The sequence below is a fragment of the Rhodococcoides kyotonense genome, assembly GCF_900188125.1.
Taxonomy (GTDB): Bacteria; Actinomycetota; Actinomycetes; order Mycobacteriales; family Mycobacteriaceae; genus Rhodococcoides; species Rhodococcoides kyotonense.
Window position 1 is genome coordinate 57,672 of record NZ_FZOW01000005.1, and the last position, 114,201, is coordinate 171,872.

109 protein-coding genes and 1 pseudogene (2 of these 110 running past the window's edge) are annotated in these 114,201 nt (G+C 63.2%); 50 read left to right on the forward strand and 60 right to left on the reverse strand.

Annotated elements, in window-relative coordinates; translation table 11 throughout:
* The 7 genes from CHB96_RS09920 to amiA all read right to left on the reverse strand — a co-directional run.
* A protein-coding gene (locus tag CHB96_RS09920) for a GNAT family N-acetyltransferase (protein ID WP_089245613.1) crosses the window boundary here: on the reverse strand, window positions 1-510 show its 5' portion. 60 nt of this gene lie to the left of the window's left edge; only the first 510 of its 570 coding nucleotides appear in the window; its start codon is at window positions 508-510; its stop codon lies off the left edge, out of view.
* Between the two features lie 887 nt (window positions 511-1,397).
* A complete protein-coding gene (locus tag CHB96_RS09925) occupies window positions 1,398-2,933 on the reverse strand; it encodes an ATP-binding cassette domain-containing protein (RefSeq protein WP_176444232.1) in 1,536 nt (511 codons plus the stop codon).
* A gap of 50 nt (window positions 2,934-2,983) precedes the next feature.
* The gene (locus tag CHB96_RS09930; RefSeq protein WP_089245617.1) at window positions 2,984-4,606 is read right to left on the reverse strand and encodes an ATP-binding cassette domain-containing protein; all 1,623 of its coding nucleotides are present in this window, start codon (window positions 4,604-4,606) and stop codon (window positions 2,984-2,986) included.
* Window positions 4,607-4,613: 7 nt separating this feature from the next.
* Window positions 4,614-5,984 (reverse strand): YcaO-like family protein, encoded by a 1,371-nt coding sequence (locus CHB96_RS09935; protein ID WP_089245620.1) that lies wholly within the window; start codon window positions 5,982-5,984, stop codon window positions 4,614-4,616.
* On the reverse strand, window positions 5,981-6,886 hold the full coding sequence (locus tag CHB96_RS29640) for a CocE/NonD family hydrolase (protein ID WP_176444233.1): 906 nt from the start codon (window positions 6,884-6,886) through the stop codon (window positions 5,981-5,983). The genes CHB96_RS09935 and CHB96_RS29640 overlap by 4 nt, the downstream gene beginning before the upstream one ends.
* Window positions 6,883-7,665, reverse strand: a complete 783-nt coding sequence (locus tag CHB96_RS29645) for a hypothetical protein (protein ID WP_176444234.1) — start codon at window positions 7,663-7,665, stop codon at window positions 6,883-6,885. Before CHB96_RS29645 ends, CHB96_RS29640 begins: the two co-directional genes overlap by 4 nt.
* Window positions 7,666-7,745: 80 nt before the next feature.
* Window positions 7,746-7,844 carry a streptamidine family RiPP gene (amiA, locus tag CHB96_RS30090; RefSeq protein ID WP_245865424.1) on the reverse strand — a complete coding sequence of 33 codons (99 nt, stop codon included), beginning with the start codon at window positions 7,842-7,844 and terminating at the stop codon, window positions 7,746-7,748.
* Between the two features lie 113 nt (window positions 7,845-7,957).
* On the opposite strand from amiA, the gene CHB96_RS29650 reads away from it, so the two are divergent.
* The 6 genes from CHB96_RS29650 to CHB96_RS09970 all read left to right on the forward strand — a co-directional run bounded on the left by CHB96_RS29650 (window position 7,958) and on the right by CHB96_RS09970 (window position 14,402).
* Window positions 7,958-9,166 (forward strand): hypothetical protein, encoded by a 1,209-nt coding sequence (locus CHB96_RS29650; protein ID WP_176444235.1) that lies wholly within the window; start codon window positions 7,958-7,960, stop codon window positions 9,164-9,166.
* Between the two features lie 125 nt (window positions 9,167-9,291).
* Window positions 9,292-10,863, forward strand: coding sequence for a prolyl oligopeptidase family serine peptidase (locus CHB96_RS09950; protein ID WP_176444236.1), 1,572 nt, complete (start codon window positions 9,292-9,294; stop codon window positions 10,861-10,863).
* On the forward strand, window positions 10,860-11,888 hold the full coding sequence (locus CHB96_RS09955; protein WP_176444237.1) for a FecCD family ABC transporter permease: 1,029 nt from the start codon (window positions 10,860-10,862) through the stop codon (window positions 11,886-11,888). Before CHB96_RS09950 ends, CHB96_RS09955 begins: the two co-directional genes overlap by 4 nt.
* Window positions 11,885-12,697, forward strand: coding sequence for an ABC transporter ATP-binding protein (locus CHB96_RS09960; protein WP_089245628.1), 813 nt, complete (start codon window positions 11,885-11,887; stop codon window positions 12,695-12,697). Before CHB96_RS09955 ends, CHB96_RS09960 begins: the two co-directional genes overlap by 4 nt.
* Window positions 12,694-13,704, forward strand: a complete 1,011-nt coding sequence (locus CHB96_RS09965; protein ID WP_217899941.1) for an ABC transporter substrate-binding protein — start codon at window positions 12,694-12,696, stop codon at window positions 13,702-13,704. Before CHB96_RS09960 ends, CHB96_RS09965 begins: the two co-directional genes overlap by 4 nt.
* Window positions 13,701-14,402 carry a nitroreductase family protein gene (locus CHB96_RS09970; protein WP_089245630.1) on the forward strand — a complete coding sequence of 234 codons (702 nt, stop codon included), beginning with the start codon at window positions 13,701-13,703 and terminating at the stop codon, window positions 14,400-14,402. Before CHB96_RS09965 ends, CHB96_RS09970 begins: the two co-directional genes overlap by 4 nt.
* 17 nt (window positions 14,403-14,419) lie before the next feature.
* On the opposite strand, the pseudogene CHB96_RS30290 reads toward CHB96_RS09970, so the two are convergent.
* Window positions 14,420-14,650 (reverse strand): annotated as a pseudogene (locus CHB96_RS30290) (HAD family hydrolase); the annotation flags it as partial.
* 189 nt (window positions 14,651-14,839) lie between these two features.
* Here CHB96_RS30290 and CHB96_RS09980 point away from each other — a divergent pair.
* The 5 genes from CHB96_RS09980 (at window position 14,840) to CHB96_RS10000 (ending at window position 19,038) form a co-directional block, all read left to right on the forward strand.
* Window positions 14,840-16,027 (forward strand): epoxide hydrolase family protein, encoded by a 1,188-nt coding sequence (locus CHB96_RS09980; RefSeq protein WP_089245632.1) that lies wholly within the window; start codon window positions 14,840-14,842, stop codon window positions 16,025-16,027.
* Between the two features lie 50 nt (window positions 16,028-16,077).
* Complete coding sequence (locus tag CHB96_RS09985; protein ID WP_089245634.1) at window positions 16,078-17,106, forward strand: LLM class flavin-dependent oxidoreductase; 1,029 nt, start codon at window positions 16,078-16,080, stop codon at window positions 17,104-17,106.
* Between the two features lie 55 nt (window positions 17,107-17,161).
* Window positions 17,162-18,046, forward strand: a complete 885-nt coding sequence (locus CHB96_RS09990) for an alpha/beta fold hydrolase (RefSeq protein ID WP_089245636.1) — start codon at window positions 17,162-17,164, stop codon at window positions 18,044-18,046.
* 152 nt (window positions 18,047-18,198) lie between these two features.
* Window positions 18,199-18,405, forward strand: a complete 207-nt coding sequence (locus CHB96_RS09995; protein ID WP_089245638.1) for a hypothetical protein — start codon at window positions 18,199-18,201, stop codon at window positions 18,403-18,405.
* Between the two features lie 168 nt (window positions 18,406-18,573).
* Window positions 18,574-19,038, forward strand: a complete 465-nt coding sequence (locus tag CHB96_RS10000; RefSeq protein ID WP_141136468.1) for a DUF1707 SHOCT-like domain-containing protein — start codon at window positions 18,574-18,576, stop codon at window positions 19,036-19,038.
* Window positions 19,039-19,104: 66 nt separating this feature from the next.
* On the opposite strand, the gene CHB96_RS10005 is transcribed toward CHB96_RS10000, so the two are convergent.
* Together CHB96_RS10005 and CHB96_RS10010 are read right to left on the reverse strand one after the other, a co-directional pair.
* Window positions 19,105-19,737, reverse strand: coding sequence for a DedA family protein (locus CHB96_RS10005; protein WP_089245642.1), 633 nt, complete (start codon window positions 19,735-19,737; stop codon window positions 19,105-19,107).
* Window positions 19,734-20,555, reverse strand: a complete 822-nt coding sequence (locus CHB96_RS10010) for a phosphatase PAP2 family protein (RefSeq protein ID WP_141136469.1) — start codon at window positions 20,553-20,555, stop codon at window positions 19,734-19,736. Before CHB96_RS10010 ends, CHB96_RS10005 begins: the two co-directional genes overlap by 4 nt.
* Window positions 20,556-20,641: 86 nt before the next feature.
* Between CHB96_RS10010 and CHB96_RS10015 the strand changes: the two genes are divergently transcribed.
* Window positions 20,642-21,319: a winged helix-turn-helix domain-containing protein gene (locus CHB96_RS10015; RefSeq protein ID WP_089245646.1), complete on the forward strand. Its 678-nt coding sequence runs from the start codon at window positions 20,642-20,644 to the stop codon at window positions 21,317-21,319.
* Here the strand turns inward: CHB96_RS10015 and CHB96_RS10020 are convergent.
* The 3 genes from CHB96_RS10020 to CHB96_RS10030 all read right to left on the reverse strand — a co-directional run bounded on the left by CHB96_RS10020 (window position 21,292) and on the right by CHB96_RS10030 (window position 23,691).
* Complete coding sequence (locus CHB96_RS10020) at window positions 21,292-22,431, reverse strand: phosphodiester glycosidase family protein (RefSeq protein WP_089245648.1); 1,140 nt, start codon at window positions 22,429-22,431, stop codon at window positions 21,292-21,294. The two genes, CHB96_RS10015 and CHB96_RS10020, sit on opposite strands and share 28 nt — an antisense overlap.
* Before the next feature lie 158 nt (window positions 22,432-22,589).
* Window positions 22,590-22,802: a hypothetical protein gene (locus CHB96_RS10025; RefSeq protein WP_089245650.1), complete on the reverse strand. Its 213-nt coding sequence runs from the start codon at window positions 22,800-22,802 to the stop codon at window positions 22,590-22,592.
* 97 nt (window positions 22,803-22,899) lie between these two features.
* Window positions 22,900-23,691 (reverse strand): COG4705 family protein, encoded by a 792-nt coding sequence (locus CHB96_RS10030; protein WP_089245652.1) that lies wholly within the window; start codon window positions 23,689-23,691, stop codon window positions 22,900-22,902.
* Between the two features lie 83 nt (window positions 23,692-23,774).
* Between CHB96_RS10030 and CHB96_RS10035 the strand changes: the two genes are divergently transcribed.
* The 3 genes from CHB96_RS10035 (at window position 23,775) to CHB96_RS10045 (ending at window position 27,526) form a co-directional block, all read left to right on the forward strand.
* A complete protein-coding gene (locus tag CHB96_RS10035; protein ID WP_089245654.1) occupies window positions 23,775-25,142 on the forward strand; it encodes a sensor histidine kinase in 1,368 nt (455 codons plus the stop codon).
* A gap of 96 nt (window positions 25,143-25,238) precedes the next feature.
* Window positions 25,239-26,225: an ABC transporter substrate-binding protein gene (locus CHB96_RS10040; protein ID WP_089245656.1), complete on the forward strand. Its 987-nt coding sequence runs from the start codon at window positions 25,239-25,241 to the stop codon at window positions 26,223-26,225.
* 29 nt (window positions 26,226-26,254) lie between these two features.
* Window positions 26,255-27,526, forward strand: coding sequence for an MFS transporter (locus CHB96_RS10045; protein WP_089246141.1), 1,272 nt, complete (start codon window positions 26,255-26,257; stop codon window positions 27,524-27,526).
* Here the strand turns inward: CHB96_RS10045 and CHB96_RS10050 are convergent.
* The gene (locus CHB96_RS10050; RefSeq protein WP_089245658.1) at window positions 27,501-28,523 is read right to left on the reverse strand and encodes an ABC transporter substrate-binding protein; all 1,023 of its coding nucleotides are present in this window, start codon (window positions 28,521-28,523) and stop codon (window positions 27,501-27,503) included. The two genes, CHB96_RS10045 and CHB96_RS10050, sit on opposite strands and share 26 nt — an antisense overlap.
* A gap of 343 nt (window positions 28,524-28,866) precedes the next feature.
* On the opposite strand from CHB96_RS10050, the gene CHB96_RS10055 reads away from it, so the two are divergent.
* The gene (locus CHB96_RS10055; RefSeq protein ID WP_089245660.1) at window positions 28,867-30,192 is read left to right on the forward strand and encodes a GGDEF domain-containing protein; all 1,326 of its coding nucleotides are present in this window, start codon (window positions 28,867-28,869) and stop codon (window positions 30,190-30,192) included.
* Here the strand turns inward: CHB96_RS10055 and CHB96_RS10060 are convergent.
* The 8 genes from CHB96_RS10060 to CHB96_RS10095 all read right to left on the reverse strand — a co-directional run bounded on the left by CHB96_RS10060 (window position 30,164) and on the right by CHB96_RS10095 (window position 37,372).
* Window positions 30,164-30,691: a twin-arginine translocase TatA/TatE family subunit gene (locus CHB96_RS10060; protein ID WP_245865428.1), complete on the reverse strand. Its 528-nt coding sequence runs from the start codon at window positions 30,689-30,691 to the stop codon at window positions 30,164-30,166. The genes CHB96_RS10055 and CHB96_RS10060 overlap by 29 nt on opposite strands.
* Window positions 30,692-30,706: 15 nt before the next feature.
* Window positions 30,707-31,492, reverse strand: coding sequence for a twin-arginine translocase subunit TatC (gene tatC / locus CHB96_RS10065; protein WP_089245662.1), 786 nt, complete (start codon window positions 31,490-31,492; stop codon window positions 30,707-30,709).
* Window positions 31,489-31,710, reverse strand: coding sequence for a twin-arginine translocase TatA/TatE family subunit (locus CHB96_RS10070; protein ID WP_089245664.1), 222 nt, complete (start codon window positions 31,708-31,710; stop codon window positions 31,489-31,491). The genes tatC and CHB96_RS10070 overlap by 4 nt, the downstream gene beginning before the upstream one ends.
* Window positions 31,711-31,746: 36 nt before the next feature.
* Window positions 31,747-32,733: an intradiol ring-cleavage dioxygenase gene (locus tag CHB96_RS10075; RefSeq protein ID WP_089245666.1), complete on the reverse strand. Its 987-nt coding sequence runs from the start codon at window positions 32,731-32,733 to the stop codon at window positions 31,747-31,749.
* 129 nt (window positions 32,734-32,862) lie between these two features.
* A complete protein-coding gene (locus CHB96_RS10080; RefSeq protein WP_089246143.1) occupies window positions 32,863-33,801 on the reverse strand; it encodes a TAXI family TRAP transporter solute-binding subunit in 939 nt (312 codons plus the stop codon).
* A 10-nt stretch (window positions 33,802-33,811) separates the two neighbouring features.
* On the reverse strand, window positions 33,812-35,179 hold the full coding sequence (locus CHB96_RS10085) for an MFS transporter (RefSeq protein ID WP_089245668.1): 1,368 nt from the start codon (window positions 35,177-35,179) through the stop codon (window positions 33,812-33,814).
* Between the two features lie 125 nt (window positions 35,180-35,304).
* A complete protein-coding gene (locus CHB96_RS10090; RefSeq protein WP_245865430.1) occupies window positions 35,305-36,711 on the reverse strand; it encodes a sensor histidine kinase in 1,407 nt (468 codons plus the stop codon).
* Window position 36,712: 1 nt separating this feature from the next.
* Window positions 36,713-37,372: a response regulator transcription factor gene (locus tag CHB96_RS10095; protein ID WP_089245670.1), complete on the reverse strand. Its 660-nt coding sequence runs from the start codon at window positions 37,370-37,372 to the stop codon at window positions 36,713-36,715.
* A gap of 104 nt (window positions 37,373-37,476) precedes the next feature.
* On the opposite strand from CHB96_RS10095, the gene CHB96_RS10100 reads away from it, so the two are divergent.
* On the forward strand, window positions 37,477-37,971 hold the full coding sequence (locus CHB96_RS10100; protein ID WP_141136470.1) for a hypothetical protein: 495 nt from the start codon (window positions 37,477-37,479) through the stop codon (window positions 37,969-37,971).
* Between the two features lie 49 nt (window positions 37,972-38,020).
* On the opposite strand, the gene CHB96_RS29660 is transcribed toward CHB96_RS10100, so the two are convergent.
* On the reverse strand, window positions 38,021-38,173 hold the full coding sequence (locus tag CHB96_RS29660; RefSeq protein WP_176444238.1) for a hypothetical protein: 153 nt from the start codon (window positions 38,171-38,173) through the stop codon (window positions 38,021-38,023).
* 68 nt (window positions 38,174-38,241) lie between these two features.
* On the opposite strand from CHB96_RS29660, the gene CHB96_RS10105 reads away from it, so the two are divergent.
* Window positions 38,242-38,583, forward strand: coding sequence for a DUF2200 domain-containing protein (locus CHB96_RS10105; protein ID WP_089245674.1), 342 nt, complete (start codon window positions 38,242-38,244; stop codon window positions 38,581-38,583).
* A 130-nt stretch (window positions 38,584-38,713) separates the two neighbouring features.
* Here the strand turns inward: CHB96_RS10105 and CHB96_RS29665 are convergent, their stop codons facing one another.
* Genes CHB96_RS29665 through CHB96_RS10125 form a run of 4 tightly spaced genes read right to left on the reverse strand, consistent with a single transcriptional unit; the run spans window position 38,714 to window position 42,402 of the window.
* A complete protein-coding gene (locus tag CHB96_RS29665) occupies window positions 38,714-38,953 on the reverse strand; it encodes a hypothetical protein (RefSeq protein WP_176444239.1) in 240 nt (79 codons plus the stop codon).
* 1 nt (window position 38,954) lies between these two features.
* Window positions 38,955-39,710, reverse strand: a complete 756-nt coding sequence (locus CHB96_RS10115) for an SDR family NAD(P)-dependent oxidoreductase (protein WP_089245678.1) — start codon at window positions 39,708-39,710, stop codon at window positions 38,955-38,957.
* Entirely contained in the window at window positions 39,707-41,263 is a 1,557-nt protein-coding gene (locus CHB96_RS10120) for an acyl-CoA synthetase (protein ID WP_089245680.1), read from the reverse strand. The genes CHB96_RS10115 and CHB96_RS10120 overlap by 4 nt, the downstream gene beginning before the upstream one ends.
* Window positions 41,264-41,274: 11 nt before the next feature.
* The gene (locus CHB96_RS10125) at window positions 41,275-42,402 is read right to left on the reverse strand and encodes a DUF5938 domain-containing protein (protein ID WP_089245682.1); all 1,128 of its coding nucleotides are present in this window, start codon (window positions 42,400-42,402) and stop codon (window positions 41,275-41,277) included.
* A 223-nt stretch (window positions 42,403-42,625) separates the two neighbouring features.
* Between CHB96_RS10125 and CHB96_RS10130 the strand changes: the two genes are divergently transcribed.
* Window positions 42,626-43,249, forward strand: a complete 624-nt coding sequence (locus tag CHB96_RS10130) for a TetR/AcrR family transcriptional regulator (protein ID WP_089246147.1) — start codon at window positions 42,626-42,628, stop codon at window positions 43,247-43,249.
* A 4-nt stretch (window positions 43,250-43,253) separates the two neighbouring features.
* On the opposite strand, the gene CHB96_RS10135 is transcribed toward CHB96_RS10130, so the two are convergent.
* On the reverse strand, window positions 43,254-44,174 hold the full coding sequence (locus CHB96_RS10135; RefSeq protein ID WP_089245684.1) for an ABC transporter ATP-binding protein: 921 nt from the start codon (window positions 44,172-44,174) through the stop codon (window positions 43,254-43,256).
* A gap of 301 nt (window positions 44,175-44,475) precedes the next feature.
* On the opposite strand from CHB96_RS10135, the gene CHB96_RS10140 reads away from it, so the two are divergent.
* Window positions 44,476-45,321 (forward strand): GntR family transcriptional regulator, encoded by an 846-nt coding sequence (locus tag CHB96_RS10140; RefSeq protein ID WP_176444240.1) that lies wholly within the window; start codon window positions 44,476-44,478, stop codon window positions 45,319-45,321.
* Between the two features lie 43 nt (window positions 45,322-45,364).
* Here the strand turns inward: CHB96_RS10140 and CHB96_RS10145 are convergent, their stop codons facing one another.
* The 12 genes from CHB96_RS10145 to CHB96_RS10200 all read right to left on the reverse strand — a co-directional run bounded on the left by CHB96_RS10145 (window position 45,365) and on the right by CHB96_RS10200 (window position 60,820).
* Complete coding sequence (locus tag CHB96_RS10145; protein WP_089245688.1) at window positions 45,365-46,693, reverse strand: NtaA/DmoA family FMN-dependent monooxygenase; 1,329 nt, start codon at window positions 46,691-46,693, stop codon at window positions 45,365-45,367.
* Window positions 46,690-47,886, reverse strand: a complete 1,197-nt coding sequence (locus tag CHB96_RS10150; RefSeq protein WP_371829005.1) for an NtaA/DmoA family FMN-dependent monooxygenase — start codon at window positions 47,884-47,886, stop codon at window positions 46,690-46,692. The genes CHB96_RS10145 and CHB96_RS10150 overlap by 4 nt, the downstream gene beginning before the upstream one ends.
* Window positions 47,826-49,313 (reverse strand): MFS transporter, encoded by a 1,488-nt coding sequence (locus CHB96_RS30095; RefSeq protein WP_089245692.1) that lies wholly within the window; start codon window positions 49,311-49,313, stop codon window positions 47,826-47,828. Before CHB96_RS30095 ends, CHB96_RS10150 begins: the two co-directional genes overlap by 61 nt.
* The gene (locus CHB96_RS10160; RefSeq protein WP_089245694.1) at window positions 49,313-50,602 is read right to left on the reverse strand and encodes an NtaA/DmoA family FMN-dependent monooxygenase; all 1,290 of its coding nucleotides are present in this window, start codon (window positions 50,600-50,602) and stop codon (window positions 49,313-49,315) included. Before CHB96_RS10160 ends, CHB96_RS30095 begins: the two co-directional genes overlap by 1 nt.
* A gap of 10 nt (window positions 50,603-50,612) precedes the next feature.
* Window positions 50,613-52,118 carry an MFS transporter gene (locus CHB96_RS10165; RefSeq protein WP_089245696.1) on the reverse strand — a complete coding sequence of 502 codons (1,506 nt, stop codon included), beginning with the start codon at window positions 52,116-52,118 and terminating at the stop codon, window positions 50,613-50,615.
* 29 nt (window positions 52,119-52,147) lie between these two features.
* Window positions 52,148-53,437, reverse strand: coding sequence for an NtaA/DmoA family FMN-dependent monooxygenase (locus tag CHB96_RS10170; protein ID WP_089245698.1), 1,290 nt, complete (start codon window positions 53,435-53,437; stop codon window positions 52,148-52,150).
* Window positions 53,438-53,464: 27 nt separating this feature from the next.
* Window positions 53,465-54,778 carry an NtaA/DmoA family FMN-dependent monooxygenase gene (locus tag CHB96_RS10175; protein WP_089245700.1) on the reverse strand — a complete coding sequence of 438 codons (1,314 nt, stop codon included), beginning with the start codon at window positions 54,776-54,778 and terminating at the stop codon, window positions 53,465-53,467.
* 32 nt (window positions 54,779-54,810) lie between these two features.
* Window positions 54,811-56,118, reverse strand: coding sequence for an NtaA/DmoA family FMN-dependent monooxygenase (locus CHB96_RS10180; protein WP_089245702.1), 1,308 nt, complete (start codon window positions 56,116-56,118; stop codon window positions 54,811-54,813).
* A 185-nt stretch (window positions 56,119-56,303) separates the two neighbouring features.
* Window positions 56,304-57,908 (reverse strand): ABC transporter substrate-binding protein, encoded by a 1,605-nt coding sequence (locus tag CHB96_RS10185; RefSeq protein WP_089245706.1) that lies wholly within the window; start codon window positions 57,906-57,908, stop codon window positions 56,304-56,306.
* A gap of 174 nt (window positions 57,909-58,082) precedes the next feature.
* The gene (locus tag CHB96_RS10190; protein WP_089245708.1) at window positions 58,083-58,943 is read right to left on the reverse strand and encodes an ABC transporter permease; all 861 of its coding nucleotides are present in this window, start codon (window positions 58,941-58,943) and stop codon (window positions 58,083-58,085) included.
* On the reverse strand, window positions 58,944-59,996 hold the full coding sequence (locus tag CHB96_RS10195) for an ABC transporter permease (RefSeq protein ID WP_089245710.1): 1,053 nt from the start codon (window positions 59,994-59,996) through the stop codon (window positions 58,944-58,946).
* Window positions 59,993-60,820, reverse strand: a complete 828-nt coding sequence (locus tag CHB96_RS10200; protein ID WP_089245712.1) for an ABC transporter ATP-binding protein — start codon at window positions 60,818-60,820, stop codon at window positions 59,993-59,995. The genes CHB96_RS10195 and CHB96_RS10200 overlap by 4 nt, the downstream gene beginning before the upstream one ends.
* 360 nt (window positions 60,821-61,180) lie before the next feature.
* On the opposite strand from CHB96_RS10200, the gene CHB96_RS10205 reads away from it, so the two are divergent.
* Complete coding sequence (locus tag CHB96_RS10205) at window positions 61,181-62,473, forward strand: NtaA/DmoA family FMN-dependent monooxygenase (RefSeq protein WP_089245714.1); 1,293 nt, start codon at window positions 61,181-61,183, stop codon at window positions 62,471-62,473.
* Between the two features lie 68 nt (window positions 62,474-62,541).
* Here CHB96_RS10205 and CHB96_RS10210 read toward each other — a convergent pair whose 3' ends face one another.
* A complete protein-coding gene (locus tag CHB96_RS10210) occupies window positions 62,542-63,642 on the reverse strand; it encodes a PLP-dependent cysteine synthase family protein (RefSeq protein ID WP_089245716.1) in 1,101 nt (366 codons plus the stop codon).
* Between the two features lie 333 nt (window positions 63,643-63,975).
* Between CHB96_RS10210 and CHB96_RS10215 the strand changes: the two genes are divergently transcribed.
* From CHB96_RS10215 to CHB96_RS10240, 6 genes are read left to right on the forward strand one after another with little or no spacing between them, the layout of a single operon-like run.
* Complete coding sequence (locus CHB96_RS10215) at window positions 63,976-65,628, forward strand: ABC transporter substrate-binding protein (RefSeq protein ID WP_089245718.1); 1,653 nt, start codon at window positions 63,976-63,978, stop codon at window positions 65,626-65,628.
* Entirely contained in the window at window positions 65,628-66,614 is a 987-nt protein-coding gene (locus tag CHB96_RS10220) for an ABC transporter permease (protein WP_089245720.1), read from the forward strand. The genes CHB96_RS10215 and CHB96_RS10220 overlap by 1 nt, the downstream gene beginning before the upstream one ends.
* 2 nt (window positions 66,615-66,616) lie before the next feature.
* Complete coding sequence (locus CHB96_RS10225; protein ID WP_089245722.1) at window positions 66,617-67,459, forward strand: ABC transporter permease; 843 nt, start codon at window positions 66,617-66,619, stop codon at window positions 67,457-67,459.
* A 1-nt stretch (window position 67,460) separates the two neighbouring features.
* On the forward strand, window positions 67,461-69,152 hold the full coding sequence (locus tag CHB96_RS10230) for a dipeptide ABC transporter ATP-binding protein (protein ID WP_089245724.1): 1,692 nt from the start codon (window positions 67,461-67,463) through the stop codon (window positions 69,150-69,152).
* 42 nt (window positions 69,153-69,194) lie between these two features.
* On the forward strand, window positions 69,195-70,124 hold the full coding sequence (locus tag CHB96_RS10235) for a TauD/TfdA dioxygenase family protein (RefSeq protein ID WP_089245726.1): 930 nt from the start codon (window positions 69,195-69,197) through the stop codon (window positions 70,122-70,124).
* Complete coding sequence (locus CHB96_RS10240; RefSeq protein ID WP_089245728.1) at window positions 70,121-71,365, forward strand: NtaA/DmoA family FMN-dependent monooxygenase; 1,245 nt, start codon at window positions 70,121-70,123, stop codon at window positions 71,363-71,365. The genes CHB96_RS10235 and CHB96_RS10240 overlap by 4 nt, the downstream gene beginning before the upstream one ends.
* 91 nt (window positions 71,366-71,456) lie before the next feature.
* On the opposite strand, the gene CHB96_RS10245 is transcribed toward CHB96_RS10240, so the two are convergent.
* Window positions 71,457-71,846: a hypothetical protein gene (locus CHB96_RS10245; RefSeq protein WP_089245730.1), complete on the reverse strand. Its 390-nt coding sequence runs from the start codon at window positions 71,844-71,846 to the stop codon at window positions 71,457-71,459.
* A gap of 362 nt (window positions 71,847-72,208) precedes the next feature.
* Between CHB96_RS10245 and CHB96_RS10250 the strand changes: the two genes are divergently transcribed.
* The 8 genes from CHB96_RS10250 to CHB96_RS10285 all read left to right on the forward strand — a co-directional run bounded on the left by CHB96_RS10250 (window position 72,209) and on the right by CHB96_RS10285 (window position 80,735).
* The gene (locus CHB96_RS10250) at window positions 72,209-73,321 is read left to right on the forward strand and encodes an ABC transporter substrate-binding protein (protein ID WP_089245732.1); all 1,113 of its coding nucleotides are present in this window, start codon (window positions 72,209-72,211) and stop codon (window positions 73,319-73,321) included.
* Window positions 73,322-73,349: 28 nt separating this feature from the next.
* Window positions 73,350-74,192 (forward strand): ABC transporter ATP-binding protein, encoded by an 843-nt coding sequence (locus tag CHB96_RS10255; protein ID WP_089245734.1) that lies wholly within the window; start codon window positions 73,350-73,352, stop codon window positions 74,190-74,192.
* Window positions 74,173-75,009, forward strand: a complete 837-nt coding sequence (locus tag CHB96_RS10260) for an ABC transporter permease (protein WP_089245736.1) — start codon at window positions 74,173-74,175, stop codon at window positions 75,007-75,009. Before CHB96_RS10255 ends, CHB96_RS10260 begins: the two co-directional genes overlap by 20 nt.
* The gene (locus CHB96_RS10265) at window positions 75,006-75,911 is read left to right on the forward strand and encodes a MetQ/NlpA family ABC transporter substrate-binding protein (protein ID WP_089245738.1); all 906 of its coding nucleotides are present in this window, start codon (window positions 75,006-75,008) and stop codon (window positions 75,909-75,911) included. Before CHB96_RS10260 ends, CHB96_RS10265 begins: the two co-directional genes overlap by 4 nt.
* A 20-nt stretch (window positions 75,912-75,931) precedes the next feature.
* Entirely contained in the window at window positions 75,932-76,639 is a 708-nt protein-coding gene (locus CHB96_RS10270; RefSeq protein WP_089245740.1) for a YcnI family copper-binding membrane protein, read from the forward strand.
* Window positions 76,623-78,164 carry a copper resistance CopC/CopD family protein gene (locus tag CHB96_RS10275; RefSeq protein WP_089246149.1) on the forward strand — a complete coding sequence of 514 codons (1,542 nt, stop codon included), beginning with the start codon at window positions 76,623-76,625 and terminating at the stop codon, window positions 78,162-78,164. Before CHB96_RS10270 ends, CHB96_RS10275 begins: the two co-directional genes overlap by 17 nt.
* Window positions 78,165-78,333: 169 nt before the next feature.
* Window positions 78,334-79,404, forward strand: coding sequence for an aldo/keto reductase (locus CHB96_RS10280; RefSeq protein WP_089245742.1), 1,071 nt, complete (start codon window positions 78,334-78,336; stop codon window positions 79,402-79,404).
* 44 nt (window positions 79,405-79,448) lie between these two features.
* The gene (locus CHB96_RS10285) at window positions 79,449-80,735 is read left to right on the forward strand and encodes an acyl-CoA dehydrogenase family protein (protein WP_089245744.1); all 1,287 of its coding nucleotides are present in this window, start codon (window positions 79,449-79,451) and stop codon (window positions 80,733-80,735) included.
* Here CHB96_RS10285 and CHB96_RS10290 read toward each other — a convergent pair.
* The 3 genes from CHB96_RS10290 to CHB96_RS10300 are packed head-to-tail and all read right to left on the reverse strand — an operon-like array spanning window position 80,725 to window position 83,587.
* The gene (locus tag CHB96_RS10290; protein WP_245865432.1) at window positions 80,725-81,519 is read right to left on the reverse strand and encodes an SDR family NAD(P)-dependent oxidoreductase; all 795 of its coding nucleotides are present in this window, start codon (window positions 81,517-81,519) and stop codon (window positions 80,725-80,727) included. The genes CHB96_RS10285 and CHB96_RS10290 overlap by 11 nt on opposite strands.
* Window positions 81,516-82,571: an ABC transporter substrate-binding protein gene (locus CHB96_RS10295; RefSeq protein WP_245865433.1), complete on the reverse strand. Its 1,056-nt coding sequence runs from the start codon at window positions 82,569-82,571 to the stop codon at window positions 81,516-81,518. The genes CHB96_RS10290 and CHB96_RS10295 overlap by 4 nt, the downstream gene beginning before the upstream one ends.
* Window positions 82,568-83,587 carry an NADP-dependent oxidoreductase gene (locus CHB96_RS10300; protein WP_245865435.1) on the reverse strand — a complete coding sequence of 340 codons (1,020 nt, stop codon included), beginning with the start codon at window positions 83,585-83,587 and terminating at the stop codon, window positions 82,568-82,570. Before CHB96_RS10300 ends, CHB96_RS10295 begins: the two co-directional genes overlap by 4 nt.
* A gap of 134 nt (window positions 83,588-83,721) precedes the next feature.
* On the opposite strand from CHB96_RS10300, the gene CHB96_RS10305 reads away from it, so the two are divergent.
* The 7 genes from CHB96_RS10305 (at window position 83,722) to CHB96_RS10335 (ending at window position 92,392) form a co-directional block, all read left to right on the forward strand.
* Entirely contained in the window at window positions 83,722-85,299 is a 1,578-nt protein-coding gene (locus CHB96_RS10305; RefSeq protein ID WP_089245746.1) for an MFS transporter, read from the forward strand.
* 29 nt (window positions 85,300-85,328) lie between these two features.
* On the forward strand, window positions 85,329-86,678 hold the full coding sequence (locus CHB96_RS10310; protein ID WP_089245748.1) for an FAD-dependent oxidoreductase: 1,350 nt from the start codon (window positions 85,329-85,331) through the stop codon (window positions 86,676-86,678).
* A gap of 210 nt (window positions 86,679-86,888) precedes the next feature.
* Entirely contained in the window at window positions 86,889-87,926 is a 1,038-nt protein-coding gene (locus CHB96_RS10315; protein ID WP_089246157.1) for an ABC transporter substrate-binding protein, read from the forward strand.
* Between the two features lie 29 nt (window positions 87,927-87,955).
* On the forward strand, window positions 87,956-88,738 hold the full coding sequence (locus tag CHB96_RS10320) for an SDR family NAD(P)-dependent oxidoreductase (RefSeq protein ID WP_089245750.1): 783 nt from the start codon (window positions 87,956-87,958) through the stop codon (window positions 88,736-88,738).
* Window positions 88,739-89,896 (forward strand): ABC transporter ATP-binding protein, encoded by a 1,158-nt coding sequence (locus tag CHB96_RS10325; RefSeq protein ID WP_089245752.1) that lies wholly within the window; start codon window positions 88,739-88,741, stop codon window positions 89,894-89,896.
* Window positions 89,896-91,620, forward strand: coding sequence for an ABC transporter permease (locus CHB96_RS10330; RefSeq protein ID WP_089245754.1), 1,725 nt, complete (start codon window positions 89,896-89,898; stop codon window positions 91,618-91,620). The genes CHB96_RS10325 and CHB96_RS10330 overlap by 1 nt, the downstream gene beginning before the upstream one ends.
* Window positions 91,621-91,636: 16 nt before the next feature.
* Window positions 91,637-92,392, forward strand: a complete 756-nt coding sequence (locus tag CHB96_RS10335) for an SDR family NAD(P)-dependent oxidoreductase (protein WP_089245756.1) — start codon at window positions 91,637-91,639, stop codon at window positions 92,390-92,392.
* 65 nt (window positions 92,393-92,457) lie between these two features.
* Here CHB96_RS10335 and CHB96_RS10340 read toward each other — a convergent pair whose 3' ends face one another.
* From CHB96_RS10340 to CHB96_RS10405, 14 genes are all read right to left on the reverse strand, one after another.
* Complete coding sequence (locus CHB96_RS10340; RefSeq protein ID WP_089245758.1) at window positions 92,458-93,468, reverse strand: MBL fold metallo-hydrolase; 1,011 nt, start codon at window positions 93,466-93,468, stop codon at window positions 92,458-92,460.
* Complete coding sequence (locus tag CHB96_RS10345; protein ID WP_089245760.1) at window positions 93,468-93,797, reverse strand: EthD family reductase; 330 nt, start codon at window positions 93,795-93,797, stop codon at window positions 93,468-93,470. The genes CHB96_RS10340 and CHB96_RS10345 overlap by 1 nt, the downstream gene beginning before the upstream one ends.
* A 66-nt stretch (window positions 93,798-93,863) precedes the next feature.
* Window positions 93,864-94,487 carry a TetR/AcrR family transcriptional regulator gene (locus CHB96_RS10350; RefSeq protein ID WP_089245762.1) on the reverse strand — a complete coding sequence of 208 codons (624 nt, stop codon included), beginning with the start codon at window positions 94,485-94,487 and terminating at the stop codon, window positions 93,864-93,866.
* A 42-nt stretch (window positions 94,488-94,529) separates the two neighbouring features.
* Window positions 94,530-96,026 (reverse strand): class I adenylate-forming enzyme family protein, encoded by a 1,497-nt coding sequence (locus CHB96_RS10355; RefSeq protein ID WP_089246159.1) that lies wholly within the window; start codon window positions 96,024-96,026, stop codon window positions 94,530-94,532.
* 17 nt (window positions 96,027-96,043) lie between these two features.
* On the reverse strand, window positions 96,044-97,120 hold the full coding sequence (locus CHB96_RS10360) for an alcohol dehydrogenase catalytic domain-containing protein (protein ID WP_089245764.1): 1,077 nt from the start codon (window positions 97,118-97,120) through the stop codon (window positions 96,044-96,046).
* Window positions 97,120-97,908, reverse strand: a complete 789-nt coding sequence (locus CHB96_RS10365) for an SDR family NAD(P)-dependent oxidoreductase (protein ID WP_089245766.1) — start codon at window positions 97,906-97,908, stop codon at window positions 97,120-97,122. The genes CHB96_RS10360 and CHB96_RS10365 overlap by 1 nt, the downstream gene beginning before the upstream one ends.
* A gap of 11 nt (window positions 97,909-97,919) precedes the next feature.
* Entirely contained in the window at window positions 97,920-98,678 is a 759-nt protein-coding gene (locus CHB96_RS10370) for an SDR family NAD(P)-dependent oxidoreductase (RefSeq protein WP_089245768.1), read from the reverse strand.
* Complete coding sequence (locus CHB96_RS10375; protein ID WP_089245770.1) at window positions 98,675-99,877, reverse strand: acyl-CoA dehydrogenase family protein; 1,203 nt, start codon at window positions 99,875-99,877, stop codon at window positions 98,675-98,677. The genes CHB96_RS10370 and CHB96_RS10375 overlap by 4 nt, the downstream gene beginning before the upstream one ends.
* A 29-nt stretch (window positions 99,878-99,906) precedes the next feature.
* Window positions 99,907-100,857 carry a phosphotransferase family protein gene (locus CHB96_RS10380; RefSeq protein WP_089245772.1) on the reverse strand — a complete coding sequence of 317 codons (951 nt, stop codon included), beginning with the start codon at window positions 100,855-100,857 and terminating at the stop codon, window positions 99,907-99,909.
* A complete protein-coding gene (locus tag CHB96_RS10385) occupies window positions 100,854-102,062 on the reverse strand; it encodes an acyl-CoA dehydrogenase family protein (protein ID WP_245865436.1) in 1,209 nt (402 codons plus the stop codon). Before CHB96_RS10385 ends, CHB96_RS10380 begins: the two co-directional genes overlap by 4 nt.
* Window positions 102,063-102,089: 27 nt before the next feature.
* The gene (locus CHB96_RS10390; protein WP_089246163.1) at window positions 102,090-103,238 is read right to left on the reverse strand and encodes a thiolase family protein; all 1,149 of its coding nucleotides are present in this window, start codon (window positions 103,236-103,238) and stop codon (window positions 102,090-102,092) included.
* Window positions 103,238-103,615 carry a Zn-ribbon domain-containing OB-fold protein gene (locus tag CHB96_RS10395; RefSeq protein ID WP_371829003.1) on the reverse strand — a complete coding sequence of 126 codons (378 nt, stop codon included), beginning with the start codon at window positions 103,613-103,615 and terminating at the stop codon, window positions 103,238-103,240. Before CHB96_RS10395 ends, CHB96_RS10390 begins: the two co-directional genes overlap by 1 nt.
* A gap of 37 nt (window positions 103,616-103,652) precedes the next feature.
* The gene (locus CHB96_RS10400) at window positions 103,653-104,441 is read right to left on the reverse strand and encodes an enoyl-CoA hydratase/isomerase family protein (RefSeq protein WP_089245776.1); all 789 of its coding nucleotides are present in this window, start codon (window positions 104,439-104,441) and stop codon (window positions 103,653-103,655) included.
* A 103-nt stretch (window positions 104,442-104,544) separates the two neighbouring features.
* Window positions 104,545-105,684, reverse strand: a complete 1,140-nt coding sequence (locus tag CHB96_RS10405) for an acyl-CoA dehydrogenase family protein (RefSeq protein ID WP_089245778.1) — start codon at window positions 105,682-105,684, stop codon at window positions 104,545-104,547.
* A gap of 91 nt (window positions 105,685-105,775) precedes the next feature.
* Here CHB96_RS10405 and CHB96_RS10410 point away from each other — a divergent pair, with 91 nt between their 5' ends.
* The 8 genes from CHB96_RS10410 (at window position 105,776) to CHB96_RS10445 (ending at window position 113,996) form a co-directional block, all read left to right on the forward strand.
* Window positions 105,776-106,153, forward strand: a complete 378-nt coding sequence (locus tag CHB96_RS10410; protein WP_089245780.1) for a nuclear transport factor 2 family protein — start codon at window positions 105,776-105,778, stop codon at window positions 106,151-106,153.
* A 47-nt stretch (window positions 106,154-106,200) separates the two neighbouring features.
* Entirely contained in the window at window positions 106,201-106,527 is a 327-nt protein-coding gene (locus CHB96_RS10415; protein ID WP_245865480.1) for a hypothetical protein, read from the forward strand.
* A gap of 27 nt (window positions 106,528-106,554) precedes the next feature.
* Window positions 106,555-107,766: an acetyl-CoA C-acetyltransferase gene (locus tag CHB96_RS10420; protein WP_089245784.1), complete on the forward strand. Its 1,212-nt coding sequence runs from the start codon at window positions 106,555-106,557 to the stop codon at window positions 107,764-107,766.
* 34 nt (window positions 107,767-107,800) lie between these two features.
* The gene (locus CHB96_RS10425) at window positions 107,801-109,993 is read left to right on the forward strand and encodes a 3-hydroxyacyl-CoA dehydrogenase NAD-binding domain-containing protein (protein ID WP_089245786.1); all 2,193 of its coding nucleotides are present in this window, start codon (window positions 107,801-107,803) and stop codon (window positions 109,991-109,993) included.
* 31 nt (window positions 109,994-110,024) lie between these two features.
* Window positions 110,025-111,959, forward strand: a complete 1,935-nt coding sequence (locus tag CHB96_RS10430; RefSeq protein ID WP_089246165.1) for an oxidoreductase — start codon at window positions 110,025-110,027, stop codon at window positions 111,957-111,959.
* A gap of 78 nt (window positions 111,960-112,037) precedes the next feature.
* Window positions 112,038-113,075, forward strand: coding sequence for an ABC transporter substrate-binding protein (locus CHB96_RS10435; RefSeq protein WP_089245788.1), 1,038 nt, complete (start codon window positions 112,038-112,040; stop codon window positions 113,073-113,075).
* Window positions 113,076-113,142: 67 nt separating this feature from the next.
* Window positions 113,143-113,604, forward strand: a complete 462-nt coding sequence (locus CHB96_RS10440; protein WP_245865437.1) for a MarR family winged helix-turn-helix transcriptional regulator — start codon at window positions 113,143-113,145, stop codon at window positions 113,602-113,604.
* Window positions 113,601-113,996: a DUF5313 family protein gene (locus tag CHB96_RS10445; RefSeq protein WP_089245790.1), complete on the forward strand. Its 396-nt coding sequence runs from the start codon at window positions 113,601-113,603 to the stop codon at window positions 113,994-113,996. The genes CHB96_RS10440 and CHB96_RS10445 overlap by 4 nt, the downstream gene beginning before the upstream one ends.
* Before the next feature lie 52 nt (window positions 113,997-114,048).
* Here CHB96_RS10445 and CHB96_RS10450 read toward each other — a convergent pair whose 3' ends face one another.
* Window positions 114,049-114,201: the final stretch of an LLM class flavin-dependent oxidoreductase gene (locus tag CHB96_RS10450; protein ID WP_089245792.1), read on the reverse strand. 867 nt of this gene lie beyond the right edge of the window; 153 of the gene's 1,020 nt are visible here — the last part of the coding sequence; its start codon lies off the right edge, out of view — the gene reads right to left on this strand; its stop codon occupies window positions 114,049-114,051.

Here is a 114,201-nt window from a genome sequence, read left to right on the forward strand (position 1 = left end):
GGCGAACACGAAGCCAGCGGCCTCGAACAGGTCGCGGGTTCCGACGTAGGCCATCGTGAGATCGACCTTCTCGTCCTTGTTGTCGACGGGGTAGCCCTCCACTGCCGGCGCACCGCTGTCTGCCGCGAATTCGACGGCGCCGTCGATCAGAACATGGGCGATTCCTTGCTTGCGGTGTCCCGGGCGAACGCGAATGCACCATATCGACCAGACCGGCGAGTCGTCGACGTGCGGAATCTTCCGTGACCGCGCGAACGGCAGTTCCGATCGCGGCGCAACGGCGGCCCACCCGACGACTTCTTCGCCGCGGTAAGCGAGCACTCCCGGCGCAACGTCGCGACGGGTCAATTCCTCGACGTAGGCGCCGCGTTGTGGGCCTGCGAGAGAGTTGTTCGTCTTCGAATCGAGTCGGTGGCTGAGGCACCAGCACACCGAGGACGACGGGTTCTTCGGCCCGAGCATCGTCCGCAGGTCGGCAAACACTGTGGCTGCCCGCACCTGATAATCCACGTAGACAACCTATCGCGATCAACGCTTCGGTGACGTGGCTAACGGGGTTTGAGATGTTACGAACCCTGCGTCTATTTCCCGTCCGATCATGGTTCAGAGGCGTAGGCCGTCGGCGATTCATTTCATGGTTTGTCGGGTGTCGATGGGGGTTCGATCATCGATTCGGGAAGTCAGGTCATCACTTTGACATCGTCGGTTCGAGTGACCGCACGGATCGGTCGGTACGAGTACGTTCTCAGGTGCATTCGGACGGACGCTCAGAGGTCATCGTTTACTCATCACTTTGCACCGAGGCCGGCTGTATCCATGCGGATTGCGGTGGTCACTGGATTCCCCGAATCGCCCGGTCAGTGGCATGGTGGTGGACTCTGTTGTATCCACTGAAATTGTGTTCGTTTAGACAGCGGGTCCGGGGTTCGAGTCCCTGATGGCGCACACCAAGTGCCCCTGAACAGCATTTACGCTGTTCCGGGGCACTTTTGTGTTGTTTCTTGCTTTGCATACTTGTTCTACTGTTGATTTCGTAAGTGCCTTGACCTGCAGTGCTATTGTGTCGTGGACGTACGAACCCCTGAACTCGCAATCGTGGGATCAGCCAGGGGGTTCCGTGGGACCCGGTCGAGACGGTCGAGTCGACTCCGTGCGTTGATTCTTGGCGCCTGCGGCCGAGTGACTCGGCCGATTCGAGGAGTAGGCATGCAACGTCCAAGTCGCAGATGAACGTCGCGGTAAGCCCGTCCCCGGAAAATTTCGGTGACCGATCACGCGCGGGCGGGTCAGTGTGTAGACATGATCGCGGTTGCTGATGGACGTCGAACGTGGACGCTCGTCGAGCTTCGAATGGTGGACACGAAATCCAGCCACACCGCGTACCGACGGCAGCAGCGTCAATCTCCTAGGGTCAACGCCCGAGGAAAGTGTTTCAGTGTGGATCGTCGGTGGGACACGCAGATTACGGTTCCCTCGAAGGCGTCGAGCGCATCGAGAACGGCACCTTCGGAATCCGAGTCGAGCGCGGCGGTCAGTTCGTCCACGAGGAGCAGTCGCGGACGACGTGCGAGAGCCCGCGCAAGAGCGACTCGTGCGATCTGCCCGCCCGACAATCGCGCACCGTCTTCACCCACCGGCGTGTCGAGCGTGACGAACTCGTCGGCTCCGACCGAATGCAGCACGGCGTTGAGGTGGTCGTCCGAATTCGGGCAACCAAGAGTCAGATTCGAGCGAATGGTTCCATGGAACAATGTCGGTTCCTGTGCGACGACGGCGACTCCGGAGCGAAGGTCGGACTCGTGAATATCCTGTAGCCGAACCGTTTTCCCGTCGCCGTGTACCCGAACTCCTCCCGAGGTGGGTTCGACGAGTCGTGCCAAAACTGCGACCAATGTCGACTTGCCCGTACCCGAGCGTCCCGCGATGGCGACGTGTTCACCTGGCGACACGGATTCGGAATGGCCGCCGAGGGTAGGTCCGCGTCCGTAGTCGACGTCCAGATCGGTCCACTCGATGCCGAGCGCTCCCGCCGGCAATGACGATGCCCTCGGCACTTCGGGAGATACGACGGCACCGTCGGTGATTCGTCTGGCGCTCGCGGCGAGTGGTGCGATCTGTCCGAAAGTGGCTGTAGCAGAGTCGATTGCAGTTGCCGCAGACAGTGCGAGCACGATGGCTGCTGGAGCCACGGCGGGCGCTATGCGTCCCTCGTAGGAGACCGCAAGAACTGTGGCCGCGACGGTAGCCGTGACGATGAACTCACGGCTCCCGGCGGCACGCGCGAGGAACCAGGACACCCCCTGTTCGGCGATGCCTGCCAGATCGGTCAGTCGGCGAGCGTCGTCGCGCAGCCTGTCGGCCAAACCGAAGACGATCACTTCTCGACGACCCACCAACGCGTCGGCCACTTCGATGGACAAGGTGTCGAGGCGCCCTGCCCGATCGTCGGCTGCGTGTGCTGCGGCCTGCGAGCCCCACCGGGCAGAGCCGATAAGCGCCACGATGCCGACGAGCGACGCTGCGGCTGCGGGTACCGAGATCGTCGCAGTTGCGGACACCGCGGCGATGGCAGCGACAGCCGCCGCGGCGAGCTGCGCCACCGTATGGGCGTAGAAGAATTCGAGTTTCTCGGTGTCCGCCATGGCGATTGTCGTACGCCGAGCCGAGTGGTCCCGGTCGCGGCGAGAAGCAGCTGCCGAGAACAGGGCCATCCGAAGCCGGTGCAGGACGCGATAGGCGAGCGAATGCGATACATCCATCTCGTGCCAGGTGAGAAGGGCGCGGAGCGCGACGAGTCCAGCAAGCGCCCACCATATTCCAGACGGGGGAGCAGTTCGATTCACCACTGCGATGCCGACAGCCAACGAGGCCAGTGCGCTGAGCGCGGACAGCGAGATCAGGCTGACAGCAGCAACGACGAACGTCCACGTCATGGCTCGTCGTTCGTGTCGAAGGAACGGGAGAAGTCCCACGAAGTCGCGCATCATGGCGCACCGACCCGCGCGGGCAGAACGTGTCCGTGCGCAACGACGAGTTGTGCATCCGCCACCTCGACGACGCGGGGATCGTGCGTGATGACGAGAACGATCCGTTGGTGAGCGAGGTCCGCGAGTGCTGCCAATACCTCGTCCGCGGTCTGCTCGTCGAGTGCGCTCGTCGGTTCGTCGACCAGAACGATCGGCCGGTCGCTGAGGATCGCTCGTGCAACGGCAAGTCGTTGGCGTTGCCCGCCGGACAGGCCTGTTCCGGCCTCACCGATTTCCTCGTCGAGACCATGCGGCAAGTTGTCGATCACCGAGCCGAAACCTGCTGCGCGGCAGGCTCCCACGAGATCGGCATCCGAACGGGGTGCAACGGCAAGCAAATTGTCTCGAATCGAGCCCGACGTGAACACCGGACGCTGCCCGACGACCGCCACGTCACCCGGTCCGACGGGGTTGCCTCCCAATGAGATGCTCCCCGATGTCGGCCTGAGCACACCGGAGATCAGGTCGAAGAGGGTCGACTTTCCGGCTCCCGATTCCCCGGTGACAGTGACGATCCCGCCGGGCTCGACGGTCACCTCGACACCGCGGAGAACAGAGTTATGGTCGTAGGCGAATGTGACGTCCAGCAGTTCGAGCCTGCCGCCCGGTAGAGGCCGCTCGATCGACTGCACCTGATTCTCGGTCCCAGCCGTATCGAACGCGCCGATCGCGTCGAGCCCGGATACGGCGGATAGTCCGAGATATCCTGCGTGCCAATGTCGCGCCAATTCGCGGATGGGTCGGAAGCATTCGCCCGCGAGCAAAAGAGCCAGGTACACCGACGGAGCCGGATCGCCGGACACCGCGTGCGCCGCTGCGACAGCTGCGGCAGCGACGGTGGCTCCCTGAATCGCCACATCGGTGATTGCGGTGTCCGCCAGCGACACTCGCATCGTGGCAACGGTCGCTCGGTGCAGTGCGGCAGAACGGGTTTCGATGTGTATGCGCGTCTGGTCCACCGCGCCCAGCGCGCGGACCGTCGTCATCGAGCGGTAGTACTCGGCGAAATCGGCGGACAGGGTTTCGTAATCGTCCCAATGGTCGGCGGCGCGCCGAATCGCTCGTCGACGCCACCACATCGGCCCGAAGATCGCGAGCACGAGCCCGCCCGCCGCGGCAGCGGCAGCAAGCGGAGAAACGAAGGCCAGCAACACCACGGTCAGCGGACACAGAACGGCGACTTGGGCGACCGCGCCAATGTATTTCGAGACGTACACCTCGACCCCGTCTGCACCGTCGACGATCGCGCCCCGGGCCGCACCCGTGCGCAGAGTTCGTCCGCGTGGGGCGAGTGCGGCGGCGTAGGCCCGGTCGCGAAGTGTGCGCCGGACGGCGAGTCCGTGTCGTGACGATGCGGTTGCGGCTGCCAGCCCGACCACCCAGCGCAGACCGGCGACGGCGACCACCGCGAGTGCCCACAGCGCGGCGGCGTTCCAGTCTCGGCCGGCAATCGCGGCGAGCGCATGCGCGAGGAACCAGGCTTGGGGGACATAGGTTGCCGTCGCGGCGATGGTGGTCGCGGTTGCGGTGACACCGCCGGGCTCAGCTCTGGCCGCGGCCAGGAGTCGTGTGTCGATCATCGTCTGCTCACATGTGTGGGGCGGGCGCGAGAAGAAAGTCGCTGGGTGCAGTGGGGGTCGAATCTCGCCACCCTCGTTCGACGGCGGCCGTGCCGAAACGAGGCATGCCGTAGTACCCGAAGGCAGCGGGTGCGTTCGGTACGAGGCCGGAGACGAACGTCCGTACGACTCGCAGCGTGGTCTGTGCGATGTCGGACGTCGTGAGGTCGCGGGTGTAGATGCGGTGGCCACGCCGGGACAATTCGGCACGTACCGAGGAGACGTCGGTCGCCGGAATGTCGCCGATGGAGATGGTTTCGCCCGGTTCGGTGAACCGTCGCGCGATCGGGTGCAGTCGAGGATCGAGCCAGACCTGCACGTGTGCACCGAGGTCGATGACCTTCTCGTAGTGTTCACCGGACGCGGCTGCGTAGGACCGGTCTTCCCGGTGATCGAGGTAGAGTCCGCGTGCCATGAGTCCTGCCTCCACGGCCTGGAAGACCCAGCCGTCGGCATCCTGGACGCCGAGCGTGAACGTCCAGGTGTGGACCGCTTCGAGAACAGCTTTCGTCGCGGCCGCAACAGGATCGCAGTGGGCGGAGAATCCGGCCGCGTACACCCCTGTCGCGGGATCCTGCACCAGAGCAGCGACGGCGGGTGCGAATTCGTTGGGCATTTCGACCAACCAATACCGCAGGTCGCAGCCGGCCATCGAATCCTTCAGTCCTGGGACCGAATCGGGAGCGATGCCGCGCGCGGGACCGTCGAGGTGCCACCACACTTCGAGTGCATCGCGTTCGATGATCTCGAGCAGACCGCGGTCGGCTGCGTCGTCGGTGCCTGCTCCTGTCGCGATGCCTGCGTAGTTCAAGTGATGGACGCGGGGGAGTGAGCGTAGTGCACGGGTGCGCCAGTTGAGGTGAATCAATGATGCCGGCAGCCATGCGTCCGAGCCGTCGTCGGCGCGGCATTTCGTCCAGAGCATGGGTGTGTCGGACGTGACCTGCTGATAGGGGAATCCGGATCGGTGGTACTGCCAGGGCGCGTATGTGGGCAGCATACTCAGGTCCACCGTAGGGATTCCGGCGCGACGAACCTCGTCGAACGATCCCGTTCGGTAGTCGGGTTCCGGTAGGTCTGCGGGAAGGAAGTTGCCGCAGTATCTTTCGACGCCTTCGGCGATCGCAGCGATGCGTGCGCCTGCCGGATCGTCGAATGTCGTTCCGAGAGAGACACGATCTGCCGGCCAATCTCCCAGCCGGCGTGCGTCGGACACCTCGGCCGTCACACCTCGGTAGCAGTGTGGCGCTCCTTCGGGGCGTAGGACTTCTCGTACTCGGCGGATGATTCCGCACACCGGATCGACGAGGGATTCCGGATTCAGAACGGCTGTAGTCATCGTGGACCTCCATCGGTGGAACGAACAGCAAGTGTCGTCAGCCACCTGTCGATGAATTCGGCAGGCGAACCGAGTCGGCGTGCTCGTGCACGCTGCTCCGGATCGGTTATGCCGGTGAGCAATTGGTGTCCCCACGGACCGGTCCGGAAAGTGGCTGCGCCAGTCCATGCGTCGGTCAAGCTCCGCGCCTCGCTGTCGAAGAAGTCGAACTGTCCACTGACCACCAACAACGGCATGGTGCAGCCCAGGTAGCGCTCGTGCAGGTCGAGGGGATCGCTGGACCACAGACGTCGCCAGAGGCAGAGCCGGCGCTGATCCCAATCCCAATTCTCGGCAGCCGCAAGGGGGCCGATCATGGCTGCGCTTGCCGCGCGAACGTCCAACTCGGGCTCGGTCAACCCGAGGACGGAACGACGACCGAAACCGTGTTGCTCCCACCAGCCGATCCGATCACGATGTCGCACAACATCTCCCGCGTACGCCGTTTCATACAGACCGAGGGCGGGCACGAGCGCAATTACTCCGGTTACGCAACCGCGTCGGGACCGGGCAGCCTCCAGCGCGCAATGCGCTGCATACGACGCACCGAAGACGAGCACCTCCGCTCCCAGTTTCGGATCGGCGACCACCGCATCGACGGTGGCCGCCCCGTCGGATTCCTCGTGTGCGTAGGGATCCCAATCGCCCGTGGATCGATACCGGCCTCGAACATCCTGTACGAGACAGTGATATCCGCGATCGTTCCATGCGCGCGCGATCGGGCGGTGCGCCGATGCGTCGTACGGCGTCCGGATCACCACGGTGGTTGCGTCGCTGTCCGAAGGGTTCTCACAGAGATGAAGTTCGCCGCGTAGGACCGCGCCCGACGTACGGACCTCGTGCAGCGCCGGTTCGGCGCTCACCGCGACGGCTCCGAGAGGGGACCAGGCTCGTCGAAGGCGAGCACGGTATGAGTCGTGGATACCACGTCGCTCAGCGACAGTCGGCGCAACGTTCGGTAAACGGATGGATCGCCCAAGGCCCATCCGGTGGCGGTGCGGATGATCTCGCTGGCGAATACCCCTGCCGCCCAGAGGGGAATAGAACCGCCTCGCGGTGAGGCTCTGGCATCCCATTCGGTGAGTTCGCGATGGGCAGGGGAGGCGGCAAGCAGGCGACGCAATACCTGAGACGGAGTGGGGCCGTGGCTGCCCGCGGGGTCGCAGACCGGATGCACCCAGCCGATCGACACGTCGACATGAGCGAGAAGGTACGTATTCTCGGGGCGCTGAACGTCGCTCAGTCGACCGGGCAGAGAGCCGTCGAAGATCAATAGCGTGAGATCGGGTTCGGCGTCGCCCGAGACGATGGTAGCTCCGGATGCGGAAAGTGCGTCGCAGACGAACTGCGCGGTAACACCACTGCCGGACAGCGAAATTCGACGCCGACCAACGGGCCACCTGTCGTCGCGAGAATCGTCCTGCCGCGCGCGTAATTGTCCGACGAGCGGCGCTACGACGGCGTCGACCGACTCGGTCGCCAGTGCAGGAACTCGTAGAAACACCCCGTCCGCGGTGCGCACGCACGACGCGGCACCGTCGACCAACAGATGTCCGAGACCGTCGTCGAGACCGGTCCATGATCGGGTCGAGGTGTATCCGTCGAATCGGGCGTCGGTCGAGTTTGTGTCGGGGGAGGGCACGGCGATCCTCGTTGTCGGCTGCGGGCGGAAGAGAAGACCGGGCCCCCACGCACCGTGAAGTGCGTGGGGGCCTCGATGATTCAGTCGAACGGGTTCTCGACGAGAGCGTTCGAGTGGCTTGCCGACAGGTGGGCAAGCTGCTCGGTTTCGGTGATCTCCACTGCGATCTGGTTCTCCATTGGAATCCCTTTCGATGGTTGATCCGGACGCCGATCGGCGTCCGGTGATGCAGAAGCATCCCCGACACCGTAGCAAATATGAAAATCATTACCAATAGTGCTAAATTCGCTGCGTGATTTCCGGGAATCTGCTCATCGCCGACTACCGCGCGGACCGTTTCGACGTGGTGTCGCTGGCGGCTCTGGTGTCGGGCGTCGACAGCCTGGTCCTGAGCGGTCGAGGCACCGTTGCGGAACATGCAGGCGTGCTGAGCCTTCCGGCTGGAGCTCCCCGTGGACTGCGATGGGCGTTCGTCGACGACCTTCGCGGTGCTCTCGTCGTCGGCGACGACCACGGTGAAGTTGCTCGATATCCGATACCGATACCTGCCGAACATCTGGCAACCGATGTCTCGGGCAGATTTGTCGTCGGTACGACCGGGTGCGGCGTCGGGTGGGAACCGTTCAGTGACCTCGTCGGCTGGTGTGACCTCGAGACCGGGGAAACGCGAACTGTTCGGGTGCGTGTCGGTGAGCCTGGTGTTGCGGTGGGTGGCACCGCACTGAAACCTCTTGTGGCACTGCGACACCGTGCCCCCGGAAGCGTGGAGGTTCTGAACATCGATACCGTGGCGAACGCCGGCGCTCACGCTCCCGTCGTGCGCGGGCCGGAATGTGGGCTCGGCGACGACGGGCACGGCGACGCGATCGATCCGCAGACAGGCAGACTCGTCGTGGCCACCGGCCGCGGACTGGAGACCTTCACGCTCACCGAGAGCGGCCCGACGCCCGCAGCGGTGCTCCCGTGGCCCGTGCCCGGCAGGGCGTACTACCTGCGTGTCGATCCGGTGATGGGCCGCATCTGCTCGGTAGTCCGGGGCCACGCCTCCGCGACGGAATGGCACACGTGGCGGAATTGGCTGGTGGCGGTGGACATCGCTACTGGCGACTGGGACGTCACCGAGGTGAGTGCCGGCCTGGCATTCCGGCCGGACGTCTGGAACGGCGAAGTGGTGTGTCCGGTCATCCATCCCGACGGCGACACCCTGTGGCGAGTTCGTGGATCGGTGCATTCCCAGTCTCCTCTGCCACCGATGACTGCGGGGCCTCGGCCTGGCGTACAACCGTGGGATGGGACAACGGACCGTCCTGCTCAGCGGCGCGCCACCGCACATCTCGGCAGCGAGGTGGCCGTGACTCGCGGCGGGGACGGAGTGATCGACATCGTCGACGAGTCGGGCGCGGTGCGCACCGTCGCGGTGAATTCGCCTCTCCACGAGGGAGGAGTCCTCGCCCGGCTACCCGAAGAACCGGCCCGCGCGGTCGACGGGGTAGCACGGTGACCTTCGACTCCGTGCTTCGCCGGTGCGAAGCTATACCGCGACCGAGCCTGTCCGACGGTGTGATTCGGGTTGTGCAGTGGCCGAACCCGTTCCGTCCGCGAATAGAGTGCGCGACGAGCGGAACGGTGCTGTGGCAGCCGAACGCCGTCGTCCAACGCGCATCTCTGTCGCCGGACGGTCGATTCATCGCTGCGTCATTGGCTACTCACGCGGACGAGGCGGCGACGTTGGTATTGCTTGACGTCGGGTCCGGTCGAGAGCGGGTGCTGACGTCCGTGCCGCTCCGCTACGACGCGCCGGTATGGGACGACGTCTCGACATTCCGGGTCTTCTCGTCCCCGCTCGGCAGGCTCGTGACCGTCGACTGTTCGAATGGGTTGAGCACAGCACGGATTCGAACCGAGGACGTTGTCGAGGCGGGAAGTGCGCGTCGCGTAAGTGCCGCGAGGATCGGCGTGTGTTCCGCACTCGTCGTTCTCCATGCCGACAGATGCGTAATCGTGCTGCGCGGCAGCATGTTCGGTGAAGAGGCGGTGGTGTCGGTACTTCCGCCCACAGGCCGGATATTGCCTCACTCGCGGGGGATCCTGGCCGTCCACGGGAACGACGTGGTTGCGTACGAACCGAATCCGAGCGGGCACCTGATCGAGAGGTGGCGTCTTAGCGAGCCAGGAAGCAGCATGTTCGCGGTAGCGGGGGACGCCGTCGCGTTCAGGATCGTCGATCGCGGTCGCACAGCGCTCCGCGCATGTCGCCTCGACACCGGAGATCGGGTGGAAATCGGTGCCTCGCTCGCAGGATCCGAGTGGATCATCTCCGGAATCGCTCCCGCGGAAGCCGGCTGGGAGGTGCGAGTCGAATCGCCGCTGGACGCACCGCGCCTGGTTCGAGTCGGCCGGGAAGTCGAAACAGACGAAATCGACCATCTAGCAGGGCAACTCGAACGCCACTGCCTGCTGATGTCCGACGGAGAGAATGTGGACGTCGTGCTAGCCGGAAACAAAGGCAGCACCGGTCCGATACTGCTGACGTGTTACGGCGGATTCGGGGTGCCCTTGCTCGCGGACTGGGAACCCTCGGCCGCAGCGTGGATCGAATCAGGCGGGCGATACGGGTTCGCCCAAATTCGCGGCGGAAGCGAGCGTGGTCACGACTGGTGGGTCGCCGGGCGTGGACGCCGCAAGGAGCGGGCCGTTCTCGACGTGGTCGAGGTTGCTCGCGCACTCGCCCGATTCGGAATCGCGCGGTCGGAACAGATCGTGCTGGCCGGAGCATCGCTGGGAGGAACCGTGGCCGCAGCCGCAGCCCTGCGGGCCCCTGATGCAGTCGCGGGTGTGGTGGCCACGGCGGCGCCCCTCGACCTGTCGGCGCTACGGGAGAATCCACTCGGCCTCGGATGGATGGACGAATTCGGAGCCGACGGTGACATGTCCGAATACGACCCGTATCTGCTCGCTGCACGCGTCGAGGCGCCGTTGCCGTCGATTCTACTCATCCGTGGGTCCGAGGACACCCGAGTAGCACCGGAATCGACCACCCGCTTTCACGAGCGTCTGCAGACCGTAGGAGCGAACAGCCGCATGATCGATCTCGCCGGATTCGGACACGGTGCCAACTCTCCGGAGCACACTCATCTGCTGGCAGAAGCGGTGTTGAACTTCGCTGCCGACGTCACTGCGCTGGAGGTCCGCGCGTGACGGGGAACAAAGCGACAGCGTCGACTGCCGCTGCGGCAGTCCTTTTGCTCGCAGCTTTCGTTCTATCCGCGGTGACCGGCGCGATCGAGGTCAGCGCCGCCGACGCGGGTCGGATCGTGATCGGACATCTGGTTCCCGGAATGACGTGGATGACGGACGGCTCTCTCACACCACTCGAGGACCAGGCTGTGTGGAAGTTTCGACTTCCTCGGACTCTGCTTGCCGCCGTCAGCGGTGCGTCGCTCGCGCTGGCGGGAGCGCTCATGCAGGCCGTCGTGCGCAATCCTCTCGCGGAGCCCTACATCCTGGGGGTGTCTGCCGGGGCAGGTACGGGCGCGGTGACCGTAGTGGTGTTCGGTTTGCTGTCGACGGTGTCGTTGAGTATTGCCGCCTTCGCCGGAGCTCTCGTGGCGACGGTCGCGGTCGTTGCCGTCGCGCGAGACGGGGCCCGAATTTCGCCGTATCGACTGATTCTCGGCGGAGCCGCTCTCGGTGCGCTGTTCAGCGCGATCACCAGCTATCTCACCCTCACGACCGAGGCCCAGAACGTGTTCACCATCATGTTCTTCCTGCTCGGTTCGGTGTCGGCGGCGACCATGCACTCACTTGTCGTACCGATGATCGCGTTCGTCGCCGTGTTCGCACTCGGACTGCGGTACGGCCGCGATCTGAATGCATTGGCCGCAGGCGACGACCTGGCAGTGTCTCTCGGAGTCGACGTGAATCGTTTGCGTGCAGTACTTCTCGTGTCTGCGGCGCTCCTGACGGCGGCTGTCGTAGCCGTGGCAGGCAGCATCGGTTTCGTCGGGCTGATCGTGCCTCACATATCTCGCATGATCGTCGGTGTCGATCACCGTCGGTTGCTGCCGTTCGCCGTGGTCCTCGGCGCTCTGTTCCTCGTCGTCGCGGATCTGCTGGCCCGCACGGTCGCCGCTCCCGCAGAGGTGCCGATCGGCATCATCACCTCGGTGACCGGGGCGCCGTTCTTCCTCTGGCTGATGCGTCGATCGAGGGTCGCGGAATGAACGCTGCTCAGGTGCATTTCGACGGTGTCAGCATGGACATCGCAGCGAGGCGAATCATCAGCGCGGCGCAGTTCACCGCCGAGTCCGGAACCATCGTGGGCGTGCTCGGACGTAACGGGTCCGGCAAATCGACTCTGCTGCGCGCGTTGTACCGGGCAGCGACGCCTGTCGAGGGTGAGGCGTGGGTGAACGACCGGGCGGCATCCGCAACGCGGCCACGCCACTGGGCGCAGGTGGTGGCGGTGATGGGCCAGGAAATGGCCGAGGAAGGACCCATTACGGTGCGCGAGACCGTGGCGCTCGGTCGCACCCCACATCACCGCGGCTTCGGTGGCGACACTGCAGAGGATCGTCGGATCGTTGCAGAAGCGATGCTGCGAGTAGGTGTTTCGGAGTTCGCGGATCGACGAATGAGCTCGCTGTCCGGCGGTGAGAAGCAGAGAGTTCGGCTGGCGCGTGCGCTCGCACAACAGACCCCGGTTCTGGTGTTGGACGAGCCGACGAATCACCTCGACGCCTCTCATCGCTACGAATTGTTGGACCTGGTGCGCGCTTTGGGAAAAACTACCCTGCTGGCCATCCACGACCTCGAACTAGCGCTTCGCTACTGCGATTCGGTGGTCGTTCTCGCGGGCGGCGGTGTTGCCCACGTCGGCCCGCCGACCGAGGTGCTCGAGACTCGAGTGCTTCGAGAGGTGTTCGACATCGACGCCTACGTACATGTCGACGCCGCAACCGATTCGGCGTTTCTGCATATCCACGGCGCGGCCGGGCGATCCCGTCTCGCCCGAACGAAAGGCACTACATGACAACGATAAATGCTTCTCGACGACGACTCGTCGCCACGGCGGCCCTGGTCGGTGGGCTCGCCGCGGCCACACTGACGGCGTGCGGACAGGAGGTGGCAGCCGGGCAGACCGAGGCGCAGGTCGGGTTCCCGGTGGAGGTCAGCGACTGCGGGCGACAGATCGCCGTAGCAGGATCACCACAACGCGTGGTTGCGATGAGCCCGTCGCAGACCGAGGCGATCATCCGACTCGGTCTGACGGATCGGCTGGTAGGACAAGCGCAGACCGCCAGCCACGAGCTACCGGAGGACATCCGCGGCGAGGCAGCCGGCGTTCCGGTGCTCGCTGCGGATTCGCCGCCGAGTAGGGAAGTGCTTCTCGCCGCTAATCCGGATTTCGTCTTCGCCCCGTCGTCGTTCGAGTTCTCGGCCGAGAGTGGATTCGCCAGTATCGACCAGGTGACGGCTGCGGGTGCGACGGCGTACATCGCCGCGGGTGGTTGCTCCGATCGGCGTGCCGAGGGCTCGGTCGACGACATCTTCACCGATATCGACACTCTCGGAACGATATTCGATGTTCCGGACGCTGCACGCGCGGTCGCGGACGATGCCCGAGCTCGCTTGGACGCGGTTGCCCGAGACGTAGAGGGCAAGCCCACGCCGACAGTCGCACAGCTCTACGTCGAGGCAACCTCCATTTCGGCCATCGCGGGCGGCGTCGAAGCCGACGTCGTTCGCCAGGCCGGCGGAGAGAGCGTGTACAACGGCGAGGAGCCGATCTTCGCGCAATCTCCCTGGGCGACTGTCTCTTCGGAAGACATCGTGGCGCGTCAGCCGGAGGCGATCGTCTTTGCCGTGACCAGCGAAGAGAACGAGAAAGAGGTGCGAGCAATTCTGCAGGAGCGACTCGGACAAACACCGGCCGTGCGAGAAGGAAACCTGATTGCGGTGCCTGCGCCGGACCTGTCGCCGGGCGCCTTCGGAAACATCACCGCGGTCGAGACGGTGGCACGTCAGCTCCATCGATGACTGCTGACCCGGATGCGGCACTCGCCGCGATCGACTCGATCCGCCGGTATCTCGGTGAGCACCCGTCCGGATCGAGACACGAAGCGCACCGCGGGCCGACGCCTACCGAACTCGGAAGGCTGGGGTGCGCGCCCAACTCCGATCTGGCGAAGGTCCTCGTCGATCGTCGGTCGCACTATTGCTACGCAGGTGCGCCCGCGGACGACGATCTTGCGGGGTTGTTGCGCTGGGGCTGTGGTTCTGCTCCTCGGAATGGGGTCTCTCGTCTTCTGGCCCCATCCGCGGGCGGGCACGACGCGCTCGACGTATTCGTGTTGTCGGCAGGAAAGATCCAGCGCTACAACCGTTTCGGCGACACCCTCGACGAGGTCGCGCACTACGACCGGGAGATGCTCTCACCGCTGTTCACCCAGCCGGAGTTCGGCATCCGTGTCGAGACCTTTCTGGCGATATCGGCAGATCCGCGAGTCGGGGTATCGACATACGGTGCGAGGCACTACCGAACGCTGCACATCGACGCCGGTGTTCTCGCAGCGCACTGCAGTCTGGTGGCCGAGGCGCTGGGACTCGCGTCGTGCATCGTCAGCGGTTTCGACGACGACGCGTGGCACCGGCTGCTGCACCTCGACGCCGAACAGTTCGTCGGGTTGGTCATGCCGGTGGGCAAGCGCCCACCGGCTCCCGGTCGGAGTCGATAACGGATCAGCCGGGAGCTCGAATGCCTGCCCAGGTCACGGACGTCGAGCAGTCGGTCCAGATCGTCGCTCGCGAGCGCGACATCGGCGGTCTCGACTGCGACGTCGGTACCCGCCAACCCCATTGCGATGCCGAGCTCGGCGGCCACCGCGGCCGCAGTCTCGGGGTGATCGTCGGTGAGCATGACGATGCGCCTCATGCCGTCGGCGCGGAGCGAGTCCAGGACGCGTAATGCGTTGGGCCGGATCTCTGGGGCGGCAATAGACCGGTCCGATCCGCGAACACTACATCGGGGCCACGGCGTCGGACCCGACGAAATTCAGCGCCACGGAAATTTGTTGGCCGATTTTCGGGCACCACTTCGATACTCGAGTGAGTGCGGCCGAATAACAGAATTTTGCGGACCGCAGGTGTCCGCAATTGCTGTAAGTCTTGCCTCATGGACTTCGAACCTTTCGAATTGCACATTCCCACAAACGAACTCGACGACCTTCGCCGTCGACTTGTTGAAACGCGATGGCCTGAGCCTCTACCCGGCGACACGTGGGACACCGGCGTCCCGACGGCCTATTTGCGACGGCTAGCCGAGGCGTGGACTACCGAGTACGACTGGCAGGCCCGGGAAGCACGGCTCAACGCATACCCTCAGTTCGTCACCCGGATCGATGGCACCCGAATCCATTTCATCCACGTTCGATCACCGCACGACGACGCCTTGCCGCTGGTTCTGACCCACGGTTGGCCGGGCTCGATCTTCGAGTTCCTCGACATCATCGATTCCTTGACCGACCCGTCCGACTCCGCCCAAGCCTTCCACGTCGTGATTCCTTCGCTACCGGGTTTCACGCTGTCCGGTCCGACGCCCGAGCCCTGGGATACCGACCGGATCGCCGCAGCGTGGGTGACGTTGATGGACGGGCTCGGTTATCGCGAGTTCGGGGTTCAGGGCGGAGACATCGGCGCGGCGGTATCTCCCGCGGTTGCGCGAATCGCCCCTGACCGAGTGGTGGGCGTGCATCTGAACGGCTCGCACGTGTTCGTGCCGTCGGACGCCGTCGACGAGGACACGAAGAATTCACTGTCCGAGCTCGAACGTGACCGGCTGCGTCGTATCGCTGAGTTCATGGAGAAGGAGTTCGGCTACATCGCCGTGCAGTCGACCCGGCCCCAGACCTTGGCGTACGGCCTCACCGATTCACCCGTCGGCCAATTGGCGTGGATGGTGGACAAGTTCAAGGCATGGACCTGGCCGTTCGACGCTCTCCCCGAGGACGTACTGGGTGTGGATCGACTTCTCGATCACGTTTCTTTGTATTGGTTCACGCGCACAGCAGGTACCAGCGCGTATACCGGCTACGCGACCGAGGCGTGGGGGACCGCGCCGAACCCGTCCGGTGTTCCGACAGCATTCGTGCAGTTTGCGCACGACGTCGGAATACGTCGGTTCGAGGAGCAGCAGAACGATGTTCGACACTGGACCGATGTCGATCGCGGCGGCCACTTCGCGGCGATGGAGGAGCCGGCGGTACTCGTCGACGACATGCGGCGGTTCTTCGCCGAAGTAACCGTTGGTCATTCCGCAGGGCCCACCCCTGATGCCGGAATTAAAACTCAGCCGTATGGTTGAACCTTCCACCAGATCGGCCGAACTGTCGATCGCTACCGGAAGGTCCAATCATGCACGTGGGCGTGGACAGCTTCGTATCCTCCGTGACCGACCCGACCGACGGCCGGGTGATCAGTCCGGCCGAGCGGATGGAGCACTTGCTCGAGGAGATCACGCTGGCGGATCAGGTGGGCCTCTATTCGTTCGGTATCGGCGAACACCACCGAAGTGAGTACTACGACTCGGCGCCGTCCATCATTTTGGCTGCGGCTGCTTCTCGGACCGAGCAGATCCGACTGGGCAGTGCGGTCAAGGTACTCAGCGCCGACGACCCGGTGCGCGTGTTCCAGGAGTTCGCGACGCTCGATCTGATCTCCAAGGGCCGAGTCGACCTGGTCGTCGGACGTGGCTCGTTCACCGAGTCCTTCCCGCTGTTCGGCCTGGACCTGCACGATTACGACTCGCTCTTCGTCGAAAAACTCGATCTACTTCTGCAGATTCGTGACAACGTCGAGGTCACGTGGCAGGGCCGGCATCGGCCTGCTTTGAATCGTCAGAGCATCTACCCAAGGCCGGTGCAGGATCCGCTGCCGATCTGGGTCGGTGTCGGGGGGTCGCCCGAATCATTCGTTCGTGCAGGTCTTCTGGGTCTTCCTCTGATGGTGGCGATCATCGGCGGCGAACCGCGCCAGTTCGCTCCACTGATAGATCTGTATCGTCGCGCGGGAGCAGAAGCAGGTCACGCGCCGGAGAAGTTACAGGTGGGCCTGCACGTCTTCGGATTCGTCGCCGAGTCCACCCAAAAGGCTGCGGACACTATTTACCCCGGATGGCACGAGATGTTCACCAAGGTCTCGCGCGAACGTGGCTTCGCGCAGCCGACCCGCGCACAATTCGACGCGACGTCGGGTCCAAATGGTGCGTTCTTCATGGGCGATCCGGCGACCGTCGCCGAGAAGATCAAGCGGATCAGCGAACAGGTCGGCGGCGTCGACAGGTTGTCGCTACAGATGACCAACCCGAGGCTTGCGCACAGTGACCTGCTTCGCGGAATCGAGTTGCTCGGAACCGAGGTCGCCCCGCTGATCGCCACGGAGTGAGGTCCGACGTGTTCAGCGCCGATGAGTTTCGGGTGCGCGGGATGTCGAATTCATCATGAACACGCGAACCCTCGACCTTCCCGACGCCACACTGACCTACGACATCCGCGGTGACCTCGCGGCGGGGACGGTCCCTTTGCTGCTCATCGGATCACCCATGGACGCAAGCGGGTTCACGACGCTGGCGTCGCACTTCGCCGACCGAGTGGTGGTCACCTACGATCCGCGCAATGCAGGACGCAGCCGCCCTGCCGACGCCACTGCGGGTGTCACAGCGCAGCAGCATGCCGATGATCTTCATGCGTTGATCGACACTCTGGGGAGCGGCCAGGTCGACATCTTCGCTTCGAGCGGCGGCGCGGTCAACGGGCTCGAGCTCGTGGCACGACACCCGGGCGACGTGCGTACGCTCGTCGCTCACGAACCTCCCGCAGGCGACACGCTGCGCGATCGCGAGAATCTGCGGCAGGTGTGTTCGGACATGGTCTCCACGTACGACGCGCTGGGGCTCGGACCGGCAATGGCCAAGTTCATCGCGCTGGTGATGCATCGAGGTCCCGTCGACGACGCATACCTCGCCCAACCCGCACCGGATCCGGCCGCGTTCGGAATGTCTGCCAGTGACGACGGCTCGCGGACGGATCCATTGATGTCGAACATGCGCGGCGGCGGTGCGAACTACGCGCCCGACGTCGACGCCATTCGCGCATCCTCGACCCACGTCGTCATCGGCGTCGGTGAGGAATCCGGTGGTCCGGTCGACGGCGAGTTGGCTGTTCGTGCGGGCTACGCCGTGGCGATGCTCCTGGGTTCGGATCCCGTCGTCTTTCCTGGCGGTCACGCCGGTTTCAGTGGTGGCGAGTTCGGTCAGACAGGTCGACCAGACGAGTTCGCCGCAACGTTGCGGTCTGTCCTAATGGTGGGCGGGACTCCGCTATGACGTCTCGAAACGAGGCCTCGCGATCAGCATTTTCGGTCTCGTTTCAGATTCGATCCAACGGTAAAGCTGCCCCGATGTGGGTAGACCGGTCGTAGCCTCGGATCAGGCGCCTTGTCCGGCGCTCTGTTCACGAGACTCAGGAGGGACGTTTCATGGCTGGAATCGCTGACAAGCTCGACAAGGCATACGAGGATAAGCCCCTCACCGAACTCGCCGACGCACCCGTTGAAGCGCTGCAGGGTGTCAGTCCCGGCGACGCTGAACACCTGAAGGCCGCGTTCAACATCAAGACCATCGGCGACCTCGGTCGCAACAAGTACTTCCTGTGGGCGCAGGCTATCTCCAAGCTCGGCGAGTAACAAGAAACCTCACACATTCGCGACCCTTGTAACGGGGGCTGCAGCTCTTCGATGAGCCGATGCCCAACAGACAATCTCCAATATGGCCGACCTCGACACCAGCGATCGATAGCCGACTCGCTGCTTCTTCAGCGATTCTTCAGCCAGGCGTAGGCATGGTGGCGGCACGTGACCGCACTACTTGGGAGAATCGTCATGGACATCGCTGAAAACCACGCCACCACCCCATCGATCCGGGCGTCCGATGCTGATCGAGAACGAACGAGTGCGGTTCTGCACTCCGCTGCATCCCAGGGAATGCTGACCCTCGCCGAAGTGGACGAGCGCCTGGCGACGTTGTACAACACCAAATTTCGCCACGAACTTACCGCTCTGACCGAGGATCTTCCTGGCGAGCAAGCGAACTCCTGGTTCGCCCGCACCGAAAGTACCGTCATGGACAGCGTTCGTGCCCTGGTCGCAGCTGCGTTCGCACTGGTTCTTTCAGTCGCTGCGCTGGCGCGCAGGCATCCGCGGATTACTGCGGCCGTCGGGTTCCTGATCGTGCTGGCCTTCGCCGCGGTCGTTGCCCTCGGAGGGTTGGAGTTGGACGGGCATGAGTTGCGCGGTGCGCAGGAGATCGGCGAGCACTGATATAACTGGAACGACAAGGACGTCGGCACTCTCCGTGCCGACGTCCTTGTCGTTCGTATTCAGTTGTCAGGCAGCGGGTTCGGTGGCGCGCTGGCGCGAACGCAGATAGTTGACCACTACCGGCAACACCGACAACACGACGACGCCGATCAGAATGATCTCGATATGGCTGCGCACGAACGGGATTCCTCCCAGCAGGTATCCGAGGGTGCTGACGCCCGCGCCCCACAGGATGCCGCCGAGGATGTTGTAGACGGTGAACGTCCGGTATTTCATTCCCGACGCGCCTGCCATGACCGGTGCCACCGTCCGGATCACCGGTACGAATCGCGCGAGAACGACTGTGCGCGGACCGTATCGGGTGAAGAACCCGTGCGCGCGTTCGAGCTGAGCTGGACCGAGTCTCTTCGCGCCGGGCCGGTCGAACACGGCGGGGCCTGCGGCACGGCCGATGAGATAGCCGCACTGGTCGCCGAGAATCGCAGCGATCGGCACCGTAACCAGCAGGACCCATAGCGGGACGAACGGTGCTGCGCCTGCGACGAGAACCCCTGCGGTGAACAGCAGGGAGTCGCCAGGGAGAAAAAATCCGATCAACAGTCCAGTCTCGACGAATACCGCGGCCAATAGCCCGAGCAACCCGAACGTGGCGACGAGGGCGTTCGGATCGAGGATCCCTCCGGTGAGTGCCGATGTCATACGGTGACTTCTTCCTTGGTGTGAGAGCGAGCCGGGAGTGTGCGGCCCGAGCCGACGCGGAGTGCGGACGAGCCGAGGGTGACCATGAAGCAGGCGAGCAGCAGGCCTGCGCAGACGTCGGTGAACCAGTGGACACCGAGATAGAGGCGGCTTGCGGCAACGAGTGCGGTGACGGCGAGAGCGGCGGTCATCAGCACCTGCCGGCGTCTCCTCGATTGCTGTCCGACGACGAGCGCAGTCATCATCAGCAGCGTCGCGGTTCCGGTGACGTGGCCCGACGGGAACGAATGATCCGTTTCGAGCATCAGCTGGATGGCCAGGGGCGGGCGGTCACGACCGACAACGAGCTTGAGCGCTGTGCAGACGACCGCCGACAGCGCGACGGTGGCCAGTAGCGTCAGCGCCGGAAACCAGCGTTTGGTTCGCCAGATCAGTACCGCTGCGATCACGAATCCGAGCGCCGCGGTCTCCGGCGGTCCGCCGGCGGTGGTGACGGCAACAGCGATGTGGTCGAGCGGCGCACTTCGATGGTCGACCAGCCAGCCCGTGATCGAGCCGTCGATGCCCACCGACCACCCGTCGGTCCGCACGGCGACACCCAAAGTGACGAGCGCAAGGAGGAATCCCAGCGCGGCCACGACCGGCGCGTAGGGGTTCCCACGCCGGGTCAGTCCGCCGTAGACGACGAGTCCCAGCGCGACGACGAGTGCGGTCGCCTCGATCTCGGCGGTGGCGGCCTCGGTCACGACCTCGGTGGCGAGGGAATGCGCGGTGGAAAACGATGAGGAGATGATCACGAGCATCAGTGTGGAGATCATGTCCTGAAGAACCGCTGAGAGCGTGTCGACCGGCACACCTTCGTTCTGGTCTACTCGGGCAGGACGACAACCGAACGGAGTTCGCGATGCGGGTGCTGGTGGTCGAGGACGAAGTGCGCCTCGCCGAGATGGTTCGCCGTGGATTGGTGGCCGAGGGGTTCGTCGTCGAGATCTCTCACGACGGCGACGACGGCTTCCACTCCGCCGTCGCCGGGAACTTCGATGCCATCGTCCTCGACATCATGTTGCCGGGAAAACACGGCTACGACATCGTGCGTGACCTACGTGCCCAGAGTGTGTGGACACCGATTCTGATGCTCTCCGCGAAGGATGGCGAGTACGACCTCGCCGACGCGTTCGATCTGGGTGCCGACGACTATCTGGTCAAGCCGTTCTCGTTCGTCGTACTGGTCGCGCGGCTGCGTGCGTTGGTACGACGAGGGGCTCCCGAGCGGCCGACAGTCCTGACCGTCGGCGATCTGGAACTCGACCCGGCGCGACACCGGGTCACGCGTCAGGGATCGGAGTTGGCGCTCACACCACGCGAGTACAGCGTCCTCGAATTCCTCATGCGCCGCAGCGGTGTCGTGGTGACGAAGTCCGAGATCGTTCGCTCGGTGTGGGATGCCAACTACGACGGCGACGAGAACATCGTCGAGGTCTACATCGGATACCTCCGTAAGAAGGTCGATCAGCCGTTCGGGCTCAAAAGCATCGAGACAGTGCGTGGCGTCGGCTATCGATTGGCGTCCAACGTGATGTAGAAGAAGTCGCGACGGTCGGGTGCGAGATATCTGTCCGGTGCGCTCTGCACGCCAGGAAGCAGCGTGGACGGTGCCAAATTCCCGGCACCGTCCACGGTCCAGCTGTTGAATTGGGTCATCCCACTGTGGATGTCGAGTTCCATACCGGTCACTGCACCCGCATCGACGAGGGCACGCGCCAAGGTGGCCAGGTCGACCTTTGCGGCGGCGACGTAGACGATGTTGCCGCGGGCATCGATGCCGAGTCCTGATCGCTCGGTGTACTGAAGTTGGTTCTTCGCGCTACCCCACTTCGAGGACCCGTTTGACTCGATTCCTGGTGCCGCCGAGCCGTGCTCGACCAGTAGCGCGAGATTCTGCCGCACGGCCACGACGTGCGGACCGACATCGGAACCGGACATCCAGTCGACGACTCTCAGATGCCCGGAGTCGTCGATCACGGCTGATGCCTGACCGTTCTGCAGGGCTCGGGCTGCAGTGCCGTGCGAATAGAAACCTCCGGAAATATCACTGAACTTCCATCCGGAGTTGAACGCGGCCACCAGCGAGGGCACGTCATCGCCGGGAACCGATGCGGGAGAGGACGCGTCGGAGATCGGTTGTGTCGTCCCCGGCACGAGATGTGCGGTCGTCGCCGTCTGCGACACGATGGCGACACCAGCGACGGCGCTGCGATGAGCTGGATCCGGTTGGTACAGCGAGGTATAGGAGACCGGCGTCCCGTCCGTGCCGGTGCGCCCGGGTATCCATGTCGGAGAAGCCATCCCGGTTGTCGTGGGAAGGACGGGGAGAACGCCGATCGAGGTCGAGGCACCGCCGGCGACCGCCGATGCGGCAGGCCGTGGCAGAGTGGGCTGGCTGTCCGGCGGCGGAGTTGCGTAACGCCAGTTCTCGTACGCGTTCAGCAACGGGGCGCCACCGTGATCACGAATCCATGTCGAGGTCTTGTCGTTCCAGGTCGCGTACCCTGGTGCTGCGAGTGCGCGAACGTAGGACACTGTTGCGACTGAAAGAAGCACGAGCGCAGCGATTCCCAGAATTTTCCAAATCCTGATTTCGCGGCGTGAGATCTGCGAGGGCGGCGACGGAGCGGGCAGTGTCGGTGTGTGCATGTCGAGTACTCCTTCTGGTGTTTGCCGTCGACTGTGCACGGAGGGTGCTGAACGATCACTGAGAACCGTTGGTGTCGAAAGGATTCGACACGACAATTATTTGAAACGACACTGCAGCGTTAGGCACTTCTGTGCCGAAGGCTGCAGTGCGATGATCTCTACTGCCCGGGTGCGTCGGGTATGTCGCCCGGTTCCGGAACATCCACTGCCCCCGGGGCATCGGGCGTGTCGCCCGGTTCCGGGCTGTCGACGATGCTGGTGTCCGGAGCCGCGGACCGGTCGAGAACATTCGCACCGGCGATCCCGCCGCCGATCGATGCTGCTGCCAGCGCCACGGCCGCGACCGCTACGATCTTCTTCTTGGCGTTCACTGTCGACCCTTTCGGTTGTCGGATGTGCCGGGTCGTCCCGGTACAGCCACGAGAGTGCTGGAGGCGACCTGAAGATTCGCTGTGCTCGGCTGAGGATTCACGTGTTGATCGCTGTCGCCCTGCTGTCGTCGGTCACGTCCTCGACGTCGGCCTTGCTGACGGTCAGGTATCCGACGAGCCCGACGATGATCACCAGAAACAGCGCCGTGACGACGGTGGGACCCAGTCCGAGGCCGCCGAGGTCCTTGTTCTGGGTCAGCAGATCTCCGATCGACGCCCCGAGCGGACGAGTGACGATGTAGGCGATCCAGAATGCGAGTACGGCATTCAGTTTCAGACCGTAGTGCGCAGCGGTGACGGCGGCGATGACGGCACCGAACACCACTGTCGACGTCAGGTAACCCAGATTGATCTGCTCGGCCACCAGGTCGCCGGCAGCGGTACCGAGAGCGAACGTGAACAGGATGGCCAGCCAGTAGAACCCCTCCCGACGTCGTGTCCTGATGCTGTGGATGGACAGCGTGTCCTCGCTGATGTACCACGCGGCGAACGTGAGAATCAGACCGGCCGTGAAGAAACCGGTACTCACCGCCAACGGGACACCGAAGTTGTCGGTCAGGTTGTCGGTGATCAATGTGCCTGCCACGCTGATCAGAATCACGGTGAGCCAATACACCGACGGGACATAGTGTTTCAGAGAGAACTGGTAGACCAGCACACCGACGAGAAGAACTCCGACGACGATCGACGTTCCGGTCATGCCGAATCCGAGATCGACGTTCAGCGCATCGGCCGCCGTTTCGCCGACCGTCGTGCCGAGAATCTTGATGATCCAGAAGTACAGGGTTACTTCCGGTACCTTGCTCGCGAGCGTGCGTGAAGTGGTCATGAGCGGCAACTGTTGCAAAACGTTCCTGAAGAAGCGCTGAAGATCATCCGCGTTCTCGGGACCGGAGGCATCAGACTGGGACGATGCGCGTGAACTTCGATCTCCTCCGGCCCCGTTCGTGGACCGTTCGAGTCCGGTCGGCTGTTGCGTCGACCCTGGTCGTCGCCGTGTGCTTGATCGTGGCGGGCGTGGCATTGCTCGGTGTCCTGTACGACTCGCTGGAAACATCCGCGCGCAATGCTGCAGCCGCCCGCGCCGTGCAAGTCGCCGAACAACTCGAATCGGATACACCGTCGCAGATCGACGAATCGCTGCTGTCGACCGACGGTCAGATCGGATCGGTTCAGGTGATCGATTCCTCGGGTGGCGTCGTGGCGACGTCTCAGGGCGATGCGAAGGTGCCGCTGTCGACGACACAGTTGGAGCCGTCGACGACAGCCGACCTGGGACGCGTCGAACTGGAAGGCGACGACTTCTGGGTGACGGGGATGGGCGCGAACTCACCGAGCGGTGCGGTCACCGTGGTGGTCGGTGCCGACCGGGAGCCCGTCGAGAACGTCGTGACGACAGTTGCGGTCTTGCTCGCGATCGTCGGCCCTGTCGTCATCGCTCTCGTTGCGTTCGCCACGTACAAGCTCGTGGGCGCGGCACTGAGTCCGGTCGAACGCATCCGCTCGCGCGTGGCATCCATCTCCAACAGTCAGTTGGACGAACGACTTCCGGTTCCCGAGGCCCGCGACGAGATCGCGCGACTTGCCGCGACCATGAACGAGATGCTGGGTCGCCTGGAAGCGGGACAACGCGCGCAGCAACGATTCGTCAGCGACGCGTCGCACGAACTTCGAAGTCCGCTGTCGACGATCACCGCAGCACTCGAACTCGCAGCGTCCAGGCCGGATCTGCTCGACGAGTCACTGATCGACGAATCCTTGCTGCCGGAGGCTCGTCGAATGCGGGCATTGATCGAAGACCTTCTCCTGCTTGCTCGTTCGGACGAGACAGGACTGGTCGAGGGTGCAGTCGATGTAGACCTGGACGACGTCATGTACAAGGAAAGCAAGCGGGTAGCTGCATCGACGGGCCTCGAGGTGGAGTCGGTGATCGAGCCCGTGCGTGTGCAAGGCGATCAGCAGGCGCTGGCGCGCGTGGTCCGCAACATCGTCGACAATGCCATGAGGCACGCGGCGACGCGTGTTCGCCTGGCATCGTCGCAGGCGGACGGCTACGCCACGATCGCGATCGACGACGACGGTCCAGGGGTCCCCGAATCCGAGCGTGACCGCGTGTTCGACAGATTCGTCAGGCTCGATTCCTCGCGAACCCGCGACGAGGGAGGCGCAGGTCTCGGCCTGTCCATCGTCGCGGGAACCGTTTCAGCACATTCGGGTACGGTTCGCGTCGTCGAGTCACCCTTGGGCGGAGCCCGATTCGTGATTCAGCTTCCGCTGTAGGCGTGTTCACGAGGCAGTGACGGCGGCCTTGATCCTCGAGACCAGGTTGTCGAGCGCGTATCGGATGCTCAGGGCGGAGGGCGATTGAGCGGTAAAATGAGGCAAGGGTTACCGACGAACGACTCCGCCCCTGCAGCGTCCGATTCGTCGGCGTTTCCGGTGACCGTCGAGTCGGCGCTGGGTACAGCTGAGATCAGCGACGAGCCCACTCGGGTCGCGACATGGGGTTGGTCGAATCAGGACGCGATCCTCGCGCTCGGAGTGGTTCCAGTCGCAATGCCGACATTCGCGGAGGCTCAGTACGGTGCCGACGATCGCGGGATTCTTCAGTGGGATGCCACAGTCCTGAACGATCTCGGGGGAGAGACGCCGAAGTTGCTGTCGGGGGACGGGACTGGTGCAGCGCCGATCGAGCAGTTCGCCGAGGCGAACCCGGACCTGATCTTCGCGCCCTACTCGGGTCTGAGCCAGGCCGAGTTCGATGCTCTGTCTCGGATCGCGCCAGTCGTCGGCTATCCGGACCAGCCATGGACAGCATCCTGGGAAGATCAGCTCACGATCGCAGGCACAGCGTTGGGCAAGGAGAAAGAAGCCGCCGAACTGGTTTCTGGCGTCGAGAGTTCCATCGCCGATGCCGCTGCGAAGTATCCGGCCCTGAGCGGTAAGACCGTCACCATCGCGCTTCCGAACGCGCCCGGCACATTCGCGGTCAGCAAGAACGGTGACGTGCGCGTCGAATTTCTCGAGCAGCTGGGCCTCGTCAACGAGCCGACGATCCAAGAAGCCGATCCGACCAAGGACCCCGATGCCGTCTACTTCGAGCTGAGTCTGGAGCAGGCGTCGTCGATAAGGGCCGATGTGCTGTTCGTGGTCGCGTACGACAAGGAGAGCCTCGGTGCATTTCTCGCCGAACCCGCCGTCGCGTCGCAGCCGGTTCTCGCCGAAGGCCGAACCGCATCCACCGAGAACTTCGGCGTCGACAAGAACTTCGCATTCGGCGGACTCACGGTTCTCACCATTCCGTACATTCTCGACGATGTGGCGTCGGCGCTGAACGCCGCGGCAGGGAACGTACAGGACTGATTCCGCAGACGGATAGTCTCATGTCCGTGATGACTGAAACCGGAGCCGGCCCCTCGTCGTCGAGGGGTCGGCTCCGTGACGTGCCACCCGTCGTCAAGCTTCTGCTGTCCTCGATGGTGCTGTTCAACGTCGGTTTCTACCTGGTGGTTCCGTTTCTTGCGGTGCATCTGTCCGAAGAACTCGGCTTCGCCGGGTGGGTCGTCGGATTGGTCCTCGGACTACGAACCTTCAGTCAGCAGGGGATGTTCTTCGTCGGTGGCGGCATCGCCGATAGGTTCGGTCGACGGCCGATAATACTGTGGGGCATAGCGATTCGAGTTCTCGGATTCGTGGTGCTGGTCTTCGCGAGCAGTCTCGTCGCAGTGATCGTCGGTGTGTTGCTGATCGGATTCGCCGCTGCACTGTTCGCGCCTGCCGTCGAATCTGCCAATGTGGACTTGGGTCGACAGCTCGAGGAATCCGGGATAATGCGTCGGACAGAGCTTTTCGGTTACGAGCAGATGAGCAGCAGGCTCGGCACCGTCCTCGGCCCCGCGCTGGGCGCTGCGCTGCTGGTGTTCCCGTTTGCGGCGTCGTCGGCAGTGGCCGCGGTGTTGTTCGCAGGACTGTGGATCGGCTTCTATGTACTGTTTCCGACCGATGTCGACGGTTCTGCGCCACGGTCGACTCTTTGGGGAGTGTGGCGAGAGGTTCTGGGCAACAGACGGTTTCTCGGACTCGCTGCATTGTTCAGCGCACAGTTCGTCGCCGCAAGTCAGCTGTATCTGATGCTTCCCGAGCAACTCGACCGGATCTCCGGCTCGCAGACGTTAATCGGGTGGTTCTACGTCGGTGCTGCGGTACTGGTGATCGGGGGACAGCGGCCGATGGTGACCGCCGCCGATCGGATCGGACATCGCGGTGCGACCGTCCTCGGGCTCGCTCTGATGTCCGTCTCGTTCGTGATTCCTGCTCTCACTGCCGGCGAATCCGATTCTGTCCGGCCGTATCTGGCCACCGCAGCGTGGATCGGTCTACTGCACTTGGGGCAGATGTTGATGGTTCCACCGATGAGAGACACCCTCGCCAGAGTCGCAGGCGAGCGTCATCTCGGTGCTCACTTCGGAATGCTCAACACCATCGGCGGGTCTGTGGCGTTGGTGGGCACTCTCGGTGTGGGATTCCTCTACGACCGCGTCGACGAGGGCATGTCGGCGGCGACCCCGTGGATCGTGGTCGCCGCCTGTATTGCCGTGCCCGTGTTTCTGCTGTGGTTGTGGTCCCGGCACTCCGACGCTATCTGGCCGCGTCGGCCTCGTTGATGCGATCCACGAAGGCCGACAACACGAACGGAATCGTCAACGGATTCGGCATCGACACCGCATCGCTGACGATCGGGTCCAGGCCGATCAAGCCTCCGTCGCGAACGACCTGCAGGTTGGTGAACGTGGCCTGCGATTCCATCTCGGCGCGTGCGAGTTCGTAGTTGTCGAACAATAGGTAGTCGCATTCGAGGAGGCTGTAACTCTCCGCCGAGAGCTCGGTGTTCAGCTTGCCCTCGAACCGTTCGGCGAGCGCGGCCGGTGGCTCGAATCCGAGAGCGGTCAGAAGTTGGGCTCGTGCGGACGTAGGGCTGAAGGCGCGAAGGTTGCCGTCACTCCACCGAATCACGAGGGCTGCGGTCTTGCCTACGAACTGCGAGTTGTCCGTACGTGCTTGCGCGACAAGCTCTTCGATTCTGGTTACCTCGGTGGCGGCTTCTGCGGGAAGGCCGACGGAGCGACCTATGCGTGCCGTGACTTCCTGCCATGGCAGCACCCAATCCGTCTGGTCCGCTGCATGCAACACCGTCGGCGCTATTTCGCTGAGCTGCGCGTACAGGCTCTCGTCGATTGCATTGTTCACCGCGATGATGAGATCCGGTGCAGCCGCAGCGATGGTCTCCACGTCGAACTCGGTTGTCGCATTCTCCAGCGCCGTCGGGTCGGCTCCAGTCACCGACGGCTCTGCCCATACACCGATCCCGTCGTCGGTCGATCCCTTCCATACCGGGACGAGAACGGGTGTGAGGCCGAGGGCCAGCAAGACATCGGCGTCGCCGATGCCGACGGCTGCGATTCGGGTCGGGGCGGATTCGATGGTCGTCGAACCCAACTTGTGCTCGATGGTGACCGGGAATGCGCCTTCTTCTGCGTGCGAGCCCGTCGCCGAACCGTCCTCTGTGGCGGAGGAGTTGCTCGAACACCCGGCAACGACGAGGCCGGCGACCGAGGCGAATGTCATCGACAGCACTGTTCGACGGTTGACGAGCGGGTTCATCTGATCTCCTAGATTGTGGTGTGGCTAACCTAATCTATCGGTATCACCCCGCCTGCAGTGGCATTCCTTGCTAGGACCACTCGCAGCCAAACGTTGCGTGATCGGACATCGAGCGGTCGGCTGTTCTCGCCGGGATGACCAGGGTCAGCTTCGGGGACGGGTACGGGGTGCGTCCATCGAGCCGCGTGGTGGTCCGTCGTGGTCGCACGGACCCTGAAACGACGCCACCAACACCGCGCGGCGCGTTTCCTTGTGTCCGTCTGCCGCAAAAACGGTTCCAATACCTGCACTGCGGTGCAGACTGGAGCGCAAACCGGTCGGGGTGATTGGTACGAGGTGCACGATGAGCAGGACTACACCGCCTACGCCGGGGGTCTCGGAGATCGAGCGCGGCGGAGCGACAATCGGCATCACCCGCTTCCATATCGGCACCCAGACCTTGGTGTGGGATGCCCGGGCGGCAGAACTGTTCGACGACACCGGAGATCGACCCGCCCTCGAAATCTGGCAGCAACGTGTACATCCCGACGACCACGTCATCGTCAAGACGCTCTACGAGGACGCGCTGTCGTCGATCGGCGCCGAATGTGTCTACCGAATCCGACAGACCAACGGCGACATCCGATACATCCTCACCCGCAGCGTCGCAATCGAAGCGGGCCCCGACGGGACACCGGATGTCCTGACCGGAGTCGTACTCGAACTTGACCCCGAGCTCGGGCACGAAGCGCTACTGACCCACGTCCTGGACAACGTCACGCTCGGATTCGTCATCCTGGACCACGACATGACAGTTCAGTACGTCAACGCGCAAAGCGAACGACACCTGAACATCCGACGCCACCAGGTACTCGGACACCATATTCACGACGTGCTGCCGGCTCTGAAAGGCACCTATCTGGACTTCATGCATCGAGAGGTGCTGCACACCCGCGGCGAGATCACCATACGCACCGAGTCGGTGTACCTGCCAGGAACGACGATGGAGGCGACCGCGAACTACGTCGACGGTGTCGTCGCCATCAGCTATCGCGACGTCACCGAAGAAACCCGCGCCCACGCCCGAACGGTCGAGGCGTACCGCGAACTGCTCGTTCGGTCGCGACTGGACGATCTCACCGGTGTCCTCAACCGGGCAGCCCTGTTGGAGCGAATTGCCCGCATCTCCTCGGAACTCGCGGCTCCGGATGCTGTGCTGTTCATCGACGTCGACGACTTCAAGACCATCAACGACACCTACGGCCACATCACCGGTGATCTGGTGCTGCGCACCACCGCGCAACGGTTGGCGGCGGAGTGCGATTCGAGCATGGTGATCGGACGGATCGGAGGCGATGAATTCGTGGTCGCGTTGTTCCGCCGAAGTGAACTGGGGCACGCGGCTCCGCCCACCGAAGTGGCGGCACGCATGCACCGATCCCTTCAGTCCCCGGTCTTCACTTCCGCCGCCGAAATCACGGTCTCGGTGAGCATCGGGATAGCTCGCAACCACTCCGACTCGGCGATCGAGGAGTTGCTCTCTCGCGCTGATGCTGCGCTCTACGCAGCCAAGAAGGGAATGACGAAAAGCTGGTGGAATCCTGCCGATTCGTTCCCCACTGCGCCCTCGTCACCGTCTCCGGACCAATGCGATGTCGCCATCACTCGGCAGCCACAGGAGCCGACGTGACCGATCCTGGTGTGCTGGAATCACTTACGGTGGGCTGAGAATAGACCTGGGCTGCAATGCGGCGTGGGTCGTCATCGGGGAGTGAGGCGATGAGGATTCGGCGGGGGTGCGAAGACGTGCCGGCCACCACGTACTTCTGGCCGGGTCGAACGAGCGTTGCCTCCTCGTCGATCTCCGCGTCACGCACATGCATATGCGTCTGCGTGAGGGGTGGTGTAGCGGCCGACGTGTGGCGTGCGGACGAATCTGTCTCGGAGAGTGCATCGCTGACGATTCTGCGGGGGTCGTATTGCCGCAGATCGAACGACTCCCATTCTGTGCGCTGCAAGGGAACTCCCAGTTCTCGTTCCGCTGCGGTGCGTGTCGTGTCGACGAACTGACGGAGCGATCGGACGGATCGGGCCAACTGCTGAGCGTAGCTGGGCAGTCGCGTCGGGCCCAGGACGAACCCGGCGATGACAGCGACAAGGAACAATTTTTCGAAGGTCAAACCGAACATGATGTAGCTCCGTGTTCAGGAGATCGAGGACAGGGCAGCATGATTCGAGGCGAGCTCGCGCCGGGCGGCCCGCCCGTCGTGCAGAGTAGTGATGGCGACGGCGGCACCGAACAGCGCCGACATCGGCAACGCGACGATGAACATGGACAGGACGTCGGCCGCAGGGGTGACCAGGGCGCTGAACAGTGCGATGACGACGACCATGACTCGCCAGCTTCGTCGCAGCTTGTGCGCGGACAGAATGCCCAGACAATTCAGCATCACCAACACTGCTGGTAGAACGAATGCAATTCCGGTTGCCAACACGATCTTCATGACGAAGTCGACGTAATACGAGGCGTTGAGGATGGTGCTGTCCTGATCGGACGAAAAGCCGGCGAGCACGCTGACCATGCGGGGGAAGATGAGAAATCCGAAGGCGCAGCCGCCGACGAAGAGCGGAGCCGCCGCAGCGGAGAATCCGACGACGTATTTCTTCTCGCGCTTGGTCAATCCAGGAGTGAGATATGCAAAGAGTTCACGTAGCCAGATCGGGCTGGACACGATCACCCCGGCGAACAGCGCAATCTTCAACTGAAGGTCGAATGCGCCGGTGACGGTGTCGTAGTTGAGGCTGGCCTGGCGCGACTGCGCGAGCTCCTCGACGGGTGCGCGAAGGACGTCGAGAATGTGGTCGGAGAGAACGAATCCGATGACTACACCGACGAGCAACGACACCGCCGCACGCACGGCGCGGCGTCGCGCCTCGCGAAGGTGCCCGGCGAGAGGCATCGTTCCTCGCACGGCGGTGGTCGCGGTCATGAGGCGTGTCGGTACGGAACTGTTGCGGCCGCGTCGACGGTGACAGTGGTCCCGGATTCACTCGGTGATGTCGTCGCGTCGTCACGTACCTCTTCTTTGAGGATGCGCATGGATTGCCCGACGCCTTTGGCGAGGGAGGGGAGCTTGGTCGAGCCGAAGACGAGGAGAAGGATCGCGAGAACGATGAGGGCATGCCAGCCAGTGAGGTTGTGCAACATGGTTTTTCCTTGGGTTGAATGAGAGGTGAAAGAAGGTCAGTTCGAGCCGGGTCCGCCCGCAGGAGGAGCACCGTCGCCCATCGGGGGCTGTCCGCCGCCCTGCCCGCCGCCGGGGGCTGCGCTGACAGTGGGTTCGGTCGTGGTGTCGATGGCTACTGCCAGAGAGCCGACGTAGCCGGAGCCGGTGTCGCCGGTGAACGTCCCCATCTGCAGGTCGTATCCGTCGCCGAAGACGTTGTCGTTGTCGAGACTGCCGATCTGGGCGAGGTTCTTCGCCGACCCCGAGTAGGTATCGAGTTGGTAGATCTCGTCGAGCATCTCCTGCGGGAATGCGACCTGTGATGTGGCAATCGCGTTGTCTGCGTTCGTAGCCGAGTCCGCATCGGGATAGACCTCGAAGTGGATGTGGGTCCAGCGGCCTGTGTAGCAACCGGGAACGACGGTCTGGAACGTCACATTGCCGTCGGCGTCGGCGACTTGAATTCCGCGGAGGTAGGTTTCGTCCTCGACGCCTTCGGAGTACATCGAGTACAGGCCCGCCGCGTCGCACTGCCACATGTAGACAGCGACATCCTGGAACGCACTGTTGCCGTTCGCGATGTCGGTGACGGTGAACGTGAGCGAGAGTGGCACTCCATCGACGGTTGTTCCGCCGTCGAGGCTCGAGGTGATGTCGCTGCGGACGATCCCGGACTCTTCGAGGACGTTGACCCCGTTCGTGCCGTCGGCGGGGTAGGGGCCGTTGGTCTCTTCGGGGATTTCGCTCGTGGCCGTCGTCGATGCCGTCGTCGATGCCGTCGTCGCTGTGGTCGAACTCGTGGCGCCCGAGGTGTTCGAGCACGCAGCGAGCGCCAGCGCGCCTGCTCCGGCGCCGACGACGGTGAGCACCCGCCGGCGGGTGACGAGGGTGGTGATGTCGAAGCCTGCACCCTGATCGACGACCTCTTCGGTGGGGCGATCGAGCGGCCGTCCCTCGTAGGTGGGCCCGTCGGGAGTGTTGGTGGGCTCGGGAACGCGAGTCATGGGGTCTCCTCTGCAATGGCAGTCAGTGGTTCGGTACTGCCAATAATCTGTGCCGATCCGGTGAAGACCCTGGGCTCCGGCTGGAAGTTCCCTGGCAACTACGCGCGATGAACTCGATCCATCGGCGGATTACCCATGCCGCCGTCGATATTCGTTCTCGGCCCCGGGGTGTAGAGGGATGGCGCCGGTCATGACGAGTGAACGGGCGTCGAGGAATTGACTGCCGATTGCCTGGAGTGGCACCAACGCGGACGACTGGTCGAGCAACAGGCCGACGAGTCCGGCGACCGTCGGATCCGGCACGTCCGATCGAACGAGCAGCAGGTTCGGGATACCGACGGTCGTGACTTCAGGATGTTCGCCGTACACATCGGCGGGTACCAGCACGGCCTCGTATGCCGTGCCGTGCACACGTCTCAAGTCCGCGACCACGGCACCCAGATCGAGCAAGCGAATCGACGTCGGTGGATCGGCGAAAGCCGGGGTCGGCAACCCACCCGCCCACATGACGGCGTCGACCTCGTTGTCGGACAACGCAAGTGCGGCCGAACTCATCGACAACTCGACTTCGCTCACCGCGCTGGGCTCGGACAGACCTGCGGCATCGAAGATGCGGTGGGAGACCAACGTCGCTCCCGACCCAGGGGCGCCGGTGCTCACGCGTCGCCCCTGTAGGTCACCGATCGTCTCGATAGGAGAGTTCGAACGCACCGCGACCTGAAAGTAGTTCTCGTACACGCAACCCACCGCAGCCAAATCCTGATTCGGGTGACTGTAGGCAGCGTCGATGAGGGTCAGTGCCAGCTCGGCCCGTCGGGAATCCAGTGCCTCGAGGTTGTCGACGGAACCGGCCGTCGTGAGCGGGATTACTTGTGCTGTCGCCGTTTCGGCGGCAGCGTCGGACAGCAAGCCGGCGAACTCCCAGAAGAATCCGCCGACTTCGCCGGCTGCGAGACGCAGCTGCGGTTCAGGGTCAGATGCGCAGGATCCCAGCGCAGCCGCCCCGGCTGCAACGAGACCCGCCCGCAGTGCCGCTCTCCGGGAGAGCTGCGCTGCGGGCGGGGTCATCGGTCTCACCCTAGTGTGCGAAGGCGCGACCCTGCTCACGATCGAGTTCGGTCTCCGACTTGTTCCGCAGAACGAAGATGTACACCAGGAGCGACACCGCGATCACGACTGTCACGTAGAAGATGAACCACGGAACGTGTCCGCTGTTCTTCGCGGCCTGGTAGATCAGCGGTGCGGTTCCGCCGAACGCGGAGTTCGCCAGTGCGTAACCCAGACCCACCCCGAGCGCGCGGATGTGCGAGGGGAACAACTCGGCTTTGACGATCGCGTTGATCGAGGTGTAGCCGGTCAGGATGACATAGCCGACGCACACCAGGGCGAGCGATTCGACGACGGATGTCGCCGTCGGCAGGTACGTGATGAGTACGTAGGTGTACAGCACTCCGCCGATTCCGAAGAAGACGAGCAGCGGCTTGCGGCCCACCTTGTCGCTGACGAGTCCGCCGACGGGCTGCAGCAGCATGAGGAAGATCAGGCTGAAGAGGTTGATCCACGTCCCGGTCATGCCGCGGTCTTCGTATGCGGTCTTGATCATCGCGGGGGCGTTGACGCTGTAGGTGTAGAACGCGATGGTGCCACCTGCCGTCACCAAGAAGCAGATCAGCAATGCACGCCAGTGCTTGAGCACCAGTTCCTTCAGCGAACCGGACGATCGATCTGCTCCGCTGCGCACGGCGTCGAGCTGATCTTTCGTCAGTGACTCGTCCATGCTGCGACGCAGCCAGAACACCACGACCGCGGCGACGCCACCGATGAAGAACGCGATGCGCCATCCGAAGTCCTCGATCTGCTCGCGGTCGAGGAACGTCTGCATCAGCAACAGGGTCACCTGCGCGAGAACGTGCCCGCCGATCAGCGTGACGTACTGGAACGACGAGAAGAATCCACGACGCTCCCTCGTGGCTGCCTCGGACATGTACGTCGCCGACGCGCCGTACTCACCACCGGTAGCAAAGCCCTGGACCAGGCGGCACAGCACGAGGATGACCGCTGCCCACACGCCGATGCTCTCTCGACCCGGAGTGAGCGCGATGACCAGAGAACACGCAGCCATCATCGAGACGCTGAACGTCAGCGCAGCACGTCGGCCGTTGCGGTCGGCGTAGCGGCCGAAGAACCACGAACCGACCGGTCGCATCAGGAAGGTGACCGCGAAGATCGCGTAGACGTAGACAGTGGAATTCTTGTCCGCAGAGTCGAAGAACTGGTTCTCGAAGTACGTCGCGAAGACCGTGTAGACGTACACGTCGTACCACTCGACGAGGTTGCCCGACGAGCCTCGCAGCGTGTTGAACACGGCACGGCGCGTGGCAGCGGGAGACGACACGGGCGGGGTCGGGCGCGACGAACCGGCAGTCGAGGTGGCCTCGTTGGCCATGGGCTGGTCCTTCCACAGGTTGCTGATGGGTTGGTCACCGGGGAGCAGCGAGGTGACCGAAGTCCCCCTACTGTGACCGCAGGCACAGGCCAGGACCAAACCGTTTCCGATTTCCTAACACTCCCTTAGGAAACTGTCCTCGGTATCGTCAGCTCGATCTTCAGCCCGGACGGGCGGCGCGCACTCACGTCCATACTTCCACCGGCGCGTTCGGTCAATGCGTGGACGATCGACAGGCCGAGACCTGTGCCGTCGCCGTGGGCGCCGGATGCCCGAAAGAACCGGTCGACGATCTTCGGACGCTCGTCGGTCGGCACTCCAGGTCCGGTGTCCGACACCCAGACGACGATGTAACCTTCTCGCGAGCGATGGCCGATCTCGACCTCGGCGCCGACGCCGGCGTACTTCGATGCGTTGCTGAGAAGAGCATCGAGAATGCGGATCAGATCGTCCTCTGCGATTGCCGCTCGACAGATCTCCGACGGATCGGGCACCACGACGGAAATCGTCATTCGTGCCACTGTCAGTGTGCTCGACCAGAATTCGACGCGGTCGACCATGGTCGCACCGACATCGGTTGCGGCAGTCCGTGTGTGGGTCGGGCTGGGTGTCTCGGCAGCGGCAAGGACAAGAAGATCTTCGACGACGGAACTCAGTCGATCGACCTCGAGGGTGGTCTTGCGGTGGGCATCCATCGCGGAGTCGGGGACCCTCATACCCAAGACGTCGAGCCGGATTCTCAATGCTGCCAACGGGTTACGGAGGGTGTGTGCGGTGTCGGCGACCAGACGTCGTTGCGCAGCCGTAGCCGTTTCGACGTCGTCGGCCATGGCGTCGAACGCGCTGGACAGTTCCCGAACCTCGGGTGGGCCGACGTAGTCGGTAGGTCTCTGCCGCTGGGCTCCTTCGATCGGTAGCCGATCGTGGAACTTGTCTCCGAACGAGTGAACGCGCGTCGACAATGCAGTCAGTGGACGAACTACCCAGCGCGACAACGCTGCAGCGATCACTGCGACGGAGACGAGAATGAGCACTGCGCCGACAGCGATCACCATCCATGCCACGGCGACGTCTCTGCGCGCAGCATCGGTGGACGCGTCGATCACCACGGCACCATCGACCTGGGTTCCTCCGCCGACCGGTGCAGCGATCAGCACCGACGGTTGTGACCACGGCGTCAACCCCGACGGTATGTCACCACGCTGGTTGCGGAGCGCACCCGCAATGGCCTGCTGTACATCGGCTCTGTCGATGTCGAGGCCAGCCAGAGCGCGCGCGGCACCGGTGCGATCGACGACGGCGATACCCTCGTCGTACAGAGTGTCGTAGCGCTGCACCGACTCTCGGAGTCGCGGCACACCGGACTCGTCCTCGCGCGAGCTCAGCTCGGCAAAGAAAGTTGCTGCAGCAGCTCGGTTCTCACCGAATCGTTGGACACGTTCGCGTCCGACCAGGACCGCCAAGGGCACGGACAACGCGAGTACGACGACGGTGGAGTAGATCATCAGCACCACCAGGACGCGGCGTCGCACGTCAGGTGTCCCAGCGGTAGCCGAAGCCGCGAATGGTGACGATGGTGCCCGAACGTCCGAGCTTGGATCGCAGCGCAGTCATATGGACGTCGAGTGTGCGTGAGATCGCCACGAAGGCATCACCCCAGATTGCGTCCATAAGCTGTTCACGACTGACTGCTTCACCTCGTCGTGTCACCAGATGCGCCAGCAGTTCGAACTCCTTGGTCGTCAGCCCGATGTCGCGTCCGTCCACTTCGACGCTGCGCCCGACGAGATCGACGACGATGTCACCGATGATCAGTGTGTCGTCACCGGGATCGCTCGAGAGGCTTCTGCGCCTGGCCGCCACCTCGAGTCGCGCGTGCAGTTCGCCCAACCGAGCGGGTTTGACGACGTAGTCGTCTGCGCCGCCTCTCAGAGCCCGCACCACCGACCGCTCGTCATCGCGTGCAGTCAGCACCACGACAGGGACCGAACTGACAGAACGTAGCTTGCGCAGAGCTTCCAAGCCGTCCATGTCGGGCAGACCGAGGTCGAGCAGAACGACATCCATGTCGTGGTATCCGAGAAGCAGGTCGGTACCGCGGCGCATGCGGACAGCTGCGTGCCCCACCTCGGTCAACGCGTCGACGAGTGCGCCACCGACTCCGTCGTCGTCTTCCACCACTGCAATACGCATCGGTATCAAGATAGGTCACACCCGAACCACCCACTGTCGATCCCGTCAGGGTGCGCTGTGCAACTGTGGTCAGCACCGCAACCGGCGGACGGAACGAGGACGAGATGCCATCGACACGACACAACCCGAACGATCTGGAAGACGGCATGGTCGTGCGCAAGGTATCGCAACCGTCTGCGGTGTTCCGAGTCAGCGGAGACCCAGCCACCGGGCGCGCCACCTACGTCGCGATGACGAAAGGTCAGCGCACCATCCTCAACGGCAACGCACGGAACTACCGGCCGGAGACCGACGCCGAGGCAGCCGAGCGTCAGGACGGGGACACCGACATCGACACTCGTATCGGCGAGGAGCACAGCGATGTCGAGGCATCACCACGTTCGCATCTGCGTGCGGTTCGATCCGTCGAGTCGCCGCCGGATCCGGCGCCCGCCACCGATGTTGCCGAGCTCTGTCGGCGTCTGGAAGACGCGGTCGCGCTGATCGAGGACGGTACCTGCAGTCCGATCGAGGCTGCCGCGATCGTCAGGGCGGCAGCGGAGCTGAACTGGGCGGTGTCGAGGCAGGCGTTCGGAACCGGCGACGCCCCCGAGGACTGATGCGATGAGGCGTGAATTCTTCTCCTCCTGAACCGATTCGCTGTCGACCTCATTCGCCGGTCCGGTACAACCGCCAGAACCAGAGCATGCCGACGACGATGAGTGCAATGCCCGATCCGAGAGCGCCGACGGCGAGCAACGTCGTGCCCACAGCGGCAAGCGCCACGATGCCGCCGAGTTGTAGGCCGTCTCTCCAGTCCATGGCGAGGTCGACAGTAGCCGAGGTGCGCGCCCATCGCCGGGGGAGAGTTGGCGATCTAGGCTACGAGCATGCATCGAATCTTCGGTACGAGCTTTGCATCCGTCTACCCGCTCTACGTGACCAAGCTCGAGCGCAAGGGACGCACGACGGAGGAATTGCGGCAGGTCATCGAGTGGCTCACCGGGTTCGACGACGTCGCCCTCGACCGCCATCTGGCAGCCGAGACGACGTTCGAAGACTTCTTCGCCGACGCCGAGATGAATCCGAACGTATCCGCGATCACCGGCGTCGTGTGCGGGGTTCGAGTGGAATCCGTCGAGGACCCGTTGATGCAGAAGATTCGCTACCTGGACAAACTGGTCGACGAGCTGGCGAAGGGTAAGAAGATGGACAAAGTCCTGCGCTCATGACGTCGTTGCCGAATACCTTGCGGTCGTCGCAACCTCTCCCGGTCACGACGAGTACGTCGCCGTCCCGTGCGTGTGAGACCGCTTGTTCCAGCCGGTAGGTGTGAATTCCAACGAAGCGGGGTACTGGGCGTCAATGCACGTTGGCGATCGCTGTGACTTCACCCCTGGCACGAGCACGGTTTCCGTAGTTGTCCGAGATATTCGCGACGATGGACTCGTGCTGGTGCAGAACGAGTTGTCCGGCGCCGGCGCCTACTCCTTCCTCGTCCGGAGCGAGTTCCTCGTTCCCCAGCTCCTCGGGCGAGTCGAGATCGAGGCTCCAGCAGCATGAGAGCCCCGGACCGATACGGTCCGGGGCTCGTCGTGGCACGTCAGACGAGCGATGCGGTGAGGCCGCCGTCGAGAATGTAGTGGCTTCCGGTGATCCACGACGCTCGATCCGATGCAAGGAACGCAGCGACCTCGGCGATATCCTCCGGGGTGCCGAGGCGCCCTTGTTTGGCGGCGACGAGGTCACCGAACGGCACCTGGGTGGCGGCCTCGAAGTCCGGAATGAGCCGGTCGACCATGCTGGTGTCGGCGAAGCCGGGGCAGACGGCGTTCACTCGAACGCCCGACGGCCGCATCTCGACCGCAGCTACACGTGTCAGCTGGATCAACGCGGCCTTCGTCGCGCAATATGATCCGAGCAGGGGGCTGCCGCCGACACCGGCCACCGACGAGATGTTGACGATGTTGCCCTTCGACTCGATGAGCGGGGAGATGGCCGCCTTCATCGTGAGGAACGGGCCGCGCACGTTCACCGCGTAGATCTTGTCGAAGCTCTCCGTCGATTGCTGAAGCAGCGGCGACGAGACCTCGATGCCGGCGTTGTTGACCAACACGTCGAGACCACCCAGGATCTCCACCGCCTGCGACACCGCGGACTGCACTTGACCTTCGTCGGTGACGTCGCAATTGGCTATACCGGCTGCGCCGATCTCTGCAGCCGACTTCTCGGCTGCCTCGTCGTCGATGTCGCTGACGACCACCCTGGCGCCGCGCTGAACGAACATGGCGGAGATGGCTTTTCCGATACCGGCGCCCGAGCCGGTGACGAACACGCGCTTGCCTTCGAGCTCGGTCATGGTGTGCTTCCTTTCGACGACGAGAGTTGCATGGTGCTGCGTACTTCGGTCTTGAGAATCTTGCCGACCTTGGATCGCGGAAGGTCGTTCCAGATCTGAATCTGTTTGGGCGTTTTGACGCTCCCGAGACGCTCCTTGACGAACACGATCAGTTCGTCACCAGTCGCTTCTCGGCCGGGGCGCAGTTGCACTGCGGCAGTGACGCGTTCGCCCCACTTGTCGTCGGGCAGGCCGACGACGGCACTCTCCTTGACCGCGGGATGAGCCAGCAACGCCTGTTCCACCTCGGCGGAATAGACATTGAATCCGCCGGTGATGATCATGTCCTTGGCGCGGTCGACGACATAGAGGAAGTTGTCGTCGTCGAGATACCCGATGTCGCCGGTGTGATGCCATCCGTGCGCACCGACTTCGGCTGTGGCGTCGGCATTCTCGTGGTACCCATCCATCACGAGAGGTCCGCGGACGACGATCTCGCCGCGCTCTCCACGATCGAGCAGGGTGCCGTCGTCGGCCATGATCGCGACCGTGGTCAACGGTGTCGGTCTACCCGCCGAGCTCAGGCGCTCGGTGGCGACCGAGCCATCGCTGCGAAAGTGATCGGCGGGGGAGAGCGTCGCAATCATGTTCGGAGCCTCGGTCTGGCCGAAGAGCTGCCCGAGAACGGGTCCGATGCGGGTCAGCGCCTCTTCGAGACGCGTCGGCGACATCGGTGCGGCCCCGTACCAGAGACATCGCAACGACGACAGGTCCGTCGAGTCGAGGTCCGGGTGATCGAGTACGGCGTAGATGACGGTGGGAGGCAGGAAAGCATGTGTGATGCCATGCTTTTCGATCTGCGCAAGGAATGCCCCGACGTCCGGAGCCGGCATGACGACGACATGCCCGCCCAGGCTGAGAATGGGGAACGTCAGTACACCGGCCGAGTGGGTCAACGGCGCCAGGGCAAGATACTGCGGACGATCACCGAACGGGTAGCTCATCAACGCCGTCGCAGTCGAGACCATCATGTTCTCTTCGGTCAGGCGTACACCTTTCGGCTTGCCCGTCGTGCCGCCGGTGCCCGCGATCATGCACAACCCGTCCGCCGGTCGTCGATCGGTATCCAGTTCTCCGCCGTTCTCGGAGAGCCATCGATCGAAGGACAATGCTCCAGGTACGTCCCCGTCGAGACACACCAACCACTCCAACCGGGGCAGCCTGTCACGGATACGCGCGACCAGATCGGCAAATGCCTTCTGGAAGAACAGGAACCGGCAACCGAACAGGTCGAAAAGCTGTCTGTTCTCGTCGGCCTCGTTTCGCGGGTTGATAGGGCACCATACGGCTCCCGCTCGTGAGATCGCGAAAACGCATGTGAGGGCAAGCGGATCGTTGGCGGACAAAACGGCAACTCGATCGCCGGCGGTGATTCCCGTGTGCTGCAGTGCGCTTGCGATGTCCACCGTCGTGTCGTGGACTTCCCCATAGCTTCGAGTCGTGTCACCGATGGTGAGGCAGGGTGCATCGCGGCCGAGGGAGACACCCTTGTCGAGATAATCGGACAGACGCATCTTCTCCGGCCTCAGCTGTGCGCGGTGACGATGGGGTCGAGTACCAGCCCGAAAGCCCGCAGCACGCCGAGTAGCTCACGGTGTCCGAAAGCCATACAGCTCGAGGCGAACCCGACCGCACGGGGAGGGGCTTGCAACAGTCGGGATGCTGCGAAGGCATTCAGCAACGCGGTCTGCTTGTAGTTGCAGTTGCCGTGAATCACGGTGTGCACTCGTCCCAGTGGCCCCGACGCGTACACCGAATCCAGCGAGGTGTTGATGCGGGGGTTCTCGCGCGGAGGGGTTTCACTTCGGACCGACGACGAGACGGTGTCGATGATCTGGAACTTCTCCTCGTCGGTCTTGCCTTCCATCTGTTCCAGTGCAGCAGAGATGATTTGAGGAACCGCCAGCATCAACGGCCTGTTGATGACTCCTCCGAGCGCACGAGCGTTCGCAACCCGGGGATCGTTCTTGAACCACACCGGATGCGACGTCCCGCCCCAGGGAAGCGCAAGACCGAGGTCGTGTTGACCTGGTACGACGACCTGATAGATGCCGTCGTCGGCCGGCCATTCCACATATTCGTTCTGTTCGAGGAAATACGCCTTGGAGAACGCAGCATTCGTCAGAATCGTGTTGGTCGAGGCGACGGTCGGATGACCCTTCCAGAAGACCTGGATGTCGAGAGTGTCCAGTCCCGGTGTTTCGAGGCAGATGTTCGCGGCGATCTCACCGATGCTGTACATCTGCGCCAAACCTGGTGTCAGAACCAGGTTTCGATCTGCGAAGTCGCTTCCATATCGCTTCTCGACGTCGATCATCCAGTCCTGTTCACCGTTCGTATCGGTGTAATGCGCGCCGATCTCGAGGCAAGCCTCGACCACCGCATGTCCCCACCGCGAGAACGGTCCGACTGTGTTGAGCACGACGTCGGCGCCGCGGAAGGCGTCGACCAATGCGTCCTTCGAATGCTCGACTTCCGCGATGTCGTACTCGACGGTGTCGATGCCGGGGACTGCATCGACGATGCTCTTGACCCTTGTGTGGCTCCGCCCGGCTGCCAGGAACGGAATGTTGTATTCGCGAAGGTATTCACAGATCAGTCGGCCGGTGTATCCGGACGCTCCGTAGACGACGACGCGCTTGTCGGTGGGCATGCGATTGTTCCTCTCGTGAACGGCCCGCGACGTTGCGGGCCAGGTCGGAAGAGCAGGTGCATCACCAGTGGCCACTCTGAGTGTGTGCTGCGGATCACACTATGGCATTATTTGGACAGACGTCAAGATTTTTCAGGACGGTCGCCCAGAAAAGATGAACGAGGCGCTCGGGCCTACACTGGCGACGACCGAGCTACACCGGACACGCGAAAGGATGACGGACATGACACACGTCGTCGACCCGCGTACTCGCATCGAGGAACGCTCTCGCAACAAGTTCGAGGCCAAGCGCACCGAACTTGCGCAGGCGACGCTGCACACGCTTGCCGAGCTTGGATATGCGCGAACATCGCTCCGAGAGATCGCGCAGAACTCCGAGTACTCGCACGGGGTGCTGCATTACTACTTCTCGGACAAGCTCGACCTGATCACGCACGCCGTGCGCCAGTACGAGGCTGTCTGTGTCACTCGGTACGACGAGGTGGTAGCCGCGGCCGTCGGCGCGGATCAACTGTTCGACGATTTCGCCGACACCTACTTCGGGACGCTCGCGGCGGACGCGCGCATACACCGCCTGTGGTACGACCTGCGGAATCAGAGCCTCTTCGACAGTTCGTTCCGCGCCGACGTGCTCGAGATCGAGGAACGACGCGAGGCGATGATCTGGCGGGTCGTCAGCAAGTATTGCGAATTACGCGGCGCCGAGCCGGCCGTTGATCGCGCATCGGCGTACATCCTTCTCGACGGCATCTTCCAGCGCGCGCTGCTGCATCAGTTCGCGGGAAACACAGCAGAGGTCGACGCCGCGCGTGGTCAACTGCAGGCAGCGTTCGCGATGGTGGACTGAACCGTCAGATCGACACGAAATCGCGCAGGACGGGTAGTCGGAACGCGGAGCGGTTGGAGAGCGTAGGAACACACCCGAGCAGCCCTTTCGTGTACGGGTGCACTGCTGTCGAAGCTATCGTTGCCGACGGTTGCTGTTCGATGAGTTCTCCGCGATACATCACGAGCATCGTGTCGGAGAATTCGAGACAGAGTTTGATGTCGTGACTGACGATCAACAATGCCGTTCCTTGCTCCCGGGTCAGTTCTTGGAGAAGTTCCATCGTTCCACGCGCCAGCGACGCGTCGAGCGCGCTCGTGGGTTCGTCGGCGATGAGCAGTCGGGGTGATCCGCACAGAGCGAGCGCGGTCATGACGCGCTGACGCATTCCACCCGATAGCTCGTAGGGTCGGCTTCTCAGTACTCGTTCGGTGTCGTGCAGGCCGACCTTGTTCAACCAGTGTGTTGCAAGGTCGGTCCGGTCACGTCCACGTCGGACCCCTGCGCCGGCAAGAACGTGCTTGAACTGTCCTCCGATGGTCCAGACCGGATCGAGGGCTGTCATGGCGTCCTGGAACACCATCGCGATTCCGGCTGTGCGTTCCGGCAGTCCCCGACCTGTCGGCTGCGTTTGCGTGATGCCCTCGAACTCGAGTCCGTTCGACGACACCGTCGCACCGGTGGAGGCGTTCACCAGTCCGGCGATGGTCATTGCGAGAGTCGACTTCCCTGATCCCGACTCACCGACCAAGGCGACGCGTTCTCCGGACGCGATGTCGAACGATACATTCTTGACTGCGGACACAGCCGAATCGCCGATGCCGTAGGTCACTTCGAGATTCTTGACACTCAGTACAGGGCGCGAGTCGCCGTCGGCGTCACGTGCATCGACATCGCCGTCGTGCATGGCGGTCGAAGCGGATTCGCGTTCTGCTGTTGTCGTCATATGGGCTCCCGCCGCGGCGTCGAAAGTAGACCGGTTACTCGAGCAATGGTTCAGCCCGGGTGTTTCCTGTAGCGATCCCGTTGGTAAACAACCGATTACGCGCACACGGAGCGCGACGTAGCACGCCCGTCACCAGCAGATCTATCCGATGGAGACGACCAATAAGCCGGTTGCTGTTTCGTGAGAGGTGTTGGACGGTCGGATAGACTGCTCTCACTCGGTTGATCTCAACGTCGCGGCCAACCCTGGATATTCGCGGTCGATCTCCGCCCGCATGAACGCTTTCGGAAGGCCACGGCGTATGACTCGACCGATCATCGACGACAAGTTCGGAACTCTTGCTGCGCACCGTCGTCGGCAGGCAGAAGAACAGCGCGCCCGGTATCTTCGGGCTCAGTCCGGCAGGCAGGAAAAATTCGTCACTTCGCCTCGCAGGGTCTACGAGTTGATACGTTCGGGAATTCGGCGTGGAACGATGCCGCACGACGAGACGCTGTCGGAGCAACACCTGATCGACTCACTCGGTGCGACCCGCAATGCCGTCCGTAAGGCGTTGCAGATGCTCGCCGACGACGGGGTCGTGCTGCGAGCACGGCGGGCTGGTACGTCGGTGGCACACGACATCGTCGCGGTCAGGGACGGCGAGGTCGGCCCGCGAGCGTGGGCCGGTATGCCCGACGAGGGGCGCCTGACGGTGGACACCTTGGAATGTCGCAGAATCTCGGCGCCTGCGGTATTGCAGAACTTCATCGGAGCCGAGGTCGACTCGGTCATCCTGCTCGAGCAACTCGGCCGCATGGGCGGTAAGCCCCTGTATCTCCGTGTCGGATACTGCATCACGGATTTCGACATCGAGGAATTCGTCACTCGGATCGAGAGCAACCATACGGAGTATCCGCCGATTGCCGTGGCGCACAATCGAATCTTCGGCACGGTCTTCGGAGGAAGCAGCTCGGTCGTCGAGGCCATCTCGTGTCAGGAGCGCGCTGCGGAGTTGCTCGACATGCCGGTAGGGGCGCCGGTCCTGCTCCGCGAGTTGATCACTCGGGACACCGCGGGCCGGCCGTCGGAGCTCAGTTTCACGCATTTCAGAGCCGATCGGGTGGCGATCATCGGCTCCTCGGACACGGGGTCTTCGGCCTTGTGAGTGGAAATGTGTAGAGGGGCACACATTTCCACTCACGAGGGGGTTAGAAGTCGAGCAGGTTGTCCCTGAACATCTCGTGCGAATATCCCTCTCGCACCAAACCTCGACGGCGAAGCGCCGGAATGAGTCCGTCCGTGACCTCGGTGTAGTACCGGCGTCCCAGTCGGCCGGTCATCAGGAACCCGTCACCGCCGACCGCGTCGATGACGTCCTCCATCTGCCGCGCCACCGTGTCGGGTGTGCCGACGAGCGGTACCGACGTGATGGACCAGGTAGCAGCCAACTGTCGCAACGTCTTCGGTGAACCGTCTTCGTTGTTCTTGCTGCCGCCGGATCCGGCGAGGAAGTCCGCCAGAGTCGTCCGATGCCCGTTCGTGGTGAGAGTCGGAGGAGGTGCGTCGATGTCCATCGTGGAGAGATCGTTGCCGGTCACTGCCGAGATGTGCGCCAACGCCGCATGTACTCGGGCATCGGTTGCCTCACGCGAGCGCGCATCCAGTTCCGCTGCTTCCGAATCGGTTTCGGCCAGAACGGGGGACACGATGTACAGAATCTTGATGGAATCGGGGTCGCGCCCGGCTTCGGCGGCCTTGGACCGGACATCGTCCCGGTACGCCTTCATTGCTTCGAGCCCCTGAGCCTGGCAGATGATCGTGTCCGCATTGCGTGCGGCGAAAGCGCGTCCGCGCGGTGATCCACCGGCCTGACAGATGACGGGCCTGCCCTGTGGCATCGGCAGCGTGTTCAGCGGCCCCCTCGACCTATGGAATTTGCCGACGTAGTCGGCATCACGAACCTTCGTGTGGTCTACGTAGGTGTTGCTCTCCCGATCCATCACGACCGCGTCGGAATCCCACGAGTCCCACAGCGCGTTCACCGTCTCGACGAATTCTTCGGCGCGCTCGTATCTTTCGTCGTGAGGCGGCAACTCGTCCATGCCGAAGTTCTGTGCGGCGCGATCCTCGCTCGACGTGACGACATTCCATCCGACGCGGCCGTGCGACATGTGGTCGAGTGTCGCCACCGTTCTGGCAAGGAGGTACGGCGGATAGAAACTGGTCGACATCGTTGCGACGATTCCCAGCTTCGACGTCGCTGCTGCCAACATCGGCACCAACGCCACGGGATCGTGTTTCGGTGCGTACTGTGCTTTCGCCAGATCGAATTCGCTCGTACCGCCGTAGATATCGGAGACCATCGCCGAGTCTTCGAGCATCAGATAGTCGAATCCCGCACGCTCGAGGGCACGCGCCATGTCGACGTGGAAGCGTCCGTCGGCCCAGGTGTCGATGTCCGAACCGGTCCAGTGTGACGTCCACACCGGTGGTCGGAAGCTGGTGAACCAGCCCAGGTGCATCCTCGGCGTGCTCATCGCGCACCTGCCAGGTGCTCGCGCAGGTTGGTGCCGCGGTACCCGGTGCCTGCGACACCGCGTCGACGCAGTTCGGGCATCAGGCCGTCGCACACGTCGTCGACGTATCGTCGATTCAGCACGCCACCTCCTCCGCCGAAGAACAAGAACCCGTCGCCGCCGACGTCGTCTATGACGCTTTCCATCTCGTCGGCCACCGATTCCGGGGTCCCGACGAGGCGAAGCGACTCCGTGCGCTCCGCAGCAACGGTCTCTCTGATGGTGCGTCCCGCAGCCCACGTGCGGAGATTCTCGAGGATGCTGGTGCTGGCTTCGGTGTGCAGATCGTTCGGAATCGGCTGATCGACGTCGAATTGCGAGAAGTCGATGTCTCCCGAGAGCATGATCAGCCGACGGGCGATGGCGGCGTCGGTGGGTTCGTAGTACCGCTCGGCACGACGGCGGGCGTCGTCCTCGGTTTCGCCGAGGATGGGTGTGACCATGTACAGCACCTTCACGTCGTCGGGGTCTCGGCCGAATTCTGCTGCGCGAGTGCGAATCTTCTCGCGGTACGCGCGCATCGCAGCGCGTCCCTTCGGTGCCGAGACCACGAGATCGGCCACGCGGCTCGCGAGTTCGATCCCGGATTCGGATGCACCTGCCTGGCAGATCACAGGCTTGCCCTGAGGGCTCGGAAGTGTGTTGAGCGGGCCGCGCACCTGGAAGTGCTTGCCCTTGTGGTCGACTGTTCGCACCTTGGTGTGGTCGACATAGGACTCGACGCCAGGCGCCAACGCCGACGCCGCGTCCGGATCCCATGACCCCCACAGCTTGTTGGCGACGTCGACGAACTCCTCGGCGACCTCGTACCGAGCATCGTGTGTCGGGAGACGGTCCATGCCGAAGTTCTGGGCAGCCCGGTCACCTGTCGATGTGACGATGTTCCAGCCCATTCGGCCGCGGCTCAGATGGTCGAGAGTCGACAGAAGTCGTGTCAGCAGAAACGGGGGATAGAAGCTGGTCGACGCCGTCACGACGATCCCGATCTTGTCGGTCTCGTACGCCAGGCGGGACGCCAGTGCCATCGGATCGTGCTTGGGTGCCCTCGGTGTCCACTTCAGTTCGGATTCGAAGGAGCCACCGTAGATGTCCGTCAGTGCAGTGGAGTCCTCGAGCATGACGAAGTCGATACCGGCTCGCTCGAACTTCTGCACGATGTCGACAGCGAAACTGCCGTCGGCCCAGTCTGTTCCACCGGTTCCGGCCCAGGTTCCCGTCCAGTCGGGTACGAGATAGTTGGTGAACCAGCCGAGGGTGAACGGTCCTGACATCTTTCCTCATTCCTCGAGCGATGCTCGCGTTGTTCCTGAGCATGTATGGGTCTGATGGGCGGCGCAGGCACCGCCGATTCCTCCGTGACGACGACCTTCGAGTCCGGGTCGGAGATCTCGGTGGTACGCCACCGTTGGAAGGTGAGCAGAAGTGCAAGGGCCGCAACGGGAATGGATGCGGTGAAAGCGAGCGAATAGGATCCCTGCGCCGCCACTGCACCTGCGACGAGCGGGCCGAGCATCGTCCCGATGTCGAAGGTGACCTGATATCCGGCGACCGGAGTTCCGCCGCGTCCCTTCAGGACATCGCCGACGGTTGCAGCGCTGGCGACCATGGCACACGTGCCTCCCACACCCCACAGAACCATCGTGAGGACGAGAACCGGGAGATTCGGTATCACGGCGAGAAGGACTATCCCGACGAGTATCAGCGCGGATCCCGTGGCCAACATCGGACGCCGCCCCCAGGTGTCGACGAGCCTGCCTGCCGGCCTCACGACCACTATTTGGACGACTGCGCCGACGACAAGGACGAGGCCCGAGACGAACGGGCTTCCGCCGATGACCGATGCGACGAACAGCGGGATGAGCGTGAATCGCACTCCGTTGCCGACCCACCCGTTCGCGAGATTCGACATGATCGACGCACGAAAACCGGGGTGGCGGAGGGCGCTTCGCAGCGTCATCTGCTCCGGTCGGGTCTTCAGGTCGTGCACCACACCCGCCGCGGCGTCCCTACGGTCGCTGGAACGGAACGCGAACCAGACCACCGCGACCCCGACGACGAGCGTCAACGCATGTGTCAGAAACGGTGCCCGCAACGACAAGAGTGCGACGGCTCCGCCGATCACGGGTCCGAGGACCCCGCCGATCAGGAAGCCGGACTGGAAGACCGATGCGGCACGTCCACCGGTGGCGACGGTGCTGTACCGGAACAGCAGTTGTTGGCCGGACACCGTGAACATCGCGGTGCCGATTCCTCCGACTGCGCGCAGTAGCAGCAGCGCGAGAAACGTCGGTGCGAACGCGGCAGCCAGACTCGATGCCGCGGCCAGGAGCAACCCGGCGGTCAGGACGGTTCGCTCGTCGAATCGCAGAAGGATGCGGCTGGCGCCGAACGACGCCAGCACGCGCGTGAACGCATAGATACTGACGACGGACGACGCCGCGAGATCGCTGACACCGAAATCGCGTGCGAAGACCGGTATGACCGGCGCGACGACGCCGTAGCCGAGTCCGATGCACACGTTGACGAAGGCCAAGGCGTACACCGGTCCTGGAACGACCGAATCCCGGTGCAGCAACCGCATCAGAACGACATGAGATTGTCGCGGAACTGCGCGTGCTCGTACTCGGTGCGCACGAGTCCGCGACGCTGTAGTGCCGGCACGAGTCCTTCGGTGATCTCGCCGACATAGCGGCGTCCGATGTTGCCCGTGATGAGGAAGCCGTCGCCGCCGACGAAATCCATCGTCTCGCCCATCTGTTCGGCGACCGAGTCGGGGGTGCCGACATAGTGCACGTTCTTCATCGACCACCCGAGTGCCGCCGAGCGCGGGGTGTTGCCGTACGACAGGAAGTCTCCGAGGGTGGTTCGGTGGCCGTTGGTCGACAGTTCCGGGAATTCCTCGTCCAGTTCGTAGGTCGAGAGGTCGATCTCGGTCAGTGCCGAGATGTGCCCGAGCGCGGACTCGATGCGCGAATCGACGTCTGCCGTCATCCGCTCCACCTTGGCTCGTGCGTCTGCGTCGGTATCGGCGAGCACGGGCTGGGTGATGAACATGATCTTGCAGCTGTCGGGGTCGCGACCTGCTTTCTCCATGCGCATCCGGATGTCGTCGCGGAACTGCTTCATCGCGGCGGGGTCCTTTGCGGCGCTGAGGATCGTTTCGGCGTTGCGAGCGGCGAACTCTCGCCCGCGGGGTGATCCACCCGCCTGACAGATGACGGGCTCGCCCTGAGGCGACCTCGGAACGTTGAGCGGTCCGCGCGACGCGTGATACTTGCCCCTGAAGTTCTGGACGTGGACCTTCGTGTGATCGACGTAGGTACCGGTGTCGCGGTCGAGGACCATCGCGTCGTCGTCCCAGGAAGCCCACAGCTGCTTCACGAGGTCGACGAACTCGTCCGCGCGCTCGTATCTCTGGTCGTGTTCGGCCAGCTTGTCCATGCCGTAGTTCTGCGCTGCCCGGTCCTCGCTCGACGTGACGATGTTCCAGCCGACTCTGCCCTTGCTGAGGTGGTCGAGTGTCGAGAAGCGTCGGGCCAGAAGCCACGGCGGGTAGAACGAGGTGGAACAGGTCGCGATGACACCGATGTGCTTGGTCGCTGCCGTCAGCATGGGGACCAGCGTCACCGGGTCGTGTTTGGGCGCGTACAGGCCGTACTTCAGATCCACGCGCGAGGTCTGCTCGAAGGCGTCGGACACCATGGACGAGTCCTCGAGCATGATGTAGTCGAAGCACGCACGCTCGAGCGACCTAGCGAAGTCCACGTGCAGTTCACCGTTGGCCCACGTCTTACCCTCGTCGCCCGCCCAGGTGGTGTTCCACGGCGGGTTGGAGAAGTTGGTGAACCACCCCAGGTGGAATTTGGTCATGGGAGTGCTCCTAATTCTCGATAGTGGTGCTTGATGGGAGTGTCCGAGCGGAGGTCCTTCGGATCTCCGACGGTTCGTCGCCGCGCACACCGCGCAGCGCCGAGGGCACCGTCGCGGCAAGGGCGGCAATAGCCATCGCTGCGACGGAGACGACAAATCCTGTCGTCAACGAACTGGTTGCTGCACTCGACAACTGGTCGGCGTCACCGGAGTAGACGAGTTCCCGCATGACGGGTGGGAGAGTGGAGACCGCGAGCACCAGCGCCAACGCGGTGCTCAGTGTCACCGCCGTGTTGTCCAACGACACCCGCAATCCGTTGGCCATGCCCGAACGTCCCTGTGGTACTCCGACGTTGATCGCTGCGGCGTTCGCCGTCTTGAAGACCCCGCCCGTGAGACCGAGCGCGAACAGGATCGCCATGATCGGAATGCCGGCCGCAGGTCCGGCGATGTGCAACGCGAGAATCGCCAGCACCGTCGCCGTCCCCAGCGTGGACACCGTTGTCAGTACCCGCGTGCGAATCCTGGTTGCCAACCGCCCGGCGATCGGTGACATGACCGTTGTCCCCACGGCAAGTGCCGTGATCTGCAGACCCGCCTCGACGGGACTTCGACCCTCGACGCTCTGCAGGTACAGCGACATCGTCACTGCCACAGCGCCTTCGGCCATGGTGACGAGAAACGATGCGCCGTACGCACTTCCCCTGAACCGGTCGATCAGCAGCTTCGGATCCACGATCGGATCGCCGGCGCGCTTCTCCCACAACCAGAACAACGGAAGACCGACTGCCGCCACGAGCAGCGGCAGCAAGGATGTCCACGAACCGAAACCGTCGTCGCCGCCGCGATTGACCCCGTACACGAGGCACCCGAGCACCACCATCGACCCGACTGCGCCTACCCAGTCGAAGGCCGAGCCCGTACGGGGTCGCGGCGTGCGGCGCAGCGTCATTGCCGCCCATACGGTTCCTGCGACCCCGAGCGGCACGACGACGGCGAATACGCCTCGCCACCCGACGGTTTCGGTGAGCACTCCTCCGAGAAGCGGGCCGACCGAGACTGCGAGCGACATGATGGTGATGTTCCAGCCGATCCCGATTGCGAGCTTCTCGGGAGCGAAGGCCTCCACCAGCAGTGCAGTGGTGTTGGTGATCACCGCCGCGGCGCCGACGCCCTGCACGACTCGCAGCGCGATGACCAGCGATGGATCGCCGGAGACAGTGATCACTGCACCGCTGACCGTCAGCAGCAGAAGGCCTGCGAGATAGACGGGTCTGCGGCCGATGCTGTCGGCCACCTTGCCGAGTACGAGGATCAGGACCGCGGTCGTCAGAAGATACGCCAGCATGAACCAATCGGTTTGTGCTGCAGAGGCACCGAGCCCCGCGCTCATGTCGGGAAGAGCGACCGGCAGCATGCTCACCGACATGAACGTGATGCTCATGCCGAGGCCGGTGACGGACAGGACTCGCCACGGGTAACTGTCGGTCTTCGGCGGCGGTGGCGGCTCGGCCACCGTTGCTCCGCGCGCCCCTGCAGCGTCGATCAGAAGTCCATCAGGTTGTCGCGGAAGAGCTTGTGCGCGTAGCCGTCGCGGATCAAGCGCCGCTTGCGAAGCTCGGGTGCGAGCCCGTCGGTGATCTCGCTGATGTACCGACGATGCACGCTTCCGGCGATGAGAAAGCCGTCACCGCCGACTTCTGCTGCGATGTCGCCCATCTGTTCGGCGACGGAATCGGCCGTTCCGATGAGGTCCACGGACTTGCGGATGTCGGAGCTCGCCGCTTCACGCAACGTCATACCGGTGGTGTTGGCACCGATCAGCGCCATGCTTCCGCGACCCGCGTTGGTCTCGACTGTGGGAAACGGTGCGTCGAGGTCGAACTTGGAGAAGTCGATGCCGCTCGCGTAGGACATGGATGCGAGGTTGACGTCGATGTCGTTGCGGAACGCCGCCAGTGTGCGTTCGTGCTTGTCCTGTGCCTCGGCCTGGGTTTCGCCGAGTACCGGATTGACGATGAACATGATCTTGCAGGAGTCGGGATCACGTCCTTCCAGCACCATGCGGTCACGGACGTCGTCGCGATACGTCTTCATCGCCTCGACGCTTTCGACCTGAGCGAGAATGGTTTCGGCGTGTTTGGCGGCGAATCCGCGGCCCGCAGGGGAGCCGCCTGCCTGGCACAACACCGGACGGCCCTGTGGTGTCGGCGTGGTGTTGAGCGGCCCTCTCGACGAGTGATAGGTGCCCTTGAAATCGATCGAGTGCACTTTCTCGAAATCCGCGAATACTCCTGCCTCGCGGTCGAGTCGAACCGAGTCCGGCTCCCACGATGCCCACAGTTGCTTGACCAGATCGATCCATTCGTCGGCCATCTCGTAGCGATGGTCGTGCTCGAACATCTCCTCGTACCCGAAGTTCTGTGCGGTGCGCACATTGTGCGAGGTCACCAGGTTGATGCCGGCTCGACCGTGGCTGAGATGATCGAGTGTCGCTGCGGTCCGCGCCGCCATGTACGGGGGATGGAACGACGTCGTCATGGTCCCGATGAGGCCGAGGTGCTCGGTGAACTGACTGAGAACGGGAAGAAGGGAGTGCGGATCCTGCTTCGGTACCGAGCGCGCGTTGGCCAACCACCACTTGGCATTTCCGCCGAAGGAGTCGGGCACGAACGACCCGTCCTCGAACATGATGTAGTCGAAGCCTGCGCGTTCGAGCGCCCGTGTCATGTCGATGTAGAGCTCGGGGTGATTCCATTCGGTACCGCCCTCACCCGACCACATCTGGTTCCACGACTGCACCTGCCAGCTCAGAAACCAACCCAAGTGGAACATCTTGTCTTCTTTCTACGAAGGGGACGATCAGAATGCGCGGAGGTTGTCGCGGAAGTGCTTGTGCTCGTAGGCGGTACGAGTCAATCCGCGGCGCTTGAGTGCAGGCGCAAGCCCGTCGGTGATCTCGGCGACGTATCGTCGGTTCATCGGTGCACCGGCGATGAGGAAGCCGTCGCCGCCGACTTCCTGCATGACGCCGTCCATCATGTCCGCGACATCGTCGGGCGTGCCGACGAATTCCAGGGTGTCGATGGCGCTGTGACTCGTGATGCGCTCGCGCAGAGTCTGAGTGCCGTCGCCCTTGAACTCCGCGAAACTGCTTCGGTGACCGTTGCTTTCGAGATCGGCGGGCAACGGCGCATCGAGATCGAACTGCGACAGGTCGATGCCGGACAGGTGCGAGCGTCCCGCGAGCAGTCCGTCGATGTTGCGAGATGCTGCGTCCTGCCTGCGCTTCTGCTTGGCTTTCGCTTCCGCCGTCGTCTCGCCGAGAATGGGGGAGATCAGGTACATGACCTTGACGTCGTCGGGGTTGCGGCCTGCCTCGACGGCACCCTGGCGGATGTCCTCGCGGTAGCGCCGCATCTTGTCGGTTCCGTGCGGGTTGGAGATGATCGCGTCGGCATGCTTGGCAGCGAACTCCTTGCCCTTGTCCGAGCCGCCTGCTTGCAGGAAGACGGGTCGACGCTGTGGGCTCGGCACGGTGTTGAGCGGCCCGCGCGATTTGTAGAACTTGCCTTCGAAGTCGATCCGATTCACTTTCTCGTGGTCGGCATAGATACCGCCGGGCGCGGTGTCGGCGACGACAGCACCCTCCTGCCACGAATCCCACAGCTTGCATGTGAGTTCGACGAACTCGTCCGCCATGTCGTAACGCAGATCGTGCTCGGGCATGTCGAACCCGTAGTTCTGGGCGGCACGAGTGTTGCTGCCGGTCACGATGTTCCACCCGATCCGGCCCTCGGCGATGTGATCGAGCGTCGACATCAGGCGGGCGACGGTGTACGGGTGGTAGAACGTCGTGGTCAGCGTAGGAACGATCCCGAGGTGCTTGGTCGTGTACGACAGGATCGCAGCCAGGGCGGCCGGATCGTGTTTCGGCGCAGCGGAAGCCGTCGCCAAGTAGTACTCCATCGACCCCTTGTAAGTGTCGGAGACCTGAACCGAATCCTCCATGATGAGGAAGTCGAAGCACGCGCGCTCGAGCGAGTGCGCCAGGTCCACGTACTGGTCGGGCATCATCCAGTCGGTCGAGCCGGTACCGGACCACGGCTGGTTCCAGGATTGGACGCCGAAGCCGGCGCCCAGAAACCAGCCCAGGTGAAACTTGTTGGCAGTCATGATTTCTCCAGTGTTTCGAAGAGGTGAGTGAGTCAGAATTCAAGGAGGTGGTCGCGAAGGTGGTCACCGGTGTACTCGGTGCGCATCAATCCGCGTCGCTGCAGTGCTGGCACGAGGCCGTCGGCGATCTCGCCGATGTACCGGCGGTTGTGAGGCTGGCTCCAGATCAGGAATCCGTCGCCGCCCACCTCGTCCATCGCCTCGCCCATCTGCTCGGCGACCTCGTCCGGGGTGCCCACCAATTCCATCGATTCGGTCCGGTAGGCGACGCATGCTTCGCGCAGTGTGCGACCGTCGGCCCACCTGCGAAAGTTCTCGAGAGTCGACTGGTGTCCGTTGGTGTGCACGTCGTCCGGCAAAGGCTTGTCGAGGTCGAACGTGGAGAAATCGATTTCCATGCTGGCCGACCACCCGATGAGCGGTCCCATCGGATTCGCCCGCACCGCTTCGGCTTTGCGCTCCTTGCGGGCGAGGGCATCCTCGTGCGTCTCTCCCAGGATCGGTGAGACCACGTACATGACCTTGGCGGAATCCGGATCTCGTCCGTGCTCGACCATGCGCCTGCGGATATCGGCGCGGTATTCCTTCATGGCCGGAATGCCCTTCGGCAGAGCCATGATCATGTCGGCATGCTTGGCGGCGAAATCGCGCCCGGCTGGTGAGCCGCCTGCCTGTGTGATCACCGGGCGTCCCTGTGGAGACGGAAGTGTGTTCAACGGTCCACGGGACGAGTAGTACTTGCCCTGGAAGTCGATGGTGTGGACCTTGGTGTGATCGACGTACGTCGACGTCGCGGGATCCATCACGACGGCATCGGAATCCCATGAATCCCACAGCTTCTCGACGAGATCGACGTACTCGTCGGCGCGAGCGTAGCGCTCGTCGTGCGAGGGCAGTGCGTCCATGCCGAAGTTCTGTGCGGCGCGGTCCTCGCTCGAGGTGACCACGTTCCACGCGATTCGACCCGAGGACAGATGATCGAGCGAGGAGACCGAGCGCGCGAGCATGTACGGCGGGTAGAAGGACGTCGATGCGGTGATCGAGATACCCAGGTGCTCGGTTGCCCGCGTCAGCAGGGGAGCGAGTGCCATCGGATCACCCTTGGGTGCCCACCCTCCGGTCTTCAGTGTGGCTTCCGAGCTGCCGCCGTAGGTGTCGGACACCATCGACGAGTCCTCGAGTAGCAGGAAATCGAAGCACGCTCGTTCGAGGGTTCGTGCAAAGTCGACGTAGAAGTCTCCGTTCAGCCAGTCACCGCTGTCCGTTCCTTCGAAAGTCGTGTTCCAGGCGGCCGGTACGAAGCTGCCGAACCAACCTAGATGAAATCTCTTGTCTGTCATAGTCCGTTCGTTCCTAACCGGTGTCACTCAACGCTGGTGTTCGGTCAACTACAGCGGGCGGATGTTTCGGGAGGTCTCGTGTTTCGTAGCGGCCTGATTTCGCCGAGAACTTCGGGCGTTGCCGCACGCAGTTCGGTCGGAGCCTCGGTTATGACCACCGACCGAACCGCGTGCACGCAGTGGAGCTACTGCTCGAACGTCAGATTCGAGTAATCGATGCGGAAGTCGGTGCGCTGGACGAAGCCGTCGATACCCGCCTCCAGTGCGACCGAGGGCCGTACACGCGCGATGAAGATGTAGGGAGCCTGCTCGGTCATTCGTAGTTCGGCTGCGTTCCAGAACTCGCCTGCCTCCGGGCTGAGTGCGTCGCCCGCGTTCAGTCCCTGGTCGACCAGACCGAGGAACTCGGGGTCGTTCCACAGTGCTGTGTTCGAGCCGCCGCCGGGCTGGGTGAGAAGCTGCAGCGAGTACGGCGGTGTCATGGTGACCGACGCACCGATGCTCAGGCTCGCCTGGATCTTGCCCTCCAGCTGCTCTGCATTGAGCTGTGCCGCAGGTATTTCCGAGATCGTGACGTCGATGCCTGCCTCGGCTGCATAGGATTGGATCTGAATCGCGGTGTCCTGGGCGGCGGGAAGCTGGTTGTTGACACTGAGCGTGAACGAGAAACCGTCGGGCATGCCTGCGTCGGCGAGCATCTGCTTTGCGCGTGCCGGGTCACCCTCGAACTGCGGAAGATCCGAGCCATCCCAGTTCGGCGCTTTGTCGTCGAGAACGTGGTTGTACTTGTACGCGCGGTCGAAGAAGACGTCGGACATGATGCGGTCGTACGGAATTGCGTATGCCATCGCCTGGCGGACACGGACATCGTCGAACGGCGCTGTCGTGGTGTTCATCGCGTACAGCAGGTACTGGTTCGACGTGGTCGTCGGTACCGTGACGGCGTCGTTCTCCTCCAGAGTCGCCTGATCGGACGAGCGAAGAGCCAGAGCGACATCTGCGTCACCGCGGGTCACCATGTTCGCGCGGGTCGCCGGGTCGGCAACGACTCGACGGATCATGCGCTTGACGTCGGGCTCGCCGAGCACGAACTCGGGATTCGCCTTCATGATGATTTCCTGGCCGGGAGTGACCGACTCCAACATGTATGCGCCGTAACCGAAGTTGCCGCGCATCATGTCCGCTGCGCCCCACTGGACCGCATACGGGTCGTCGGGAGTGGAGTTCTCGATGAGGTAGTTGCTGTCGTAGATGGAGCCGATGTTCTCGGCGAGGTTCGCGAGCAGCGTCAGACCGTAGCCGGCCTTCTCCACGGTGAAGCTGACGGTGTAGTCGTCGACCTTCTGGATCTGAGTCGCAGGATCGACGATCATCGGTTTGAAGTAACCGGCCATGCCGCCACCCGGTGTGGCGAACTTGCGCTCGAAAGACCACAGCACGTCGTCGGCGTCGAGTTCGTTGCCCTGCTGGCTCAGAACGCCCTCGCGAAGATTGAACGTGTAGACCAGCTGATCTTCGCTGACGTCGTAACTGTCGGCCAGGTACGGCTCGAAGTTGTAGTAGTCCTGCACGAGCGCATCCGAACCGTCTTCCTGGACGTACGGCTTCCGGATCAGCTGTGCGTGCATGTTGTTGGTGACGTCCTGGTTGTCCGTACCTGCCGTGTAGCCGTAATCACGAACGACGTTCGACGCCTGGTCGGGGGTCACGACGACGATTTCACCGGTGCTTGCCGCGTCACCACCCGCCGATCCGCCGTCGGAACATGCACTGAGGGCGAGTGCGCCCACGAGAAACGGAACACTCCATCTGAAAGCTCTGAAACGTTGGGAAGTCGGCACTTCGGGTGTTCTCCTTGGTTTGTGCGCGGATGATCGCCGGTCGTCGTGAGTGACGACCGTGAGTCGGCTGTACGAGGTGGGGAAGTCGGGCTCTGCGAGAAGGACGACGCTGTCCAAAACGCATCAGTGGGAGCGGCGTGCATCCTTGGTGAGGTGGCGGCCGATGACTGCGACCGATGCGACCGTCAGGCACAACGCGAAAGCGGGAGCTCCTGCTGCCCATAGCTTTCCGATTGCCGCGTCGCCGGCGCCACGGGTGATCATCGAGCCCCACTCCGGCGTGGGCGGTGGCAGCCCGACACCGAGGAAGCCGAGCGCGGCCGTCAGAACGATCGTGAGTCCGAAGATCACCGAGGCGTTCTCGAGCGCGGGAACGGACGAGTTCGGCAATACGTGGCGTGCCACGAGTTGGGTCTCACTGAGTCCGGCCTGGCGAGCTGCGTCCAGATAGGCGTCCCCGCGTACTCGCAGGACTTCGGTTCGGACGAGTCGCGCCTGGATCGGTGCCAGAATGACCGACAGCGTGAAGATCATCGTGACGGACGACGTGCCGAAGAACGACACCACGACGAGTGCGACGATCACGGTCGGGACGGCTTCGAGCAGATCGAGGAATCGTGCGGCGCCTCGAGCGAGGAATCCTCCGAATCCTCGTCCGGACTCGTTCATTCCGATCGTGAGACCGACGAGTATGCCGACCATGGTCGCTGCAATCGTGACAGCGAGTGCGATGGTGACGTCGATGCGAGCGCCTGCGATCGTGCGGGAGAACACGTCGAGCCCCGTGGAGTCGGTACCCAGCAGGAATTCCGAACTCGGTGACTGCGATGGGGCCCCGACCACTTTTGTCGGGTCGAACGGAACGACCCACGGTCCGATCAGAGCGACGAGAAGTACGAGCGCGACCGGTACGAACAGAAGTATCGTCTTGCCCGAGACCCTTCGTCGCCCTGCAGCGCGTGCTGGAGCTGCGACGCTTGCCATCTAGGAACCACCTCCCTGCCGACCCGGCTTACGTCGCGGGTCGAGCAACATGTTGATCAGGTCTACGCAGAGGAACACGATCAATGAGATTGCTGCGACCACGAGCAGGAATCCCTGTAGAGCGATGAGATCCGTTGCCGCAACGGCCTCGACGGCGTACGTGCCCATACCGCCGAGCCCGAAGAGCGTCTCGAGAATGACCGCGCCGCCGAGGAGAGAACCGAACACCATGCCGAACAGCGACACGGCCGGCGGCAGAGCTCGGCGATAAGCGCTGGCGTACACGTACTTTCGGGCTGATCCGGTCGCGATCTTGAACATCGTCGGACCTGCACCGAGGCTCGAATCCAGTGCGGTCAGAAGCTGTTTCAACAGAATCGGCGTTACCGATACCACGAGCACAGCGATGGGGAGTAGTAGATGCGAGGCCATCGACGAGACGACGACGGTATCGCCGCGCAGGATCGCGTCGAGCAATGGCAGCGAGGTGATCGGCTCGGGTTCGGTCAATCCCGGTCGCACACGGCCCGAGGGTGCAGGCACGACCTGGAGCGTCGCGTAGAAGAGGAAGATTCCGACGACGCCGACGACGAACTCGGGTACAGCGCCCGCGGCCTGTGCGTAACCGCGGACTGCACGTGCGGGCAGCGACCCCGGCCAGGCTACGACAACCGCAGACAGCAACAGCGTGGCGGCGACGAGGAACGTGAAGGCGATGCCCGCGAGTTCCAGAGTGCCGGGCAGCCGGTCCGCTATGTCGGTGGTGACCGGCCTGCCGGTCATGATGGCGTTGCCGAGATCGAACCGCAGCAGGTTGCCCAGGTAGTCCATCAACTGCGTCCAGAGGCTGCCGTCGAGGCCGAGCTCGGCTTTGGTGGCCAAGTAGTCGGCTTCCGTGGCCTCGGGTCCGACGACTTCGCGGGCTGGGTCACCTGGGATGGCCCGGACCAAGAAGAATGCGGCCACCGCGAACACCAGCAGATGCAGTGGCAGTACCGCGACGCGACCCAGCCACCAGCGTTGACGAGCGAGGAAGCTATGGATTCCGGTCATCGGGCGGCCGCCACAGCCAGCTGCTCGACTTCTTCGAGTCCTCGGTAGGCGTCGAGAAGTTGTTCGGTGTAAGGATCCTGCGGTCGTTCGACCACGTCGTCGGTCGAGCCCTGCTCGACGATGACGCCGCCTCTCATGACTACGATGTCGCGGGCGATGAACGCGGTGGCGGGCAACCCGTGCGAGACAAATACCAAACCGCAGTCTTCCGAGGCGCAGTATTGCTTCAGCATGTTCAAGATGGCGCCTTGAACCGAGACATCGAGCGCCGAAACCACCTCGTCGCACAGCAGAATTCTGGGCTTCACCACGAGAGCCCGCGCGATCGAAAAGCGTTGGCGCTGACCGCCTGACACTTCGGTCGGGTATCGGTCGGCCATCGAAGGATCGAGCTCCAGTGACGTGAGAGTCTCGTCTACTCGACCGTCTGCGGCGGCTGCGTCCATACCCAGCAGTCGCATTGCCGGCAAACGAACCGCATCGCGGAGAGTACGCCTCGGATCGAACGACGAAGTCGTATCCTGTGCGACATATTGCACGCGAGAACGGAATTCGCGGCGACCACCTCGTGTCGAGAGCACACCCGAGAGCTCGGCGCCGTTGTAGCTGACCGAGCCCGACGTGGGGTCGAGCAAACCACACATCATTCGTACGAGAGTCGACTTGCCGGAGCCGGATTCACCTACGATGCCGATTGCGGACGCGGACGTGACCTTCATACTGATGTCGTTCACGGCGGCCTTACCGGACCCGCGGCGATGAAAACGCTTGTCGAGGTGTTCGACGTCGATCTCGGCGTAAGCACCCCGTACCTTGCTACTCATCACGATCCTCCAACCCGTTCGTCCCCAGCAGGACTACTGGTTGATCGCAGAGCTTTCTGGACACGCGTTACTGAAAGCCACCCAGGGCGTAACTGAAGCATTACGCCGGGTTAATTGCCTGGTCAGAGCCCCACAATCGAAATAAACGCCGGAGTGATTCAAGTCACGGTGGCGTTATCCGGCGAGAAGCCACCCTCGAGCAGCGGTAGTGCCGGCGTAATTGCTGGTTTACGCAGGGGTCTCACTCGTTAACGCGAGCCCATCAGGCTGAGGCACGCAGCCGACCAATGCCGTCAGGTACTCCGAGAGGACATCGATGTACGTATTCAGCTCTGTCGTTCGCGTGAAAGGTGCTTGCGCATGATGCATCTCGGGTGGTTCTTCACCACCGGATTCGGTGTGTACGGCTGGAATCAACCGTGGTCGGGAAACGTAGCATCCGACGTCGGTCGACCTGACTTGTTCATCGACGCGGCGCGGTCCCTCGAGCGTGCAGGGTTCGACTACATCATGCTGGAGGACTCGTCGGTGTTGTCCGATGTGTACCGCGGAACGTTCGAGAGTTCGGTTCGTCGCGGCACGACCGTCCGGTTCGATCCGATGCCGCTGGTACCTCTGATGGCTCAGGCAACCGACCGCATAGGCATCATCGCGACGGTAGCCACGACCTTTTACCCGCCGTTCCTCGCAGCTCGACTCATGGCGACGCTGGATCACGTCACCAAGGGCAGGGTCGGAATCAACCTGGTCACGGCGAGCGCGGACGGTGCGGCGCAGAACTACGGCCTGCCGAAGCAGATAGAACACGGCCTCCGCTACGAGATGGCGGACGAGTGGGTCGACGTGGTGTCGAAGCTCTGGGATTCGTGGGACGAGGATGCGCTGGTCCTCGATCCAGAGACCGGCGTCTTCGCCGACCACGAGAAGATCCACAAGGTTGGCTTCGAGGGCAAGTACTACGCTTCGCGCGGACCCCTCAACGTTCCCCGTGGACCGCAGGGACGACCGGTCATCTGCCAGGCGGGAGGGTCACCTGCGGGGCGGGCATTCGGTGCGAAACATGCCGACACGATCATCGCGAACGTCCGTGGGCTCGACGCGATGCGTGAGTATCGCGAGGACATCAGCCGTCGTCTCGTGGACTATGGCCGCAAGCCGGACGATGTGAAAGTTCTGTTCCTGGTCAGCCCGATCATGGCCGATACCGACGAGGAAGCGCTGGTGAAGCGCGATCGGATGCGTGAGGTGCAGAAGAACAACATCGACGGGGTCCTAGCCGCGATGTCGTATCTGAGCAGCACCGACTTCTCGCAGTTCGATATCGATGCTCCGGTTCCCGACCTCACGCAGTACAACGGGCACAAGAGCACACTCGAAGACATGGCCAAATCGGGCAAGACACTTCGAGAAATCATCGCGAACTACCCGACGGTCGAGTCGATGGAACTGGTGGGGACGGCGGAGACCGTGGCGGGCACGATGGAGGAGGCGATGGATTACGTCGGTGGCGACGGCTTTCTGATCGCGTCACCTGTGACGCGCAAGGCCATTGCCGAGATCAGCGACGGGTTGGCCCCCGCTCTGCGTCGGCGAGGAGCCATCCGTGACGGGTACTCCAAGTCGACGTTCCGGGAGAATCTGGCCGACTTCTGAGAATGCCCTTCGCGTATGTGCACGGAAATGCATAGCGGGCTATGCATTTCCGCACACGTGGGAACCGTTCAGGCCCGCTTGGCCAGTGTGACGTGCGCCAGGTCGTCGTCGAGAGGGCTCTCTTCGGCGCGGATGTCGGTGACTGCGGCGAAACCGTCGTCGGCGGGGGTGGGGAGGCCGCGCTCGGTGAGCCACGCGTCGTCGAAGAGTTTGTGAAGATAGCCGCGCCCGGAGTCGATGAGCAAGGACACCACGGTGTGTTCGGGGCCGAGCTCGCGCCCCAGTTCGACGGTGGCGGCAGCGACCGTTCCCGACGAGATGCCGACGAGCAGCCCTTCCGTACGAGCGAGTGCGCGGGCAGAGCGGAAACTGGTCACGTCGTCGACGCGAATGATTCGGTCGACGATGTCCTGGTCGTAGGTGGTCGGCCAGTCGCCGTCCGGCATGGCGCGCCCGGCGCCCTCGACGTAGTACGGAGTGACCTCACCCGAGTACGCGGAACCGATCGGATCTGCGCCGATGATCTGTACCCTCCCGTCGGAAACTTCCTTGAGGTACCGACCAGTTCCGCTGATGGTGCCGCCGGTTCCGATGTTCGCGACGAAGTGTGTGATGCGGCCTTCGGTCTGCTCCCAGATCTCCGGGCCTGTGCCGTGGTAATGCGCCGCCGGGTTGGCCGGATTGTCGTATTGCGCCGACGACCACGCGTTCGGAATCTCGTCGACCAGGCGGGTCACGATGGTGCGCACGTTCCTCGGGTGCCCGATCGGGAAAGTCGCACTCGTCAGGACGATTTCGGCGCCGAAGGCTCGGAGTACCGAGATCTTCTCCGGCGACACCTTGTCGGATACGACGAGAATGGTTCGATATCCCTTGGCTGCCGCGATCATCGCGAGTCCAGCACCGGTATTGCCCGACGTTCCGTCGATGATGACCGAATCGGGCGTCAACTCACCGTCGCGCTCGGCCTGCTCGATCATCGACGACGCAATCCGGTCCTTGGCCGATCCTCCGGGATTGACGAACTCGACCTTGCCGAACACCTGTGCTGTGGTGGCAGAGCCGAGGTTGCGCAGATGCACCAACGGGGTGTTGCCGATGACGCCCTGAATCGAGGGCACAGGTGTCGAGACTCGTCTCGTTTCGGCAACCGTCGATAGATCCGTCATTTGCTTACGCCCTTTCGTAGCCCCAGCCGCGACATCTCAGCGGGAGATCCGCGTAGGGGACATGCACACCCGTCGCGTATGAACGTAGTCGCGCTCGGTGGTGTTGTATCCGGTTAAAATCCGCGCGATTCTGAGTGTTGGTGTCTGTGCACCCGGCAGGACACACTGAGCGGGTGACCCGAATCGGCGAGACATCTGCGCGCGAATCAGTGCGCTTCTGTGATTGTCGCTGACCACACGTACTCAGCCAGTTCTCCTTGGGGAGAACAGGTATTCGTTCATTGAACTCGATGTGTCCACCGTCCATCGACATTTCATTTCACGAAAGGCCACATGTCACACGAACTTGCGCGGCGGCGCTTTCTGGGCTCGATCGCCGCGTTGCTGGGATCCGGCCTACTGGCGGCATGCGGCGAATCGCAGGTGCCTCGGGTGTCGGCCAGTGGATCGGCGGTGCCACGAACCGGAGGCGAGTTCACCTACCTCAACGAGAAACTGATCGACGGATACCAGCAACAGAGCACCGGATCCTGGCACGTCGCGCAGGTCTGGAATCAGTTGGTGGAGCGGTTGTTCTATTACGATGCGGGTGGCAATTTCGTGCCGCATCTCGCGACGGCATACACCGAGAACGACGACAGGACCGAATTGGGACTGACCATCCGTCGGGGCGTGACCTTCTCCAACGGTGAACGGCTCGATGCAGCAGCCGTTGCCGAGAACCTGAACTTCCTCGGCAGAGGGGACAAGGAACGCGGCCTGCCGCGCTCGGCGTATTTCCCGACGGCATACGACGAGGCCGTTGCAGTGGACGACTATCAGGTTCGAGTCCGGCTGACCGAACCGTTCGGCGACTTCATCCAGAAGCTCGGTGCATGGACGACCGTGGGAATCCTTGCGCCGGAGACCATTCGAGCCGGTCTCGACCAACAGTCCGATCTCCTGAAGATCTACGGCTCAGGTCCTTTCGTAGTGGAGTCCTGGCTGCCGAGCAAGGAAGTTGTGCTTCGGCGGCGGGAGGACTACGCATGGCCTCGCGGTGATGCGACGCACGCCGGGCCTGCGCGGCTCGAGCGCATCACCGTTCAACAGGTCATCGAACCGTCGCTTCGCGCCGGGTCGTTGCAAGCGGGCCAGGTGGACCTCATCCATTACGTGCAGCCCACCGAAGAACCGTTCGTCGCACAGGATTTCGAGCTGATCGCGCCCAGCTTCTTCGGGAGCGTCTGGGGACTTCAGCTTCGCCTCACGGCACCGCACCTCGACGATGTGCGTGTGCGCAAAGCGCTGACCCACGGCATCGATCGCGCCGATATCCTGACCACCAACTATCCGAGTGGCGCCTGGAAGGAGGCGAAGTCGACGTTCAACGACGTCGTACCCGGCACGCTCGACCTTCGTGATCGCTTCGCCTATGACCCCGACCTCGCGAACAGCTTGCTCGACGACGCAGGCTGGACCGAACGAGACGGCGACGGCTACCGCGTGAAAGACGGTGAACAGCTGAGCTTTCTGATCTACCCCTCCGTCTACATCACGACGTCGGAAGCGGACCTGCAGTTGATCGCGCAACATTGGCGTCGCATCGGTGTGAGACTCGAGATCAAGGGCACCGACTTCTCCAATTACAACTCGGTGACGGCCCAGCCCAGTGTTCCGCTGTACGAGAATCATTGGCTCGCAGGTAGTCAGACCGAGATGTGGAGGTGGTGGCACAGCTCGCAGGCGAATCAGTTCAAGAGCCCAGGCCCCGAACTCGACGCGTTGTTGGACACGCTCACTCAGGCGAAGTCGACCGAGACACGCATCGAGGCATCGAAAGCAGTGCAGGAATACGTGATCGACAATGCCTACTACATCCCGGTCCACGAGTTCATCCAGACTTGGGGTGCGTCGAATCGGCTGAAAGGCCTTCTCGTCGACGGCCTCGGACTGATCAGCTTCTACGACGCGTGGTTGGGCGACGACGCGGACGAGGACCAGTGATGGCAGGATCTCCGAACACTCGCTACGCGCTCTCCCGAATAGGACAGGCGCTGATCACGATTCTGATCGTGTACGTTCTCGTCTTCGTCATCGTGACGCTGCTACCCGGCGATCCGGTGTCCGGCCGTCTCAGTAATCCGGAGTACGGCTATTCGCAGTCCGAGATCGACGAGATGCTCGTGTACTTCAAGCTGGATCAGCCTGCTTGGCAACAATTGTCGATCTCTCTCGAACGACTGCTGCACGGTGACCTCGGGTTGTCGTACGCGTCGAACATTCCGGTCACGACACTGTTGTGGTCAGGCGTACCGTCGACACTTCAATTGGCGGGAACCGCCTTCGTTTTCGCGGTGATCCTCGCAGCAGCGATCGCAGTCGGAGCATTCTTTCTACCTGGCCGGTTCGGGGGCGGTGTGCTGCGAGCCTTTCCATCACTGTTCCTGTCGCTGCCCAATTTCCTGATCGGGCTCGTGGTCATCAACGTGTTCTCTTTCCAACTGGGATGGTTCGTGCTGAGCGATTTCCGGAGCGCCGACGCACTGATCTATCCCGCAGTGACCTTGGCGATCCCGGCCTCTGCACTTATCGCGCAGGTGTTCATCTCTGCTCTCGATACCGCACGCGCAGAACAGTATTCGACGGTGGCGATCTCCAAGGGCATCAGTCGAGTCGGTCTGTTGACGCGTCATCTGCTGCCCAACGCGGCGCTGCCGACCCTCACGATCACGGCGATCATCGTCGGTGACCTGCTCGGCGGCTCGATCATCACCGAGGCGATCTTCGGTCGAACGGGAGTCGGAACCGTAGTCGAGAAGGCTGTCAGCGAACAGGATGTTCCCGTGTTGCAGGCCGCCGTCGTCCTGGCCGCCGCACTGTTCCTGATCATCAACCTGGTCGTCGACTTGGTGTACCCGGTGATGGATCCGAGGCTGCGCGGTGGTCGGGCGGTTACCTCGGTTCAGTACACGAAACAACGAGAGGCGTAGCAATGGTCGCTGTCCATGCGACGCCGCTGGCACGACTGAGGCCTGCGGCAACGAACATCGGGAACGTCTACACACTGCTCGCGATCGTGGTGGTCGCCGTCATCGCGGCCTGGGCGCTGACTCCCGGTCTGTTCACCGATCAGGACCCGTACATGGGTGTCACGGCGAACAAATTCCAGTCGCCCTCTGCTGCACACCTTTTCGGTACCGACCAGCTCGGCCGCGACATCCTGGCACGGGTCGTTCACGGCACACGGTCTGCAGTGCTCACCGCGTTGGTTGCCGTCGTCATCGGACTCGTTGCGGGAAGCCTGGTCGGACTGGTGGCCGGCTTCTTCGGACGGGCTGCCGACGCCGTCCTGGGGCGTCTGATCGATGCACTGCTCGCGATCCCCGGATTCCTGCTCGCGGTCATCGTCGTGGTGTCCCTCGGTTTCGCGAGTGTCAATGCGGCTATCGCAGTCGGTATCTCGTCGATCGCGGTGTTCGCTCGGTTGATCAGATCCGAGACATTGAGGGTGAAGAATCGCGCGTTCGTCGAATCCTCACGTCTGATCGGTGGTGGCCGATTCGTCGTTCTGTTCGAACACGTTCTTCCGAACGTCTACCGCTCTGTGTTGGCCCTCGCGGTGTTGCAGTTCGGTCTCGCCATCATCAACATCTCGGCTCTCGCCTTTCTCGGGTACGGAAATCCGCCGCCGAGTCCGGATTGGGGACTGCTGGTCGCCGAGGGCAAGGACTTCTTCTATCGCTATCCGTGGCTGGTGTACGGACCGGGTGCGGTGATGGTTCTGTCCGTCCTCGCGCTGAATCAACTGAGCAAGTCGATCGGTAGGGACAAGTGATATGACTGCTGTTTCCGAAATTACCCGAGCACCGGGCAGCGACGAAGCCACTCCGCTTCTGTCCGTGCGTGATCTGTCGGTGTCCTACAGCGGAGACCTGGCTTCGCCCACGGTGTCCGACGTGTCGTTCGACGTACATGCCGGCACCACCGTTGCTATCGTCGGTGAGTCGGGTTCGGGCAAGTCGACGGTCGTGAACGCGGTTCTCAACCTGCTCGACGATCGCGTGGCCGTGGGTGGTAGCGCACATTTCGGCGGTCGCGACGTACTGCGTGTGCGCGAGCGAGAGTTTCGACGCATCCGCGGCCGCCGGATCGGGTTCGTACCACAGGATCCGACGGCGTCGCTCGATCCGGTTCGCAGAATCGATCGACAGATATTCGAAGCATTTCGAACATCGAGACTGCCGGAGTACTCCAAGTCCGGCGACCATCATGCCCAGGCCGTCGAACTTCTCGATGCGGTCGGGATCGTCGACCCCGAACGTGCGCTGCACTCGTACCCACATCAGCTGTCCGGTGGGCAGCTGCAGCGAGTACTGATCGGAATTGCCATCTCACAGCGGCCCGATCTGATCATCGCCGACGAACCGACGTCGGCACTCGATGTCACGATCCAGAAGACCATTCTCGACCTGATCGATCGCCTGAAGGCGGAACACGGGTTGTCGGTTCTACTGATCACACACGACCTTTCGTTGGCGGCCGAGCGTTCGGATACGGTCGTCGTTCTCAACGGAGGGCGCGTCGAGGAGTCCGGAGTTTCGGTCGAGGTGCTGCGTGATCCGCACTCGGAGTACGCCCGTGCATTGATCGCAGACATTCCGAGCATCGAACCCGATCGGTTCGCCGAAGCGAAGTCGCGACGACCGCAATCGGCCGCGAGTCCTGCCCTCGTGGTCGCCGACGTGCACAAGACCTTCTCGAACGGGCGACATCGGACGGAGGCGCTGAAAGGCGTGTCGTTCGAGATTCCAGAGGGACGGACCCACGCCCTCGTCGGTGAATCCGGATCGGGAAAATCGACGCTCGCACGGATCGTGCTGAGGCTGGAGGAGCCTGATACCGGCCACGTTCTGGTTGCCGGACAGGATATTTCGCATCTCGGTCAGCGTGAGATCCGGGCGGCTCGACGCAATCTCCAACTGGTGTACCAGAATCCGTTCCACTCGCTCGACCCCACGTACTCGGTGGGTCGTTTGGTGTCCGAGCCTCTGGTGCGCTACAAGGTCGGTACCCGAGCGGAGCGACGCCAACGAGTAATCCGAGTACTCGACCTCGTCGGTCTCGACCAGAGCTACCTATCCCGCGGAATAGCCGAACTGTCCGGCGGCCAACGCCAACGCGTCGCCATTGCACGAGCATTGAGTCTGAGCCCGAAGGTACTGGTGCTGGACGAGCCGACCTCCGCGCTCGACGTCACCGTGCAGGCGCAGATTCTCGAAGTCTTGGTGGACCTCCAGGTGAAGCTCGGAGTCAGCTACCTGTTCATCTCGCACGACCTGAGCGTCGTCCGGCAATTGGCCGACACGGTTACTGTACTGCGTCACGGTGTCGTACAGGAGCAGGGCGAGACTGCGACCGTGTTCACCGATCCGCAGACCGACTACACGGCACGGCTGGTCGAGTCCATTCCGAATCCAGCCGTACACAGAACTTTTCACTCCAGCCTGAGTGAAAAAGACAGCGCGTGACCTTTCCGGCCCGCGCCGCCTATCGCGAGAAGGAGCCAACTCATGACCGCAACACCCGACACCGCAGTCGGCTTGGACGTCATTCCGGTCGCGGGATACATCGGTGCGCAGATCACCGGAGTCGATCTGCGTGAAGATCTGGACGATGGAACTGTCGCCCAGATTCAGAGCGCTCTGAACGAGTACAAGGTCGTGTTCTTCCGCGACCAACAGATCGGGCACGCCGAACAGGTTGCCTTCGCACGGAGATTCGGCAAGGTGACGCCGGCCCACCCGCACGAGGAGAACCCGCCGGAGGGATTCCCTGAGATTCTGCCGATCGACAGCCGACGGTACGACAAGAATCTGGGTCGCAAGCGGACGTCGTACGACCACAGCTGGCACACCGACGTCACAGCGCTGATCAATCCACCCGCCGCATCGATCCTGCGCGCCGACATCCTCCCGCCGTACGGAGGTGACACTGCGTGGACCAATCTCGTGGCCGCATACGAGAACCTGCCGAAGGAGCTGCGCGCGTTCGTCGACACACTCGACATCAAGCATCGGTTCCAGGCACGCGCCGCCGAAGGAAGCCAACGGGATCGGAAGATCAAGGAAGCCAATCTGGTGTCCTACCACCCGGCTGTTCGGGTGCATCCGTTGACGGGTGAACGTGCGTTGTTCGTCAGCCCAGGATTCACCCGCGGCGCTCGCGAGATCCGAGGATTCACTCCGGATCAAAGTGAGCGACTTCTGAAGCTGCTGTGGGCGGAGGCGACGAAGACCGAGTACACCGTGCGCTTCCAGTGGCAGCCGGGCAGCGTCGCCTTCTGGGACAACCGTGCGACCGCGCATCTCGCGATCGCCGACGCCGGGCACCTGGGCCATGATCGAGTTCTCTACCGCGTCACGTTGGAAGGTGACGTACCCAAGGGCGTCGACGGGCGTGAATCCGAGTCGGTGTCGGGTGAGGCGTTCCTCGGCGCATGAGTCGGTATCTCCGCTTCACCGTGAACCTGATCCCGGGCGCGCTACAGGCCGAGGACGGTTCGCATCCGTTCGTCGATATCGACGACTTCGTCCGCTCGGCGCAACTCGCCGAGCGGGCGAAGCTCGATGCGGTGTTCTTCGCCGATTCGCAGGGCATCCCTCCCGGTGGTAGGGGATTCTCGTACCTCGACCCTCTCGTCGTGTTGCCCGCGCTCGCCAGGGAAACCGAACACGTCGGGCTCGTGGCCACGGCGTCGACGACGTACGGAACCCCGTACGCGCTGGCGCGTGCCATCCTGTCGATCGACCACGTGTCGCACGGACGCGCGGGGTGGAACATCATCACCACGATGGAGCCGACCGTCGCGCGCAATTTCGGTCTGGCCGCCCCACCGGATCGGGACGAGCGCTACCGTCGCGCACACGAATTCGCCGACGTCGTCGTGCAGCTGTGGGATTCGTGGAAGGACGACGTCACGCAGAGATGGGACCTGGATGCCCTCGACCGCGCGCCTATCGACCATCAGGGCGAATTCTATTCGGTCGCAGGGCCGTTGCAGCTGCCGCGCTCACGGCAGGGGAGACCAATTCTCTTCCAAGCGGGCGGATCCCCTCGAGGAATCGACACGGCCGCCGAATTCGCCGACGCAGTCTTCTCGGTCGGCTTGGGCGAGGAATCCTCTCGTGACTATCGCGAACGCCTGAACAAAGAAGCGCGGAACAAGCGAGGTGACTCGGCGTCGGTGCTGGTGCTACCGGGGATCTTCTTCACGATCGGCAGTACCGAACACGAGGTTCGACGCCTGCTCGACGACGCCGAGCATGCACTCGACGGCACGGATGCCTTACACCGATTCGCCGGTCGATTCGGATTGGACCCGCAGACACTCGACCTCGACGGTCCTGTACCCGACGAGGTCGCCGTCACGGACGAGACGACGTCCATCGGATTCGCCCAGGGCGGAATCGATCTGGCACGCAGCAACCCGGAACTGACGTTGCGACGCTTCATCGTTCTGGGCGGGGGAGGACATCGTCGTGTCTTCGGAACGCCGGAGGCAATTGCCGACGACTTGATCGGCTGGGCGGATCGCGGCGCGGTGGACGGCTACACCGTGTTCGTGGAGTCGTTGCCGCAGTCCGCGGAACACATCGTTCCGTTGCTGCAGGCTCGCGGCGTGCATCGCCGTGACTACACGGGAACGACGCTTCGTGACAATTTCGCACAACACACAGGCTGACGGTATTGGAGTCTGCTGGGCGGGCGCCTTCGGCTCACGTGCACGGAAATACATAGCCCGCTATGTATTTTCGTGCACGTGCGCGAAGCGCCTACCGCACGTATCGCTCGAAATGCGCTTGCCGAACGACAGGGGCGAGGCCCCGGACCTGCAGGAACTGCGCGGCCCGTGCGCGTACCGACGTGATCTCGTCGTCGAGCAGACCGACGCCACCTCGCGCGACGACACCGGCGGTGGTGGCGAGGACTGCGATCTCGTTGAGAGTGACTCGCCAGTGTGGATCGGGTAGGGGTGTCCTTACGGCAGATTCCAGTTCGTCACCGAGTCTGACCAGTGACGGCTCTCCCGGATATAGCGTCAGTGCGTCGTCGATAGCCGCGCGAGCGATGCCGTAGGCACCGACGGGAGCCAACTGTGGAAGATCGTCGGGGTTCAACGTGGGATCGATCGAGACCCCGGCCGTGGGTGCAATGGTCGTCATGGATCTCCTCGATTCGATCGTTCACACACGCTACGAACCGTATTTCACGGTCGCGCGCGAACTGACAATAAGAATCTTCGCGATTTCATCGGACCGTGCAGAAATACTTCAACGACGTCGAATCACCCGGCGAAACGTCGGGTAACACAGAATTATTCGCAGAAGCAACGATTTATCGGCGCGTTCGTCCGACCTGCGATCACGATGAATCTATTTATGGAGAAGTGGAACCGAGATGTTTATGGTTCCAGGAATGCCCTTCGGGCGGCCCGATGGCCTATCGAAGGATTTGCATCCATTTCAACCCAATGCCAGAGAGGAAATGCCGTGATCGGCACTAGAACACATCGGCAGGCGCGAGCATGAGCATCTTCACGAACACGCGCCTGACGAAGAAGCTGACCCTTGCAGCGACGGCACTCGTGGCAGCTCCGCTGGTATTGGCCGGCTGCAGCAGTGGTGGCGACGACGGTGTGGTGACCTTCCGCTTCGCGAACTCGCCTACTGCGCTCTCGCTGGTGCGCATCGCAGACGAACTCGGCTACTGGGACGACGCGGGCGTGAAACCTGAGTACGTCGGTCCCGCCACCGCGGTCCCCGCAGTCCAGTTGCTCGACCAGGGCGCGATCGACATCGCCACCGGAATGTTCAACAACGACATCGACGGCAAGGTGAAGGGCTTCGAATTCACCGCCATCGCGTCGAGCATGCTCGATCTGCCCGAAGAACCGCACATGTCGTACTTCACGCAGGCTGGATCGGACATCACCCGCGAGAACTTGAAGGCGATCGAGGGAAAGACCGTCGGGCTGTCCGGTTTCAACAGTTGCACCGACTTGGTGCTCAAGCGTTACCTGCTCAAGAACGGCGTCGATTTGGACAAGGTCAACTTCCTCGAACTGAAGAACGAGTTGATCGCGCCGGCAATCGAGCGCGGTGAAGTGGACCTGGGAGTCTTCCATCCGCCTCTGATCGGCGTTCTGCTGAGTCAGCCGGACAAGTTCACGCAAGCGTTCACCTCCTACGAGGACTGGGGACCGTTGGGCGGCCAGGCACCGTACGTCGCGAGTAACAAGTGGTTGAAGGAGAATCCCGAAGCTGCCCGTGAGTTCGTCGGCGTGATCGCTCGAACTGCCAACTGGGCCAACGCGCATCCGAAGGAATCCGCCGAAATCGCCGGCAAGACAACCGGTTACCCCGTCGAGCAGACCACCAACTGGCACTACGCGCCGAATGCCTTGCTCGACAAAGCAAGCCTTCAGCTGTGGTGGGATCTGGTCGAGGAGGTCGGAAATCCGCTCCCCGGCTCCGAGAACTTGAAGCCGGAGGATATCGCGACCAACGCATTCAACCCCTACGCAACCTCCGCTGACCTCATCGAATCCCAGGAGTTCAACACCTCGATCGTCACCGAGGAGCAGAACGACGGGATCTTAAAGACCCATCTCGTCGACATCGAGGGACTCGAAGAGTGACCACCACCGCCAACGAAGGTGAACCGACATGAGCCAACAACTGCTCGAAGAACAGAGCGTCACGAGTGTTCGAACGCACGCCAAGATCGAGGCCAAGCGCGTCGTCAAGCTGTATCCGACACCGGGATCGAGGCGCGAGACCACCGCGGTACTCGATGACTTCGACCTGCGTATCGAGAGCGGCGAATTTCTGTCGCTGCTCGGTCCGAGTGGCTGCGGGAAATCGACATTCCTGAATATCCTTGCGGGCCTCGAAACCTACAACGGCGGAGCGGTTCTCGTCGACGGCAAACGCGTCGACGGTGTGAACAAGAACGTCGGAGTCGTGTTTCAGGGTTACGCATTGTTCCCGTGGCTCACGGCGCAGAAGAACGTCGAGGTCGGGCTGAAGGTGCGCGGTGTGCCGAAGGCCGAACGTCGCGCCAAAGCAGCCGAAGTGCTCAAGACCGTCGGATTGGAGGCAGCAGCCGATCGACTGCCGCACCAGCTGTCCGGGGGTATGCGTCAGCGCGTGGCGATTGCCCGTGTACTCGCCTACGAACCCGAGATCCTCGTGTTCGACGAGCCGTTCGCGGCTCTCGACGCGCAGACTCGTGAGTTCCTGCAGGGCGAACTGGTCCGGATCTGGGAGTCGGGGGAGACGAAGAAAACAGTCCTCTTCGTCACCCATTCGATCGATGAGGCGGTGTTCCTCTCGGACCGAATTGCAGTGATGACCCGGTCGCCCGGCAAGGTCAAGTCCATCATCGACGTCGATCTGCCTCGCCACCGTGACAATGCGATTCGCAGTTCGGAAGATTTCGTGCACGTGCGGTCACGGGTTGCCCGTGTCCTGGAAGAGGAGGTGGATCTTGGTCACGACGCTCGATGACTCCCGCGGCGAGGAGATCATCACCCCTCCGAAGGGGCCGAACCCTTTCCTCGCGAAGTACGACCGATACATCTACGGAGCAGTCGGTCTCGTCGGATTTCTGGTTCTGTGGTGGGCGATAGTCGATTTCGGCTACGTGTCCGACCTCTACCTGTCCAAGCCCCTCGACGTCTTCACTGCCTTCGTCGACGGCTTGGTCGACGGCACGCTCGCCACGGAGATCTGGCCCAGCGTGCAGCGAGCCTTGATCGGGTTCGTGCTCGCGCTGGTGTCCGGGATCGCGCTCGGAATCCTCGTCGGATCGGTGAAGATATTCCAGAAACTGACCGAGCCGGTGTTGCTGTTCTTCCGCAACCTGTCGCTGCTGGCGCTGCTTCCCGTCTTCGTGGTCTTCCTCGGTATCGGTGAGGAGTCCAAGGTCGCGATCGTCTGGTGGGCGTGCTTCTGGCCGATATTCATCACCGCCGTCGGCGCAGTCTCCAGCGTCGAGCGAATTCTGCTGAACGCCGCACGCACACTGGGTGCGGGCCGTCTCTACATCTTCACCCGCGTCGTGCTTCCTGCCGCGATCCCCGGGATCTTTCCCGGTATCAGATTGGCGGCGTCGAACGCATTCACTGCGCTTGTCGCAGCTGAACTCGTCGGTGGCGCACAAGGAATAGGTATCTACATCAACAACGCAGCATTGCGTTACCAGACGCCGCAGATGTACGCGGGAATTCTCGCACTGGGTCTGATCGGCATTCTGGTGAACGCAGTGATGACCGGCATCGAATGGCGCGTGACCGGATGGCAACGAGGACTCACCAGCAAATGAGATTCAAAGTCCTCGTGGCTCTCGCTGCACTGCTGGTTCCGGGGTTGGTGGCGTGTGGATCGAACGTGCGCGCCGACGAGGGGTCGTCCGGCGCCGATGTACTGAAGGTGTACGTCGGTGTCGGCGACGACCGGGAGGTCTTGCAGTTCGCCGTCGACAATCTTCTTCCCGACACCGTGGGCGTCGAATTGATCGACGCGGACGACGAATCGAACGGGAAGGTGGCTGCAGGTGACGGCGATCTGTCGTACTACCAACACATCCCGGCGTTCGAGGCCGACCAGGAAGAACACGGCTACGACAACCTCAGCATCGTATCGAAGGTCAATGTCGTTCCCTACGGTCTGTATTCGTCGAAATGGAAGGATCTGGCAGACACAGCCGACTGGCTCAACGTCGATCTCATCGACGACCAAGTCACCGGCAGTAGCCTGCCGCACGGGTCCAAGGTGGTTCTGCCCAACACGCCGACCGGCTTCGCGCGCGGACTGTACCTTTTGCAGAGCTCGGGACTGACCCAACTCGATCGGCCTTTCGGCGGTACCGAAGTGCAGGACCTGACGGTGACCGAAGCAAACGTCGTCGATTCGCTGCGTCACCTGTCGTTGCTGCCGCTGGAATACGGCGAATTCATCGACGGGCTGTACGAGAACTACGATGCCGTCGTACTCACTCCCAAGCAAGCGGAGTCCATCGGACTCGAGCCCGACAAGGACGCGCTTGCCGTGGAACCGGGCCCGCAGAACCCGTACGCGCACGTGCTCGTCGCGCCATCACGGCTGGCGGGTGACGAGAGAGTCCTCGAACTCACCCACGCGTTGGAAAGTCCGGACGTGGCCGAATTCCTGAAACAGAACTTCCACGGCGCGAACATTCCCGCCGCCGTGACCGACACCAATTGAACGAAACGAGAGCACGAAAGATGAAGCATCGTATGTTCCGAGCTGGGGCGGTCGTACTGGCGGCTGCTGTCGGTGGGCTCGCGCTCGCCACCCCGGCATCCGCGCACGTTCGGTCCGGTGGGTCACCGCTGCCGCAAGGTGGCTACGGCATCGTCGAACTCGTCGTACCCGGTGAGACGGACGGTGCGTCGACGGTCGGGTTGACGGTAACCATTCCCGACGACGTGAATCTGACTTCTGCCCGGACACAGCCGATCCCGGGCTGGACTGCGAACGCGGAGCGTGAGCAGTCCGGCGGCACCGACCGGGTATCCCGAATCGTCTGGACCGCAACAGATCCCGCGTCCGGATATGGCGTCGGCGAATATCAGGTGTTCTCGTTCTCCGCGGGGCCGTGGCCGGAGGGAGTCGATTCCGTTGCGCTGCCGTCCGATCAGTCGTACACCGACGGTTCGGTCGTCTCCTGGAACGAAGTCGCCGTCGACGAGTCGAGCGAGCCGGAACACCCCGCTCCCGAGGTGGCTCTTGTGGAAGCCGACGCTGGTCACGGTGACGGACACGGGGCTGCGTCGTCGGACAGCGGTTCGGAGCACCACGACGTGGTGGCGACGTCCGACGGCTCGGATCGGGTGTGGCAGACCATTTCCGTGGTGAGCCTGGTACTCGCCGTTGCGGCCGTGGCCGGGCTCGGCTTCGTGTTGCGGCGTGGTCGTGGTGCGGGTTCGTAGTTTCTCGGTCCTGCTGTTCGGAGTTGTCACAGCACTGCTCCTCGGATCGGGATTGGCATCGGCGCATGCGAGTCTGATCTCGACGTCACCGACCACCGGCACACACGTCGACAAAGCACCGAGCGAACTGGTGCTACAGCTGAACGAGCCGGTGACGCTCATCGAGGGATCGGCGCAACTGATCGACGGCGACGGTGGGGTGGCCGAGCTGGCCGAGGTGAGGGTCGACGACGGTCAGCGGCGCATCGTGCTGCTTCCCGCCGAGGAGATTGCGGACGGGGCCTACCTGGCGACCGCGCGGGTGGTGTCGGCGGACACGCATGTGGTGTCGCTGTCGATCCAGTTCACCGTGGGTTCGGTCACCGCGCAAGGATCGTTCGCGACGGACTCGGGCCGAGGTGTCGAGCAGTACTTGAACTATCCCAGTAAGACCCTGGCGTACCTGGGGCTCGTGTTCTCGTCGGGCCTCCTGCTGGCGTCGCTGTGGGTGTGGAGGTCCGCTCCTGGGCTCGTCCGATTTCGGTGGGTGTACCGCATCGGGGCCGGAGCTCTCGCGGCAGGTCTGGCGGGGCGGCTGTTCGTGCTCGTCGCGCAGCAGTCGGGTGGGGTGGATCGCATCTCGTTCGGCAGCGTGCGGACCGTGTCGACGGCTCCCAATGGGGTCGCCATCGCGGTTGCCGTCGTGGTGTCGGTCGTCGCGATCGTCGTTCCTCCTGGCCGAGGGCGTGGTTCGGGTGCGCTGGGAGTTGTCCAGGCTGCTGTCGCGGTAGTGGCGGTGACGCTCGGTGGGCATGGTGGATCGGCGGGTGGGTGGCCGTGGTCGTTCCTCGCGACGGTCCTTCACGTCTACGGGATCACGGTGTGGCTCGGTGGTCTCGCGGTGATGTTGCTCGTGCTGCGCGCAGCACCCCAACTACGTCGGTGGCACGTTGTGGCCGTGGTACACGTCGGGTTGGCGGTCGTCGCGGGTCTAGTGTTGTCCCTCTTGCAGATTCGTCCCATCGGAGCATTGTGGGGGACGGCATACGGGCTCGTGCTGCTGGCCAAAGTGTTCGTCGTGGTGGTCGTCGTAGGACTCGGATATCTGGCCTTCCGGCATTTTCGTCGTCGAACACTGCTTGTGGAAAGTGTTGCAGCGGTGTCTGTTCTGGCGTTGACGTCGGTGTTGTCCACATTGGCGCCCGCGAAGGATGTGTACACCACCGATATCGCGACCACGCTCGACTTCGGCTCGTCCGAGGTGCTGGATATCGGGATCGACTCGATACGGCGTGGACCTCAGCAGCTCACCATCTCCTATCCCTCGACCGATGGATCGGTCTCGGTCAGTGTGGATCTGTCGTCCTCGGCGGCCAACGTCGCTCGGTTGCCCGTCGCGCTCACCGGGGCGACCGACGAGGGCGGCGACCTCGTGTGGCGCAGCGACGGTCTCATCGTCCCTGCGCCCGGGGAGTGGAAGGTGACCGTACGGTTCGACGGCTCCCATGGGCCGAAGGTGGCGTCGTTCTACTACGACGCCCTGTGATGCTGCACAGCCGCACTTTCCTTCTCGATGATCGGAATGGTTTCGCACCGGCCGAGATTGGGCGAGACTCGTCGAGGTGACAGTGGTGATCATCTCGATGCGCCACTGATGACGTCGTCGATCCGGGCGGGGTGAGACACCATCGGATACACGAAGGAATGGACAACAGATGAGTTACCGCACGCTGGGCAAGACCGGAGTCAAAGTCAGTCAGCTGACGCTCGGCGCGATGAACTTCGGTTCACGATCCGGAGCCCTGAGTGACCACGACGAAGCAATTTCGATCATCCACCACGCGTTCGATTCCGGTATCAACATCGTCGATACTGCGGACTCGTACTCGCAGGGGGAGAGCGAGGAGATCGTCGGCAAGGCGATCAAGGGACGTCGTGACGACGTCATTCTCGCCACCAAGTTCCACAGCCAGTGGAGCGACGGCATCAACACTCGCGGCAGCTCGCGCCGCTGGATCTTCCAGGAGGTCGAGAATTCGCTACGTCGCCTGGACACCGACTACATCGATCTGTACCAGCAGCACAAGCCCGACCCCGAGGTCGACATCAGCGAAACCGTTTGCGCACTCGATGATTTGGTGCGTCAGGGCAAGATCCGCTACTACGGAACGACGACGAACGAACCGCACCTTCTCGTCGAGGCGCAGTGGGCCGCGGCACGTGACGGTCGCAGCAAGCCGGCCACCGAGCAGGCGCCGTACTCGATTCTCGCTCGCGGAGCCGAGCGCGCAGTGTTCCCTGTCGCCCAGAAGTACGACCTCGGTGTGCTCACCTGGAGTCCGCTTGCGGGCGGATGGCTTTCGGGTCGGCACGTCGAGGGAAGCGAAGCTCCGGCTTCGGCTCGCGCCGCACGTATTCCGGCCCGCCACGACCCCGCGCTGCCGATCAACCGCACCAAGCGCGAACTGGCGATCAAGCTCGGCGACATCGCACGTGATGCCGGACTGGCGCTGCCCGAGTTGGCGGTCGCGTTCGTGCTGAACCACCCGGCCGTGTCCAGCGTCCTCGTCGGCCCTCGGACTCGCCAGCACCTCGACAGTCTCCTCGCCGTCCCGGAGATCGTGCTCGACGAGTCGATCCTCGATGCCGTCGACGAGGTCGTGCCTCCAGGTATCACCGTCAACCGCGCCGACGAGGGATGGATCCCGCCCTGGCTGACGAGCGATAAAGAAGGACGTCGACGCGTCCGTCCTTACCGCCCGACTGCGGTTCTCGCCGGCGCCTGACTCGCGCCTTCCATCGAATTCACCGACCACTCCAGGAGTTTCGAATGTCCACGTCTCTCATCGCGGATGCGCCACTGACCGACGACGAACTGCTCGATCGGTTTCGGCCGATCTTCGAGCGCATCGCCGAGGGCGCGCTGGAACGAGAAAAAGTTCGACGCGTCCCGATCGAGGAAGCGACGTGGTTGCGCGACAGTGGTTTCGGCGCGATCCGTGTGCCACGCGAATTCGGCGGGCTCGGCGCGACTCAGCGACAGTTGTTCACGCTTCTCATCGAACTCGGTGCGGCCGAATCGAATTTGGTGCAGGCGCTACGTGTCCACTTCCGATTCACCGAAGACCGACTCCGAGAACGGGACACCGAGCGTGGACAGTTCTGGCTTCGGAGAATCGCCGACGGCGCGATCGTCGGTAATGCAAGCAGCGAGCGCGAGGGCAACGTCCGCGGACGGACGAATACGACGTTGCGTGCGAATGGCGATACCTTCCTGCTCAACGGCACCAAGTACTACAGCACGGGAAGCCTGTACGCGGACTACATTTCGGTTGCCGTCACCGACGACGACGGTCAGCGCGTCACCGCGTTGGTCCGCAGTGACGCGCCAGGGCTCCGCTTGATCGACGACTACTCCGGCTTCGGCCAGCGCACGAGCGGAAGTGGTACGACGATCTTGACCGACGTCGTCGTACAACCCCAGGACATCATCGGTCGACAGGAAGTTCAGGGCGGTCAACTCGCCGGCTTGCAGTTGACCCACCTGGCCGCTCTGTCGGGGATCGTGCGTGCTGCGGTCGACGAGACGGCGGAGTTCGTTCGGCGCAGGCGTCGCTCGTACAGTCAGGGCAATGCGGATCTGCCGCGCGAAGACCCCCAGGTACAACAAGTCATCGGCCGGGTCGATGCCGTCGCGTATGCCACCAAGCAGATCGTGCTGGGTGCTGTCGGCGAACTCGATGCGGCGACCGACGCACGATTCGCGCTGCGCGTCACGGCACCGGAGGACAGGACTCCCGAAGCCGAAGCAGCAGTGAAGAAACTGGAGTTGGCCGCCGAACTCGGGGCCTACCGAGCACAGACGACAGTGATCGACCTTGCGCTCCGAGCCACCGCGGAGGTCTTCGAGGTCGGCGGATCCTCGGCGCTGGACGAGAGCCTCCACCTCGATCGGCACTGGCGAAACGCCCGCACCTTGTCGTCGCATAATCCGGCTATCTACCGTGAGAGAGGGATCGGCGACTTCGTGTTGAACGGCACCGAACCAGTGCATGTCCCGTCCGTCGGCATCGCTCCAGCCTTGGCCGAACCGGGCGCGGCGCTCGCTACACCGTGAATCTTCCGCCATTGCTCAGCAGAACCGCGCCGATCACGTTCGCGGCACCGTCCGACGCGAGATAGGCGATGTTGTCGGCCAGCTCCTCGGCGGTGGCGTAACCCCGAAAACCGTTCTGCGTCATTGCCGCTCGCAGACGCTCCGGGGTCCGTTGTGCCATTCCGGTGTCGACGGGCCCCGGCGCGACGGTGTTCACGCGAATGCCGAAGGGGGCCACTTCCTTGGCCACCGCTTGGCTGAGAGCGTGAACACCGGCTTTCGACGCGGCGTAGTGGGGATAGCCGGTGAGTGTGTCGAACGCGGAGGATGAACCGACCGTCACGATCACACCGGCTCGGTTCGGTTTCATCACCCGGACCGCTTCCCGAAGCACGTGGAATGTGCCGTCGAGATTGACGTTCATGATGCGGCGCCAATCCTCGTCGTCCAGATGCGTCAACACGTCGACGGGTTCGCCTCGGTCGGCGGCGTCGTAGGTTCGTTGCTTGCTCTTGGGATCGTCGATCCCGGCGGCATGAACGACGACATCCAGTGTGCCGTGCGCGGCGAGAACATCGGTGAACATATCCCTGACGCCCGTAGAATCGCCGACGTCGAGGGCTACTGCATGTCCGACGCGAAGGGAGTCGGCTGCTCGTGTCGCAGCGCCGAAATCGATGTCGCACAGAAACACTGACGCAGCGCCGCGTTCGGCGAACAGCCGGGCAGTGGCAGCGCCGATTCCGGAACCTGCGCCGGTAACGACGACGACTTTTCCGTCGAACTGCATGTCCGGGCCGGTCACTGGAACACCGCTTCCAGCTCGTCGCGGTACTTCGCTGCACCGTCGCCGGTGGTGACATCGGGATTCTGATCAGCGACGTCTTGGGCGACCGCGATGGACCCGTCGATTCCGGGGAGCGCTGCTCCGTACCCGACCGACGTCGCTTCTTGTCCTTCGCGCGTGACCATGAAATCCGCCAGCACTTGTGCGGCATTCGGGTGCGGGGCCGAACCGAGCGCGAGGCCGTACCACCGGGCTCCCCAGATGTGCTCGCCGGCAAACCATTCCACGGGAGCACCGGATTCCTTGGCCGGCAGCATCGGATCGGACATCAAGCCGACGCTGATCTCACCCGACGTGAGAGCTTGCCCGAGAGGCTGATTGCTCGGATAGATGCGGGGATCCAACGCGGCGATCGATTCGAGGAACTGTCTGCCGCCGTAGTGGTCCTCCAGATGCGCGTAATAGTCGAGATAGGTCGGCGACGTGCTCGGGCTGACGATGCCGATCTTGCCCGCGAGCGCCGGATTCAGAAAGTCGTCGGCGGACTGTATTCCGCCGGGCACAAGGTCTGTGTTCCAACCGAAACCGAGAACGACGGCTCCCTCGAGGAAGAAACGGTCGGCGACGACGCTGGTCTCCCGGTCGTAGTCCGAATTGTCGAAACTGGGTCCGATGATATCGACTGCTGCGTCCGAATCTTCGTTGGCGTCCATCCACGTCACGTCGGTGATGACTGCTACGTCGCCGATTCCGCGGCCGGAACGTCCTTCGGCGTCCATCTTCGACAACAGATCGGCGTCGACGCCGCGTACGACTTCGAGGTCGATTGCCGGGTAGCGCGATTCGAATGCAGCTTCGAGCGCCGCGAGCCGCGGTGCGGCCTGCGTCGAATACAACGTGACGGCGCCCTCGGCGTTGGCGGCGGCAACGACGTCGTCCCACGAGCCGTCGACCGGCTGCGCAGGTCCGGCTGAGCTACTGCTACAGGCAGTCAGAGCAAGCGCAGCAGATGCGACGAATAGTGTCGCGCGGGTCATGAATTGGTTCGGCATGGAGGGTGTTCCGTTCATAGTCGGCACAGTGTCTTTCCTGTGGTGTCCCCGTCGAGCATCGAGATGAGTGCGACCGGGGCTTGCTCGAGTCCGTCGAACACGGATTCCTCGTAGATCAGCCTGCCGTCCTGTAGATACCCGCCGACGAGCGTGCGCATGTCGTCGTACAGGTGGTCGTAGGAGCCGGCCCGAAAGCCTTCCAGTCGCAGGCTCTTTGCAGTGATCTGGAACAGATTCGACGGCATCGCCGTACTGGATCCGTACGTCGAGACAGCGCCGCACATCGCGACGCGGCCGCCTGGGCGCAGGTGGTCGAGGGCCGCGGCGAAATGAGAACCACCGACGTTGTCGAAATACGCGTCGATTCCATCCGGCGCCGCATCGGCGAGAAGTGCTCCGATGTCGCCGTCGTGATAGTCGAAAGCGGCTGTCGCGCCGAGTGAATCACGCAGAAACTGCACCTTGTCTGCATTGCCCGCCGAGGCGACCACCGTGCAGCCGTGCAATCCGGCGAGTTGTGTAGCAATGCTGCCCACTGCGCCTGCTGCTGCCGAAACCCACACGGTATCCGATGGTTTCAGGTCGAGGATCTCGAACAGGCCGACGTAGGCCGTCAGCCCGGAGCTCCCGAGTGGCCCGAGGAACCACTGCGGTGGGAACGATCCGGCATCGATCTTCGTGAGCGTTCCCGCGCCGCCGAGGCCGCCTGCAGCACTGTTCACTACTGCGTAGTCGCGATATCCGCTCATGTGAGACACAGTGTCGCCGAACTCGAAACCGGCGTCCCTGGAATCCATGACAACGCCGAGAGCAAGTCCTGCCAAGGGTTCGCCGGGCTGGATCGGTGGTAGGTAGCCTGCCGGTGCGTTCGAGCCCAGCCGGAGCCGGATGGACGGGTCGATGGACAGCCATGTGTTGCGAACAAGTACCTCACCGTCCTGCAGTGGGCCGAGTTCGTCGTTGCGGACGGTGAAGTGGTGCGTCTCCATGGTGTCGGGCGGCGAGGACACGAGGCAGATCGTTCTGGATTTCACAGCGTGTGGAACCTCCAAGGCGAGGCACTGAGTAGTGATTCGATACGAGTTCAGTTCGACGATCGACCCGAAACTAACACACGGAGGCAGTTCCTGAACTAAATTCATGTTGAGCCGCATGAAGGAGGATCGTGATGCAACCGCAGACTGTCGGACTACTCTCGCCGTTCCGCGTCCGAACACTGCGAATGATGCTGGGCTTCGAACTGAGTGCCAGTGTCGGAGTGTGGATTCTGGTTCTCGCCGTGCAGTGGACGCTGACCGAATCGGGTGAGTCGGCGTTCACCGTCTCGTCTGTTCAGTTCGCTGCCAGCCTGCCGTTCTTTCTGCTGTCCCTGCCGATCGGCGCCTGGGCAGGGTACGTCGGACACCGGAGGCTGCTGGTCGCGACATCGGTCGCTCTACTCGTAGCGTCGATGTTGCTGACAGTGCTGCAGTACATGGGGCTCGCAATTACTCCGATCCTGATGACGGCGGTATTCGTGTCCGGGTGCGGACTGGCATCCGTTGCGATCGTGTGGCAGGCGCTCCTTCCGACTCTTGCGACTCGGGAGATGATGACGGTCGTGCCGGCGATCGACGGCGCCATCTTCAACGGAGCGCGTGCGATCGGTCCTGTTCTCGGAGGCGCACTACTCGCTGCGTGGGGAGCCACGTCGACGTTCGCTCTCGTCACCGTGCTCGTCCTGCTGTGTACTGTGCTTGCGGCAACACAGATTCCGGCCCAGTCGGGGCGCGCCGACAAGACCGGGTCCGTTCGTGAATCGGTCGAGACCAGCCTGCGATTCATCCGGCACTCACGGTGGACGCGTCGACTTCTGTTCCGCGTCATCATGTTCGGGCTGCCTGCCAGTTGCCTGTGGGCGCTGTTGCCCGTCGTTGCCTACGACATGCTCGGCGTGACGACATTCGAGTTCGGTGTTCTGTCCGGCGCCATCGGAATCGGTGCTGTGGCCGGCACCGTCGCTCTGATGCCCCTGCGGGCTCGGCTCAGCTGGAATACCTTTGCCGCGATCGGATCGGCGGCGTACGCCGTGGTGTTGCTGGGGCTCGTCATCGTTCCGTGGACTGCGGTCGTGTTCGTGCTTCTGGTGATCGTCGGTGCTGCGTGGGTCGGGGTTCAGAGCACCTGGATGATCGCGACGCACGCAGTCATGCCGCCGTGGATCAAATCCCGAGTGATTGCCTTCATCATGTTGACGTTCCAAGGAAGCCAGGCCGTCGGAGCCTTGGCCTGGGGGCTTCTCTCGGACAGCGTCGGACTTACTTTGTCCATCGGGGCGGCGGCAGTCGCGATGGCGTTCTCGGCAATCGGATTGCTGCGCAGGGGGATTCTTCCCAGCGAGTCGATCTCGCCGGAACCGTCCGGTGTGCGCGGGCCGCCGACGCCCATGTCCGATCACGATGGTCGGAGAATCGTCGTCGAGACCACGTACGTCGTCCATCCGGACCGAGCGAGCCACTTCGTCGGTGACATCGATCGGCTGAGGTCGTCGCGCCTTCGGCTGGGGGCGCTGCGCTGGTCGATTGCTCAGCCGACCGACTCGACGGACACGTACGTCGAGTTCTGCACCTTCAAGAACTGGTCCGAATACAGCGCCCAGGAGACGATTCGGCTCACCGTCCCGGAACGGCTCATCCGTACGACGCTTGCCGCCGATTTGACCCAGGATCCGCGTGTCCGGATCCTCATCCATCCATCCACCGTCTGAACGAAACGAGAAAGAAGGAGAAGGGGCAAGTGAACGACACCGAATACGACCTGCTGGTGATCGGGGCAGGTATGGCGGGGCTGACCGCCGCGGCCAGTGCGGCACGAGCGGGACGGTCGGTCTGCGTCGTCGAGATCGGACCAGACGTCGGTGGGAACGCGCGATTCGCTGGATACGTCTGGACCGCACCGACTTACGACGTGCTCGACGAGCAGAACCCGAACGGCGACCCGTCGTTGAAGCGCCGGTTGATCGACGGGTTCGACGACGGCGTCGACTGGATCCGATCCGTGGGTGTCGACGTCGGTGAGGCGCAGAGGATTCTGAGCTTCGGCCGCGGACACAAGTTCGACACCAACCACTACGTCGACATCTGCAAGCGCATCGTGGTGGACGCGGGCGGGGTCGTCGTACTGAACACGACGACAGAGAGCCTGCTGCTGGACGGCGGGAAGGTCCACGGCGCGCGCGCTCGCACAGGCACCGAACCCGCTCGGGACCTACGTGCCACCCATACTCTTCTGGCGACCGGAGGGTTCCAAGGCGACAAGGACTTGATCGCGCAGCATGTTCATCCCGCGGCAGCCGAGATGGAACTTCGATCGAACCCACTCAGCCGCGGTGACGGCTACCGACTGGCATCCGAGGTCCGTGCTGGGACGCGTGGCGACATGGCGGGTTTCTACGGACACCTGATTCCGAGCGGGGTCGCGCTGTCCGATCCGGCCGACTTCGTCGACATGTCCCTCTACTACAGCGAACATGCGCTGCTGTTCGACACGAACAACGAGCGATTCGTCGACGAAACACTCGGTGACCACCTGACGACGATGGCACTGCTCGCTCGACCTGAAGCGCGCGGACTACTGATCGCCGACGCGCGTGTGCACCGGGACTGGATGCTTGCCTCGTACGTGGAGGGCGCGGTCGCGGTCGACAAATTCGAACTTGCGGGCAAGCGCGGCGGCCGCGTCGGGCGAGCTGATTCCCTCGACGAGCTCGAGTATCTGCCGGAGGAGTGGGGATACGACGGGGCGGCGATCGCGTCGGCGATCATGCGGTTCAATGCTGCAGCCGAGAGGGGCGACGCGCTGGCTCCCGGCCGTGCGCTCGATCCCGAACCACTCGTAGAGCCGCCGTACTACGTGATCGAGACCGTTCCGGCGATCACGTTCCCCTTCCACGGAGTGTCGATCGACGACCGAGCGCGTGTACTGACGGTCGACGGAACTCCCGTTCCGGGCCTGCTCGCTGCGGGATCGGACACCGGTGGGCTGTGGAATCGGGCCTACGCGGGTGGATTGGCCAGTGCTCTCGTCTTCGGCCGGACCGCCGCGGCCACTGTCATCGGTCGATCGGCGGATGCCGTTCACCACTAGCGCGTAGTGCAGATGACGTCAAGCGAATCTGGTGATTGACATCACAAGTACCTGGCACTATCTTTCAAACTGACATCAGTTCAGTTTAGGGCCTGACAGCTGCGAGAGTTGGGCGCCGAAACCGATCTGCTCTTCGAACGCAAGACCTTTCCCGACATTCGACGAGGACGTGCGAGTCGGCTCACTGACGTGCCCGAAAGGAACGCAGACATGAAGACATTCAAGAAGGCGACGATCGCCCTGGCCGCTACGGCGGTGCTCGTCGGCATCACGGCGTGTGGTGGTTCCTCCAGCGCGTCCGGTCCTGTCGAGGGCAGCTGGGACGACGTGGTCGCCGCGGCTAACAGTGAGGGCAGCGTCATGCTGTACTCGAGCCAGAAGCCGGCCAACCTCGATGCCTTGGTTGCCGCATTCCAGGCCAAGTATCCGGAGATCAAGATGGAGTACGTCCGCGGGACGGACTCCGAGATCAACCCGCGAGTCGAGACCGAGAACCGCACGGGCACAGGCATTGCCGACGTCCACATGCTCACCGACGCGTCGTGGATCCAGAACGCCGCGGAATCCGGGAACTACTCGACCGATCTGATCGGGCCGGATCTCGATGCGCCTGCCTTCGATCCCGCTACCAGCGTGATCGACGACAAGTTCTTCCTCGCGAGTGCGGCGGTGTTCGGACTCGGATGGAACACCGACGCGGTACCCGGGGGTCTGACGACGCCCGAGGATCTTCTCGATCCCCAGTACCAGGGCAAGATCGGCATCGTGAATCCGACCGGGATCGCGTCGTACGTCGATCTCTATCGGTACTACAGCGAGCAGTACGGCGAGGACTACTGGAATCGGCTCGCAGCACTGCAGCCGCGCGTCTACCCCAGTGCCCTCGGTGTGGCGCAGGCGCTCACGTCCGGCGAGGTCGTCGTGAGCCCCTCGGTGCAGCCGCTGGTGACCGAAGTCGCGGCCGGTGCGCCGGTCGACTGGGCGCTCCCTGCTGAGCCGTGGGGAACCCCCTGGTACACAGAGGTTCTCAGTGCGTCGCAGCATCCGAACGCCGCGCAAGTGTTGGCCAACTTCATGGTGACGGTGGAAGGGCAGACGGCGCTCAACGGCGGATATGCCGCGGCGCTGCCCGACATCGACGGTGCTGTTGCCCGGGCTCAGGACATCGCATCTCCGGATGTCGCAGATCTGACCCCGGAAAAGGTCGAGCAGTACTCCCAGGAATGGCAGTCGCTGTTCCAGAGCTGACGAGCATCCGAGAGGTAAGGACACGGCACATGACAGGAACCGGTGCGGAGATGTCGGGACGGGGCGTTCTCGTCACGGGTGGATCCGGCGGAATCGGTGGCGCGTGCGCGGAATTGTTCGTGGCGCAGGGGGCAACGGTCTACCTCACCGATGTGGACGACACGGCGGGCCGTGCGCTTGCAGATCGGTTGGGACCGAATGCGCACTACCGGCAACTCGACGTCACCAGTGAACGAGACTGGGACGCAGTTACATCCGATATGGCTCGGAATGGGCACGGACTCGATGTGCTCGTCAACAGCGCGGGTGCGGCCATGAAGGCGACTCTCCAGCAGACCACGTTGGCACAGTTTCGAAAGATGTTGGATCTCAACCTCGTCGGTACGTTTCTCGGACTGAAGGTCGCTGCCGACGTCATGCGCTCCGGCGGATCGGTTGTCAACATCTCGTCGCTCCGGGGAGTGCTCGCCACTGCCGAGCTGGGCGCATACGGTGCGTCGAAGTTCGGAGTACGCGCTCTGACCAAGGTCGCGGCTCTGGAGTTGGCGGACAAAGGTATTCGCGTCAACGCGGTGTGCCCGGGAAGCATCGATACGGCGATCACCGCGACACCCGACTTCGCGTCGGACGACATGGAGTCCTACGTTCGCAGCATTCCGATGCAGCGTCGTGGAGAGCCCGCGGAGGTAGCCACCGTCGTCCGCTTCCTCGCGGGTCCCGAAAGTAGTTACGTGACAGGGTCGGACATCCTGGTCGACGGCGGCACAGGAGCCGGCGTACGCACACCCAAGGTTTCGAAAGTGAGTGTTTAGATGACGTCGCAATTCGTTGTTTCTTCTCTCGAGAAGACCTACGGCTCCAACGTGGTCGTCGATCATCTCGATCTGGAGATCGAGCACGGTGAATTCCTCGTACTCCTGGGGCCGAGCGGATGCGGAAAGACGACGACCCTCCGATGTCTCGCGGGGCTCGAAACCCCTCAGGGCGGGTCCATTTCGTTCCGAGGCAAGCCGGTGTTCGACGCCGCGTCGAAGGTGCACGTGCCCGCGCACAAACGCAACATCGGCATGGTCTTTCAGTCGTACGCGCTGTGGCCCCACATGACGGTCGCCGAGAACATCCGATATCCGTTGAAGGTCAGGGGGCTCAAGAAGGCGATCGCCGACGGGGCCGTCGAGGCGGCAGCGAACATGGTGGATTGCGGCGGCTTGCTCGACCGCTATCCCTCACAGTTGAGCGGTGGACAGCAGCAGCGCGTGGCAGTGGCCCGAGGCCTCGTCGCAGAACCGGATCTCGTCCTGTTCGACGAGCCCCTGAGCAACCTCGACGCACGCCTGAGAGACCAGGTTCGTTCTCAGATCCATCAGCTTCACCAGACTCTCGGATTCACAGCGGTATTCGTGACCCACGACCAGTCCGAGGCCTTCGCACTCGGTGACCGGCTCGCGATCATGAAGTCGGGCAGGATCGAACAGTACGACGCACCCGAGGACGTCTTCGAGAACCCGGTGTCGGAATACGTGGCGGCATTCATCGGAATGGGAAATCGCCTCGAACTGCACAACGGGCACACCGGATGGATCACGAGCGCAGGAGACGACATCGACCTGTCGAACGCCGTCGTACGTGATCGCGCCGACGAAGGGTCCGTCGCCGTCGCGCGTTTCCGGCCCGACGACGTGTCGCTGCACGCGTCGACGAGCGAGGTTCCCGCCGGCAACGTGGCACTGCATGCGCAGTTGGTCGCGCACGAGTACGGCGGCCGCTACTTCGACGTCACGGTGAAGACGGGTACCGAACAGTTGATGCTCCGCGCGTCGGCCGCCGAACACGGTCCGTCGCTCCGTCGCAGCAGTCCAGGGGACGATGTCGTCGTCAGCTTCTCGCCGTCGTGCCTGCGGGTATACGCGGGTGAAGCTGTCGAAGCAGCCTCCACGCAAGATCTCGTCGCAACAGGAGACCGTTCCTGATGGCCACGCTCACAGCGCCGGACACCATCCACGACGCACCGGAGGCGCCGAAGAAGTCCTTCGCGATCTCTCCGCATTGGCGCGCCCGACTCGGCTACGCGGCTCTGCTGGCGATCCTCGGCTACCTCGTCGTGCTCCCGATGATCCGACTGCAGATGCTCGCGCTCGAGGACGGCGCGGCGGGATACTCGAGTCAGTACGGCCGCTTCGACGTCGGCGTCACGCTACGCACCACGATCGCACTTGCACTCGGATCCCTCGTGATCGCGATGATCCTCGGCACGCTGCTGGCATTCGCAGCCAGCAGGCTGCCCGCGAAACTGGGTTGGCTGCGCATCATTCCCATTCTGCCGATCGTCATGCCTGCCGTAGCGAGCATCGTCGGCTGGGCGTTCCTGCTGTCGCCGGGACCCGGCTACCTCAACGTGTTGCTGCGGAAGCTGCCGTGGTGGAGCGGGTCCGACACCGGTCCCATCGACGTGTACACGGTTCCGTGGATCATCCTGCTCACGGGATTCGGACTCACCTCCTTCGTCTACCTGTTCGTCAGTTCGGGCATGCAGAACATCAGTTCCGAGCACCTCGAAGCAGCGCAGGTCAGCGGATCCTCGACGGTCGGAATCTTTTTCAAGATCGTGCTGCCGCTGCTGCGCCCTTCCCTCATCTACGGCGGCGGTATCGCGCTGCTGTTAGGTCTCGGTCAGTTCACCGGCCCGTTGTTGCTCGGACAGAACAGCGGCGTGAAGGTCCTCACGACGGAGATGTATCGCCGTGTGTCGGAGTCACCGTCGGACTTCGCAGCGGCCGCTGCGGCGGGATCGCCCCTCGTGATATTCGGAATCGTCCTGGTGCTCACGCAGAAAGTGTTGCTCGGCAACCAGACTCGATTCGTAACGCACGGTGGCAAGGCCTTTTCCCCACCGAGTGGGAAAGGCACGTGGGCGGTCGTGACGATCGGGCTCTTCGCTCTACTGGCCCTGGTGATTCCGTTGCTCGGCCTTGTCATCGTCTCGCTGACGCCGTACTGGTCCGGATCGTTGTCCTGGAGTCTGTTGACACTGGACAACTTTCGCGAGTTGCTCGGCAACAATGCTGTCGTGCAATCCGTTCTCACCAGCGTGTCGACATCGTTGGGAGCAGTGGCGATCTGCATTCCGCTCGGGTATCTGATGGCCAATCTTCTCGTTCGTGGACGCCGGTTCAAGATCCTCGCGCTGATCGCCGACCTCATTACCGCACTGCCACTCGGTATTCCGGCCGTCATCTTCGGCGTCGGTTTTCTGCTCACGTACACGGAACCGCCTCTGATCCTCTACGGGACCAGGACGGTCATCATCTTGGTGTACGTGGTGTTGATGCTGCCGTTCGCTACCAGGATGCAGATGACCGCAATGCTGGCGCTGGGCAACACGTACACCGAGGCGTCGGCGACGAGTGGTGCATCGCCTGTCGTGACGACGATGCGCATCATGTTGCCGCTCATGCGCCCCACCATTCTGAGCGCCGTGGCCTTGATGTTCATTCTCCTCACCCATGAGTTCGCGGCATCGCTCCTGGTTCGAGCGTCGACGACGCAGGTCATGGGCACGCTTCTGTTCGACATGTGGCAGAACGGGTCCTACCCCCTCGTCGCCGCGATGGCGTTGTTGATGACAGCAGTGACGACGATCGGTGTCGCGTTCGCGATGCTCGTCGGTGGCCGGAACGTGTTGAGCAAGCTGTGACGAGGACAGGACGAACATGAATACTCGCTTGCAGGACAAGGTCGTTCTGGTTACCGGTGCGACTGGGGGACTGGGCACATCGATTGTGGGCCGACTCGCCGACGAGGGTGCGTCGATCGTTGTCACCGACGTGGATCAGGCGTCGTGCGAGAAGCTCGTCGCCGCCCAGGAGAACCCGGAGGCGCACCTGGCATTCGCGCTGGACATCACGCAGGAACATGCGTGGCGCGATGCGGTAGCCGCGGTATCCCAACGCTATTCGAGACTCGATGCGCTCGTGAACAACGGCGCCATCGGCAGTCTCGGAACCGTCGTCGACGAGAATCTGGACACCTACAATCGCGTGGTCGAGATCGGCCAGACCGGCACGTGGCTCGGCATGAAGCACGCGGGTGCCTTCATCGAGGAATCCGGAGGTGGGTCGATCGTCAACATCTGCTCGATCCTGGGCAGCGTTGGGGGACTGGGAAACAGCGTGGCCTACGCCGCTGCGAAAGGCGCTGTGCGGACGATGACGAAGAATGCCGCACTGCATTGGGCGACGAAGGGCGTTCGGGTCAACTCACTGCACCCGGGCTTCATCGGAACGGAACAGTTGCTCGAACGGTACGAAGGGTCCGAACGACACCGCGCCATGCTGGCCCACACGCCCATGGGGCGGCTGGGGACTGCGTCGGAAGTTGCTGCAGCAGTCGCTTTTCTGGCCGGCGACGACTCGACGTTCGTGACCGGATCGGAACTGTACGTCGACGGTGGGTGGACCTGCGCCTGACCCCCCATGTGCATGGAAATACATAGCCCACTATGTATTTCCATGCACATGGCGGCGAAGCCGCCCTACGTGAAGAAATCCACGCCATCGTCGGTTCGGACACGAAGCTGTCCGCGTTCGACGAGAACGTCCAGGTGCGCGAGGGTCTCGCACGTGGCGACCATCTTGTTGAAATCGTCCAACTCGGCGAACGACCGATCATGTCTGGTCCAGGTGAGAACAGCGGCAACCGCAGACCCCGAAGCGGTCCCGAGTGTGCGGACGACGGTCGATGTGTCCGACAGCCTGCGTTCGTGGTGCGCGAGAAGCTGGCGGCAACGTTCGTGCACTCCCATTCCCGGAAAGCCGTGCGAGGGCAGCATCGTTCGGTCGTTGCCGTCGAGCATCATCTCGAGAGACGCCATGTACTTCGCCAGCGGCAGATCCCAGTCACCGAGTTCGAAGCCGATGGACGGCGTGATGGTCGGCAGAACGTGGTCGCCGGTGAAGCTGACGGATCGCTCGACGTCGTGGAACACCAGGTGTCCCTTGGTATGACCGGGTGTGTGCACGGCCTCGATACGGTGACCCGGAATGTCCAGTGGGCCTGCCGACAACCATTCGTCGGGCTTCTCCCAGTCCGAGACGTTGAAGGGTACCGCAAGGGCGCTCGTCCGGGCTCGGCGCGCGGTCTCGTAGGCGCCGGCACGATGGAGCTCGCGAATGGAGCTTTCGGGTACGTTGCTCTGCAGGGAATTGATCGCCGAAATGCCCGGGGCCTCAGCCGAACCCAGGTGCACGCGTGAGCCGTAGCGTCGGCGCAGCTCCACTGCGAACGTGTAGTGGTCGCGGTGGACATGGGTGACGTAGATGTCGTGAATGTCCGACGGTCCACGGCCTATGCGGGACAGCGCCGACATCAGTTCGTCGTGGGCGGTGTCGGTGTGCCAACCGCCGTCGATCAGAGCGAGACCGCGATCTGTCTCCAACGCGTAGACATTGATCGCTCGCAAGCCGTCCTGAGGCATCTGCAATGGAATTCGGTGGATACCGTCGGACACGGGGAAGCAGCCGGCGTCGGTCCACGAGGACGTCATCAGGACTCCGCGAGGGGAACCATCGTCTTCTCGTCGCCGTACCACATCATTCGACGCCCACCCATGTCGCCGACGTGTTCGACGGCGGCTTTCCATTCGGGGCTGGCGAGCGCGGTATCCAATGCCTCACGGGACTCGAAGCTGAGTACCGACAAACCGTCCCAGCCCTCGGACTTGCTTCCGAACGATTCGAGTAGTTCGGTGTGCTGCCAACGAAGGAGTCCCGGCAGGGGATACGTGACGTCGGCGTGTTCGCCTCGCCACCACGTGATGAACTGATCGTGGGTCCAGTCGGTCGGCCGAGCAGCGACCAGTACCAGGTTGTACATGCTTCTCCTAAGTGAATTCTGTTCGGTTTGAATGATCATGCGGAAACCCACCCGGGTCCGCGCGTGCTACTTGCGAACCACGCGCATCGCCGCGTCCGTCACGAACTCGGCAATCTCGTCGATGGAGAGCTTTCCGTCAGGTCGGTACCATCGCCAGACGCTGATGACCAGAGCGAGCACCAGCCGTGCTTGCATCGTCGGATCCGATTCCGTGAATTCGCGCGAGTCGATACCGCGGGCGATCAGCGACGTCCAGTTGGTCTCGATCTGCTGGACCAGATCACGGCATTGCAACCGCTCCGCTTCTTCCTTGGCCGACTGACGCTCGGTGGCAAGCAGATCCATGTGATTCTGCAGAATCCGACGTTGGAGGGCGTCGGTCGGAGTTGCCGCGAGGGAGGCGAGAATACCTGCTCGCAATGCTTGTTCCGGATCGGAGACGTCGTCGGTTGCTGCGGTGAATCGTTCGACGGAGTCGGCCAATTCGAGCCGCATGATGGTCAGGAGGCAGTGGCCCTTGGACTCGAAGTAGTGATACAGAGCGGTTTGACCGATACCGACCTCGTCGGCGATGGACGCCCATTTGGTGTGCTCGTATCCCACCTTGCCGAAGTGGTCGATAGCGGCGGACAGTATGCGCGTTCGCTTCGATCGCGGACTCTCGCGTCGAACTCCGGTTCCTACCGTCATGTATGTCCCCACTGTCGAGCGTCGTATCGGATTCCGTCGATTCTACATTTTCCGAGATGAATTCGAATCGGTTAGCGTGGCCAACTTCCGTGCCATTTCGATTGCGTCGGGACGTGACAGCTTGCCGACGCGGTTCTGCGGCAGGTCGTCGACGGTGAAGACGTACTCGGGCCATTTGAACTTCGGAAAATCGGTGTCGGCAAGCCGAGATGTGACGTCGTCCAAGCTCATGGGCTCACCGCCCGTGACGATCAACGCTGCAGCGCGCTCACCGAGAAGGTCGTCGGGTACCGGGACGACACAGACCTGTACGACGGAATCGAGCGCAGCGAGAGCTGATTCCATCTCGTTGATGTCGATGTTGCGTCCACCGCGGATGATGATCTGCTTCTGTCGACCCATGACTCGAATCGAGCCGTCGTCGAACACTTCCACGAGATCACCCGTCGGAAGGAAGCCGTCGTCGGTCAGTTCCGGCGGGACCGGTGTGCCGTTGCGGGCATACCCGACATACAGCGAAGGGCCTTTGACCTGCGCTTCGCCGATCTCACCCGGGGAGAGGGGAATTCCCGACGGGTCGACGGCACGAACGACGGTGCCAGGGAACGGTCGCCCGTCGCGTCCGAGCCTGATCGACGGTGGATCATCGAGTGCGGGGGTGGTGTGGCCCAGACATTCCGACATTCCGAATACGCGAAGGAAAGTCGTGTTCAACCACTGTTCTGCCTCGCCCAAGGCCCGTTCGTTCATCGGCCCGCCGCCGACGGTCATGGCGCGCATGGGCGTCAGTGCGTCCTTGGATTCGTCGGCGACCGAGAGTTGCAATGCCATCGTCGGCACCAACATCGTCCACGCCACCTGGTGGTCGCGGACTGCATGGAGTGCGCCGACGGGGGACCACCGACCGATCGACACCATACGTCCGCCCAGCAGCGCTGGAAGGTACATTCCGAAACAGAACGCGGCGACCGACGACAACGGAACGAATGCTCCGATCGCTTCCCCTGGCCTCAGGCCTACCGCCTCGATGGTGCTGGTGCAGGCGTACCGAATCGCTTCCTCGGACTGAACGACGCATTTGGGGCGCCCGGTGGACCCCGACGTCATTGCGATCGCAGCGCCTCCGTTCCATCGGTCGACCGACGAGAATTTCCGACCGGTGGACTGGACGAGATGCGCCCCGAAGGCCGTGTTCGACACCGGGAAGTTCTCGTTCGAGACTCCCCAGTGGGACAGGGACTTCGGGTCTCCGATGACGAGATCGGGAGCGATGTCCTCGAGCGCCAGTTGGAATTCGGACTCGGTGGCATGCGGGCTGAACACTGCCACGACTCCGCCGCGTAGTCCGATGGCCAAGGCCGCTGCGACGGTCGTCCACGTGTTGTCCGCCTGGACGAGTGCGGTCGGTGCGCCGGAATCGAGTTCGGCGATGGTGTCGGCCAGGGAGAGTGCGGCCGCGACGATCGACCCGATGGTGTGTCTGCCCGACTCGTCGACCACCGCGACGGCATCGGGTGTGCGCTCGGCCCGGGACACCATCTGTTCTGCAAGCCATTTCACGGTCGTGCCTCTTTCGTCTGTCGCGATAGGGTCATGTCGATCACTGCTCGGCCCGTGATGGAACCCGCCCGCAGTTGTCGGTAGGCCTCAAGGGTGTCGGAGAACGGGAACGTGGTGACTTCGGCGTGCAACACCCCGTCTCGGGCGAGTTCGACGACGGCTCGCAGGTCGTCTCTGGTTCCCCAGAACGGCGCGCTCACATGCCATCCGGTGGCCAAGCCCACGTCCTTGCCGACGGTCAGCCGGCCACCCCCGCTTCCGACCACCACCGATCTGCCGCCGGGTGCGAGCAGGGCGGCGCTGTCGGCGACGGTGCCCGGGGCGCCGACGAAATCGAGTACCAGATCGGCACCACCGAGGGCCGAGATGCTGCGACGCGCGTCGGCAAGGCTCTCGTGACATTCGTGAGCGCCGGATTCCAGTGCCAGACGGTGCATTTCGACGCGTGTCTCGATCGCCACGATGGTGCTGGCGCCCAACGATCGAAGAATCTGCACGGCAAGGTGTCCGAGGCCGCCGACTCCGACGACCACCAAGACACTCAGGTCGTCGATCATCTCGGAGTTGGTACGGATCGCGTGATACGCGGTGAGGGCCGCGTCGGCGAGAGGTGCCGCTGTCCGAGGAGCCAGTGTGCCGAGGGGGACGAGCACGTCGGACGACGGCACGACCATCAGTTCCGCCAACCCGCCGCCGTGGCCGAGACCGTTACCGATGGGCCTCAGGCGCCCGTCCGACGACGGGGTCAGTGCGAGGCAGTAATTCTGCCTGCCGCGCAGACAGTTTCGGCATGTGCCGCAGCCCCAGATTCCGTGGACGACGACGGAGTGCCCGATCCACGAGCTGTCGGCGGTCGGACCTGCCGCGACGACGGTTCCTGCCACCTCGTGTCCGAGGGTCAGGGGAAGCGGGTAGGCGAATCGGTCGGCGGACGAGTCCATGACGTGCAGGTCTGACCTACACAGCCCGGCAGCGTCCACACGGAGAACGAGTTGATCTCCGGTGGGTTCGGGTTCGGGGATCTCCTGGAATTCAGGTGCGGCACCCCATTCGGTGAGCTGCACGGCCAACATCAGCGAGCCGTCCAACCGCCGTCGACGATCAGTGTCTGTCCGGTCATGTACGACGATGCGTCCGAGGCCAGGAACAACACCGCGCCGTCGATCTCCCCGTCGACGCCGCCGCGCCCGAGCATCGTGTTCCGTCGCACCCACCCTGCGGACTTGTCGTTGGTGAACAAGCCATCGGTCATCTCCGTATCGAACCACCCGGGAACCACGGCGTTCACGCGGATACCCCGTCGGCCCCACTGCCCGGCGAGTTCGCGGGTCAGACCCAGTGTTCCCGCCTTGGACGCCGCGTAACTCGCCCCGCCGATCGGCGCGGTCGACACCAGCCCGATGACCGACGAGATGTTGATGAACGACGCATTCGAATCCTGTGGAATTCTCCCGGCCGCATAGGTGGCGAGATGGAAACCGGCGATCAGGTTGATCTCCATGATCGAGTGGAACCCCTCCCGCGTCTCGTCCTCGGCGTTGGGCGGTCCTGGCTTGCCGGCATTGTTCACCAGGACGTCCAGACGTCCCGACAGCTCGAAACATCGGTCGACGAGCGCCCGACGATCTGCGTCCTCGGTGACGTCGCACCGAACGGGCACGATGCCAGGTACGTCGTCGGCCAGGGCTTCGAGTCGGTCGAGACGTCGAGCCGCCGCAAACACCGTCGCGCCGGCACCGGCCAGGGTTCGGGCGAATCCGAGGCCCAATCCTGACGATGCCCCCGTGACGATCGCAGCGCGACCGGTCAGGCCGAACATGTCCGTCAGCACGCGTCCACCTTCTATGTCGTTGTCCGTCATGGTTTCTCTCGTCAGTAGACGGCCGTACGGCCGCCGTCCACGGGAATGAGTGCACCGGTGGTGTATCCGGCGTCGTCGGACGCGAGATGGGTCACGAGCCCGGCGATCTCCTCGGGTCGTCCCAGTCTGGCGGCCGGGAGACGGTCGACGATCTTGCCGATGAACTCGTCGTCCCAGTTCTCGGACATGTCGGTGGCGAAACCGCCCGGCATCACACAGTTCACTCGGACCCTAGGAGCGTATTCCTGGGCGAAGGCCCTTGTCAGGGCGTTGAGGCCGTTCTTCGCTGCCGCGTACATCGCCTCGGGCGGACTGGGGCGCTCGGCGCCGATGCTCGAGATGTTGACGATGGATCCGCCTCCAGCCGCCGCCATGCGTTGCCCGGCAACGGCCATCAACCGGAACGGGCCCTTGAGATTCACTTCGATGGTCTTGTCCCACAGGCCTTCTGTGACTGCGGCAAGGTTGTCGGCCAGCGGAGCGATACCCGCGTTGTTGACGACGATGTCGAGGCTGCCGAACCGCTCGATGATCTCGTCGACTGCGGGTTCGATGGTGTCCCATTGTCCGACATGAAGGGCGAACGGGTGTGCTGTGCCCGGCCCTGTGTCGCCGAGCGACGCCACTGCCGACTCGCAAGCATCCAGCTTTCGACTCGATACGACGACCGTCGCACCCGCGTCGCGTAACCCACGCGCTATCGCCAGTCCGAGCCCGCGACTTGCGCCCGTGACCAGAGCGACCTTGCCTGCCAATTTCGGTGTACTCATGTGTACTTCTTCACCTCGAGTCGTGCGATGGTTCGCAGGTGGACCTCGTTGGGTCCGTCGGCGATCTGCAGGGCGCGCGTGATGGCGTAGAGCCGCGCGAGGATCGTGTCGTTACTGACGCCTGCGGCGCCGTGTACCTGGACGGCTCGATCGACGACGTTGTGTGCGACCTCCATGGCCGCCACCTTGATCGCAGCGACTTCCGAACGGGCAGAAGCATTTCCGCGCGTGTCCATGAGCCATGCGGATTTGAGGACCAACAGCCGGATCTGGTCGATCTCGACTCGACTGCGTGCGATCCACTCGCGTACGACGCCGCGGTTCGACAGTGGTCCCCCGAACGCGTGGCGCTCGGTGGACCTGCGGCACATCATCTCCAGGGCGCGTTCGGCCATGCCGATCGCACGCATCGCGTAGTGCATGCGACCCGGTCCCAGGCGGCCCTGCGCGATCGCGAAACCGTCACCCTCGGCACCGAGCATGTTCGACGCGGGCACACGGACATCGGTGAATTGGACTTCACCGTGTCCGAGCCGGTCCTGGAAGCCGAACATCGGCAGATCACGCAGGACCTCGATGCCCGGCGCGTCCGTCGGAACCAGGATCATGCTCTGCTGCCGGTACGTCGGTCCGTCCGGATCCGACTTTCCCATGAAGATCATCAGCTTGCAGTCGGGGTCGAGTACGCCCGAGGTGTACCACTTACGGCCGTTGATCACGTACTCGTCGCCGTCGCGGCGAATCGTCGAGGTGATGTTGGTGGCATCGGAGCTGGCGACGTCGGGTTCCGTCATCGCGAACGCAGAACGAATACTGCAGTCCAGCAGCGGTTTCAGCCACTGATTCTTCTGTTCTTCGGTCCCGTACATGGCCAGAATCTCCATGTTGCCGGTGTCCGGCGCCGAGCAGTTGACGGCCTCGTTGCCGATGATGGATCGGCCGACGATCTCGGCGAGTGGAGCGTATTCGAGGTTGGTGAGCCCTGCGCCGAGGCCGTCGTGGGTCATGAACAGATTCCACAATCCGAGTTCGCGGGCGCGGGCCTGCAGATCGCGCATGATCTGCGGCTGCTCGTGTGGATTGTCGTTCGCGGCGATCTGCTCGTCGTAGACCTTCTCGGCCGGATAAACGTGATCGTTCATGAAGGCTTCGAGCGTGCCGGTCAGTTCTTCGGTGCGTGGGGAGTAGGAGAAGTCCACGTGTTCGCTCCTGAAAGTTGGTGGTGGCGTCAGTGCCGAAGCAAGGCGGTACCGGTGTGGATCAATCTGTCGATGGTCGCCGGGAGTTTCTCCTGGTCCGGGTCGATATGGCGTCCTTCGCGGTGGCGTCGCAGATTGTGTCCCATGATCGCGGCCATCTTCAGACGCCCCAGGGCGTCGAACCATGTCATGTCCGGAATCTCCGGGCCGGTTTTCGTGTACGCGGAGATCAGTTGGGCGGTGGTAGGTAGACCTGGCACCTCGCGGCCGACGCCGGGGAAGTTGGTGCCGTCGGCGAAGACGAGAAACCATCCGAGTTCCACCCGTGGGTCGCCGGCACTCCAGATCTCCCAGTCGATCAACGCTGCCGGTTCGTCGCCGGTGGAGATGATGTTGCCGAGTCGGTAATCGCCGTGCACGAGAACAGGTTCGACGGGCTCGGGCACATCCGAACGAAGGAGCCTCAGGAGTTCGTCGCCCCCGACGACCAATTCGGGCGGCACCGCACCCAACGTGCGAGCCCATCGCTCGAGTTCGTCGGCGGGCGACAGCGGCGCGCCCGCACCGGGAACGGAGTCGAGGTCGACGGCGTGCAGCCGGGGGAGGACCTCGGCTGCACGAAGCATCCGTCGAGCCGCGACGTCGGCATCGACTGCGGGGTCGTCGAGGACCGGCTCCAGAGATTCACCCTCGACCAATTCCATGGCGAACCATGCCGGTTCGGTGTCGTCGACGGCGACGATGCGCGGGACCGGGACATCGGTGTCGGCCAAGGACTGCAGAATGGATGCCTGACGGAGCATGTCGTGGCGTCCGATCGAACGTTGGCCTTCCGGAACAGCTTTGACGACGATGGCACCGTCGGATGTGCTTGCGCGGTAGGTCAGACCCGAGTGTCCGCCAGGCAGGATGTCGAAGTCCGTGACTTCTCGTCCGGCCAGTGCGGTGACTACGCGAGATTCGAGCGTCGAGTGCGTCATGGTTTCGGCTCCCGGGGAAGGCCGAGTACTCGCTCGGCGATGATGTTGTGCTGGATCTCGTCCGTTCCGCCGGCGATGCGGTATCCGGGTGCACCGAGGAGGTGTTCGGACCACGCGAACGTCCCCCACCGCCCGGAATCGGATGTCGCCTCACGCCCGAGCAGCAGTCGGACGACGTCCGACGTCGTAGCCATCGTGTCGGTGGCGAGCAATTTGCCCAACGACGCCTCGGGCCCTGGATCGTTGCCTGCGACGATCGCGCCTGCCACGCGCATGGTGCCGATTCGTTGCACGTAACTGCGGGTCACGAGGTCGGCGACTGCGTCGCGCTCGATTTCGGTCAACTCACGGCCGAGGTTGCGAGCCAGCTCCACTGCCTGATCGGCGTTGGCGAGCCCGAGAGTGCCGCCGTCGAGACGCTCGGCCGCCAGTACCGTGAGCGCTACCTGCCATCCTCGTCCGACCGGACCGAGGCGGTGCGTATCGTCGAGTTCGACGCCCTCCAGATAGACCTCGTTGAAGGAGCTGCCGCCGGTCATCTGACGAATAGGCCTGACGGTGACGCCCGGGGCGTTGATGGGGACCAGGAGCATCGTCAGTCCCGCGTATTTGGAGACGCTGGTGTCGGTGCGGCACAACGCGACTCCGTAGTCCGCGACGAGTGCGCCGGACGTCCACACCTTGTGGCCGTCGATGATCCACGAACCATCCGGTGTCCGGTCGGCTCTGGTACGTACCGCGGCGAGATCGGAGCCCGCTTCCGTTTCGGAGAACAGCTGGCAGGCAATGAGATCGGTGCGCAGCATCGCGCGCACGAACTTGGCCTTCTGTTCGTCGGTGCCCCACTGCTGGATGGTCGGTGCCACCAATTGCTGAGTCACCGAGAACATCTCGGTGCGGCGAGGTACGTCGAATGCTTCCTCGGCGCGCCGGAAAGCCAGCACGTACGACATGGGTAGATCGTGTCCACCGAACTCGACAGGAGAGTTCAGTGCACCCCAACCCGCGTCGAACTTGGCTTTCTCGTAGCGAGAAATAGTGTCCGTGTGCTCGCGCTCCTGCTCGGCGGTCCAGTTCTCGAATACGGCCACCGAGTCGGGACCCTCGCCCCACACTGCTTCGGTGCGCGGCTGTGCGACGGAGGCAAGCCATGCGTGTGCGTTCTCGGTGAACTCGGCGAGGTCGGGAATCGTTGTCTGTGTCACTTGATCAGCCTCTTGGTCGACGACGGCTCACACCGTCAGCACGGTGCAGGCACTGATGCCCGGTGCCCCGTAGACGTGGGTGAATCCGACACGTGGATCGTTCGGAACCTGGCGCTCACCCGCCTCGCCGCGGAGTTGGGTGACTATCTCGTGGACTTGGCGCAGTCCCGACGCGCCGATCGGTTCGCCGTTGGCGATGCACCCACCGTCGGTGTTGATCGGGAGCCTGCCGCCGATCTCGGTGTCGCCGGCGGCGATCATGGCTTCCTGTTCGCCGGGCTTGCAGAACCCGCATTCGGCCATGTGCATGATCTCGGCGCCGCTCTCGGTGTCCTGCAACTGTGCGACGTCGACGTCCTCGGGGCCGAGGCCCGCGAGTTCGAAGGCGGCGGCCGCCGCGTCGGCGCTCACGCTGGTGGGTTCACCGGTGCCTTGAACGGACGGGCTGAACACCTCGAAGGACCCGAACTGCCGTGTGCGGTGCGCGATTGCGCGGAGGTGGACAGGACGCCCACCGAGCCTGGCGACAGCGTTCGCGCCGGCAACGACGATGGCCGCGGCGCCCTCGCCGGGGGAGCAGAACATGTACCGGGTAAGTGGATCGTTGACCATGTCGGCGCTCGCGATGGTATCGACGTCGATGGCGTCGCGACGCCAGGCATTGGGGTTCAGGGAACCGTTTCGGTACGCCTTCGCAGCAACCCGAGCGAGTGTGTCGCGAGAGATGTCGTGCCGACGCATGTAGCGCGAGATCTTCGCGCCGAAGAATTGAGTCGTGACCATCAGACCGGCTTCACCGTAGCCTTCGGGAAGTCCCCAGTCGGCGGGCCTCGGGTCGAACGCACCGCGCGGATGTTTGTCGAAACCCACTGCAAGCGCGATCTCGGCAGCCCCGGACCGAACTGCGTTGACCGCCGAGAAGAGCGCACTGCCGCCCGTCGCGCACCCGTTCTTGACGTTCGTGAACGGGATCCCGGTCAAACCGAGTTCTGCGACGAGTGTGTCGGCGAGTCCCGATCCGTCGCTGCCACCGAACGCCACCTGGACGTCCGGCCACGCAATCCCCGCATCCCGCACGGCGGATTCGATTGCGCTGACGGCCATCTGGCGGCCGCTGACACCGGGCTGCCTGCCGAACTTGGACAGCCCGGCGCCGATGATCGAAACATTTTGTATCACTGCGAAACTCCTGCCGTCGAGTGAGCTACCACGCTGAACCGGGGCACCGGCGAGGTGGACACCAATCTCACCGGTGCCTGGTCCAGTTCGTCGAAGCGCTCGCAGTCGATGATCGCTTCGACCTTGATGCCGTCTGGTAGTTCGACGTATCCGACGGCGAACGGCCGAAATCCTCCTGGGGGAGGGACATACGGCGGCGACTTCGGTGCGAAACGCTGCACGGTGTACGCCCACACGGTTCCGGTGGTGCTCAGCGTCGCCGGAACGGCTGTCGGCGTCGCACACCTGCTGCACATCGAGCTGGCAGGAAAGGCGACTGTGCCGCACTTCGTGCACTTGCTACCTTCGAGCGCAAGGCCCGCCGTCGTGTCCATCTCCATCCCTTCGGGTAGTCGTCCGGCTGCGGAAACGTCAGCGACCGACCCACTTGGGTTCACGCTTCTCGAGGAATGCGGTGACGCCCTCCTTGCCGTCCTCGGACTGCAGTGCGTTGCCGACCGCGAGGTGTTCCATGACCATGAGGGACTGGATGTCCGCGTCGAGGCCGCGGTCGATGCACATCTTGGTCAGCTTCATCATGAACGGACTCTTGTCCACCAGGGGTGCGATGAAGTCCGCAACCAGCTGGTCGAGCTCGGCTGCCGGTGCCGACGCATTGATGAGGTCGAAGTCGACCGCTTCCTGGCCGCTGAGCAGCTTGCCGGTCAGCATCAGTTCCTTGGTCTTGCGGATGCCGATCATGCGTGGCAATCGGTAGATGGGCCCGGCGCCACCGAACAGTGCCCGGCGGATGTGGAAGTCGCCGATCTTCGCGTCGTCCGAGGCGACGGCGAAGTCGCAGGAGATCATCAGTTCGAATCCACCTGCGGTGACGTAGCCTTCGAGCACTGCGACCGATGGGGTGTTCATCGAGTAGAGCCGATCGCAGACCTTTGCGGACAGCACCGCGACGTCCATGGCGTTGGTGGTTCCGACGAAGTCCGACAGCAATTCGTCGAGGTCGAATCCAGAGCAGAATTGGTTCTGGACACCGCGCAGGACAAGGACTTTCAGGTTCGGGTCGTTGTCGACCTCGACGATGATCTCGTCGAGGCGGTGCAGCAGTTCGACCGTCACTGCGTTCTTCTTGTGGGGGCGGTTCAGCCAGACACGAGCAACCTCGCCGTCCTTCTCCAACAAGATGTGGTCGGTCTCAACCATGGTGGTGCCTTTCGTTCGTCAAACTTGAACTGGATTCACTTCAGTATTAGCTACCAGGTCTGTCGACGTCAATAGCTGAACCGAAGGTGGTTCGAAAAGGGCTCTAGAGTGCGACCAGATCGGCGATCCGTGCGCGGTGTGTGCGCGAATCACCCTGTATCGCTTCGTTTCCCAGCGCGCGTCTCAAGTAGGAATGCGCAGGATGCTCCCACGTGAACCCGACGCCACCGTGTAGCTGCACTGCCTCGTGCACGGCGTGGAGGGCGGCATCGATGCATACCGCACCCGCCACCGCGATGGCCAAATGGGCATCGTCGGGGCGTCCGTCGTAGACGGCTGCTGCATATCTCGCCGCGGACCGTGCGCGTTCGAGCTCGATCAACACATCGGCGAGACGGTGCTTGACGGCCTGAAAGGACCCGATCGGCCGGCCGAATTGGCTGCGCGTCTTCACGTACTCCACCGTCATGTCGAGTACTGCATCCGCGATGCCGGTGTTCTCGCTGGCCAACGCCAATGTCGACAAGTCTCGCAGGTGCGCGATGTACGTCGCACTGTGCTCGGCGGACGCCAGCAGAATTGCCGGGGACTGTGTGACAGTGAGGTCGGCCTGACGTCGGGTCGGGTCGAGTACGGTCCTCGGGCGCGCATCGACGTGACGTTCTGTCTCGAGCGCGAAGACGCCGACGCCGTCCTCGTACTGGGCCGACACGACGACGACGTCGGCCCCGCTGCCGCCGACAACGTTGTGCGACTCCCCGTCGAGAATCCATCCCGATTCGGTCTTGCGGGCGAGGATTCGGTCCCCTTCGGTGGTCAGCGTGCTGACGGCGGCCACCGCGGAGCCGTCGAGAAGCTTCTTGCGCGCCTCGTCGGTGTGCGTGGGGGCGTGGAGAAAGGCCTGGACTCCGAGAACGGCCGAGGAATAGACCGGCTCGGGGGACAGGCTGCGCCCGCATTCTTCGAGGATGATGCCCAGTTCGACCATGCCGTAGCCGAGACCACCCTGGTCCTCGGGCGCAGCGAGCGTGGTGACGGACATGTCGTCGACGAGTCGCGTCCATTGTTCGGACGAGTATCCGAGCGGCGTCTGCGAGACCGTCCTTATCTGTTCTACCGTCGCGTATTTGGCGAAAATGCCACGAACGGCGTCCCGGATGCCTGCTTGTTCGTCGCCGGGCGTCAGTGCTGCTGGTTCGAACCTGGGCCGCGGGGCTTCGATGGTGATCGTCGACGGTGCCATGTCACTCCACTCGAGTTGAGTTCACTTTACTTTTGCACGATAGCGCGGAAGACTCTCGACAAACAGAGTCAATTCGAACTAAGTTCACTTCATGAAGCTGAAGATTCTGGACTACTATGCGACCTTGGACGAGGGGCACCTGGACGCCGCAGTCGCCATGCTTGCCGAGAACGTCGAGTTCGCGATGGTGCTGCCGACAGGTGCCAACAGGAAGTCGGGTCGAGCGGCGATGCTCGAGTATCTGAAGGGGCGCCCGCCCGTCGATCGCAAGCACAGACTTTTTCGCTCGGCGGCCGACGGAGATCTTCAATTCGCCCATGGGGCGGTAACCGAGGGTGACCGCACGACCGGCTATTTCGTCGGCGTCATGCATTTGGGCGCCGACGGCCTGATCGATCGGTATCAGGTGTCGTTCGACGCCGAATTCGGCCTCTTGCCAGACGATTCCACTCAGGAAGGTGTGCAGTGACAACCGCGAACATCGAGACGCCGACGCTTGCGCAGTGGTTCGAATACATGGACTCGGACGATCCGGATCGAGTGCTGAACATGATCACAGCCGACTTCGTGATGTCGGTTCAGTTCTCCAAAGGTCAAGGCGCATCGGCCGAATTCGTCGGCGACCGCGAGGGATTGATCGCTTACCTCGCGCAGCGCGAGAAGAGCACATTGGTACACCATATCGACGCGGGCGTGACCGTCGACGGGCTGGAGCTCGTCCTCGGGCGCACCACGCGCGACGGCGAGTTCGAAGCGTCGTTCAATGCCACCGCGCAGATCGGCGACGACGGCAACGTCCGGCGTCTGCTGATCGCGAGAACTCCGGAAATCTCGTTCGATTGATTTCCCCCACGCCTGAAAGGACATTCGGTGAGTGAACAACCCCTGATCTTCGAGGCGATACGTACTCCTCGAGGCAAGCAGCGCCGGGGAGCCCTGCACGGCGTCAAGCCGGTGGATCTCGTTGCTGGATTGATCCGAGAGTTGCGAACTCGTTTCCCGGACATGGACCCCGCCGACATCGACGACGTCGTCCTCGGTGTCGTTTCACCGGTCGGGGAGCAGGGGGCAGTGATCTCGCGAGCGGCGGCATTGGTTGCAGGCCTGCCGGATTCCGTGCCCGGGACGCAGATCAACAGATTCTGTGCATCGGGTCTGGAGGCAGTCAACCTCGCGGCGCAGAAGGTGGCGTCGGGCTGGGACAGCCTGGTAGTCGCCGGTGGCGTCGAATCGATGTCGCGAGTACCGATGGGAAGCGACGGCGGCGCGCTGTTCACCGACCCGACTACGACATACGATCTGCACATCGTCCCGCAGGGGATCGGTGCCGATCTCATTGCCACCGTCGAGGGATTCACCCGAGACGACGTCGACGGATACGCCGCCGAGTCTCAACGACGCGCGGAATCGGCATGGGCCAAGGGATATTTCGCGAAGTCGGTAGTGCCGGTGAGGGACATCAACGGTGTCACCCTGCTCGATCACGACGAGCACCGTCGTCCGGGTACCACCGCACAGAGCTTGGGGCAGTTGAAGCCGGCGTTCGCGGCGATGGCAGCCGCGACCGGATTCGACGACGTGGCACTGCAGAAGTACACCGACATCGAGCGAATCGACCACGTTCACACGGGCGGAAACTCGTCGGGCATCGTGGATGGAGCGTCGTTGGTGTTGGTGGGCAGCGCCGCGGCCGGGGACAGGGCGGGACTGGTGGCTCGTGGACGCATCGTCGCGACGGCGCAGGTCGGCAGCGAACCGACCATCATGCTGACCGGACCCACACCAGCGACCGAAAAGGTGTTGCGGAGAGCAGGTTTGACGGTCGAGGACATCGACGTCTTCGAGCTGAACGAAGCCTTTGCGTCGGTAGTTCTGAAATGGATGAAGGATCTGGACATCCCCCACGAGAAGACGAACGTCAACGGCGGCGCCATCGCGATGGGACATCCGCTCGGCGCCACCGGGGCGATGCTCGTCGGAACCGTTCTCGACGAGCTCGAACGTATCCAGGGGCGCTACGGGCTGATCACATTGTGCATCGGCGGCGGCATGGGCGTCGCCACCATCATCGAACGCATCTGACGCTGCACTCGAATACGAAAGACATCGGAAAACTATGACCGACAACATGATCGGATGGGACCGCGACGCCGACGGCATCGTCGTTCTCACGATGGACGACCCGCACAAGGGCGCCAACACGATGAACGATCTGTACATCGAGTCGATGGCGGCCACCGTCGACCGGCTGGAGGCGGAGAAGGACTCCATCACCGGAGTCGTCGTGACCTCTGCCAAGAAGTCGTTCTTCGCGGGCGGTGATCTCGGGGATATGACTGCCGATCCCGCTGGGTCGGACAGGAACGAGATCGCGACGGCATTGACACACCGAATCGACGGAATCAAAACCGTTCTACGACGGCTGGAAACCCTGGGCAGGCCCGTGGTGTCCGCGATCAACGGCGCCGCGCTCGGCGGCGGGTTCGAGATTGCGCTGCACTCGCACTACCGTGTCGCAGCGAATATCAGGGGAGTGCAGATCGGTCTGCCCGAAGTGACGCTGGGGCTGCTACCCGGGGGCGGCGGCATCACGCGCGTCGTTCGTCTGATGGGCCTGCAGGCGGCCCTTCCTGACGTCCTGTTGAAGGGGAAGCGTAGCTCGCCCGCAGAAGCGCTGGAACTGGGATTGATCGATGAGATCGTCGAGTCCGTCGCAGAGTTGATTCCGGCCGCCAAGGCATGGGTCTTGAACAATCCGACTGCCACGCAGCCCTGGGACGGCAAGGGGTTCACGATTCCCGGCGGATCTCCCGCCGATCCTGCCGTCGCGCAGAACTTGTTGGTGTCGACCAGCATGCTGCGGAAGCGCACCAAAGGTGCTCCGGCTCCTGCGCCTCGTGCAATCGTGGCTGCCGCGGTCGAAGGTGCATACGTCGATGTCGATACGGCCGACCGAATCGAAACGCGCTACTTCGTGTCGCTGGTGACCGACCGCGTGGCCCAGAACATGATCAACGCATTCTTCTTCGACAAGGAGACGATCGACCGCGGAAAGTCCAGGCCGGAGGGATACGACTCCTTCGTGCCGGCGAAGGTCGGAATCATCGGCGCGGGAATGATGGGTTCGGCGATCGCCTACGTGTGCGCACGGGCCGGCGTCGACGTCGTACTGAAGGACGTCGACATCGCGTCGGCCGAACGGGGCAAGGACTACGCGCGGAAGCTCGAAGATACGGCTCTTGCGCGAGGAACGACGACGGCTGCGAAGTCCGAAGCTACGCTCGCGCGTATCACGCCCACCGCCGACGCTGCTCAATTCGCCGGTGTCGACCTCGTCGTCGAAGCGGCGTTCGAGTCGGTCGATGTGAAGCACAGCGTCTTTCGGGAGATCGAGAACATCGTCGAGCCCGACGCCGTGCTCGGCACCAACACCTCGCAGCTGCCGATCGCCGTCCTTGCCGAAGGTGTTCAGCGCGCCGAGGACTTCATCGGGATCCATTTCTTCTCGCCTGTCGACAAGATGCCGCTCGTCGAGATCGTTCGAGGTGAGAAGACGTCGGACGCCGCGCTCGCGAAGGTCGTCGACTTCGTGCATCTGATTCGCAAGACCCCGATCGTCGTCAACGACAGTCGCGGCTTCTTCACCTCGCGTGTGATCGGCACGTTTCTCGACGAGGCGATGGCCGCGGTCGGGGAGGGCGTCGACCCGACGTTCATCGAGCAGGCTGGGGCGCAAGCGGGCTACCCGGCGCCACCACTGCAGTTGATGGACGAAGTGACTTTGACTCTGTCGCAGAAGATTCGACACGAGAACGCACGGGTGCGTGCAGAGGCCGGACACCCGCCCCGGCAGCACGGCTCCGACGACGTGATGAACACGATGGTGGAAGGCCTGTCCAGGGCCGGTCGATCGGGTGGGGGAGGGTTCTATTCCTACGACGATTCAGGAAAGCGCACCGGAATCTGGACCGGGGTACGCGAGGCGTTCTCCTCCGGCACGACACGAATTCCCATGGTGGACATGCAAGAGCGCATGCTGTTCGCGGAGTCGATCGAAGCAGTGAAATGCTTCGACGAGGGCGTCTTGACGTCGGTCGAAGAGGCGAACATCGGATCGCTACTCGGAATCGGCTTTCCGTCGTGGACCGGTGGCGTCATTCGATACATCGAGCAGTACGACGGTGGCATAGCAGGTTTCGTCGAGCGGGCACGGGAACTGGCTGCGCGATACGGAGATCGTTTCGAACCGCCGAAGTCGTTGGTGGCCATGGCCGTATCAGGTGAACGAAAGTTCGTCCTGCCTCTCTGATTCATTGTCTCGATTCCGGAATGAGATGATCATGAGCGTCGAGTATCCACACCTGTTCTCGCCGATCCAGATCGGTGGAATCTCACTGAAGAATCGCTTGGTGGCGTTACCGGCAGGTACCTCCATGGCGGTCGACGGAGTGCCGACGCACGGGGACACCGAGCATTTCGAGCGCTTGGCGGCCGGGGGTGTCGGTATGATCATCGGCGGCGCAACCGTCGTACATCCCACGACGACGCTGCGGTCGAGGAAGCTGGTCGAGGCGTACCGCGACGAATTCGTGCCTGCCGCGGCGGCGAAAGTCGCAGCAGTTCACCGTCACGGCGCTCGATTCGTCGGCCAATTGTGCCATCTGGGACGGGAATTCATCGGGGGAGAATCGGACGCGCCGCCGTCTGCGCCGTCGTCGATCAAGACGGTGCGCGACGCGTACCCACCCCACGAGTTGTCGGTGACGGAGATCGACGACATCGTCGAAGGCTGGCGAATCTCGACCCGAAACTTGGTCGCGGCCGGTGCCGACGGCGCGGAACTGCATGCGGCACACGGTTATCTGCCTGCGCAATTCATGTCTCCACTGACGAACCAGCGCTCCGACAGCTTCGGCGGCTCGTTCGACAATCGGATGCGGTTCCCGCGATTGGTCATCGATGCGATGCGGTCGGTGATGCCCCCGGGGTTCGTGCTCGGCGTGAGGCTCAGTGGTGAGGAGGAAATCCCGGGTGGCATGGGAATCGAGGACTGCGTAGCCGTCGCGGAGAATCTGTCCGATCTCGGGATCGACTATTTCAGCATCACTCACGGTACACGTGGGAAGTACGTGAAGGATTCGACGGGCGAAGACGGCGTGGCGATCCCGTCCGCCGCACGGGTCAAGAAGGCGACCGGCGTACCCACCCTTGTCGGTCAACGAATTCGCGATGCCGGAACTGCCGATCACGCGATCAAATCCGGGCATACCGACATGGTCGGCATGGCGCGCGCGTTGATCGCGGATCCGGACCTGCCGGTGAAGAGCGAGAGCGGACGTGCGGCCGAGGTTCGAGGATGCCTCGGCGTCAATCAGGACTGCCGGGCGTTCGACCCACACCTCCACTGCGCGGTCAACGCGGAAATCGGTCGGGGGCGACATCCAGGTGTCGGTGAGCGTGCACGAAAAGTCAAGGATGTCTTCGTGATCGGCGGCGGTCCAGCAGGATTGGAAGCTGCAAGGGTCGCCGCCGGACGAGGGCACCGGGTGACGGTGTTCGAGAAGGAGTCGGTTCTGGGCGGCTCGGTTCGGGTCGCGGCCGCGGCGCCTCACCGTGCGACGCTCATCGATGTCGTCGACTATCTCCAGCGCGAACTGAAGCGTCTGAAGGTCGAGGTCAATCTGTCTGCAGGTGTCGACGTGGAGGACATAGGTGACATCCGTGCTGCGGCAGATCATGTCATCGTCGCGACGGGCTCTCGTGTCGCCGAACCGTCTGCAGCGCTACTGCAACGGCCGGTCTATACGGTCGACGACGTCCTGCTCGGGATCGTCCCCGATGGCGCGGGCCGCCGGGCAGTCGTGTTCGACGACGGTGATGGCTTCTGGCCTGCGTACAGTGCGGCCGAGGCTCTGGCGCAGCGAGGTTGGGCCGTCACGTTCGCAACTGCTCTGACGGCCTTGGCTTCTCGTGTTCCCGCTGAAAGCGCGGGTCCGTTGCTTACTCGGTTGGGCTGCGCAGGAGTCGACTTCAAGGTGGCGTATTCGTTGGTCGTTCCCGAGGATCCGACGTGTCCAGTCGTGTTGCGGCCGCACTTCGGTAGCGGGGATCTGACCTACGAGGATGCAGCCCTCGTCTGGCACCGACCGCGAATTGCGGTCTCGGCGTTCGGCATGGAGCCCGGCGACACTGTCAGCATCATCGGCGACTGCGTGACTCCGCGACGAATCGGGCACGCCGTCGCCGAGGGTTACCGAGCGGGTGCCGAGTTGTGAACGACCGACCGCGACCGGACTGGAAGGCCTCACGCGTCACAAGGCAAGATTTTCTCACATCAGTGAAGGGATCCATCGATGAAATACGTTGCACGAGTGCTGGCGTCGGCGTCCGTTGCGTGTTTGACGCTCATGGCGACATCCTGCGGACAGTCGCAGGCATCCGGTCCGGTACAGGGGAGTTGGGACGACATCGTCGCCGCGGCGAACGACGAGGGCAGCGTGCATCTGTATTCGACCCAGCATCCTGACAATCTCGCTGCACTGAAGGTGGCTTTCGAGTCCAGCTACCCCGAGATTCAACTCGACTTCACCCGTGGTTCCGACGTCGAACTCAATCCGCGCGTCGAGACCGAGAACCGAACCGGCCGTGGGACTGCGGACGTGCACATGTCGTCCGACCCGGCGTGGATCGCTTCGGCCGCAGCGTCGGGTGACTATTCGACGGCAGTCGTAGGGCCTGGTTTCGACGACCCGGCGTACGAGCGTGATCGCAGCGTCATCGACGACGCGATGTTCTTGACCAGCGCGGCGGTATTCGCCCTCGGCTGGAACTCCGACGCTCTGCCCGAGGGGTTGCAATCCCAGGACGACATTCTCGATCCTGCGTTGACGGGGCGAATCGGTGTGACGAATCCTGCAGGGTTCGCCGCGGTGGTCGATCAGTACCAATTCTTCGACGAGAATTGGGGCGACGGAGACTTCGACGCACGACTGGCTGCGCTTCAACCCCGAATCTATCCGGGAGCGTTGGCAATTGCGCAGGCGTTGACGGCCGGAGAGATCGTCGCGTCGCCGATGGTGCAGCCGCTCGTGCGCGAAGAGGAGTCGGGTGCACCGGTCGGGTGGACCTTGCCCGACCCGGCATGGGGAACACCGTGGTACTCCCACGTTCTGTCCGCGGCCACGCACCCCAACGCGGCTCAGGTCCTGGCGAACTTCATGGTGTCGCAAGAAGGTCAGGTGGCCTTGTCCAAGGGATACGCCAGCGCGCTTCCCGATATCCCCGGTGCTGTCGCCCGGGCTCAGGACATCCCGATGCCCGACACCGCCGCGCTGACTCCCGACGCCATCGCCGAGTTCCAGCAGCAGTGGGAGCAGCAGTTCGTGAAGTGAGGTGGCCTCGGATGACAGTGAGCACGCTAACAGTTAGTGCACTAATTGTTAGCGTAAGCTCGAATATGTGACTTCGACTGCCTCTGATCCGCTGGCCCTCGACCGTCAGGTCTGCTTCGCGCTTGCGGTCACCAATAGGACCGTGTTGGCCGTCTATCGGCCGCTCCTCGAACCCATGGGGCTGACGCATCCTCAGTACTTGGTCATGCTGGCGCTGTGGGAGCAATCTCCACGGTCGGTCAAGAACATCGGCGCCGCGCTGCATCTCGATTCGCCGACGCTGTCTCCGCTGCTCAAGCGGCTGGAAGTCAACGGCCTCGTGGAACGGACGAGGAGTCGTTCGGACGAACGACAGCTCGCGGTTGCACTCACCGACAAAGGCGTCGCCTTGCGCGCTCAGGCGGAGGAGATACCGCCGACGGTCGTCGCAAAGCTCGGCGTCGACATGTCCGAGTTGGAGGAGCTTCATCGAGTCCTGACTCGAATCAACAACGCAGCGCTCGCCGCCGATCGATCGGAGCAGTCATGACCGAGCAGGCGTCCCGCACCCGACCCAGCGTTCTTCAGTGGCTGGGGTACGTGATCTTCGGCAAGAAACTGCCGCCCGCGATGCAGGACTGGGTACGCAACGACCTCGTCGGAAAGGGCGCGGTACCGCGTCACCTGTTCCGGTCGCTGCTGCCGTTCACTCCGATCTTCATCGGATTCCTCGTGTTGTTCCCTGGGCCGTTGTGGCTGCGCGGAGCGATGGTGCTGCTGAGCGTTCTGCTTGCACTCTTCTACACGGCGGCGTTCATGGAGCTCAATCGCGCACGTCGACTCGAATTGCACGGTCTACCAAGGGATCTGCAGAGTGATCGCAGGCGTCGTGACCTCGACTCTCAGCGGGCACGATACGAAGAGCGGTACCCGCATCACTGAAGGACCGCATATGACTCCCGCGCACCGATGGGCGCGCGGGAGGCGGTAGCGACTACCTCCAGCCCAGAGCGGGCGCGACGTCCCGGATCACCGTGTCGAGGACGTGAGCGCAGTATTCGACGCCGAGCTGGTTGGGCACCGTCAGCAGCAGTGTGTCGGCTGCTGCGATGGCTTCGTCCTCGGCCAATTCGGCGATTAGCTTGTC

What these genes read in the sequence shown, in the direction of transcription:
- CHB96_RS10030 (WP_089245652.1), bottom strand. Translation starts at nt 23,691, where the DNA reads ATGACCACTTCACGCACGCTCGCGAGCAAGGTACCGGAAGTAACCCTG.
- CHB96_RS09980 (WP_089245632.1), top strand. Translation starts at nt 14,840, where the DNA reads ATGGACTTCGAACCTTTCGAATTGCACATTCCCACAAACGAACTCGAC.
- CHB96_RS10365 (WP_089245766.1), bottom strand. Translation starts at nt 97,908, where the DNA reads ATGACGGACAACGACATAGAAGGTGGACGCGTGCTGACGGACATGTTC.
- CHB96_RS10400 (WP_089245776.1), bottom strand. Translation starts at nt 104,441, where the DNA reads ATGGTTGAGACCGACCACATCTTGTTGGAGAAGGACGGCGAGGTTGCT.
- CHB96_RS10200 (WP_089245712.1), bottom strand. Translation starts at nt 60,820, where the DNA reads ATGAGTAGCAAGGTACGGGGTGCTTACGCCGAGATCGACGTCGAACAC.
- CHB96_RS10415 (WP_245865480.1), top strand. Translation starts at nt 106,201, where the DNA reads ATGGACTCGGACGATCCGGATCGAGTGCTGAACATGATCACAGCCGAC.
- CHB96_RS10285 (WP_089245744.1), top strand. Translation starts at nt 79,449, where the DNA reads ATGTCCACGTCTCTCATCGCGGATGCGCCACTGACCGACGACGAACTG.
- tatC (WP_089245662.1), bottom strand. Translation starts at nt 31,492, where the DNA reads ATGACCGCGACCACCGCCGTGCGAGGAACGATGCCTCTCGCCGGGCAC.
- CHB96_RS10045 (WP_089246141.1), top strand. Translation starts at nt 26,255, where the DNA reads ATGACTGAAACCGGAGCCGGCCCCTCGTCGTCGAGGGGTCGGCTCCGT.
- CHB96_RS10055 (WP_089245660.1), top strand. Translation starts at nt 28,867, where the DNA reads ATGAGCAGGACTACACCGCCTACGCCGGGGGTCTCGGAGATCGAGCGC.
- CHB96_RS10430 (WP_089246165.1), top strand. Translation starts at nt 110,025, where the DNA reads ATGAGCGTCGAGTATCCACACCTGTTCTCGCCGATCCAGATCGGTGGA.
- CHB96_RS10360 (WP_089245764.1), bottom strand. Translation starts at nt 97,120, where the DNA reads ATGTTGGCCGTGCAGCTCACCGAATGGGGTGCCGCACCTGAATTCCAG.
- CHB96_RS10075 (WP_089245666.1), bottom strand. Translation starts at nt 32,733, where the DNA reads ATGACTCGCGTTCCCGAGCCCACCAACACTCCCGACGGGCCCACCTAC.
- CHB96_RS10120 (WP_089245680.1), bottom strand. Translation starts at nt 41,263, where the DNA reads ATGCGTCTGTCCGATTATCTCGACAAGGGTGTCTCCCTCGGCCGCGAT.
- CHB96_RS10140 (WP_176444240.1), top strand. Translation starts at nt 44,476, where the DNA reads ATGACTCGACCGATCATCGACGACAAGTTCGGAACTCTTGCTGCGCAC.
- CHB96_RS10130 (WP_089246147.1), top strand. Translation starts at nt 42,626, where the DNA reads ATGACACACGTCGTCGACCCGCGTACTCGCATCGAGGAACGCTCTCGC.
- CHB96_RS10175 (WP_089245700.1), bottom strand. Translation starts at nt 54,778, where the DNA reads ATGACTGCCAACAAGTTTCACCTGGGCTGGTTTCTGGGCGCCGGCTTC.
- CHB96_RS10060 (WP_245865428.1), bottom strand. Translation starts at nt 30,691, where the DNA reads ATGTTCGGTTTGACCTTCGAAAAATTGTTCCTTGTCGCTGTCATCGCC.
- CHB96_RS10100 (WP_141136470.1), top strand. Translation starts at nt 37,477, where the DNA reads ATGCCATCGACACGACACAACCCGAACGATCTGGAAGACGGCATGGTC.
- CHB96_RS10080 (WP_089246143.1), bottom strand. Translation starts at nt 33,801, where the DNA reads ATGACCCCGCCCGCAGCGCAGCTCTCCCGGAGAGCGGCACTGCGGGCG.
- CHB96_RS10350 (WP_089245762.1), bottom strand. Translation starts at nt 94,487, where the DNA reads ATGACGGTAGGAACCGGAGTTCGACGCGAGAGTCCGCGATCGAAGCGA.
- CHB96_RS10040 (WP_089245656.1), top strand. Translation starts at nt 25,239, where the DNA reads ATGAGGCAAGGGTTACCGACGAACGACTCCGCCCCTGCAGCGTCCGAT.
- CHB96_RS10370 (WP_089245768.1), bottom strand. Translation starts at nt 98,678, where the DNA reads ATGAGTACACCGAAATTGGCAGGCAAGGTCGCTCTGGTCACGGGCGCA.
- CHB96_RS09985 (WP_089245634.1), top strand. Translation starts at nt 16,078, where the DNA reads ATGCACGTGGGCGTGGACAGCTTCGTATCCTCCGTGACCGACCCGACC.
- CHB96_RS10320 (WP_089245750.1), top strand. Translation starts at nt 87,956, where the DNA reads ATGACAGGAACCGGTGCGGAGATGTCGGGACGGGGCGTTCTCGTCACG.
- CHB96_RS10225 (WP_089245722.1), top strand. Translation starts at nt 66,617, where the DNA reads ATGGTCGCTGTCCATGCGACGCCGCTGGCACGACTGAGGCCTGCGGCA.
- CHB96_RS10170 (WP_089245698.1), bottom strand. Translation starts at nt 53,437, where the DNA reads ATGTTCCACTTGGGTTGGTTTCTGAGCTGGCAGGTGCAGTCGTGGAAC.
- CHB96_RS10135 (WP_089245684.1), bottom strand. Translation starts at nt 44,174, where the DNA reads ATGACGACAACAGCAGAACGCGAATCCGCTTCGACCGCCATGCACGAC.
- CHB96_RS10115 (WP_089245678.1), bottom strand. Translation starts at nt 39,710, where the DNA reads ATGACCGAGCTCGAAGGCAAGCGCGTGTTCGTCACCGGCTCGGGCGCC.
- CHB96_RS10250 (WP_089245732.1), top strand. Translation starts at nt 72,209, where the DNA reads ATGAGCATCTTCACGAACACGCGCCTGACGAAGAAGCTGACCCTTGCA.
- CHB96_RS10340 (WP_089245758.1), bottom strand. Translation starts at nt 93,468, where the DNA reads ATGACGTCCTCGTGGACCGACGCCGGCTGCTTCCCCGTGTCCGACGGT.
- amiA (WP_245865424.1), bottom strand. Translation starts at nt 7,844, where the DNA reads ATGGAGAACCAGATCGCAGTGGAGATCACCGAAACCGAGCAGCTTGCC.
- CHB96_RS10020 (WP_089245648.1), bottom strand. Translation starts at nt 22,431, where the DNA reads ATGCACACACCGACACTGCCCGCTCCGTCGCCGCCCTCGCAGATCTCA.
- CHB96_RS10215 (WP_089245718.1), top strand. Translation starts at nt 63,976, where the DNA reads ATGTCACACGAACTTGCGCGGCGGCGCTTTCTGGGCTCGATCGCCGCG.
- CHB96_RS09995 (WP_089245638.1), top strand. Translation starts at nt 18,199, where the DNA reads ATGGCTGGAATCGCTGACAAGCTCGACAAGGCATACGAGGATAAGCCC.
- CHB96_RS10230 (WP_089245724.1), top strand. Translation starts at nt 67,461, where the DNA reads ATGACTGCTGTTTCCGAAATTACCCGAGCACCGGGCAGCGACGAAGCC.
- CHB96_RS10210 (WP_089245716.1), bottom strand. Translation starts at nt 63,642, where the DNA reads ATGACGGATCTATCGACGGTTGCCGAAACGAGACGAGTCTCGACACCT.
- CHB96_RS10395 (WP_371829003.1), bottom strand. Translation starts at nt 103,615, where the DNA reads ATGGACACGACGGCGGGCCTTGCGCTCGAAGGTAGCAAGTGCACGAAG.
- CHB96_RS10280 (WP_089245742.1), top strand. Translation starts at nt 78,334, where the DNA reads ATGAGTTACCGCACGCTGGGCAAGACCGGAGTCAAAGTCAGTCAGCTG.
- CHB96_RS10245 (WP_089245730.1), bottom strand. Translation starts at nt 71,846, where the DNA reads ATGACGACCATTGCACCCACGGCCGGGGTCTCGATCGATCCCACGTTG.
- CHB96_RS09930 (WP_089245617.1), bottom strand. Translation starts at nt 4,606, where the DNA reads ATGATCGACACACGACTCCTGGCCGCGGCCAGAGCTGAGCCCGGCGGT.
- CHB96_RS10095 (WP_089245670.1), bottom strand. Translation starts at nt 37,372, where the DNA reads ATGCGTATTGCAGTGGTGGAAGACGACGACGGAGTCGGTGGCGCACTC.
- CHB96_RS10330 (WP_089245754.1), top strand. Translation starts at nt 89,896, where the DNA reads ATGGCCACGCTCACAGCGCCGGACACCATCCACGACGCACCGGAGGCG.
- CHB96_RS10050 (WP_089245658.1), bottom strand. Translation starts at nt 28,523, where the DNA reads ATGAACCCGCTCGTCAACCGTCGAACAGTGCTGTCGATGACATTCGCC.
- CHB96_RS10265 (WP_089245738.1), top strand. Translation starts at nt 75,006, where the DNA reads ATGAGATTCAAAGTCCTCGTGGCTCTCGCTGCACTGCTGGTTCCGGGG.
- CHB96_RS30095 (WP_089245692.1), bottom strand. Translation starts at nt 49,313, where the DNA reads ATGCGGTTGCTGCACCGGGATTCGGTCGTTCCAGGACCGGTGTACGCC.
- CHB96_RS29660 (WP_176444238.1), bottom strand. Translation starts at nt 38,173, where the DNA reads ATGGACTGGAGAGACGGCCTACAACTCGGCGGCATCGTGGCGCTTGCC.
- CHB96_RS10410 (WP_089245780.1), top strand. Translation starts at nt 105,776, where the DNA reads ATGAAGCTGAAGATTCTGGACTACTATGCGACCTTGGACGAGGGGCAC.
- CHB96_RS10190 (WP_089245708.1), bottom strand. Translation starts at nt 58,943, where the DNA reads ATGGCAAGCGTCGCAGCTCCAGCACGCGCTGCAGGGCGACGAAGGGTC.
- CHB96_RS10195 (WP_089245710.1), bottom strand. Translation starts at nt 59,996, where the DNA reads ATGACCGGAATCCATAGCTTCCTCGCTCGTCAACGCTGGTGGCTGGGT.
- CHB96_RS09960 (WP_089245628.1), top strand. Translation starts at nt 11,885, where the DNA reads ATGAACGCTGCTCAGGTGCATTTCGACGGTGTCAGCATGGACATCGCA.
- CHB96_RS10035 (WP_089245654.1), top strand. Translation starts at nt 23,775, where the DNA reads ATGCGCGTGAACTTCGATCTCCTCCGGCCCCGTTCGTGGACCGTTCGA.
- CHB96_RS10180 (WP_089245702.1), bottom strand. Translation starts at nt 56,118, where the DNA reads ATGACAGACAAGAGATTTCATCTAGGTTGGTTCGGCAGCTTCGTACCG.
- CHB96_RS10220 (WP_089245720.1), top strand. Translation starts at nt 65,628, where the DNA reads ATGGCAGGATCTCCGAACACTCGCTACGCGCTCTCCCGAATAGGACAG.
- CHB96_RS10425 (WP_089245786.1), top strand. Translation starts at nt 107,801, where the DNA reads ATGACCGACAACATGATCGGATGGGACCGCGACGCCGACGGCATCGTC.
- CHB96_RS10445 (WP_089245790.1), top strand. Translation starts at nt 113,601, where the DNA reads ATGACCGAGCAGGCGTCCCGCACCCGACCCAGCGTTCTTCAGTGGCTG.
- CHB96_RS10015 (WP_089245646.1), top strand. Translation starts at nt 20,642, where the DNA reads ATGCGGGTGCTGGTGGTCGAGGACGAAGTGCGCCTCGCCGAGATGGTT.
- CHB96_RS10405 (WP_089245778.1), bottom strand. Translation starts at nt 105,684, where the DNA reads ATGGCACCGTCGACGATCACCATCGAAGCCCCGCGGCCCAGGTTCGAA.
- CHB96_RS10345 (WP_089245760.1), bottom strand. Translation starts at nt 93,797, where the DNA reads ATGTACAACCTGGTACTGGTCGCTGCTCGGCCGACCGACTGGACCCAC.
- CHB96_RS10380 (WP_089245772.1), bottom strand. Translation starts at nt 100,857, where the DNA reads ATGACGCACTCGACGCTCGAATCTCGCGTAGTCACCGCACTGGCCGGA.
- CHB96_RS10315 (WP_089246157.1), top strand. Translation starts at nt 86,889, where the DNA reads ATGAAGACATTCAAGAAGGCGACGATCGCCCTGGCCGCTACGGCGGTG.
- CHB96_RS10295 (WP_245865433.1), bottom strand. Translation starts at nt 82,571, where the DNA reads ATGAACGGAACACCCTCCATGCCGAACCAATTCATGACCCGCGCGACA.
- CHB96_RS09970 (WP_089245630.1), top strand. Translation starts at nt 13,701, where the DNA reads ATGACTGCTGACCCGGATGCGGCACTCGCCGCGATCGACTCGATCCGC.
- CHB96_RS10010 (WP_141136469.1), bottom strand. Translation starts at nt 20,555, where the DNA reads ATGATCTCCACACTGATGCTCGTGATCATCTCCTCATCGTTTTCCACC.
- CHB96_RS10125 (WP_089245682.1), bottom strand. Translation starts at nt 42,402, where the DNA reads ATGCCCACCGACAAGCGCGTCGTCGTCTACGGAGCGTCCGGATACACC.
- CHB96_RS10085 (WP_089245668.1), bottom strand. Translation starts at nt 35,179, where the DNA reads ATGGCCAACGAGGCCACCTCGACTGCCGGTTCGTCGCGCCCGACCCCG.
- CHB96_RS10005 (WP_089245642.1), bottom strand. Translation starts at nt 19,737, where the DNA reads ATGACATCGGCACTCACCGGAGGGATCCTCGATCCGAACGCCCTCGTC.
- CHB96_RS09935 (WP_089245620.1), bottom strand. Translation starts at nt 5,984, where the DNA reads ATGACTACAGCCGTTCTGAATCCGGAATCCCTCGTCGATCCGGTGTGC.
- CHB96_RS10070 (WP_089245664.1), bottom strand. Translation starts at nt 31,710, where the DNA reads ATGTTGCACAACCTCACTGGCTGGCATGCCCTCATCGTTCTCGCGATC.
- CHB96_RS10335 (WP_089245756.1), top strand. Translation starts at nt 91,637, where the DNA reads ATGAATACTCGCTTGCAGGACAAGGTCGTTCTGGTTACCGGTGCGACT.
- CHB96_RS09925 (WP_176444232.1), bottom strand. Translation starts at nt 2,933, where the DNA reads ATGACGTGGACGTTCGTCGTTGCTGCTGTCAGCCTGATCTCGCTGTCC.
- CHB96_RS09965 (WP_217899941.1), top strand. Translation starts at nt 12,694, where the DNA reads ATGACAACGATAAATGCTTCTCGACGACGACTCGTCGCCACGGCGGCC.
- CHB96_RS10355 (WP_089246159.1), bottom strand. Translation starts at nt 96,026, where the DNA reads ATGGTGTCCCGGGCCGAGCGCACACCCGATGCCGTCGCGGTGGTCGAC.
- CHB96_RS10435 (WP_089245788.1), top strand. Translation starts at nt 112,038, where the DNA reads ATGAAATACGTTGCACGAGTGCTGGCGTCGGCGTCCGTTGCGTGTTTG.
- CHB96_RS10205 (WP_089245714.1), top strand. Translation starts at nt 61,181, where the DNA reads ATGATGCATCTCGGGTGGTTCTTCACCACCGGATTCGGTGTGTACGGC.
- CHB96_RS10325 (WP_089245752.1), top strand. Translation starts at nt 88,739, where the DNA reads ATGACGTCGCAATTCGTTGTTTCTTCTCTCGAGAAGACCTACGGCTCC.
- CHB96_RS10235 (WP_089245726.1), top strand. Translation starts at nt 69,195, where the DNA reads ATGACCGCAACACCCGACACCGCAGTCGGCTTGGACGTCATTCCGGTC.
- CHB96_RS09990 (WP_089245636.1), top strand. Translation starts at nt 17,162, where the DNA reads ATGAACACGCGAACCCTCGACCTTCCCGACGCCACACTGACCTACGAC.
- CHB96_RS10240 (WP_089245728.1), top strand. Translation starts at nt 70,121, where the DNA reads ATGAGTCGGTATCTCCGCTTCACCGTGAACCTGATCCCGGGCGCGCTA.
- CHB96_RS10160 (WP_089245694.1), bottom strand. Translation starts at nt 50,602, where the DNA reads ATGACCAAATTCCACCTGGGGTGGTTCACCAACTTCTCCAACCCGCCG.
- CHB96_RS10145 (WP_089245688.1), bottom strand. Translation starts at nt 46,693, where the DNA reads ATGAGCACGCCGAGGATGCACCTGGGCTGGTTCACCAGCTTCCGACCA.
- CHB96_RS10255 (WP_089245734.1), top strand. Translation starts at nt 73,350, where the DNA reads ATGAGCCAACAACTGCTCGAAGAACAGAGCGTCACGAGTGTTCGAACG.
- CHB96_RS10305 (WP_089245746.1), top strand. Translation starts at nt 83,722, where the DNA reads ATGCAACCGCAGACTGTCGGACTACTCTCGCCGTTCCGCGTCCGAACA.
- CHB96_RS10105 (WP_089245674.1), top strand. Translation starts at nt 38,242, where the DNA reads ATGCATCGAATCTTCGGTACGAGCTTTGCATCCGTCTACCCGCTCTAC.
- CHB96_RS10270 (WP_089245740.1), top strand. Translation starts at nt 75,932, where the DNA reads ATGAAGCATCGTATGTTCCGAGCTGGGGCGGTCGTACTGGCGGCTGCT.